The sequence below is a fragment of the Bdellovibrio sp. BCCA genome (assembly GCF_037996825.1).
Classification (GTDB): domain Bacteria; phylum Bdellovibrionota; class Bdellovibrionia; order Bdellovibrionales; family Bdellovibrionaceae; genus Bdellovibrio.
This window is the reverse complement of the sequence record NZ_JBBNAC010000001.1, coordinates 857,467-971,707: the sequence shown is the minus strand read 5'-3', so window position 1 is coordinate 971,707 and position 114,241 is coordinate 857,467. Positions and strand designations below refer to the sequence as shown.

The 114,241-nt window shown below is 44.4% G+C and carries 111 protein-coding genes and 1 tRNA gene (2 of these 112 running past the window's edge); 43 read left to right on the top strand and 69 right to left on the bottom strand.

Annotated elements, in window-relative coordinates; all coding sequences use genetic code 11:
* The 3 genes from AAAA78_RS04800 to AAAA78_RS04790 form a co-directional block, all read left to right on the top strand.
* Positions 1 to 14 carry the final stretch of a TonB family protein gene (locus tag AAAA78_RS04800; protein WP_340590628.1) on the top strand. It extends 793 nt beyond the left edge of the window, so the window shows 14 of its 807 coding nt (coding positions 794-807); its start codon lies off the left edge, out of view; the stop codon is at positions 12 to 14.
* 135 nt (positions 15 to 149) lie between these two features.
* Positions 150 to 503, top strand: a complete 354-nt coding sequence (locus tag AAAA78_RS04795) for a type II toxin-antitoxin system RelE/ParE family toxin (protein ID WP_340590627.1) — start codon at positions 150 to 152, stop codon at positions 501 to 503.
* A complete protein-coding gene (locus AAAA78_RS04790; protein WP_340590626.1) occupies positions 487 to 786 on the top strand; it encodes an XRE family transcriptional regulator in 300 nt (99 codons plus the stop codon). The genes AAAA78_RS04795 and AAAA78_RS04790 overlap by 17 nt, the downstream gene beginning before the upstream one ends.
* Here the strand turns inward: AAAA78_RS04790 and AAAA78_RS04785 are convergent.
* The 3 genes from AAAA78_RS04785 to AAAA78_RS04775 are packed head-to-tail and all read right to left on the bottom strand — an operon-like array spanning position 783 to position 4,343.
* Entirely contained in the window at positions 783 to 1,859 is a 1,077-nt protein-coding gene (locus tag AAAA78_RS04785; protein ID WP_340590625.1) for a phosphatase domain-containing protein, read from the bottom strand. The genes AAAA78_RS04790 and AAAA78_RS04785 overlap by 4 nt on opposite strands.
* 31 nt (positions 1,860 to 1,890) lie before the next feature.
* Positions 1,891 to 3,429 carry a penicillin-insensitive murein endopeptidase gene (locus tag AAAA78_RS04780; RefSeq protein ID WP_340590624.1) on the bottom strand — a complete coding sequence of 513 codons (1,539 nt, stop codon included), beginning with the start codon at positions 3,427 to 3,429 and terminating at the stop codon, positions 1,891 to 1,893.
* 56 nt (positions 3,430 to 3,485) lie between these two features.
* Positions 3,486 to 4,343, bottom strand: a complete 858-nt coding sequence (locus AAAA78_RS04775; protein ID WP_340590623.1) for an alpha/beta hydrolase — start codon at positions 4,341 to 4,343, stop codon at positions 3,486 to 3,488.
* Positions 4,344 to 4,352: 9 nt separating this feature from the next.
* Here AAAA78_RS04775 and AAAA78_RS04770 point away from each other — a divergent pair, with 9 nt between their 5' ends.
* Positions 4,353 to 5,279, top strand: coding sequence for a CorA family divalent cation transporter (locus AAAA78_RS04770; RefSeq protein ID WP_340590622.1), 927 nt, complete (start codon positions 4,353 to 4,355; stop codon positions 5,277 to 5,279).
* On the opposite strand, the gene AAAA78_RS04765 is transcribed toward AAAA78_RS04770, so the two are convergent.
* The 3 genes from AAAA78_RS04765 to AAAA78_RS04755 all read right to left on the bottom strand — a co-directional run bounded on the left by AAAA78_RS04765 (position 5,276) and on the right by AAAA78_RS04755 (position 8,674).
* Complete coding sequence (locus AAAA78_RS04765) at positions 5,276 to 6,097, bottom strand: class I SAM-dependent methyltransferase (RefSeq protein ID WP_340590621.1); 822 nt, start codon at positions 6,095 to 6,097, stop codon at positions 5,276 to 5,278. The genes AAAA78_RS04770 and AAAA78_RS04765 overlap by 4 nt on opposite strands.
* 24 nt (positions 6,098 to 6,121) lie before the next feature.
* Positions 6,122 to 8,053: an Lnb N-terminal periplasmic domain-containing protein gene (locus AAAA78_RS04760; RefSeq protein WP_340590619.1), complete on the bottom strand. Its 1,932-nt coding sequence runs from the start codon at positions 8,051 to 8,053 to the stop codon at positions 6,122 to 6,124.
* 132 nt (positions 8,054 to 8,185) lie between these two features.
* Entirely contained in the window at positions 8,186 to 8,674 is a 489-nt protein-coding gene (locus tag AAAA78_RS04755) for a DUF3015 family protein (RefSeq protein WP_340590617.1), read from the bottom strand.
* A gap of 276 nt (positions 8,675 to 8,950) precedes the next feature.
* Here AAAA78_RS04755 and AAAA78_RS04750 point away from each other — a divergent pair, with 276 nt between their 5' ends.
* Positions 8,951 to 9,376: a glyoxalase superfamily protein gene (locus AAAA78_RS04750; protein WP_340590615.1), complete on the top strand. Its 426-nt coding sequence runs from the start codon at positions 8,951 to 8,953 to the stop codon at positions 9,374 to 9,376.
* Here the strand turns inward: AAAA78_RS04750 and AAAA78_RS04745 are convergent.
* From AAAA78_RS04745 to AAAA78_RS04715, 7 genes are all read right to left on the bottom strand, one after another.
* Positions 9,373 to 10,308 (bottom strand): DUF429 domain-containing protein, encoded by a 936-nt coding sequence (locus AAAA78_RS04745; protein ID WP_340590614.1) that lies wholly within the window; start codon positions 10,306 to 10,308, stop codon positions 9,373 to 9,375. The two genes, AAAA78_RS04750 and AAAA78_RS04745, sit on opposite strands and share 4 nt — an antisense overlap.
* Positions 10,254 to 11,246 (bottom strand): GHMP family kinase ATP-binding protein, encoded by a 993-nt coding sequence (locus AAAA78_RS04740; RefSeq protein ID WP_340590613.1) that lies wholly within the window; start codon positions 11,244 to 11,246, stop codon positions 10,254 to 10,256. Before AAAA78_RS04740 ends, AAAA78_RS04745 begins: the two co-directional genes overlap by 55 nt.
* Positions 11,246 to 12,247, bottom strand: coding sequence for a DUF4340 domain-containing protein (locus AAAA78_RS04735; RefSeq protein ID WP_340590612.1), 1,002 nt, complete (start codon positions 12,245 to 12,247; stop codon positions 11,246 to 11,248). Before AAAA78_RS04735 ends, AAAA78_RS04740 begins: the two co-directional genes overlap by 1 nt.
* The gene (locus AAAA78_RS04730) at positions 12,247 to 13,785 is read right to left on the bottom strand and encodes a GldG family protein (protein WP_340590611.1); all 1,539 of its coding nucleotides are present in this window, start codon (positions 13,783 to 13,785) and stop codon (positions 12,247 to 12,249) included. Before AAAA78_RS04730 ends, AAAA78_RS04735 begins: the two co-directional genes overlap by 1 nt.
* Positions 13,786 to 13,787: 2 nt before the next feature.
* Entirely contained in the window at positions 13,788 to 14,561 is a 774-nt protein-coding gene (locus AAAA78_RS04725) for an ABC transporter permease (protein WP_295901304.1), read from the bottom strand.
* Positions 14,558 to 15,502, bottom strand: coding sequence for an ABC transporter ATP-binding protein (locus tag AAAA78_RS04720; RefSeq protein ID WP_340590610.1), 945 nt, complete (start codon positions 15,500 to 15,502; stop codon positions 14,558 to 14,560). The genes AAAA78_RS04725 and AAAA78_RS04720 overlap by 4 nt, the downstream gene beginning before the upstream one ends.
* Positions 15,503 to 15,564: 62 nt before the next feature.
* Positions 15,565 to 16,827 carry a DUF814 domain-containing protein gene (locus AAAA78_RS04715; RefSeq protein ID WP_340590609.1) on the bottom strand — a complete coding sequence of 421 codons (1,263 nt, stop codon included), beginning with the start codon at positions 16,825 to 16,827 and terminating at the stop codon, positions 15,565 to 15,567.
* A gap of 139 nt (positions 16,828 to 16,966) precedes the next feature.
* Between AAAA78_RS04715 and AAAA78_RS04710 the strand changes: the two genes are divergently transcribed.
* Positions 16,967 to 17,179: a DNA-dependent DNA polymerase gene (locus AAAA78_RS04710; RefSeq protein ID WP_340590608.1), complete on the top strand. Its 213-nt coding sequence runs from the start codon at positions 16,967 to 16,969 to the stop codon at positions 17,177 to 17,179.
* 241 nt (positions 17,180 to 17,420) lie between these two features.
* Here AAAA78_RS04710 and AAAA78_RS04705 read toward each other — a convergent pair whose 3' ends face one another.
* The 5 genes from AAAA78_RS04705 to AAAA78_RS04685 all read right to left on the bottom strand — a co-directional run bounded on the left by AAAA78_RS04705 (position 17,421) and on the right by AAAA78_RS04685 (position 22,313).
* Positions 17,421 to 18,311, bottom strand: coding sequence for an RsmB/NOP family class I SAM-dependent RNA methyltransferase (locus AAAA78_RS04705; protein WP_340590606.1), 891 nt, complete (start codon positions 18,309 to 18,311; stop codon positions 17,421 to 17,423).
* Positions 18,312 to 18,366: 55 nt separating this feature from the next.
* Positions 18,367 to 19,797, bottom strand: a complete 1,431-nt coding sequence (locus tag AAAA78_RS04700; protein ID WP_340590605.1) for a sensor histidine kinase — start codon at positions 19,795 to 19,797, stop codon at positions 18,367 to 18,369.
* On the bottom strand, positions 19,794 to 20,498 hold the full coding sequence (locus tag AAAA78_RS04695) for a response regulator transcription factor (RefSeq protein ID WP_340590603.1): 705 nt from the start codon (positions 20,496 to 20,498) through the stop codon (positions 19,794 to 19,796). The genes AAAA78_RS04700 and AAAA78_RS04695 overlap by 4 nt, the downstream gene beginning before the upstream one ends.
* A complete protein-coding gene (gene phoU, locus AAAA78_RS04690) occupies positions 20,491 to 21,156 on the bottom strand; it encodes a phosphate signaling complex protein PhoU (RefSeq protein WP_340590601.1) in 666 nt (221 codons plus the stop codon). The genes AAAA78_RS04695 and phoU overlap by 8 nt, the downstream gene beginning before the upstream one ends.
* A gap of 101 nt (positions 21,157 to 21,257) precedes the next feature.
* Positions 21,258 to 22,313 (bottom strand): hypothetical protein, encoded by a 1,056-nt coding sequence (locus AAAA78_RS04685; RefSeq protein WP_340590600.1) that lies wholly within the window; start codon positions 22,311 to 22,313, stop codon positions 21,258 to 21,260.
* A 53-nt stretch (positions 22,314 to 22,366) separates the two neighbouring features.
* Here AAAA78_RS04685 and AAAA78_RS04680 point away from each other — a divergent pair, with 53 nt between their 5' ends.
* A complete protein-coding gene (locus AAAA78_RS04680) occupies positions 22,367 to 23,284 on the top strand; it encodes a Ppx/GppA phosphatase family protein (RefSeq protein ID WP_340590598.1) in 918 nt (305 codons plus the stop codon).
* 152 nt (positions 23,285 to 23,436) lie between these two features.
* Positions 23,437 to 27,450, top strand: coding sequence for a hypothetical protein (locus tag AAAA78_RS04675; RefSeq protein WP_340590597.1), 4,014 nt, complete (start codon positions 23,437 to 23,439; stop codon positions 27,448 to 27,450).
* Here AAAA78_RS04675 and sixA read toward each other — a convergent pair.
* On the bottom strand, positions 27,447 to 27,953 hold the full coding sequence (gene sixA / locus AAAA78_RS04670) for a phosphohistidine phosphatase SixA (RefSeq protein WP_340590596.1): 507 nt from the start codon (positions 27,951 to 27,953) through the stop codon (positions 27,447 to 27,449). The two genes, AAAA78_RS04675 and sixA, sit on opposite strands and share 4 nt — an antisense overlap.
* A gap of 12 nt (positions 27,954 to 27,965) precedes the next feature.
* Positions 27,966 to 30,131 carry a polyphosphate kinase 1 gene (gene ppk1, locus AAAA78_RS04665; RefSeq protein ID WP_340590595.1) on the bottom strand — a complete coding sequence of 722 codons (2,166 nt, stop codon included), beginning with the start codon at positions 30,129 to 30,131 and terminating at the stop codon, positions 27,966 to 27,968.
* Between the two features lie 79 nt (positions 30,132 to 30,210).
* On the opposite strand from ppk1, the gene thiL reads away from it, so the two are divergent.
* Both thiL and AAAA78_RS04655 read left to right on the top strand, forming a co-directional pair.
* Positions 30,211 to 31,161 (top strand): thiamine-phosphate kinase, encoded by a 951-nt coding sequence (gene thiL / locus AAAA78_RS04660; protein ID WP_340590594.1) that lies wholly within the window; start codon positions 30,211 to 30,213, stop codon positions 31,159 to 31,161.
* Positions 31,162 to 31,270: 109 nt separating this feature from the next.
* Positions 31,271 to 31,810: a PilZ domain-containing protein gene (locus AAAA78_RS04655; RefSeq protein ID WP_340590593.1), complete on the top strand. Its 540-nt coding sequence runs from the start codon at positions 31,271 to 31,273 to the stop codon at positions 31,808 to 31,810.
* On the opposite strand, the gene AAAA78_RS04650 is transcribed toward AAAA78_RS04655, so the two are convergent.
* The gene (locus AAAA78_RS04650; RefSeq protein WP_340590592.1) at positions 31,807 to 32,727 is read right to left on the bottom strand and encodes a LysR family transcriptional regulator; all 921 of its coding nucleotides are present in this window, start codon (positions 32,725 to 32,727) and stop codon (positions 31,807 to 31,809) included. The two genes, AAAA78_RS04655 and AAAA78_RS04650, sit on opposite strands and share 4 nt — an antisense overlap.
* Before the next feature lie 74 nt (positions 32,728 to 32,801).
* Here AAAA78_RS04650 and AAAA78_RS04645 point away from each other — a divergent pair, with 74 nt between their 5' ends.
* Positions 32,802 to 33,404, top strand: coding sequence for a YceI family protein (locus tag AAAA78_RS04645; protein ID WP_340590591.1), 603 nt, complete (start codon positions 32,802 to 32,804; stop codon positions 33,402 to 33,404).
* Positions 33,405 to 33,408: 4 nt separating this feature from the next.
* Positions 33,409 to 34,182: a 4,5-DOPA dioxygenase extradiol gene (ygiD, locus tag AAAA78_RS04640; protein WP_340590589.1), complete on the top strand. Its 774-nt coding sequence runs from the start codon at positions 33,409 to 33,411 to the stop codon at positions 34,180 to 34,182.
* 4 nt (positions 34,183 to 34,186) lie between these two features.
* On the opposite strand, the gene AAAA78_RS04635 is transcribed toward ygiD, so the two are convergent.
* Together AAAA78_RS04635 and AAAA78_RS04630 are read right to left on the bottom strand one after the other, a co-directional pair.
* Positions 34,187 to 34,630: a hypothetical protein gene (locus AAAA78_RS04635; protein ID WP_340590588.1), complete on the bottom strand. Its 444-nt coding sequence runs from the start codon at positions 34,628 to 34,630 to the stop codon at positions 34,187 to 34,189.
* Between the two features lie 48 nt (positions 34,631 to 34,678).
* Complete coding sequence (locus tag AAAA78_RS04630) at positions 34,679 to 35,290, bottom strand: 16S rRNA (guanine(527)-N(7))-methyltransferase RsmG (protein WP_340590587.1); 612 nt, start codon at positions 35,288 to 35,290, stop codon at positions 34,679 to 34,681.
* Between the two features lie 100 nt (positions 35,291 to 35,390).
* Here AAAA78_RS04630 and AAAA78_RS04625 point away from each other — a divergent pair, with 100 nt between their 5' ends.
* Positions 35,391 to 35,663 (top strand): hypothetical protein, encoded by a 273-nt coding sequence (locus AAAA78_RS04625; protein WP_295903322.1) that lies wholly within the window; start codon positions 35,391 to 35,393, stop codon positions 35,661 to 35,663.
* Positions 35,664 to 35,705: 42 nt separating this feature from the next.
* On the opposite strand, the gene AAAA78_RS04620 is transcribed toward AAAA78_RS04625, so the two are convergent.
* Positions 35,706 to 38,858, bottom strand: a complete 3,153-nt coding sequence (locus AAAA78_RS04620; RefSeq protein WP_340590585.1) for an efflux RND transporter permease subunit — start codon at positions 38,856 to 38,858, stop codon at positions 35,706 to 35,708.
* 201 nt (positions 38,859 to 39,059) lie between these two features.
* On the opposite strand from AAAA78_RS04620, the gene AAAA78_RS04615 reads away from it, so the two are divergent.
* From AAAA78_RS04615 to AAAA78_RS04595, 5 genes are all read left to right on the top strand, one after another.
* Positions 39,060 to 39,845 carry a hypothetical protein gene (locus AAAA78_RS04615; protein WP_340590584.1) on the top strand — a complete coding sequence of 262 codons (786 nt, stop codon included), beginning with the start codon at positions 39,060 to 39,062 and terminating at the stop codon, positions 39,843 to 39,845.
* On the top strand, positions 39,839 to 41,320 hold the full coding sequence (locus tag AAAA78_RS04610; RefSeq protein WP_340590583.1) for a TolC family protein: 1,482 nt from the start codon (positions 39,839 to 39,841) through the stop codon (positions 41,318 to 41,320). The genes AAAA78_RS04615 and AAAA78_RS04610 overlap by 7 nt, the downstream gene beginning before the upstream one ends.
* 11 nt (positions 41,321 to 41,331) lie before the next feature.
* Entirely contained in the window at positions 41,332 to 42,243 is a 912-nt protein-coding gene (locus AAAA78_RS04605) for a hypothetical protein (RefSeq protein ID WP_340590582.1), read from the top strand.
* Between the two features lie 116 nt (positions 42,244 to 42,359).
* Entirely contained in the window at positions 42,360 to 43,082 is a 723-nt protein-coding gene (locus AAAA78_RS04600) for a DUF3750 domain-containing protein (protein WP_340590580.1), read from the top strand.
* 10 nt (positions 43,083 to 43,092) lie between these two features.
* The gene (locus AAAA78_RS04595) at positions 43,093 to 43,521 is read left to right on the top strand and encodes an SRPBCC family protein (RefSeq protein ID WP_340590579.1); all 429 of its coding nucleotides are present in this window, start codon (positions 43,093 to 43,095) and stop codon (positions 43,519 to 43,521) included.
* A gap of 36 nt (positions 43,522 to 43,557) precedes the next feature.
* Here the strand turns inward: AAAA78_RS04595 and abc-f are convergent, their stop codons facing one another.
* The 7 genes from abc-f to AAAA78_RS04560 form a co-directional block, all read right to left on the bottom strand.
* Entirely contained in the window at positions 43,558 to 45,378 is a 1,821-nt protein-coding gene (gene abc-f, locus AAAA78_RS04590) for a ribosomal protection-like ABC-F family protein (RefSeq protein ID WP_340590577.1), read from the bottom strand.
* A gap of 24 nt (positions 45,379 to 45,402) precedes the next feature.
* Positions 45,403 to 46,287 (bottom strand): trypsin-like serine peptidase, encoded by an 885-nt coding sequence (locus AAAA78_RS04585; protein ID WP_340590576.1) that lies wholly within the window; start codon positions 46,285 to 46,287, stop codon positions 45,403 to 45,405.
* A complete protein-coding gene (locus AAAA78_RS04580) occupies positions 46,287 to 47,816 on the bottom strand; it encodes a hypothetical protein (protein ID WP_340590574.1) in 1,530 nt (509 codons plus the stop codon). The genes AAAA78_RS04585 and AAAA78_RS04580 overlap by 1 nt, the downstream gene beginning before the upstream one ends.
* A gap of 191 nt (positions 47,817 to 48,007) precedes the next feature.
* The gene (locus AAAA78_RS04575; protein ID WP_340590573.1) at positions 48,008 to 49,444 is read right to left on the bottom strand and encodes a L,D-transpeptidase; all 1,437 of its coding nucleotides are present in this window, start codon (positions 49,442 to 49,444) and stop codon (positions 48,008 to 48,010) included.
* 177 nt (positions 49,445 to 49,621) lie between these two features.
* On the bottom strand, positions 49,622 to 50,290 hold the full coding sequence (gene aat / locus AAAA78_RS04570) for a leucyl/phenylalanyl-tRNA--protein transferase (RefSeq protein ID WP_340590571.1): 669 nt from the start codon (positions 50,288 to 50,290) through the stop codon (positions 49,622 to 49,624).
* The gene (locus tag AAAA78_RS04565) at positions 50,290 to 51,366 is read right to left on the bottom strand and encodes a PQQ-dependent sugar dehydrogenase (RefSeq protein WP_445291995.1); all 1,077 of its coding nucleotides are present in this window, start codon (positions 51,364 to 51,366) and stop codon (positions 50,290 to 50,292) included. Before AAAA78_RS04565 ends, aat begins: the two co-directional genes overlap by 1 nt.
* 9 nt (positions 51,367 to 51,375) lie before the next feature.
* Entirely contained in the window at positions 51,376 to 52,824 is a 1,449-nt protein-coding gene (locus AAAA78_RS04560) for a RecQ family ATP-dependent DNA helicase (protein ID WP_340590568.1), read from the bottom strand.
* A 163-nt stretch (positions 52,825 to 52,987) separates the two neighbouring features.
* On the opposite strand from AAAA78_RS04560, the gene fusA reads away from it, so the two are divergent.
* Positions 52,988 to 55,096, top strand: coding sequence for an elongation factor G (fusA, locus tag AAAA78_RS04555; protein WP_340590567.1), 2,109 nt, complete (start codon positions 52,988 to 52,990; stop codon positions 55,094 to 55,096).
* Positions 55,097 to 55,453: 357 nt separating this feature from the next.
* On the opposite strand, the gene AAAA78_RS04550 is transcribed toward fusA, so the two are convergent.
* Together AAAA78_RS04550 and AAAA78_RS04545 are read right to left on the bottom strand one after the other, a co-directional pair.
* Positions 55,454 to 56,509, bottom strand: a complete 1,056-nt coding sequence (locus AAAA78_RS04550) for a M48 family metallopeptidase (RefSeq protein WP_340590565.1) — start codon at positions 56,507 to 56,509, stop codon at positions 55,454 to 55,456.
* A gap of 4 nt (positions 56,510 to 56,513) precedes the next feature.
* The gene (locus AAAA78_RS04545; RefSeq protein WP_340593627.1) at positions 56,514 to 57,428 is read right to left on the bottom strand and encodes a YjgN family protein; all 915 of its coding nucleotides are present in this window, start codon (positions 57,426 to 57,428) and stop codon (positions 56,514 to 56,516) included.
* A gap of 264 nt (positions 57,429 to 57,692) precedes the next feature.
* Between AAAA78_RS04545 and AAAA78_RS04540 the strand changes: the two genes are divergently transcribed.
* The 3 genes from AAAA78_RS04540 to AAAA78_RS04530 all read left to right on the top strand — a co-directional run bounded on the left by AAAA78_RS04540 (position 57,693) and on the right by AAAA78_RS04530 (position 59,320).
* Positions 57,693 to 58,532 (top strand): LysR family transcriptional regulator, encoded by an 840-nt coding sequence (locus AAAA78_RS04540; RefSeq protein WP_340590564.1) that lies wholly within the window; start codon positions 57,693 to 57,695, stop codon positions 58,530 to 58,532.
* A 100-nt stretch (positions 58,533 to 58,632) separates the two neighbouring features.
* Complete coding sequence (locus AAAA78_RS04535) at positions 58,633 to 58,863, top strand: DUF883 family protein (protein ID WP_340590562.1); 231 nt, start codon at positions 58,633 to 58,635, stop codon at positions 58,861 to 58,863.
* Between the two features lies 1 nt (position 58,864).
* Positions 58,865 to 59,320, top strand: coding sequence for a hypothetical protein (locus tag AAAA78_RS04530; RefSeq protein WP_340590561.1), 456 nt, complete (start codon positions 58,865 to 58,867; stop codon positions 59,318 to 59,320).
* A 49-nt stretch (positions 59,321 to 59,369) separates the two neighbouring features.
* Here the strand turns inward: AAAA78_RS04530 and AAAA78_RS04525 are convergent, their stop codons facing one another.
* Together AAAA78_RS04525 and AAAA78_RS04520 are read right to left on the bottom strand one after the other, a co-directional pair.
* Positions 59,370 to 59,834: a hypothetical protein gene (locus AAAA78_RS04525; RefSeq protein ID WP_340590559.1), complete on the bottom strand. Its 465-nt coding sequence runs from the start codon at positions 59,832 to 59,834 to the stop codon at positions 59,370 to 59,372.
* Positions 59,835 to 59,933: 99 nt separating this feature from the next.
* The gene (locus AAAA78_RS04520) at positions 59,934 to 60,734 is read right to left on the bottom strand and encodes a dienelactone hydrolase family protein (RefSeq protein WP_340590557.1); all 801 of its coding nucleotides are present in this window, start codon (positions 60,732 to 60,734) and stop codon (positions 59,934 to 59,936) included.
* Positions 60,735 to 60,931: 197 nt separating this feature from the next.
* On the opposite strand from AAAA78_RS04520, the gene AAAA78_RS04515 reads away from it, so the two are divergent.
* The 4 genes from AAAA78_RS04515 (at position 60,932) to AAAA78_RS04500 (ending at position 63,950) form a co-directional block, all read left to right on the top strand.
* Positions 60,932 to 61,972, top strand: coding sequence for a hemolysin family protein (locus AAAA78_RS04515; protein ID WP_340590555.1), 1,041 nt, complete (start codon positions 60,932 to 60,934; stop codon positions 61,970 to 61,972).
* Between the two features lie 3 nt (positions 61,973 to 61,975).
* Positions 61,976 to 62,290: a divalent-cation tolerance protein CutA gene (gene cutA, locus AAAA78_RS04510; protein WP_340590553.1), complete on the top strand. Its 315-nt coding sequence runs from the start codon at positions 61,976 to 61,978 to the stop codon at positions 62,288 to 62,290.
* 35 nt (positions 62,291 to 62,325) lie between these two features.
* Positions 62,326 to 62,841, top strand: a complete 516-nt coding sequence (pyrE, locus tag AAAA78_RS04505; protein ID WP_340590551.1) for an orotate phosphoribosyltransferase — start codon at positions 62,326 to 62,328, stop codon at positions 62,839 to 62,841.
* Between the two features lie 98 nt (positions 62,842 to 62,939).
* Positions 62,940 to 63,950 (top strand): hypothetical protein, encoded by a 1,011-nt coding sequence (locus AAAA78_RS04500; RefSeq protein ID WP_340590550.1) that lies wholly within the window; start codon positions 62,940 to 62,942, stop codon positions 63,948 to 63,950.
* Positions 63,951 to 64,013: 63 nt separating this feature from the next.
* Here AAAA78_RS04500 and AAAA78_RS04495 read toward each other — a convergent pair whose 3' ends face one another.
* The 7 genes from AAAA78_RS04495 to AAAA78_RS04465 form a co-directional block, all read right to left on the bottom strand.
* Positions 64,014 to 65,192, bottom strand: coding sequence for a hypothetical protein (locus tag AAAA78_RS04495; RefSeq protein ID WP_340590549.1), 1,179 nt, complete (start codon positions 65,190 to 65,192; stop codon positions 64,014 to 64,016).
* A 26-nt stretch (positions 65,193 to 65,218) separates the two neighbouring features.
* Positions 65,219 to 66,013 (bottom strand): phosphatidate phosphatase App1 family protein, encoded by a 795-nt coding sequence (locus AAAA78_RS04490; RefSeq protein ID WP_340590547.1) that lies wholly within the window; start codon positions 66,011 to 66,013, stop codon positions 65,219 to 65,221.
* A gap of 162 nt (positions 66,014 to 66,175) precedes the next feature.
* Positions 66,176 to 66,991, bottom strand: coding sequence for a S1 family peptidase (locus AAAA78_RS04485; RefSeq protein ID WP_340590546.1), 816 nt, complete (start codon positions 66,989 to 66,991; stop codon positions 66,176 to 66,178).
* Between the two features lie 135 nt (positions 66,992 to 67,126).
* A complete protein-coding gene (locus AAAA78_RS04480; RefSeq protein WP_340590545.1) occupies positions 67,127 to 67,969 on the bottom strand; it encodes a class I SAM-dependent methyltransferase in 843 nt (280 codons plus the stop codon).
* Positions 67,969 to 69,024, bottom strand: coding sequence for an alpha-ketoacid dehydrogenase subunit beta (locus AAAA78_RS04475; RefSeq protein WP_340590544.1), 1,056 nt, complete (start codon positions 69,022 to 69,024; stop codon positions 67,969 to 67,971). The genes AAAA78_RS04480 and AAAA78_RS04475 overlap by 1 nt, the downstream gene beginning before the upstream one ends.
* Complete coding sequence (locus tag AAAA78_RS04470; RefSeq protein ID WP_340590543.1) at positions 69,024 to 70,133, bottom strand: thiamine pyrophosphate-dependent dehydrogenase E1 component subunit alpha; 1,110 nt, start codon at positions 70,131 to 70,133, stop codon at positions 69,024 to 69,026. Before AAAA78_RS04470 ends, AAAA78_RS04475 begins: the two co-directional genes overlap by 1 nt.
* A 149-nt stretch (positions 70,134 to 70,282) precedes the next feature.
* Entirely contained in the window at positions 70,283 to 71,266 is a 984-nt protein-coding gene (locus AAAA78_RS04465; protein ID WP_340590541.1) for a M4 family metallopeptidase, read from the bottom strand.
* A gap of 186 nt (positions 71,267 to 71,452) precedes the next feature.
* Between AAAA78_RS04465 and AAAA78_RS04460 the strand changes: the two genes are divergently transcribed.
* Positions 71,453 to 74,011, top strand: coding sequence for a U32 family peptidase (locus tag AAAA78_RS04460; RefSeq protein ID WP_340590540.1), 2,559 nt, complete (start codon positions 71,453 to 71,455; stop codon positions 74,009 to 74,011).
* Between the two features lie 42 nt (positions 74,012 to 74,053).
* Here the strand turns inward: AAAA78_RS04460 and AAAA78_RS04455 are convergent, their stop codons facing one another.
* Positions 74,054 to 74,341 carry a chorismate mutase gene (locus AAAA78_RS04455; protein WP_340590538.1) on the bottom strand — a complete coding sequence of 96 codons (288 nt, stop codon included), beginning with the start codon at positions 74,339 to 74,341 and terminating at the stop codon, positions 74,054 to 74,056.
* 24 nt (positions 74,342 to 74,365) lie between these two features.
* Positions 74,366 to 75,583 carry a class I SAM-dependent rRNA methyltransferase gene (locus AAAA78_RS04450; RefSeq protein ID WP_340590537.1) on the bottom strand — a complete coding sequence of 406 codons (1,218 nt, stop codon included), beginning with the start codon at positions 75,581 to 75,583 and terminating at the stop codon, positions 74,366 to 74,368.
* Positions 75,584 to 75,740: 157 nt separating this feature from the next.
* On the opposite strand from AAAA78_RS04450, the gene AAAA78_RS04445 reads away from it, so the two are divergent.
* Entirely contained in the window at positions 75,741 to 77,009 is a 1,269-nt protein-coding gene (locus tag AAAA78_RS04445) for a JmjC domain-containing protein (RefSeq protein WP_340590536.1), read from the top strand.
* A 73-nt stretch (positions 77,010 to 77,082) separates the two neighbouring features.
* Here AAAA78_RS04445 and AAAA78_RS04440 read toward each other — a convergent pair whose 3' ends face one another.
* The 3 genes from AAAA78_RS04440 to topA all read right to left on the bottom strand — a co-directional run bounded on the left by AAAA78_RS04440 (position 77,083) and on the right by topA (position 82,877).
* Positions 77,083 to 79,101 carry a S41 family peptidase gene (locus tag AAAA78_RS04440; RefSeq protein WP_340590535.1) on the bottom strand — a complete coding sequence of 673 codons (2,019 nt, stop codon included), beginning with the start codon at positions 79,099 to 79,101 and terminating at the stop codon, positions 77,083 to 77,085.
* A 104-nt stretch (positions 79,102 to 79,205) separates the two neighbouring features.
* A complete protein-coding gene (locus AAAA78_RS04435) occupies positions 79,206 to 80,105 on the bottom strand; it encodes a hypothetical protein (RefSeq protein ID WP_340590534.1) in 900 nt (299 codons plus the stop codon).
* Positions 80,106 to 80,183: 78 nt separating this feature from the next.
* Complete coding sequence (gene topA / locus AAAA78_RS04430) at positions 80,184 to 82,877, bottom strand: type I DNA topoisomerase (RefSeq protein ID WP_340590533.1); 2,694 nt, start codon at positions 82,875 to 82,877, stop codon at positions 80,184 to 80,186.
* A gap of 225 nt (positions 82,878 to 83,102) precedes the next feature.
* Here topA and AAAA78_RS04425 point away from each other — a divergent pair, with 225 nt between their 5' ends.
* The 4 genes from AAAA78_RS04425 (at position 83,103) to AAAA78_RS04410 (ending at position 87,504) form a co-directional block, all read left to right on the top strand.
* The gene (locus AAAA78_RS04425) at positions 83,103 to 83,876 is read left to right on the top strand and encodes an HAD family hydrolase (protein ID WP_340590532.1); all 774 of its coding nucleotides are present in this window, start codon (positions 83,103 to 83,105) and stop codon (positions 83,874 to 83,876) included.
* Between the two features lie 312 nt (positions 83,877 to 84,188).
* On the top strand, positions 84,189 to 85,202 hold the full coding sequence (locus tag AAAA78_RS04420; protein ID WP_340590531.1) for a hypothetical protein: 1,014 nt from the start codon (positions 84,189 to 84,191) through the stop codon (positions 85,200 to 85,202).
* A 245-nt stretch (positions 85,203 to 85,447) separates the two neighbouring features.
* The gene (locus AAAA78_RS04415; RefSeq protein ID WP_340590530.1) at positions 85,448 to 85,813 is read left to right on the top strand and encodes a hypothetical protein; all 366 of its coding nucleotides are present in this window, start codon (positions 85,448 to 85,450) and stop codon (positions 85,811 to 85,813) included.
* Between the two features lie 11 nt (positions 85,814 to 85,824).
* Positions 85,825 to 87,504: a hypothetical protein gene (locus AAAA78_RS04410; protein WP_340590528.1), complete on the top strand. Its 1,680-nt coding sequence runs from the start codon at positions 85,825 to 85,827 to the stop codon at positions 87,502 to 87,504.
* A gap of 31 nt (positions 87,505 to 87,535) precedes the next feature.
* On the opposite strand, the gene AAAA78_RS04405 is transcribed toward AAAA78_RS04410, so the two are convergent.
* Positions 87,536 to 88,876 (bottom strand): TldD/PmbA family protein, encoded by a 1,341-nt coding sequence (locus AAAA78_RS04405; RefSeq protein WP_340590527.1) that lies wholly within the window; start codon positions 88,874 to 88,876, stop codon positions 87,536 to 87,538.
* A complete protein-coding gene (locus AAAA78_RS04400; protein WP_340590526.1) occupies positions 88,876 to 90,264 on the bottom strand; it encodes a TldD/PmbA family protein in 1,389 nt (462 codons plus the stop codon). The genes AAAA78_RS04405 and AAAA78_RS04400 overlap by 1 nt, the downstream gene beginning before the upstream one ends.
* A gap of 220 nt (positions 90,265 to 90,484) precedes the next feature.
* On the opposite strand from AAAA78_RS04400, the gene AAAA78_RS04395 reads away from it, so the two are divergent.
* A complete protein-coding gene (locus AAAA78_RS04395; protein WP_340590525.1) occupies positions 90,485 to 91,306 on the top strand; it encodes a hypothetical protein in 822 nt (273 codons plus the stop codon).
* 180 nt (positions 91,307 to 91,486) lie between these two features.
* Here AAAA78_RS04395 and AAAA78_RS04390 read toward each other — a convergent pair whose 3' ends face one another.
* The 3 genes from AAAA78_RS04390 to AAAA78_RS04380 are packed head-to-tail and all read right to left on the bottom strand — an operon-like array spanning position 91,487 to position 94,681.
* On the bottom strand, positions 91,487 to 93,844 hold the full coding sequence (locus tag AAAA78_RS04390) for a Tex family protein (RefSeq protein ID WP_340590524.1): 2,358 nt from the start codon (positions 93,842 to 93,844) through the stop codon (positions 91,487 to 91,489).
* Positions 93,845 to 93,890: 46 nt separating this feature from the next.
* The gene (gene infA / locus AAAA78_RS04385) at positions 93,891 to 94,109 is read right to left on the bottom strand and encodes a translation initiation factor IF-1 (protein WP_295903401.1); all 219 of its coding nucleotides are present in this window, start codon (positions 94,107 to 94,109) and stop codon (positions 93,891 to 93,893) included.
* Positions 94,110 to 94,159: 50 nt separating this feature from the next.
* Positions 94,160 to 94,681 (bottom strand): hypothetical protein, encoded by a 522-nt coding sequence (locus tag AAAA78_RS04380; protein WP_340590523.1) that lies wholly within the window; start codon positions 94,679 to 94,681, stop codon positions 94,160 to 94,162.
* A gap of 124 nt (positions 94,682 to 94,805) precedes the next feature.
* Here AAAA78_RS04380 and lpxD point away from each other — a divergent pair, with 124 nt between their 5' ends.
* Both lpxD and AAAA78_RS04370 read left to right on the top strand, forming a co-directional pair.
* The gene (lpxD, locus tag AAAA78_RS04375; protein WP_340590522.1) at positions 94,806 to 95,852 is read left to right on the top strand and encodes a UDP-3-O-(3-hydroxymyristoyl)glucosamine N-acyltransferase; all 1,047 of its coding nucleotides are present in this window, start codon (positions 94,806 to 94,808) and stop codon (positions 95,850 to 95,852) included.
* An 11-nt stretch (positions 95,853 to 95,863) separates the two neighbouring features.
* Entirely contained in the window at positions 95,864 to 96,229 is a 366-nt protein-coding gene (locus AAAA78_RS04370; RefSeq protein ID WP_340590521.1) for a hypothetical protein, read from the top strand.
* A 54-nt stretch (positions 96,230 to 96,283) separates the two neighbouring features.
* On the opposite strand, the gene AAAA78_RS04365 is transcribed toward AAAA78_RS04370, so the two are convergent.
* The 9 genes from AAAA78_RS04365 to rpmB all read right to left on the bottom strand — a co-directional run bounded on the left by AAAA78_RS04365 (position 96,284) and on the right by rpmB (position 102,555).
* Positions 96,284 to 96,760 carry a Mut7-C RNAse domain-containing protein gene (locus tag AAAA78_RS04365; protein WP_340590520.1) on the bottom strand — a complete coding sequence of 159 codons (477 nt, stop codon included), beginning with the start codon at positions 96,758 to 96,760 and terminating at the stop codon, positions 96,284 to 96,286.
* Positions 96,757 to 97,164, bottom strand: a complete 408-nt coding sequence (locus AAAA78_RS04360; RefSeq protein WP_340590519.1) for a hypothetical protein — start codon at positions 97,162 to 97,164, stop codon at positions 96,757 to 96,759. Before AAAA78_RS04360 ends, AAAA78_RS04365 begins: the two co-directional genes overlap by 4 nt.
* Positions 97,165 to 97,313: 149 nt before the next feature.
* Positions 97,314 to 98,438 carry a THUMP domain-containing class I SAM-dependent RNA methyltransferase gene (locus tag AAAA78_RS04355; protein WP_295903387.1) on the bottom strand — a complete coding sequence of 375 codons (1,125 nt, stop codon included), beginning with the start codon at positions 98,436 to 98,438 and terminating at the stop codon, positions 97,314 to 97,316.
* A 52-nt stretch (positions 98,439 to 98,490) separates the two neighbouring features.
* Positions 98,491 to 100,227, bottom strand: a complete 1,737-nt coding sequence (locus AAAA78_RS04350; RefSeq protein WP_340590518.1) for an electron transfer flavoprotein-ubiquinone oxidoreductase — start codon at positions 100,225 to 100,227, stop codon at positions 98,491 to 98,493.
* Between the two features lie 74 nt (positions 100,228 to 100,301).
* Positions 100,302 to 100,553 carry a hypothetical protein gene (locus AAAA78_RS04345; RefSeq protein ID WP_340590517.1) on the bottom strand — a complete coding sequence of 84 codons (252 nt, stop codon included), beginning with the start codon at positions 100,551 to 100,553 and terminating at the stop codon, positions 100,302 to 100,304.
* Between the two features lie 80 nt (positions 100,554 to 100,633).
* Entirely contained in the window at positions 100,634 to 101,473 is an 840-nt protein-coding gene (locus tag AAAA78_RS04340; RefSeq protein WP_340590516.1) for a carbon-nitrogen hydrolase family protein, read from the bottom strand.
* Between the two features lie 4 nt (positions 101,474 to 101,477).
* Positions 101,478 to 101,828, bottom strand: coding sequence for a hypothetical protein (locus tag AAAA78_RS04335; protein ID WP_340590515.1), 351 nt, complete (start codon positions 101,826 to 101,828; stop codon positions 101,478 to 101,480).
* Positions 101,829 to 102,003: 175 nt separating this feature from the next.
* Entirely contained in the window at positions 102,004 to 102,258 is a 255-nt protein-coding gene (locus AAAA78_RS04330) for a KOW motif domain-containing protein (RefSeq protein ID WP_340590514.1), read from the bottom strand.
* A 12-nt stretch (positions 102,259 to 102,270) separates the two neighbouring features.
* Positions 102,271 to 102,555 (bottom strand): 50S ribosomal protein L28, encoded by a 285-nt coding sequence (gene rpmB, locus AAAA78_RS04325; protein ID WP_340590513.1) that lies wholly within the window; start codon positions 102,553 to 102,555, stop codon positions 102,271 to 102,273.
* Between the two features lie 171 nt (positions 102,556 to 102,726).
* On the opposite strand from rpmB, the gene rpsR reads away from it, so the two are divergent.
* Complete coding sequence (rpsR, locus tag AAAA78_RS04320; RefSeq protein ID WP_295903368.1) at positions 102,727 to 102,996, top strand: 30S ribosomal protein S18; 270 nt, start codon at positions 102,727 to 102,729, stop codon at positions 102,994 to 102,996.
* Positions 102,997 to 103,072: 76 nt separating this feature from the next.
* Here rpsR and AAAA78_RS04315 read toward each other — a convergent pair whose 3' ends face one another.
* The gene (locus AAAA78_RS04315) at positions 103,073 to 103,471 is read right to left on the bottom strand and encodes a hypothetical protein (RefSeq protein WP_340590512.1); all 399 of its coding nucleotides are present in this window, start codon (positions 103,469 to 103,471) and stop codon (positions 103,073 to 103,075) included.
* Positions 103,472 to 103,621: 150 nt separating this feature from the next.
* On the opposite strand from AAAA78_RS04315, the gene AAAA78_RS04310 reads away from it, so the two are divergent.
* Positions 103,622 to 103,828: a hypothetical protein gene (locus AAAA78_RS04310; protein WP_340590511.1), complete on the top strand. Its 207-nt coding sequence runs from the start codon at positions 103,622 to 103,624 to the stop codon at positions 103,826 to 103,828.
* Here AAAA78_RS04310 and AAAA78_RS04305 read toward each other — a convergent pair.
* On the bottom strand, positions 103,825 to 104,487 hold the full coding sequence (locus AAAA78_RS04305; protein ID WP_340590510.1) for a hypothetical protein: 663 nt from the start codon (positions 104,485 to 104,487) through the stop codon (positions 103,825 to 103,827). The genes AAAA78_RS04310 and AAAA78_RS04305 overlap by 4 nt on opposite strands.
* Positions 104,488 to 104,569: 82 nt before the next feature.
* Between AAAA78_RS04305 and AAAA78_RS04300 the strand changes: the two genes are divergently transcribed.
* A tRNA-Pro gene (locus tag AAAA78_RS04300) sits at positions 104,570 to 104,646 on the top strand.
* Between the two features lie 204 nt (positions 104,647 to 104,850).
* Positions 104,851 to 106,335 (top strand): MerR family transcriptional regulator, encoded by a 1,485-nt coding sequence (locus tag AAAA78_RS04295; protein ID WP_340590508.1) that lies wholly within the window; start codon positions 104,851 to 104,853, stop codon positions 106,333 to 106,335.
* 75 nt (positions 106,336 to 106,410) lie between these two features.
* On the opposite strand, the gene AAAA78_RS04290 is transcribed toward AAAA78_RS04295, so the two are convergent.
* On the bottom strand, positions 106,411 to 106,992 hold the full coding sequence (locus AAAA78_RS04290; RefSeq protein WP_340590507.1) for an NADPH-dependent FMN reductase: 582 nt from the start codon (positions 106,990 to 106,992) through the stop codon (positions 106,411 to 106,413).
* Positions 106,993 to 107,136: 144 nt separating this feature from the next.
* Here AAAA78_RS04290 and AAAA78_RS04285 point away from each other — a divergent pair, with 144 nt between their 5' ends.
* Positions 107,137 to 107,598 carry a hypothetical protein gene (locus tag AAAA78_RS04285; RefSeq protein WP_340590506.1) on the top strand — a complete coding sequence of 154 codons (462 nt, stop codon included), beginning with the start codon at positions 107,137 to 107,139 and terminating at the stop codon, positions 107,596 to 107,598.
* 10 nt (positions 107,599 to 107,608) lie between these two features.
* Here AAAA78_RS04285 and AAAA78_RS04280 read toward each other — a convergent pair whose 3' ends face one another.
* The gene (locus AAAA78_RS04280) at positions 107,609 to 108,463 is read right to left on the bottom strand and encodes a YihY/virulence factor BrkB family protein (protein ID WP_340590505.1); all 855 of its coding nucleotides are present in this window, start codon (positions 108,461 to 108,463) and stop codon (positions 107,609 to 107,611) included.
* Between the two features lie 140 nt (positions 108,464 to 108,603).
* On the opposite strand from AAAA78_RS04280, the gene AAAA78_RS04275 reads away from it, so the two are divergent.
* Positions 108,604 to 109,647, top strand: coding sequence for an SDR family NAD(P)-dependent oxidoreductase (locus AAAA78_RS04275; RefSeq protein ID WP_340590504.1), 1,044 nt, complete (start codon positions 108,604 to 108,606; stop codon positions 109,645 to 109,647).
* Between the two features lie 53 nt (positions 109,648 to 109,700).
* On the top strand, positions 109,701 to 110,948 hold the full coding sequence (locus AAAA78_RS04270; protein ID WP_340590503.1) for an NAD(P)/FAD-dependent oxidoreductase: 1,248 nt from the start codon (positions 109,701 to 109,703) through the stop codon (positions 110,946 to 110,948).
* Here the strand turns inward: AAAA78_RS04270 and AAAA78_RS04265 are convergent.
* The 4 genes from AAAA78_RS04265 to AAAA78_RS04250 are packed head-to-tail and all read right to left on the bottom strand — an operon-like array spanning position 110,945 to position 114,126.
* On the bottom strand, positions 110,945 to 111,433 hold the full coding sequence (locus AAAA78_RS04265) for a methylated-DNA--[protein]-cysteine S-methyltransferase (RefSeq protein WP_340590502.1): 489 nt from the start codon (positions 111,431 to 111,433) through the stop codon (positions 110,945 to 110,947). The genes AAAA78_RS04270 and AAAA78_RS04265 overlap by 4 nt on opposite strands.
* Positions 111,430 to 112,836 (bottom strand): DNA-3-methyladenine glycosylase 2 family protein, encoded by a 1,407-nt coding sequence (locus tag AAAA78_RS04260; RefSeq protein ID WP_340590501.1) that lies wholly within the window; start codon positions 112,834 to 112,836, stop codon positions 111,430 to 111,432. The genes AAAA78_RS04265 and AAAA78_RS04260 overlap by 4 nt, the downstream gene beginning before the upstream one ends.
* A gap of 58 nt (positions 112,837 to 112,894) precedes the next feature.
* Positions 112,895 to 113,224 (bottom strand): DUF1904 domain-containing protein, encoded by a 330-nt coding sequence (locus tag AAAA78_RS04255; RefSeq protein WP_340590500.1) that lies wholly within the window; start codon positions 113,222 to 113,224, stop codon positions 112,895 to 112,897.
* A 23-nt stretch (positions 113,225 to 113,247) separates the two neighbouring features.
* Positions 113,248 to 114,126, bottom strand: a complete 879-nt coding sequence (locus AAAA78_RS04250; RefSeq protein ID WP_340590499.1) for a LysR family transcriptional regulator — start codon at positions 114,124 to 114,126, stop codon at positions 113,248 to 113,250.
* A 98-nt stretch (positions 114,127 to 114,224) separates the two neighbouring features.
* On the opposite strand from AAAA78_RS04250, the gene AAAA78_RS04245 reads away from it, so the two are divergent.
* Positions 114,225 to 114,241 carry the beginning of an SDR family oxidoreductase gene (locus AAAA78_RS04245; RefSeq protein WP_340590498.1) on the top strand. The gene runs 856 nt beyond the window's last position, so the window shows 17 of its 873 coding nt (coding positions 1-17); the start codon lies at positions 114,225 to 114,227; its stop codon lies beyond the right edge, outside the window.

The following is a 114,241-nucleotide window of genomic DNA, read 5'->3' as shown; positions in this document are numbered from 1 at the left end:
TGCGTTTTGAGTAATTTTTATCCGGCAGGCCTGGCGCTCCGGACTTGAATTCTATTCAGTCTTAAGCTGAACCTTCCCGAGCTTTGCATAGCTACATCCTTATTAACTTGACAATGTCCCCTATTTGGGACATAAGAAAGAAGGATGTGATGTTTGTTCACCCTGTTTTTCTGCATCCGCCAGCACAAAAGGAAATCCAGTCCTGGCCGCTTTCGGTAAAAAAAGATTTAGGCGGTATACTCACGCAGCTTCAGAAAGGTGAAAAGGTCGGATTTCCAGATACACGAGCTATGAGTGCTGTAGCTCCAGGAGTGATCGAAATACGCTTGAAGGGCACTGACGGAATTTTTCGAGCTTTTTATATTCTAAAAAGTCACACGGGAATTATTGTCTTTCATGCATTTCAAAAGAAAAGCCAAAAGACACCAAGGCAAGAAATTGAAACTGGCAGAATAAGACTCGCGGATTTTTTAAGGGAGTTGCAAAATGAAGAAAACGACTAAAAAGGTAAAAGCCATCAGGACTTCTCACGAATTGGCAAATGCTTTAGGCATCAGCTCTCCGGTCGACCAAGCCATGATGACATACAAAGCAGAACTCTCTTCTTTAGCGGTTAAAGCCATCGAAAATTCAGGGCTTACTGTGAATGAAATTGTCGAGCGCTCAGGCGTCGCTCGCTCAAAAGTTTCCGCCATTAAAAATGGAGCTATCGCTGGCATCTCCTTGGAACTTTTCTTAAAAGTCATTATGGGATGCGGGAAAAGAATTACGATCAAAGCGGCTTAGCGATAATCGTGGAGGTAGTCGATGCGATCGGGAATCCAAGGTTCGTGGACGCCTTCCATTTCGAAGACACGGCCGTCTTCGACCTTCTTTTCTTTGAGTGGTTGCACTGAAGGCTCAAAAGAAGAATGCAGAAGTCCTTTTTCAATGAAGAAGGCTTTTACTTCTAAGAAAGCTCTTTCGCCTAAAACGCCGCGACGGATGAATTCGTCGAAGCTTTTCATCAGTTCTTCAGGTGTGTAGCCGTAGTTGTAAATCATGTCTTGGATGACGGAATAAATTCCCTCAAGGCCTAAGCGATGATCTTGGTATAAATCCAAAGCCACTTGAAATGTGTTGTACGTTGCGAGTGTTCTGCGACCAAATTTCAAATAGTAATCAGGATCTGTGTCTGTGGCGAGGTTGATATAGATTTTTTCCACCGGATCATTTTCAGGAATGTTGGCCTGAAGTTCCAGAATGGTATTCACCTGCTCGCCGGTGACGTTTAATTTTTCAAGAGTCGTGCGAATGTCATTCGCGCCCAAACGACGTGAACAAATGTCTGAGTAGAGATTATAAATGATCGCGTCTGTTTCGCTGTCATCTCCCCAACAGATTTGACGAACGTTATCGGCCAAGCGCGTGCGCAGTTGCAAAAGTGCCTGCAGCTTGTAGCCCACCTGTTTCGTCAAACGCCAAAAGCGGCCGGGACGAAGATTCGCCAGATTGTCCTTATAAAAACAACCGAAAGGACGGATGTTATCCAGCGCGAATTTTTCAGAAATTCTTTCCTCCATTTGTGGAGGAGACGCCGAAATAAAATAAATCGGAAAATACATGTAACCTTTTTGCTGCTTGCGGTACTCCGACAAAGACTGCATCAAGGTGTTCGTGCCTGGAATGTTTTTCTTATTAAGCGCGCGCTCAAGAACCGTGGTCATCAAGCCCGAGAGTGAATCGATGGTGGTGTCCAAATAAGTCTTATCGATGTCCCATATAAAGACCTCGTCATGACTTTTTTCCATTCCCTCAGAAACGTAACGGAAAAAAACCACATCACCATTCATTTCACTGCGATCGCGCCAATCAGCCATGAATTGATTCTGTCAGCCTTCAGCCTCGAGGTCAAAAACAACCCGAACCCTGAGCTGGCTCTGCCATTTGGCGGCAACGAACTTGCGCGCTAGAACATTTCACACGGATGTGAAAATGATTGTGGTGGTCCGCATCGGGGATCAAGCGACGGAGTGTTTCCTGCGCTAGACCATCATTTCTGTCCCTATGCAGCTCATCATTTTTAATGGCAAGGTCACACAAAGCCTTTTTCAAAACTTTGTGAATGAAAATACGGTCGACCAGTTGTGTATCAACCACACTTTTAAAGAGCTTCCATTGCTGTTCTAGCATCCAGTTAGCATGTGGTTTATCCACAGCCACGGCCGAAGCAAAGTAGCCTTGGAATGATTTGTTATTGAAGTAAAACGCCACGTCCGCATCCAAGCCATTTTGGTGAGACTTGTGCGAACCTAATTTTCCACCAGCTTCGCGAGAAATATCACCCACGGACAATTGATATCCTGGAATTTGTTGCTGCGTGAGCTTTCCCATTTGCGAAATGATATAAGCCATTTCATTGGTCGCAAAGTGAGTTAAACGTTGCGGACGAATGATATGAAAGCCCGTTGGCTGATGATTTTGTTCATAGCTCAACATATTCGCGGCATTTTCAAGGCGACCATTGTTGACCGGACCAATTGCCTGACTCACCTTTTTTATTTCAGATTTTGCAGGAGTTTCCGCCTTTGGCTCTTCTTTTTTTGGTTCGTCTTTCTTCGGCTCTTCACGCTTAGGTTCTTCTTTTTTAGGTTCTTCGCGTTTGGGTTCGTCCTTTTTAGGAGGAGTTCCTGTTTTTGGTTCCTCTTTTTTAGGCTCACCTTTTTTGGGTTCTTCTTTCTTAGGTTCTTCCTTCTTTGGCTCTTCTTTTTTGGGAGCTTCTGGAATGACATTCAAAAGAGATTCAATATCTTCTTTAACGCTTCCGATATATTGACCTGGCTCGCCTTCCACTTCGTCAGCCCCGCCTTCTGATTCCAAGCCGTCTTCGTCATCGCCTTGAGTTTCTTCTTTTTGGTCTTTTTTCTCTTCTTTGTCTTTGCCAGCGTCGGAAGACTTTTCGTCTTCTTTCACTTCCTGATGAGATTCGATCTGATGATGGTAAACGATCCCTTCCGCATAAATATAAATGTCGATGAAAGAAGAATGACATGTTCCTTCTTCACTCAAGCACGTCGCTTTTGCAGCAATACGGACGGTGTCGTTTGTTGGGTGATCTCTGCGGTGGTTTTGTAAATTGATAAATCCGTCAGCACTTAAAATACCAGAGAGATCCAGATTGCGGCTTTCAACAACGCCGCCTTTTGTAGAAAGAAATTCGATCTTTCCGCGCAAACTCATGGACTTGGTTTGCGGATCAAAATTCACAGACATATCTTGAACACGAGTGGCTCCGCGAGCGATGCGATAGCCGTCTTCGTTGACGATCACAGGTTTCTGAGGTTCATAAGTCGTTTTGACTTTGGAACCCTCATCACGAGAGTCCGGAGAACAAGCCCCGAGGATTGTGAAAGAAATTATAATACTAAGAGTAAAAAGGAAGCGTTTCATCCTAAGCTTCCTTATGCAGATTCCGTGCTTTCTGAAATGCAATAAATGGGCGTTCGCTAGTGCGACGCTGTCGAAGTTTTAGCTAGGTATGACAGGAATTGTTCCCGCAACTCCCCATTACGAATCTCGTAGAGGTCTCCGTGATGGCCGCCGGGGATGACCCACATCTCTTTGGGTTCTTTCGCCTCTTTAAACATCCGTTCTGTATTTTTGAGTTCAACCGCGACGTCTTCATTTCCATGAATGAACAACAACGGAATTGGAGAAATATCCGCTACAGATTTAGGAGCATAATCATCACTGATCACAAGATAAGTGATCGGTTGAAAAGCCCATGTCCACCAACGACGGCTCAAAACGTTTCGAGCCATGCCTCGGTAGGATGCAAAACTTGCTTCGATAATCACATTGCGAATCGGAACCGTGTCTTTGATTTCTTCAACGGTTCGCAAAGCCACCGCCCCACCCAGGCTGTGACCATAAATAATCAAAGGGCGAGAGTCTTTTTTTAAGTGCAACCATTCCGCTGCAGCAATTCCCGCTTCCACGGTGCTTTCAGGAGTTGGCTTTCCTGTTGAAAGACCGTAACCAGGATAATCAAAAATAAAATAGTTGTAACCTTGCGCTGGCAACCAATGAAACATCAAAAAGTGCGACGTGAGGTTTTCAGCATTGCCATGAAAAAACAGCAGAGTGCCTTTGCTGGGTGTGGAAACCGTCGACTCGAAATACCAACCGTGGATTTTATTTCCTTTTTGCGTTTCCAAAAAAACGTCTTCGGGATGCATTTTAATTTTCGCCGGATCAAAGAGTTTGTCTTTCAACGGAAAATAAAAAAAAGACTGGCAGCCTGTCAGAAATAGCAACGCAATGCATTTCAAAAAGGTACGGCGTACCTTCAAAAACTTTGTCATACTGGAATCATGAAACGGTTTGAGCATCAATGGCAAGATTTTAAGTGGGTCGACTGCGAAGCTCCTGGGCAAGAGGATTTGGTTAAGCTTGCTGAAGAGTTTTCTCTTCCTTTACAGACCGTCACAACGTGTCTCGATCCAGAGCATTTGCCGAGAGCAGAGTTCTTTGAAAAATCTCTGTTTGTAATTTTGCGCCATCAAGACCCTGAAGCCAAACCCAAAGCTGGCACCATGCAAGAACTGACGACGAAGCTTGTGTTTTTTATGGGAGAAAATTTCATTCTCACCATTCACCGCATGCCGCTTCCTTGCATTTCTAATAGAAAAGACAAAGCAGCTTTCGAGAACATGACTCAGATCAGTTTGGTGAAAAGTCTTTTCTTACAAACTCTAAAAAGCTTCGATGTTCCTTTGGATGAGCTTGATTCTAAAACGGACGTGATTGAGCAGCGCGTGTTTACTCTTAAACGTAAAAGCATTTTACGTGAAGGCTATATGATAAAAAGGAAAATTTCTTCTTATCGCAAAGTCTTTAAATTTACTGCCGACATTCTCAATAAAATCCCGACGGAAGTTGCAATTTCTTTGCGCGATTTAGCTCAAGTGAAAGAGCCTTTGGATAAACACATTTTCTATGCCGATGACATCCAAGAAGAGATCACGGGACTTTTGAATTTGCATCTGTCTTTAATGTCACAAAAAACCAACGAAGCGTCTTATCGCACCAACGAAGTGATGCGCGTATTGACAGTGTTCTCGATCTTCTTTTTGCCGCTCAATTTTATTGCCGGCGTTTACGGAATGAATTTTGAGAATATGCCGGAGTTGCGCACTCACAACGGATACTTTGTCACTTTGGCCGTGATGGCCCTTGTGGTTTTTGCCATCACGATTTGGATTTATAAAAAAGGCTGGCTTAAAAAAGACGAACTTTAAGTGTGAGCGCGGGCTTGCACAAACGAATAGTAAAAGACCGCATTTGGATCGCTGGCCACTTTCGCCATTTCGTCTTTCATACCTTGCACGACTTCTTCAGAAACGCATTTCGCTGCAAGCAATTGATCGCTTGCACTTAAAAGCAATTCTGTCCAATACTCGATGCAATCCTTACGAGCTTGCGGAGAGCGATTGTCCAAGAACCATGTTTTCACTTCTGTTTGAATATCGCGATATCCTAATTGCAAAAGAAAATTTCCAAGCTTAGCTCCGACAAACGGATCACCTTGTTGTTCAAGCTGATATTCGTTAAACGCCATCCAATACTTCCAAACATTCGGGGAATAAGGATCTAAGAAAAAAGATGCGTTCATCACTTCAGTGATGTAAATGACGGAACCAGGACGCAACACCCGACGGACTTCCGAAAGAACTCGAATCGGATCAGGAACGTGTTCTAAAATCCAACACAAGAAGGCTCCATCAAAAGAGTTTGAAGAAAACTTCATTGCTGTGGCGTCCATCTCTTTGAGATCAAAGCGACCTGCGGCTCCAGGAAGATTCGACAAACGAGTTTTCGCGGCTTGCAATTGTTTGGGACTGCGATCAATGCCAGTAATTTTTAAATCAGGAAAACGACGCAAAAGAATTTCACTTTGTGCACCAACACCGCAACCCACTTCCAACAAATGTTGAACGGAAGATAAATTGATATTTTGATAAACTGTGAATTCACCAAAACGCGCCTGCTTGCGAAGACGCTCTTGTTCATCTTGTGTAAAACCATGAAGATACGGAAAGCTTGCCGTCTCAGACATCACTAGGCTCCTTACAGAGAGGATCTAGTAGTAATTAAATAACTGAATGCTCGTTTCCTCAAGGAATCTCTCGTTGCGATACGATGCTCTTACTCCCCAGGTCTTCGAGAAACTGTACTGAGTCTCAATTTGACTGCGGAAATAGTCTTTCTGATCCCATGCTGAGTCGCGACGATAAAAGACACTGCCCTGCCATAGCCACCAGGAGTTAACGCGATAGTGCAACTCTAAAAGAGGCCCGGCGCCCGCCCATACTTTGTTGTCATACAGTGTGGGACCATAGTGAACCTCGCCTTGCAGTTGCGCACTTAAGTCCCAAGGTCCATGCTCGAAGGTCCAACCGTATCCCAAGCGCACAATACCTTCATGGGTTGGCAAAAAGTTTTCATTGCGAGTGCGTTCGATCCCCAACTTAAATCTCCACGATTTTTCGGGGATCAAAGAACTCCACGGACTTGCTGAGATCAATTCAAAAGCGGCAAAGTTTTCCAGTTCAAATTTTTTCTCGTCTTTATCCAAATAGGAAGGACCGTAGGAAAATCCTAAATCGAAAAAAGTGATTTGCGAATAACTTGGATAACCCCACGCTGGATCAAGACGGTCATGCAAAGCAAAACGATGAGTGAGCGTTGCGTAGTCTCCCCCCACCGTGTCGCGCAAGTAACCTATTCCCCAACGTCCCGAAGGATGGGCTAAGTGCGGGCGCTCTTCCGGTGGAGGATCCATCACAATCACTTCAGCATCGACAGGAATTTCACTGCGCTTGGTAAGAACGCGCATTTTTAATTGAAACTCTCTCCCCGCTTCTTGCACTTCTTTAGAGTAGCGGAAATCGATGTAGTCGATATACGCATCTAAAATTTTTGCTTGGGACTCGGGAGTTCTTTTTAAAAAAGATTCTGAATAAATAATCTCATCTTGTTTTTTGATTTGTTCGATCAGCCGAGTAAGTTCTTTTTTTTCATCGTGGTTTAAATGTTTTTGTCGTTCAAAGAAAACCTGACGAACACTCGGACGATATTTGTAGCTCTTGATTAAATCCGTTTTATTCCAAAGAACACGAACGGTGTCAGCCGGAATCACATACTGATCGAGCTTTGATAAAATATCGACTGAAGGGTCTGCTGCTTCTAAAATAGAAAGCATGTGATAAGAACAGTTTTCCGTCAGATACCAATAGTCAATTTGCGAAGGGCCTAATTCCCATACGTGCGCAATCACCATGTCTACAGAAGATGCGGGAAGTTTCAGTTCGTATTCCCACAGGTCGCGCGACTCGGCGTTATTGTATTCGCGCACTTTATAGTAATAGGGAATGGAGCGGAATTGGCCCGGGAACATGCCGAACAGCCCTTTAAAGCCGTACAAGAAAGCATTGTTCGTATTGGCTTCAGCGGCATAGTTCAGACCGTAATCTAAAAGCTCATAGCGTTGTCCATCTTTTGCTGAAGGCGCTTTGTTGATTCTTAAAAACGTATGGCCAAATGCTGACGAAGGATTGTTTAAGTAATAACTTGAAAAGACCAAAGAGATGGATTCGCCCTGCAGACCTTTAAAGAAGGTATCGAAGCGATCACACGCAACATCCAGCCAATGAATTTTACTGTCATTGAGCTTGCCCTTGAGCCACTTGTATCGAGCTGGAAAACGACATTGAGCATGAGTATTAGGATCGTCCCCTTTTTCAGCGAAAAACGCAGCGATTGTTGCAATCAACTCCGCGTGAGGATCTTTTTTTCCTTTCGGTGAAAAAAAGAACGAAGGGCTATCGATCTGACTTTCACGAACTTGAAAAAAATCTTTTTCAAAATGCAGAAGCTTCAACCACTGACGATCTTGTGAAAGATGCTGGGACTCTGCCTGCATTATCGCTTGGGCTGCACCACCATCAAGGCCCACGGCTGCAAAGGAAGAAATTGAACTGAACGCTAGAAAACTCAACAATAGACCACGCATAGAACTATCTTTGAGTTTCTTGACGGAACAATCAATACAAAACGGCCTCAACGCGCTTTGATGGTCTCAATAAAAAAAACGCAGTGGTCTCCCACTGCGTTTTTGAAGTTCCTCACAAAAGAGAACTAAATACTAAGCTCCGCAAACGTTGTTAACAGCAACAACTTGGTTGATGTTAGCTTCGATAGCTGCTGGTTGCATGTTTGTTTCAACAAAGATTTTGTTGTAGTTCTTTTTCAAAGTTGCACCCATAACTTTAGAGTCACAACCCATCAAGTTAGCAAGACCAGCCAAAGTCTCACCTTGTCCACGAGCAGCGTCGTTAGCCAAAGCCACTTTGTTCACTTCGATGAATGCTGGAACTTCTTTACCAGATTTGAAGATGCCATCTTGTTGGCAGTTCAAAGTACCAGTAGAGATACCGAAAGTTTGGTTACCAGAAGTACCGTTTGTAGTCGCTGCAAGAACTTGGTTGCCGTCAGCACCCATAACGATAGAACCCAATCCGCAACCTGCAGATGCATAACCTTGTCCAGAAGCTTGTGCCAAAAGACCTTTCTTTTGAGCGTGAGCTACACCAGTTACCAACAATGCTACTACTACCAATTTAGCCAATTTCACAAAAACCTCCGTGTGTGATTTGGTTTGTTATGTAAAAAATTGTGGAGTGTCTCCTCACAGGAGGCAAACAAAAATATATTGTGCAGCAAATGGTCAGGCCCTCCTCGCGTACAAACTAGACCTGTTGACAAAATGCAACAACCATGACATCTTATGTTTCAAGGTTGCTCGAAGCCGCCTTGACCGCCAAAGAGAATCTCACTTCGAACTTCAAGACATACAAAATAATACTCTTAGACTTTCCTGCGGTAGATGGTCGAAAAATAAGGGTGTTCTATGACCAAATCAAGAATCGAGTCTTTAAAGACTCGCGCCAAACTGCTTCAGAAATCCAAAGCAAAAAATGGCGAAGAAATCCAACTCAAAGAAGCGCTAAATAAAATTGCCCAACTCAGCGGCTTTGAAAACTGGCGCGACCTCAAACACACATTGGAAGTGAACGACGTCCTCTTGAATCACGGAGGAACGGGACCGCAGACGTTGCCTTGGTTTAAATCCTATGAAGAGGCCTGTGCTTTTCGCGATCAAACCAATGGAATCCTTGTTCCCTACCAAAAAGATTTCTTTGTGGCTGATGAAGACTATTTAAAATCTTTGGGCTTTAGCGAGCAAGATCCTGACTTTTTAAAAGTAGGAAGAAATTGGGCGGAGCCAAAAGACCCTGAGGCTTGGGGGCGACTTCTCAATCGTATGAAAGCTTAGATGCTTTCCCACTTGATGGAAGTTTTGGGGAATTCCACCCAATCTTCCATCTTGGGAAAGCCTTCGGGGCGAGGTTCCGTCTGACCTTTGAATTGCAAGAACGCTGTGAGTGCGCAGATGAATGCTTCAAAAGCGTGGCTGTTTTCAATCATGAGTTTCACGTCTTGATCGTAAACGAAAGCCACATTGTGCGTGCTTAAGGCTTGCAAAATTTCGCGACGGCTTTCATCGCCTCCGATGGAGTGTTTATGAAAACGCAAATGGCTTTTCATCACATTCAAAGATCGACCGACACGCCACACTGATAATTTTGGAAACACTTCAATACAAGGTGTGTTGAGACGGCGCTTGATAAACATGGCTCGGGCTAAAAGCGGAGCTGTGTTGGCACCCATGGCGTGCTGTAAGATAAAAGGCTCTTCCAGCTCCGTCGATAAATACATCTCTACACAGCGTTGTGTGTAAGGCGTAAAAAGTTTGCGGGGCTTTTTCTTTTTATGAAGCTTGCGCGTATACTCCCACATCCAACGCACATGAGGCTCAGGACATCCTTCGATGCCGGGACACGTGCGCGTGCACTCTAAGCAATATGGCAAACGGAAAGGCACATCAAACGCGATGGTATCAATGCCTTCATACTGATCAATGACTTCGTGAATTTTAAAGTCGGCCGAATGAACCTCGTCGCTCTTGATTTTTTCCACCAAGCGCGACAAGAAGACTTTTTTATGTTTGGGATAGTATTCAAGAACGGCGACACAGGCTTTATCTGTTTTTCCTCCGCCTAAAGAAATTCCAATGAATCTATGAACAGCTCCGGCATGCGATGACTCTTCGACTGTTTTTTTTGAAACAGTCGACTTCTTCGTCGTTTTCTTTACAGCGGATCGACGGGTTTTGCGTCCATCACCTGAAAGCCGGCTTTTTGGCATGCGCTTGCCACTCCCTCACGTTTATCAGGAGGACACCAGACCAAAACACACCCACCGCCTCCAGCTCCACAAATTTTAACAGCCTCGGCCCCATTCTGCAAAGAGACTTCCGCAAGCCTGTAAATCTCAGGACTCGAAAACTCGGGAGCTAGACGAACACGGGCTTCAAATTCACGTTTAAAAAGTGTGCCAAGTTCTTTCCAGTTGCCTGATCGCACGGCGTGCTCTGTTTCAATGGCAATCACCTTGAGGTCACGAAGAGCTTTCAAAGTGGTCGCGTCCTTGATCACAGAGTCTTTCATCACTTCAAAGTTGTTAAGCCCCGAGTGATGAGCCTTGCCAGTATAGACCAACATGAATTTTTCAGCGATCGGAGTGCCAGACACTTTCAGAACGTCTTGTTGAATACCGTCATAACCGTAACGAAGGACGTTCAAACCACCCGAAGCAGCCGGGTAATAATCTTGGGTTCCCGTTGGAGTATTTAAAATCTCGGCTTCAATATTGTGAGCGACCTGCACCATGTGATGAACGTCTTTAAACGGACGCCCACAGAACTGCGAGAAGGCTTTCATCAAACTGATTGTGAGACTGGAGCTGCCCCCAAGACCGCCACCGACAGGACTGTCGGAAGATGTTTTCAAAGTGAATCCTTTTTGCGGCATCCAATAGCGAAGCTGCGTCTGCAATAAAATCATTTTTGGATCTGTGTCAGACAAAGCGTCGACCAAATTCGTATAGGCTTTTTTAAGTTTCAAATCCGCTGACTCTAAAACAATCGTGGAATCATCGTGAGGCGTGATTTCCGCCGTCGTATAAATATCAATCGCCACATTCACCGTGGAAGCCCCATTGATGAACAAATAAAGAGGCCACAAATCCAATGTGCCTCCAGCAAGATCCACGCGTGTCGGTGATTTGACTACAATCTTTTGCATTATTTTTTATCTTTCTGATTTATCGGGCTGGCCATCAAAGCCTGCTTGTCTTCGGATTTACTTTTATCTTCTTCTTTTTTCGGTGGCTGTTCTTTTAAATCTTCCACCGTCATTTTGATCAATTTATCTAAAGCACCCGCTTCCATTCTCAGTTGGAAATTAGGTTCAGAGACATTGGCGAAGATCATCAAATCTTTTGCTTGCCCCACTTCGGCCGTCCACTTTTTGTCGGCCAAAACTAAGTCTAAAGTGAAAAGATTTTTAAGCCCTGTCGCCTTGGTGTTGCCCTCACGAATTTCAGAAGCCCTTGCATCGGCGATAGTCGTTAAAAGCTCGCGCACTTTGTTTTGGTCTAATTTTAAATCTTTCTTTGCAGGAACGATCCACTGACCATCAACACGCTTAAGTTCTAATAAACCTTTTTCGTTTTTTAGTTTGATTTCATCGACACTTGCAATTTTATTGCGCAAGAAACGGCGGTCTCTAAAATCCAAAACCGTTTTATTCGCTCGTGTCTGCCATACGGAGTTGATCACAAGAACTTTGTTTTCTTTATCTCTTCTGGCAAAAACGTTTTCTTCGAAGTTGCGTTTTGTAGATATCTCAAAAACATTTTGAGTGCCTGCCGTTGTTTTGAAAGTGATGGTGCCAAGAGGTTTATCAAGACCATACAGAGCCCAATCAATGCCTTCCCCTTCTTTCGCGACTTCGATCACTCTTTCAGGAACGGTGTTTTTGATAAAATCATCCACCGCTGAATTGTCCGCCAAATCTTTGATCGGTGACGTCAAATTCCAACCATCCACGGAGCGCTCAAGGATAATTTTGCTGTCGTCCTTTTGCACTTCCACGAAATTGATCTGTTCAAAGTTCACCGTCAAAAGACGAACTTCTTCCATGTTGATTTCTTCTTTTTTCTTATCCTGTTGAAAGTCATAAAGGGCGTAACCGCCAAAAAGAAGCAAGCACAAGACAAGAATCGTCCGTCCTTTGAGTTTCATTAGGCATTTCTCCTTCTTAACCAAAGACCAATGCTAGTTCCTAAAAGCAGAATAGGAAGAGGAATGATGAAAGCAAACAAGAAAACCGCAAACTTGGTTTCCGTCATAAGCATTTTCGTCGCTTGGGGCTCTTTCGGAGTAATGCTGATCAAGCTTTCCTCTTTTGCCAGTGCCGCCACAGAGTTGAGAACCAAATCCCTGTTGAGATTTTGGTAAAGCATTTGATTTGTCATAAAATCAACGTCACCGGCAATGATTACAGAAAAAGGTTTGGCTTTTTCATCACTGCCCGGCCAGCGTCCCGTCACTTCATCCACCAAAGTGTAAGTCGCTTCAACGCCTTCACCGCGGATTTGCAAGCTGTTGCTGGCAACCGCATTTGGTGTTGTTTTAACGATCTCATCCACTACGATCCCTTGAGGCACATTGGCTTTTTTAAGTCCTTGCGGGAAGCGGAACAACGTTACCTCGCTGCGACCAAAAGCTTTTGTGATCTTGTTAGATTCCGAGAACACTGCACCCATTGTCGGACCTTGGTTGATGCCACGGCCCATCACAGTATCGACGACATTCAAAACGTAATTGTTTTCAAACTGAACACCAAGCTTACTAACCAACTTTTCAAGGCCCGCCGTGTTTTGCGATTCCACCGCCAAGAAAAGACTTCCGCCATTTTTCAAATAATTTTCTAAAGCTGCGATTTCAAAATCTTGGAATCCTTGAACCGGACCCGCCACGATAATGACATCGGCGTCTTCAGGAATCTTCGCGTTTTGAATAAGGGGCAGTTCCTTCACCGTATAACGGTTGTTCTCTAGCATCAGCTTTAAAGAACCCAGTCCCAAACCTTCACGGTTGTCCTTAAGATCTTTTTCGCCATGACCGACTGTGAAATAAATCGTTTTCGTTTGTTCACGAGTGACTTTAACCAGAGCGCTTGTGAACTCCTGCTCATCAATTCTTTCAATGCGGTTGCGACGGCCTTTGTAATCCAAGAACACGACACCGCTGCCTTTATCCACACCATATTCTTTGGCTAGATCCGGACGTTCGTTGACTTCAACAAAGTCCAATTGCACTTTCGGGCTTTGATCTTGGTATTTTTTAATCAGCTCTCGGAAAAGGCGACGATTCTCTTCATTTCCTTCCACACCTTTTTTATAGAAGAAAAGAACTTTGAGATCCGAATCCAAACCTTTTACAAGCTTCACGGATTGATCCGACAAGGTGTTTGACTGAGCTGTCGAGAAGTCCCACGTTTTATAGTGCTTCACTCCCAAATAATTCACGATGATTAAAACCGCGAGCATCAGCAGAATTAAAACGCCCATGCTCATGCCTTCTTTGGTTGTCTTCATCGTGAAGAATTCTTTAAAGAAAGCGCGGTCTTTTGCAAGACCTAGTCCTAAGAAAAACACCGCCAGTGCCAAAGCCACCCAACAAAAAGGCACCCACTCACCTAAGAGGTAGCGGGTGATGGACATAGACACAAGTGAAATACCGGCAAAGAGAAATGAAATTTTACCTAACTTACTCATACTTATCTCCAACGGGATGATTCAACAACACGTTCACAAAGGAAGCAGAACAAAACAATCACACTGAAAAAGAAAATCAATCCATTCGTGCGTAAAGTTCCTTCCACCAATGTTGAAAGATGCGAGCTTAAAGACACGTGCTCAAAAATCTTACGGGCTTTTTCACCATCGACGACTTCAGCGCCAATGCCGATAAACCAGATCGAAAGATTGAACATCACAGAAATAATATAAGCGGCGATGCTGTTTTCTGTGAGCGATGAGGCAAAAAGATTCATCGCTGTGTAAACACCGCCCACCAAAAAGATTCCAAAGAAGGCGATAAAGAGCGGAGCCCAATTGACTGTGGCAATTGTTGAAGTCGCTAGCGGATAAAGAAGTGCCAACACTACAATGCCCAGAACAGCGCCTAAAGCTGCAAAGTATTTTCCTAGAACGATTTGCAAAGAAGTCACCGGCGACGTCAAAAGAAGATCAAACGTGCGCAGTTTCTTTTCTTCCGCAAAAAGTTTCATCGTCAAAGCGGGAACCACGAAGATCAAAAGAAGATTCAAATACGAAAGCTGTCTTAAGAAAACCCCATAGTGGATATTCAATTGATTTGAAGGAACGCCTTGTTGCATGACGTAGTTCATTAAAAGCTGCGAGAACAGGTTTAACTGAATCGGATACACCCAGCTAAAGATCACGCTCACTAAAAAACAGATCACCCAGAAAGTCGGGTTTAAATAAAAACCTTTCAGTTCTTTTTTAAAGATGACGAGAGTGCCGCTCATGCTTCACCTCCTTTTTGTGCTTGTCCATATGTGAGTTTTAAGAAGACATCTTCAAGATCGCGTTTAGCTGGCGTCAGTTCCACCAAGCCCAAGCCTTTGTTCACTAGCAATGAAGAGATATTTTCAACCACCTCTTCCCCGCCGGAAAGGTCAATGCTCCACTCTTTGTGAGAGGCACCGAAGCTCACCGCTGTGACTTCTTGGATAGGACTTAAAACAGTTTTCATATCCTGCACATCCTTACGCAAACGAACGTGCAAGCGACGCTGGCCTTTTTCCATTGTCGAAAGATTGCTGATGCTGTCTTCCGCCACGATTTGGCCCTTGTTGATGATAATGACTTTTTCACAAGTCGCTTCCACCTCAGGCAAGATGTGCGTGGAAAGGATGATCGTATGTTGGCCTTTCAAAGTTTTAATAAGATCACGGATCTCTGCCACTTGTTTTGGGTCAAGACCCACGGTGGGCTCGTCCAAAATCAAAACTTCAGGATCTGAGACGATCGCTTGCGCGATTCCCACGCGCTGTTTGAATCCTTTTGAGAGATGTTGGATCAAACGCTTTTGCACTTCACCTAAGTTTGTTTTTTCAATCGCCATATCGACAGATTTTTCAATCTTGTCTTGAGGGACTTGTTTTAAGGCCGCCACATAGCGCAGATAATCGCGCACATACATATCGCCATAAACCGGAGGTGTTTCTGGCAAATAACCAATGCGCTTTTTTACTTCCAAAGGATTTTCAAAAACATCAAAGCCTGCAACCGACGCCGAACCGTGGCTTGGCGCCATGAAGCCTGTGATGATTTTCATCGTCGTTGATTTTCCCGCTCCGTTGGGACCAAGAAAACCGACAACATCGCCTTTAGAAATTGAGAAATTGAGTTTATCAATGGCACGTCTTTGTCCATAATCTTTGGTGAGATCTCTGACTTCAATCATGGTGAATCTCCATCTGGTTGATGAAGAAATTTTAGACCGCTGATGTTGTCAGTCAAGAGGGCTTAAGAATGACGCAAGGTAAAACTCAAAGTCTTTTCTGAATGATAGGTTACACGGCCCAGCTTATCACCTTTGATGGGCCGAACGAATCGACACTCGACGATAACAACCGCGACTTTCTGCCCGACCATCAATGATTTTGAAGACAAAGACTCTTTAGCCACCCACTCGGCGACTTCCTGAATTTCCGTTGGGGAAATGAGCTGATCCCTTTGACGATGAATGATCGCATGAGCCCCAGGATAGTCCCGTAAATGCAGCCAATAATCCCAAGCTTTCGCTTGACGAAGAAGAGCGAGATTGTCCGCAGCCGACTTCCCACAATAAGCCAATGCTCCGGATTCCAAGTGCAGTTTCCTGCCCCGCGCTTCCGCTTTTTGCATCAGATCAACAAGAGCTGTTTTTTTGGGTTTTTCCTGATATCGGGATTTTTCAAGGCGAGCGATTTCTTCCTGCAATTCGATCAAACGCTCTCTGGCACCCTCTTTTTTTCCAACAAGCTGCTTGGCTTTGCTAAAGCTGTTTTCAATATTCCAACTCAAAGATTCTTGAAAGTTGATACAAGGGCGCAAATGCTCGGGCACTTCCAGTGTTCCATGCGTCTTTAAAAACTGCCCCGCCTCATACCACAAATCGTGCTTATCACTTTCGATCTGTTTCTGAATTTCCGAAAGGGCTTTATTCTTTTTTTCGAGATCTTTTTTCTTCTGCTTTTCCCATTGCGCGACCGGATCTAACGATGGCTTTTTTGCCGAAGACTGCTCAGCTAACCACTCCTCATGAATCTCTTCTAAAGTTCTCGGAGCTGGAGGATTTTCCACAACGGGTGCCGCCGTTAACTCCAACGGACGATCCCAAGCCACTTGTTTTCCGTGAGCTTTAACAATGACATTGCATTGCTTGGGAATCAGACGGATTTCGATTTCACACTCCATCTGCGAGTTCTTTAAAATCAAACGAACAACCCGACCGAACTCTTCCACAACCGTCATTGACGTCAAATAAAGGTTTCTTGCGTGAGAGTTCATAAAGAGGCTCACGGGTTTTGTCTTCGGGCCTTTTTTAAAAGGACATTCTTCTTCAAAAATCAGCATCAACGGATTGTTCGGCACAAGGTCCAGGATCATCCAATAGTGAATGTCTTTGCGAAATCCCAAGGCCAGACCTCGGTCATTAACCAAGACGTCTTGCAACTGTGCTCCATCAAGGATTGGTGCGAAATAAGACACAAATTGCTGAAGTTCTTGCTGAGTCAGGGCTTTCATAGCGCCCAGTATGACATCCCTTAGGCCAAATTTCTATGGGTGATGCTCAGGTTCGAAAAAAGAAATCCGACAAGTCATGCAGATGAATACAGATACTTTAATTACGATTGTAGAAACCCAGCTAAAAGAAACTTCCAATATGAAGGAAAAGACCCCGGATTTCATCCGCAAGGTTGTTCACCTTTACACTCTTCAGTTGATGAGAACCGGAAGCATTCCCTTAGAGTTTATGGATGATGTTTTAACTGATATTGAAACAGAAGCCGTAGAAATCTATCGCAAAAAAACTTACGGCTTCCTGACTTTGGAAGAATACCGTCGCCATAAGTTCCGTCAAAAAGACGACAACTAATTCTGAATCGTTTCAAGAACCGTCTGCTCATCCGCAGGACCATCCTGCGCTTGAGAGAAGACCACCAATGCCGTCGCCGCCAAAAAAACAAGAATAGCCATGACTGATCTCATCTTGCACTCCTTGTAAGCTGATTCTTATTCTAAGGAATTTTTCTCTCGCAAAGTTAATTGCATCTTTGATATTTGCAAAGTCGCACGCGCGCTCCATGAGCTTCCACAAGAAAGTCATTGTTCAGTAATTAGGTCTTTTCGATGATAGAAAAATACAACGGCCCAAATCCGGCGTGGTCAGGCAGATAGATCACGCCACATTCCGTGCGCTCCCCGCCGACACCCAACGGAGCTTCAACCAAACGAACGGCGTCCTTTTTCTTTTTCAATAATTTACGAACGACTTCATCGTTTTCAGCAGGACTGATCGAGCACGTCGAATAAACAATCCTTCCACCGGATTTCACAGCTAAAAATGCTGCTGCCAACAACGAATACTGACGAGAGGCCAAGTGCTCCGTTCGACGCGGGCTCCACTCGTCTTGAGCGGCTTTGTTTTCAAGGATATGTCTTTCCCCTGAACAAGGAGCATCCAATAAAATACGATCAAAACTGTCGGGCTCTTTCAAACCAAATTGCACGCCGTCTTTACCTGTCACCCACACGCGATCACGCACTGAACGAGGAACGTACTGTTGAATCACTTTTTTAAGGCGTTCGCGGCGCTCTGGCGAAAGGTCATTGCAAAAAATCTCGCCGTCTTCAGCTAAAGATTCAATCATAACAAGACTTTTCCCACCGGGAGCTGCGCACATATCTAAAACACGATCTCCGGATTGAACATCAAGAGCGCGCGCGACCATCACGCTTGCTGGGTCCATGATGTAAATATCTAAAAGTTCATCGGCATTGCGCTCCGGTTGACTGTGTTCGCCTGAAGGAATCCAAAAACATCCTGGCAGCTCGGGTTTTTGTGGAAATGAACTCCATTTTTTTGCAGAGAGATTTTCGACAGGACTCAATTTATTTTGGCGAGCCACTTGCTGCTCGGATTGCACCAACGCCGCATAAAGGCCCGGCCAACGAGCCCCATAAACTTTTTCAAAATGCTTATAAAATGGATGAGATTCAGAAATCATACTAAGTCCAGTTCCGCGAGCCGAGCTCGCTCCACATCCTGCGGCTCAAGCCGCGCTATTTTATCGGAAAGGTACAAATAAACTCGCAGCCTTGGCCTGGCGCACTCTTTACCGCCACAGTGCCACCGTGGCTTTGCATGATGTGCTTCACAATCGCTAGTCCCAAGCCTGTGCCGCCCGCATCGCGGGTACGGCCTTTGTCGATCCGATAGAAACGCTCAAACAGACGATCCAAGTGTTCTTCAGGAATTCCCGGACCGTCGTCGATCACACGCAAAATCACGGCGTCCTTGTTGTCGCCTTCCCAACGAATCTGAACAGACTTTCCGTTCGGAATAAATTTGATCGCATTAGAGACAAGATTTCTTAAAACTTGCTCGACCTTGTGAGCATCCGCCATAAACGGAGGAACTTCCCCGATCACGCGGATTGAAATGTTTTTTTCAGCCGCAAGAACAGCCAGTTCCGCAACGATATGTTCAGAAATCTGCAAAGGATGAATCAATTCTAATTTTAACTCCGCGTGCGATTCCAAAGTGCTAAGACTTAACAAATCATTCACTAGATCCATCAAACGATCGATATTGCGAGAGACAATATCCAAAAACTTTCCAGCCTGTTGGATTTGTCCCGTCTTCACATCTTCTTTCAAAGTATCAATATAACCCTTGATCGAAGTCAGTGGTGTGCGCAATTCGTGTGATGCATTTCCAACGAAATCAATACGGATTTGCTCAACCTTTTTAAGTTCCGTGATGTCATGGAAAATTCCTACAACACCATAAATCTCTTTCGTCTTGGCATTGCGAATCGGATTCACAGAAACCGCAAAATATCTTGGCGTATTGTCGACCAAGGTGTTTAGCTTCACAGTGAAGCGCTGAACTTTTCCGGCCTTGATTGAATTCGTAAATCCTTCAAGAACGTCGGGTGTACGAATCGCATCTTTCAAACGCAAAACCGGAGTATTCATTTGATCCGGAGACAAAAATTGGGCCGCAAACTGAGAGTTGAAATAAAGAATCTTCTCATCAAGGCTCACACTCACAAGGCCTTCAGCCACCGCACTCATAAACGCTTGCGATTCTTCAACCGCTTGCAGGTACTGAGCCTTGCGTTTTTTCATTTTTCTGTGAATGTGATTTAAAGCCACGTCCAATTCAGAAATATCATCGAGCTCGTCATCCAAAAGGTCTTCTTCCTGGTTTGGATCAATAAGGTTTCCGTAAGTGCGTTTGCTAGAAATACGCAAAGCTTTTAAGATCACACGGTGAATCGGGCGCGCAAAACGATACGAAGTCACTGCGACAACAATCACACTGAACAGGAAAAAATTTAAAAGGGCTTCGTTATAAACAAATGGCGCCATTCGATAGCGCACATCTAAAACAGAGATGATAGCGACAAACAAAACGTTGAACGCTATCAATTGATAGAAAAAGAATCTCCAATATACTCGCCAGGGGAATCGTACAAATCGCTTCATGCGATATCTACTTTAACCCGATATCCCACTCCACGGATAGTCTCAATGCGATCTCCCCACTCTCCTAACTTCTTGCGTAATCCGAAAACGTGGGTGTCGATGGTGCGTCCAACGACGTTGATCCCTTCACCTTGGATGTTTTCGATCAATTGCTCGCGAGTCAGGACACAGCCCTGATTCTGAACCAAAGCCCCTAAGAGCTTAAACTCGGAAGGAGTCAGGTGAAGAGGTTCTCCCTGATAAGAAATCTCATAAGATTTAAAATTAATACGAAGACCCGCCACCTGGACCTCGCCGTCATCAACGGGAGCTGCCTGAGTCACGACCTGGTGACGACGCAAAAGTGCTTTCACGCGGGCAATAAAAACGGTGGGATTAAATGGCTTTGTCACATAGTCATCGGCACCTTTTTCAAGACCTTGAACGATGTCTTGAGGTTCCGCTTTCGCTGTCACCATCAAAACCGATGCTTGAGGATTTTTAGCTTTGATTTTTTCAACGATATCGACGCCACTCATTCCCGGCAGCATCCAATCCAAAACAAAAACTTGGTAGTTGTTGCGGTTCAATTCATTCACGGCTTCTTCGGCGGAAGAACACTCGATGACTTTGTAGCCCTGTCGCAAAAGATGCAGGGCCATGAGTTCACGAATTTCTTGTTCATCTTCCACCACTAGCACATGAATCGAATTGTCAGCCAAACTTGCCCCCATGTCGGACATCTTTTCCAGTAAATGCAAAAATCACATCTTCAGCGATATTGGTCGCATGATCGCCCATACGCTCCAGATTTCTTGCAATCAAAATCAAATCCAGTCCCGCCTCAACATCTTCAGAGTGGGATTTCATATGCGCCGTTGAATCTTTGAAAACTTTGTTTTTCAAAGCATCCATCTCGTCATCCATCAAAAGGATCTTCTTTGCCTGCTCCACGTCGCCACGAACAAAACAATCCAAGGACCCTTTCACCATACGGCCTGCGATCTCGGACATTTTTTGAATGTCGCTGAGTTGCGCTTGCATGGGTTTACGTCCCAAATAGTCTTTTCCAGTGTGAGAAATATTCACGGCCTGATCGCCCATTCTCTCAAGATCGTTATTGATCTTCACAATTGAAAGAACCAAGCGAAGGTCTTTGGCAACCGGTCCTTGCTTTGCAAGAATATTCATACAAGCGTTGTCTACTTTGATGTGATCTTCATTCACCAGTTTTTCAGTTGCATGCACTTGTTCGAACATGCCTAGATCACGGGACAACAATGCCGCCGTTGCTTGCGCTAAAGATTTCTCAACGTGACCACCCATAAGAAGAATCATTTTCTTTAGGTCTTCAATTTGAGTATCAATCGCTCTTTCCATGGTTTGTCCCCAGCGCTTAGGCCTTGTTTAATATTATTTACGAAATAAAGACACCGCTTAACACGGCATCCATAAGGATTCTAACAGAATCTTAACACAGTTTAAAAGAGAACTTGGGCCGCAAGCTCTACTTTTGAGCGATCTCTCGCTCCCGGAGCAAAATCACTCCCGTAACGGGTGTGATCGACTGCCAAAGCCGCCTTGATATCTTCCGTCACTTGATATCCTAGTGAAGCTATCACCGTTTGCAAGTCTTTGCCGTCTTCACCTGTCACCGCATTTAAATAATCATAACGGAGCATGACCTCCGCCTTGGGTCCCGTGCGAATGATTGTGAAGAAACTCGCAGCTTGGCCACTGACGGCTTCACCGGACAAAGCCGTAACATCCACACCTTCCGCCATCTTAAGATCGCGCAAAGCATCTGCCGGATCTTTCGCCGCCAGGTATTCCAAACCTGCCAGCCACTCATCCGCTTTTTCATAAGTCACCATGGCCTGAATGCGTTCTTTGAGTCCTACGTCTTCGCCGTACTTATCATAATTGCCACGCACGTAATTCAAAGACACTGTCCACGGCGACCACATCGTCAAACGCGCAAAAAGAGCGGCTTCTTTATGAGGCCCGCCCTCTTTTTCTTCGGCCCCTTCCCCGTTTGAAAACGTGAAAGCCCATTCGCCCATGTCCTGCGGAAGTTCCGACATGAATGACATCCCTAAATCGGAATAACTTTGATACTTCCACTTTTCCGTCATCGCCCAAGCATCTTGCCCCAAGAAACGGTAAGTCCATGTTTCATACTGAGCCTCTTGCCAAGTTTGCGGAATCAATCCAAAGCGCAAAGCATACATCCCTTGAAAAATACTCACGACATCCAAATAGGCTTCACGAACTTTCACATCGAAACGTTCTGCTGAAGAGGTCTTTTCTTCAGAGCCTTCAAAAGAAAGCACCATCAAGTTGTCGTCTTTTAGAGGAGCATTCAAATCTAAAAACAAAGAAGGAACAGCAAAAGCGGAGTTGCCTCTTTGCCCTGTTGGAAGGTTCCAAACCGAGGCAGTAGCATCCAACTCTCCCGTCAATTCAATTTCAGACAAGGCCCATGAATGCGAAGAGGCAAAAAGCAAAAATAAAGAGCACAGAATGTTTTTTTTCATGTCTCTGATGCTCTCATTTTTATATACTAAAGCCAAAGAAAAGGAAGTTTACTGTGTCACGTCGTGTTTCAGCTATTGATATCGGGTCCAACGCCATCCGCATGATGATCGCCGACGTTTCCGATCAATCCCCGACGATACAGCTTATCAAACGCTTCCGCGCCGCCGTTCGTTTAGGTCACGATGTTTTTACCGAAGGCATTATCACTCCGGCATCTATGGAAATCGCCAAGGCTACGTTTCATCATTACTCGCAAACCAACCGGGAACTGCAAGTGGTCAGCTGCCGAGCCGTCGCAACCAGTGCTTGTCGAGAGGCGAAGAACCGTCAGCAATTCGTGGATGAAATTTATAAAAGCTCCGGAATCAAAATCGAAGTCATTGATGGCACCGAAGAGGGCCGACTGATCCACTTGGCTGTCCGTAAGGAACTGGACCTCGATAATAAAAAGACCATGCTGATCGATATCGGCGGAGGCAGTGTCGAGGTGACCTTCTCTAAAGGCGATAAGATGATCGCGACCAAGTCTTTTCCGATGGGCACCGTGCGCGTGCTTGAAAACTTAAGCAAACGTCATCTCAATGAAAGCCATCTCAATATCATCATGGGTGAATTCTTAGGCGATCTCGGTGAGCATCTTTATAAAAACTGCGAACATGAGCAAGTCGACTTTGCGATCGGCACCGGTGGAAATCTAGAGTGCCTCGGAAAACTTAAAGTGCAGTTACTAAATAAAACTCCCCACACATTTTTAACTTTGGCAGAGCTTGATACCATTATTGAAAAACTACGCTCTTTAAAAGTGAAAGAACGCATTGAAAAACTCGCTCTGCGCCCCGATCGCGCCGACGTGATCGTGCCCGCGGCGATGCTAGTGCAGACTATTATGAGACAAGCTGAAACTCATAAGATTCTTATCCCCAGTGTCGGTCTTCGCGATGGACTCGTTTGGTCCATGACATCTTCTTGACATAGATTGAACTAAAACGTCACCGTTCTCACCGTGAGACAGTTTTCTCTCAAGTCCCCTTATTATCTCGAATAAGATTCGTTTCGCCCTGCGAACCTTGGCATCGCTCTTGCCTCTATTCAAGTTGATACACAATTTTTAAGGGGTAACTTATGAAACGCCTGAACGCTTATAAAAATGTTCTCACTGCAGGTTTGATCGCCGGTTCTTTAACCGTTGGAATGCCCGCAAAAGCATTTGAGCTTCCTTGGAAAAAGGCTCAAGCGGCCGCTCCAGCCCAAAAGGTTCAAACCATTGTGATTGGTGCTGACGGTCTTAGTTACTTCGCCTTCCAAGCCGCACAAAGACAAGGCCTCTTTAAAGAGTTCTCGCAAGTCGGCGCTCACGTCGCTCCTTTTCCTTCAATGACGGATCTTTCTTGGTCAACAGTGACTCACACTGCAGATCTTTTCGGAGCTGCTGGTCGCATTAAATCCGTTGAAGCAACATACTTTGACGAATCCACTCAATCAATTCAAGGTGATCCCCGCGATTATTACCGTCGCTTGGCTTTCCCTAAATACTACATGGGAGCCTTTGACTCTTTCTTCAACCCTTACGTTGAAGCTTTGATGTACTTCCCAACAGAAGAAGTTCCTAAATTGGAAGTAAAATCCGTTGTTGATGATTTGATTGCGGCAAAACCAAAACAATTCCTTACAGGTTATGTTGGTGCGGTGGATTCCACAGCGCATACGCAATTAAACCGTCTTTTCCCTGTGATGAAAGTTTTAGATGCAGAGATCAAGCGTCTTATTAAATCTTATAAAGATAAGGGCCAAGACGTTGAAGTTGTTTTGATGTCCGACCACGGTAACATCGGTCGCTTCCAAGAAGGCCAACCTGAAAATGAATTAACAGGTGTTGATATCGGCAAAGTGATTGAGCGCGCCGGCTTCAACAACGTACAACAGCTTAAAAATCAAAAGGACGTGGCAGTTCCTTTGATGGCTTTGGGCACTTGGGGTCCGGTTTATCTTAAAGACCGCAAACTTATGGGCACGTTGATCAACGAATTCAAAAAAGAAGCTTGGTTTGATCTTGCGGTTTACGTGAACCGCAACAATGCTCAAGAAACACTAATGACTGTTGTTTCTTCTGCGGGTGAAGCGAAAGTTCAATTCGATAAAAAGAACAATCTTTACTACTATTATCCAGAAACTGCGAACGTATTGCAGTTAGGTACTGTTTATCAATCAACAAAAGCCGCTCCAAAAGCTATGACAGCGACACAAGCTTTTGAAGCAGCCCAAAATTCAAAATATCCAGATTCAGTTTATCGTTTGATTGAATCTGCTTCTGAAAGAAACTTCGACTTCCCAGATTTTATCCTTACTTTGAAAGATGGATATAACATCACGTCTTCACTGGGTGCTTTCACAAAAATGTACCGTACACACGGTTCGTTAACAGCGGCCTCATCTTACGGACTTTTTGCTTCAACAAAAAGAAAAGTACCGGGACAAATTCGTTCTAAAGACATTCTTCCATTCCTTGGTATCAACCCTAAAGACCTTTTCGGTAACACAGCAAAAAGAGCCGGTCTTTCTGGTCAAGAATCATTGGCTGAAGTTCTGAAATCACGCCAAGGTATCGAAACTCAAGCGAAAGATCTTTCCCAAAAGCGCATCTTCCAACACATCACACGCTTTGTGTCTGATACACGTCCTTATTTCTTAGTTACAGAAATGAAGAGCTTTATGGAGGCCTTCAAGTTTGATCCATTCAAACAACCTGGTTCTCAGACTTTGTCTCCGATGAATTTCGATATGGCGAAGTTTGATATCAACTCCATGATCAGCCCTGAAGATATCGGTGCCGTAACCGACGCCGTACTTCAAAATTCCGGTGACGTTGAAAAATTGATGAACGACCCACGTATCGCGAAAGTAAAAGATAAAATGGGTCTTTTGAAAGATACAAAAACAGCATCAGTAGATCTTAAAGAAGACATCGCAAACAAAGATGGAATCATCGGCAGCATTGCTCAGTATGTTCTTCCTGCAAAACGCGCTGTTATGAAGATGTACCAAATGCCTGCTCTTCTTGAAAAATCTATCGTGGTTCAAGAAAAGCCTTACCTTCCAGAAACTCGCGACATGCTTTTCGCAAGACAATGGCTCGGCGGCAAAGACAAGTATGTTGATAGCTTCAAAGGTTTGAACGAAAAATACACGAATCCAAACAGTGGTGCGAAATACGCGGATTCAACAATTGCGAAAACTCTTCTTCAGGAAGCGATTAAAGAAGCAGACCTTGAAGACCGTATTTACCCAACACCAATGACGAAACTTTATAACAAGTCTTTGGATGATCTTACAATCGTCTACGTCCCAGGTATCTACAACAGCATCTTTGACAAAGAGATCTTCAGCCTTGGCTTGAACTCTTTGATGGATGAAATGGGTCTTCGTGTGATCCAGCCTCCAGTAGAAAGCACATGCGGAAGCGAAGTGAATGCTGACATCATCTTGAACTACTTGCGTGAAGATATTAAAACACGCCAACAACGCGGTCATGCTTCTCCTCGTTACTTGATCTTGGGTTACTCTAAAGGTGCCGTGGATACATTGACGGCCTTCACGAAAAATCCAAGCTTGATCTCGAACTATGTTAAAGGTTTTGTCGCGATCGCGGCTCCTTTACACGGTTCAAGCATCTTGAATACGACAGACGTTCCATTTGCTCTGGTTTCAGCTCTTTCTGAACATCAAGGCCCGGCAATCTGCAAAGAAGAAAAAACAGCTTCTAAATCCATCACACCAACAGCGATGGATGCTTTCTGGAGAAGAAATGAGCGCGGTTTGATCGGTCTGACTCGTTATTTCTCTGTGACATTCGCAAGTGACCCTGAAGATTCTCATATCTTCATGAAGGCGACAAAAATCATCGGTCAATTCGATGAAGACAATGATGGTGTTGTGACTGTGTCTTCTTCTAAATTCCCGGCGAAATTAGCAGCTGTTGATATGGGAACAATCAAAGCCGATCACTTGGCAGGTATCTTGTCCTCACGCTTTAACCAAAAAGCGTTCATGAAAGGTCTTGTAAACTCTTTGGCTGAACTTGATATCAACAACAATAAGAAAAACTTGGCTTGGAACTCAAAAGTGATTTTGGCAGCGGCGAATGCTTCTCCGATCAAATCACAAACTTACTACCGCTTAAGCCAAGACGGTCTTGCGAAACAGTACTCTTTAAAAGGCGAGCACTTTGTTGAGTTCCTTCCTTACGGCAACACTTGGGAATTGAACATGAACTTGCTTCCAAAGATTAATGACCCTGCTGACAGCTATGAACCGAAAGTGAAATTGCCACAATCGCAACTTCGCTATGAGCCGTATGCAAGCCTTGATGTCCAAAAACTTCCAGATATTATGGCCGGCGTAAAAGTAGCGCCAGCGACAAAAGCAAATATGCCAGAAGGTATCCGCATTGATTACAACCACACGAACATGGTTCACTTCCGCATGGATCACCAGTTCAACTATGAATCGCGTTCCCCAGGTGGTTTGGATGACAACAAAGACTTCGGTTACGTGACAGCAGATCATGAAGGCGAAAAATGGGCCTTGATGAAAAGTAAAAACAACTCCATCCGTATGACGACATTGGCTTACAGATTCTCTCCTGTAGAATTCTCTAAGATGATGTTGAAATTGGATGTGACTAAAGGTGTTCCAGGTGCCGATCCAGTGAAAGGTAAAACGGGTAAAGACGACTCTGCTTTCCAAGTTTGGTTCACGATCCGTGACGGTAAAGCAAATGGCGACAGAGCAACAGTAGATCCTAAGAACGACAAAGTTTTCTTGTTTGGTTACTACTGGGGTGATGCTGTGAGCGGCGAAACTCGTCAAGCCGGTCAGATCTTTGAAAACTGGTACTCGAACAAGAACATCGTGGTTGCGACTTTGCCTGAAGCAAAACAATTGCTCTTGAACAATCAAGACATGTTGGGCAAACCACAAATGTACCAAAGAAATTTGGCGGAAGATTTGAAGCGCGCCTTCCCAGATAAAAATGTGGAAGACATGGATATCGTAGCGATCACAATTCAACACGATTCCAACGATGTCGGTGACGCTTCAGAAGCTTACTTCAAAGCTTTGGATTTCTTGCCAAACTAATCGACGAGGAATTTCGGAGGAATGTAATACAGAAGCTGGGCTCCCCCAGCTTCTGCGTACGTAAAGGACTCCATCTCCAGGCCAATCACGCCGCTCTTTTTAAGATCAATAAAACTTTCTGTTTTTCCTGAAAGCATATAACTCGCAAAAGAACTTAAATGCGGTTCATGACCAATGATCGCAATACGACGATAGGTTTTCGCTTGCGTGCGCAACCATTTCACAAAGGCTTGCGGAGGACTATGCGGCACCAACTCAGGGGCTTCCACTACTTTTGTTTCAAAATAAATTTGCGACACGATCTCAGCTGTTTGACGGGCGCGAGTCAGAGGACTTGAAACGATCAAATCAATTTCTTTCACGTAATCACGCAGCTTCACGCAGACCTTTTGCATCTTTTTACGTCCTTTTAAAGTCAATGGACGTAAATGATCCTCGAGGCCTTTCTTTTTAAAATCCTCGCGCTCTTCAGCGACGGCGTGACGAATGATGATCAGTTCCACTTTTGTTGCCCTTTACTCTGCTGCGGAATGGTTTTCTTCAACCAATGTAACCCGAGCTTTCGCAATTTGCATCAAAGTTTGATGAATTCCCATATCTGTGGAGTTGCGGCGCGTGTAAGTGCCATCGCCATTCATTTGCCATGCTTGGCGCTGCTCCTTCACACAGAGCTGCAAAATCTCCCAGCATTTTTCTTTCAAGCCTCGATCTAAGATCGGAACAATGGCTTCAACACGCGCATGCAGATTGCGATACATCCAATCGGCAGAACCAATGTAGAACTCTCCATCGACAGGATCTTTCGCGCCATTTCTAAAGTAAAATAAACGGGAGTGCTCAAGGAAACGACCGATGATAGAAATCACACGGATCTTATCGCTCATGCCGGGAACACCTGGACGAAGACAGCAGAAACCTCTGACAATCATATCGATATCGACACCCTTTTGCGAAGCCGCATAGAGGGCCACAGCAATGTCGTTTTCTTCAAAGTTATTAAACTTTGCAATGATCTGCGCAGGTCTTCCGGCTTTTGCATGATCGGCTTCACGCTCAATCATGGATTTAAAACGAGAAAACATGTTCACTGGCGCAATTAAAAGATTCTGATAGTTGCTTTTCAGAGAACGACCCGTTAGGTAGTGAAAGAACTCAACAACGTCACTGGTGATTTCCTCTTTCGCCGTCAAAAGACCCAAGTCCGTGTAAAAGCGTGAGGTCGCAACGTTATAATTTCCAGTTCCGATATGACAATAACATTTCAAACCCTCTTGTTCCTGACGAACAACGAGAGAGGTCTTTGCGTGAGTTTTAAGACCGACGACGCCATAGACGACGTGCACGCCGGCATTTTCCAGTTCGGTCGCCCAATAAATATTTCTTTCTTCATCAAAACGCGCTTTAAGCTCTACCAAGCAAACAACTTGCTTTCCTTGTTCAGCGGCACGAATCAATGAACGAATGAAGGGGCTATTGTCACCAGTGCGATACAAAGTCATTTTGATTGCTAAAACTTTTGGATCATCACAGGCAACACGAATGAATTTTTCTACAGAGGCCGAAAAACTTTCGTAAGGATTGTGCACAAGCTGATCGCTCATCTTAATGGCATTAAAAATCCCGACACCTTCTTCGGCGAAGGCTGGCGTCACAACTGGCGTGTAAGGTTCAAACTTTAATTTTGGAAGATTCAAATCTGAAATCACGCTCAAATCAGTGAAATCTAGCATCGCAGGAAGTTCATAAATGTCTTCTTCGGTGATTTCTAACTCTTCCATCAAGAATTTCAGCATCCAAGGATCTGGTTTCGGTCCATGTTCTAAACGAACCACTTCGGCGAAACGGCGTTGGCGCAATTCTTCTTCGATCGCCTCTAACAAATCTTCCGCATCTTCCTGATCTTGATCCGAGTCCGCATTTCTTGTGAGTCTGAAGGGCATTACATTCAAAACCTGCATTGATGGAAATAAATCTGCGAGATTTTCTTTGATCATTTCCAGAAGACTTACAAAACGCAACGTGGAGGATTCAGGATCAATACGAATCCATTGAGGAAGCACTTTCGGAATTTTCACACGTGCAAAAAGTTTATCGTCATTGTTGGGATGCTTCAGAGTCACACCGAGTGAGATAGACAAGTTTGAAATGAACGGAAATGGATGCCCCGGATCTACAGACAGTGGCGTTAGAACAGGAAACACATTTTTATTGTAGTATTTTTTAACGAGTTCTTTTTCTTTATCCGTCAATTCTTTCCAAGATAGAAGATACACACCTTCTTTTTCCAGAGCGGGCTTTAAAACTTTGTCATAACAGATCGCTTGATCTTGCAGCATTGGATTGACGAACTGACGAATCTCTTGCAATTGCAAAAGCGGTGTTTTCCCGTCGGAAGACTTTGGCGAAATACCGTAAGCCATATGACGTTTCAAACCACCCACACGCTTCATGAAAAACTCATCAAGATTGGACGTGGAAATACTTAAAAACTTCACGCGCTCTAACAGTGGATTGCGGGCGTCTTCAGCTTCTGTCAAAACACGACGATTAAAATTCAGCCATCCGATCTCACGACTGCTGAAAAGACTTTCAGATGACAGAGGATGCTCAACGACTTTGGGCTTTCTGGTAGATTTCTTTTTTGATGTTCTTTTAGGCGAAGCCACTTTTGGCGTATTCAAAGAATCCTCCTTGACTCTTTCTTCAGATATTTCACAATAAAGCCACTTGTTTAGCAACGTCTTCTCAAGGAACAACGACATGCAAAATACCCCCAAGGAATGGACTCTTATTCAAAAGATTCGTTACCGGGTCCAGCGTCACAACGATCATACTATCGTACCGCTGGGGGACGATGCGTTTGTATTTAAAAACTTCCTTGGATATTCAGTCATTTGCCAAGACATGATGGTTGAAGATGTGCACTTCAAGCTGGACTATTTCAGTGCTTTTGATCTTGGAGCAAAAGCACTGGCGGTGAATTTAAGCGACATCGCTGCGATGGGAGCCCACCCACATTTTGCCCAGGTCTCTATCGCCTTCCCTGAAAAAATAAACGAATCTTGGCTTGACGAGTTCTATTTGGGCATGAGTCAACTTGCCGATAAATACTCCTGCGAAATCGTCGGCGGAGATCTTTCCGCAAGCCCTGACAAACTTGTTATTGATGTCAGCGTGCATGGCTCTTGCGAACATCCTTTGACTCGAAAAGGTGCCATGAAAGGCGACTTGCTTTTAAGCAGTGGTCCTTTGGGACTTTCACACACAGGCCTGATGGCGTTGCAAAAAAGATTGTCGGATTACGAAGAAGCGAAGAAAAAACATCTTCACCCTCGCCCACGTTTGGATTTGGTCGGTGCTCTCGTAAAAAAGAAAGATAAAGTGCACGCGCTGATGGACTGCAGTGATGGACTGATCAACGATGCTCTTCAACTTTGTCCCGAAGGTGCCGGCCTTCACATCTTTGCAGAAAATCTTCCTCTTCACGAAGAAACTTCTAAAATGGCTTTGGAGTTGGGCATTCCTGCTCACGAATTTTCACTTTGGGGCGGCGAAGATTACGAACTTCTTATGGTCATTTCTCCAGACGACTATGACCTGTTTAGTGGATGGCATCTTGTCGGACAGTTCACAGAAACGCCCGGAGTTTTCCTCACACACGCTGACGGAAAAGAAGAAATTAAAGAATTCAAAGGCTGGCATCACTTCTAGAGGTACGCCGTACCTTTTTGAAACGCTTTTTGTCATATTTTTTCGAATCTCAATATGAAATTTTACGGCGTACCTTCAGAGGAGTCCTGTTTTCGCCGACAAGGAATGCATGACCAGTCTTGCTCGCTATCACGGCCGATCTCCACGTTACATTCTCAATACTGAGGATGATAGCTTGGTGCGTGTCGCGGGTCCCAAACAAGTTCCTTGGGAAGAGGGCACGGAAATCAAAAATGTTTCGTTAACTGGTTTGGCCTTCACAGCTCCCGATGATCTTTGTCCATTATTGGGAGAAGTTATTAAGATTCAATTCACTCCTCCCGGTTCAAAACAGATGGCGTGCTACGGAATCGTCACGCGCCTGGAAAACATTTCCGAGTCGCGCACTTTGGTCGGCGTGCATTTTTATAAGCTAGAAATGTCACAACGAATTGTGCTCGCCCAGGGACTTGCAAGAAAATTCAAAGAAACGCAAGAACGCGGTCAGATTGATGATTTGCTCAATCGCCCGCGCAGTCAGTTCAATCTCGCCAATCTTCCGCAGCTCGTGATGATGGGCCTTCTGGGACTGCTTTGGTGTGGAGCTATTTGGAGTCTTCTCCGTTTTGAATATGTGGGACTTTACAAAGCCCTTTTAAAACTATTCTAACTTCCTAAAATTTCCTTCATTCTCTTTGCCATAAATTCTGAAAACTTTTTTACTTTGAGCGGCGTTTCTTTTTGCTCTGGAGTCACGATGCTGATCGGGGTTTCTTGACCGCGCAACGTTTTATGAATGTGCACAAGTCTTCCCGTGCGCACGTGTTCGGCGCATAAAAATTCAGGCACAAAAGCCAAGCCTTTGCCAAGTAACGCTAATTCGACAAGCATTGCGGGATTGTTGGAGGTGTAAGTGTATGTGGGTTTCAGATTGAATTTCTTACCTTCATTTCCGCGAATCATTTCAATTTTTGTTAAAAACGTAAAACCAACAAAAGGAATGTTGCTGAGCTGATTGATATCTTCCCAATTGCGATAACGCTCTAGAAGTCCCGGCGTCGCCACAAGAATGTTCTTCACAGTTCCCACACGACGAACACGCAAAGAACTGTCGCGCAGGTGCCCAATACGAATGGCGACATCAATGGATTCTTTCACAAGATCCACATAGGCTTGAGTCAGAAAAATTTCGAAGCGCACTTGCGGATACTGCTTTGAAAACTCATCGAGCAATCCCGGCAGAATATTTACGCCCATATCGTCGGAAGCCGTGATCTTGATAAGGCCCGCCACTTCTGTGGTTGTATCGCTGACCTCGGTCGATAGACTTTCTAATCCTTCCACCAATCCGCGCGCGCGTTCATAGTAAGCGCGTCCCATTTCGGTCAGTTGAAATTGACGAGTCGTTCTATAAATCAACTGCACGCCCAGCTCTTTTTCCAGTGCGGACAAGCGACGGCTAACCCTGGACTTGGGTTGACGCAGAACCTCTGCCGCCTTTGTAAAGCTTCCCGCCTGCACAAGTCTCACGAAGATACGAATTTGGTTGAGATCGAATTGTTCCATATGTGCAACAGTGTATCCCATTTATGTCACCTTTCGCAATAATGTAAATAGGGCGATACTAAGTGGGTCAAACAACAATAAAAGGAGAACTACTTATGAAAAATTTAATCCTCAGCACACTGGTGACGCTTGCAAGTGTGACAGCTTTTGCGGGAAAAACAATCCCTGCAGGAACATATGCTATCGACGCCGCTCACTCAAAAATCGGTTTCGAGATTCCTCACTTGGTGATCGCTACTGTGGAAGGTCGCTTTAATAAATTTGATGGCAGCATCACGATTGATCCAAAGTTGGAAAAATCGAAAGCGAACCTGAATGTGGATGTTGCAACGATCAACACGGACAATAAAGACCGTGACGATCACTTGAAGAGCCCGGATTTCTTTGACGTAGCGAAGAATCCAAAAATGACTTTTGTCACAAAGAAGATCGTTGGAACAGCTGATAACTTGAAACTCGTTGGCGATTTGACTTTGAAGGGTAAAACTAAAGAAGTGACTCTTGACGTGAAATACTTGGGTGATGTGAATGACCCATTTGGTAATCACAAAGTGGCTTTCTCTGCGACGGGAAAAATCAACCGTAAAGACTTCGGTTTGACTTGGAGCAAAGCTGTTGAAGCGGGTCCTGTTGTCGGCGACGAAGTGACTTTGATCATCAAGATCGAAGCCAACAAGCCGATCGAAAAGAAAGGTTAATTTTATGTCTCTCATGCCTGTGCTCTTTGTGGGTCATGGCTCACCGATGAATGCTCTCGACACGAATCCCTTCACGGTGGGACTGAACACTCTTGGAAAAATGCTTCCAAAACCACAGGCGATTCTCTGTGTCTCCGCTCACTGGGAGACACAGGGAACTCAAGTTCTTTACAATGCCGCTCCTGCGACCATTCATGATTTCTACGGTTTTCCAAAAGCTCTTTTTGATGTGCAGTATCCCGCACGCGGCCCTTTGAGTATCGCGCATGAAGCCCAAAAACTTTTACCCGATTCAACCTTGAATGAAAAATGGGGATTGGATCACGGCGCTTGGTCTGTTTTAGTTCACATGTTCCCGCATGCTGATATTCCGGTTTTTCAAGTGAGCCTTGATGTGACAAAAACTCCGGAGCAGCATTTGGAGATGGGAAAACTTTTGCGTCCCCTTCGTGAAAAAGGTGTTTTGATTTTAGGAAGCGGCAATATCGTGCACAACTTGCGCGTGCTAAACTGGCGCGAACCGACAGCCGTTTATCCTTGGAATCAAGAGTTTGATCTTGCGATTAAAAAATCTTTGGAAGAAAGAGACACAGCGACTCTGACAGGTTTTGAAAAGAAACTCGGCGAAGCCGCAGCACTTTCAGTCCCGACACCGGAACACTATCTTCCCCTGCTTTACTGTTATGGAGCTTCCACAGAGCAAGACAAAATCTCCTACCCTTACGAGGGAGGATATGAGATGGGAAGTCTTTCCATGCGCTCTGTTTTGTGGAGTTAGTTCTTTAAAGTTTCCAAATTAAGACATTTAAGATGGGGCCTTGACCACTCGTAAAACCCAGCAGAAACTTGCCAGGTTTTGCGAACTCAAAACGCAAGGCTTTGCTGACGGTTCCACAGTCACGGATCTTTCCAAAGTCGGTAGGGCTTAAGGTCTCACTCGTTGTGAGCTCCGTGATATCCATGTGAGGATAAGCATCGGTTGCAATGACATACATGCCCGCTTCAGGAATTTCGAAAGTCACGAATCCCTTGAATTCGCCTTGCTTCGCATTCAGTTGCAATTCGACTTTTTTATTCAAAGGAATGTCTTTGCTTTGGCTCGCCTCTTCACTTGCAGAATGCTTTGTTTCCTTTGAGATCCATGCTTTGTAAGCATCAGAAGAAAAATTTCTGGACGCTGTACAACCTGCTGGAACAGGTTCACCGGCGAATGCAGTAAAAGACATCAATAAGAAAAAGAAAAAAGTAAGTATGCTATAAAGTGATTTCATTTATTAGATCAACACCAAATGACGTTCAACTTCCAAAACCGGCGATGCCAAAGGCTCAATCTCAACTTTAAGATCTTTAAATTTTTTTCGCGCCAATGTGATTTCTTCGTCGATTTTTTCTTTACGAGCTTTAAGCAAAAAGTACTTCCCGTTTTTCTTATAATAGTCACGGCTGACTTCCAGGATCACATCAATCGGCTTAAATCCACGAGCTGTAACAAGCTCCACACCTTTAAGTTCTTTAGGAATCTCCCCGTGGATTTCTAAATTCGGAGCAATGGTCTTACAACAAGTTAAGAATTCCTGCTTCTTTGGACTCTTTTCGTACAAGTGGTATTTCACTTCGGGAAATTGGATAGCGTAAATCACTCCCGGAAGCCCCCCGCCCGCACCGAAATCCGCTGCGGATTTGATGTTTTTTGGAAATCTTTTAAGCGGTAAAAGACAGTCAATCACGTGATTGTCGATGAGCTCTTCGAAGGTCATTTTACGACTGACCAAGTTGAGATCCTCATTGGCCGCCCATAAAAGATCCACGTAAGCTTTTAGCTGAGGCAAGGCTTCTTCACGAAAGCCTAATTGCAAAAATAAGGGGGTTCTTTGTTCAAAATACATAAAACGAAGATAATCGAAATTTTAAGCCCAGGCTAATGATTCATGAAAAAGTTAAGCCGACTTCAGGTTTTTGGGGTAAAATAACCCTAAGGAGCCATCTATGACGAGATCGATACGATTTCAACCAGATCCGCTGGATCATGCCCTCATAGATTTTCATGATGAAACGGGCTTTGCGGCCACGGCCGTTGCTTTGATCCTCAATGAATCTTATACGGGCTGTGCCCTACTTATCAAAACCATGGAAACCGTCGAAAAAGACCAAGTTATCAAAGTGAAGGTCGGACGCCTTTCCCCGATGCGCGCCAAAGTCATCTGGGTCAAAGCGGTCGATGACAATGTGGTGAAAGCTGGAATTCAATTTTTAGATTAAAGTCAGAAATAAAAAAGCTCCCCTAAGGGAGCTTTTTTCGTCTTAAGCGTCAAGAGCTTCTGAGCCCACAGCCGCAAAGGCTTGTTTTGTTTTCTCACGAACCTCGTCGCGTTTTTTGAATTTATCCATCAACGAATAAACGCAAGGAACTACGAACAACGTCAACGCTGTGGAGACAACCACACCACCGATCAAACAAATCGCCATCGGTCGCATTGTTTCGGAACCTGCTCCTGTCGCTGTCGCCGAAGGAATGGCCGCCGCAATCGTTGCAATCGAAGTCATTAGGATCGGACGAAGACGAATTGGGCAGGCCTCGATCAACGCGGCTTTCGCATCACGAGTTCCGCGATCCCGAACCGTATTCGTAAACTCAATCAACAGGATGGAGTTCTTTTTCACGATACCCATTAAAAGTAACAAACCGATCATTGAGAACATATTCAATGATTGACCCGTGATCAGCAACGCGAAGAATGCACCACTGAAACTAAACGGCAAGGCCATCAAGATCGTCACAGGATCAATGAACGAGTTGAACTGACTCGCCAAAACCATGTAGGCAATCACAAGACCTAACACCAAAGCAAAGATCAAACTTTGGAAAGACTCTTTAAATGTTTTCGAGCTTCCGCCTTGATCGATCATGTAACCAGGACCGAGCATTTTCTTCGCCGTTGCTTCCACATAGTTCATCGCCGTTTGCTGTGAAACGCCCGGCTTTAAGTTCGCAGTCACCGTGATGGCACGTTGACGGTTGGAACGAGAGATCGACTGCAGACTTGAACCCATTTCTTCTTTCGTCACGCGAGGAAGTGGAATTAAATTCCCACGACTGTTTCCTACGAACAAAGTTTTAATCTCATCCATCGGATTTCCCTGATCGACAAGCTTCACTTTGATATCGTAACGGTGCCCACCCTCTGGATACTCGCCGACTTTCACTCCACCGATCAGAGCATTCACGGTCGAACCGATAGACTTAATACTTACACCATGCTGAGCCGCCGAGACGCGATCCGGCTTCACTTGGATTTCAGGCATACCTAAAAGATAGTTGGAATCGACGTCGACCATCAGGCCGCTTTTTTCCATCTCTTTCATCATGTCTTGCGTGTACTTCGCAAGTTTGTCCCAGTCGGAACCCAAGATCGTAAACTCAATCGGATAACCACGACCGCCCGAGAAACCTTGTTGTGACAAGTCCATCAAGACGGGACGCACATCTTGAATTTTCGCGAGCTCTTTACGTGCAATCTGCATGAACTCTTGTTGCGAAAGTGGCTTTCCTTTTTCTGGGTCCTTGCCACGATCTTTCACATCTTTCAACGTCACAAACATCATCGTCGTGTTGGCATCAGAAGCACCACCACCAAAACCACCGATAGCCGCATACACTTGTTGAACTTCAGGACGAGAGAGCAACCACTTCTCAGCCTGTTTGGTCTGCTGGTCCGTGTACGGTAAAGACGTTCCCACCGGAAGCATCAAACGCGCGATGAAGATACTTTGGTCTTGCGCCGGGCTCATCTCTTTGTTCAAGAATTTGATAGAAACAAAAGACACCGCCACGAAGACGATAGAGCCAAGAACAACTTTCCAACGATGCTCTAAAGATTTACGCAACCACACGTCGTAAGAAACTTTGAGGTTTTCCATGAACGCTTCAAACGCACGACCAATTTTTGTTGTTCTTTCACCGTGATGAACAAAACCCGCACAACGCATTGGCGTGATCGTTAAAGACTCCACCAAGGACAAGAAGACCGCGATGGAGATCGTCACACCGAATTGCATGAAGAACTTACCGATGATCCCCTTCATAAAAGCGACTGGTAAGAAGATCGCAATAACGGCGGCTGTCGCGGCCATTGCAGCAAACGAAATTTCGCGCGCGCCTAAGATCGCAGACTCAATACGTCCTCTTCCGTTTTCGTTATAGCGGAAGATATTTTCTAGAACCATGATGGCGTCATCCACGACGATACCAATCGCCAGCGTCAGACCCAACAAGGTGAATGTATTTAGAGTATAACCGAGGAAGTAAAGACCGATGAAGGCCCCCAACAACGAGGTCGGAATCGACAGTAAAACGTTGAACGTCGCTGACCAGCTTCCCAAAAACAACCAACACACCAAAGATGTCAAGATCACCGCAAGCATCAAGTGTTTGTTCAACTCGTGCACGGATTGCTCAATGAACTTTGTACTGTCAAAGTTCACTTGAATTTTCATACCTTCAGGAAGCTGTGTTTGGATCTCGTTGATTTTTTCTTTCACGGCTTTCGCAACAGCCACGGCATTGGTTCCACGCTGCTTACGGATACCTAAACCCAACGCTGTCTTGCCATTAAAGCGCGACATACGAGAAATCTTATCCAGCCCCATGCTCGCATCGGCCACTTGAGAGATCTTCACCATATTCGTTGGATCAGCGACCGTGGCACCGGCCCGGCGGCTGATCACGATAGAGCGGAATTCCTCTTCCGTTTTCGCCTCACCCATCGTACGGACGTTGAAAGTTTTTTTATCCGTTTCGATGTAACCACCAGGAAGCTCGGAGTGTTCACTGGAGATTGCATCCATCACATCGCTCACCGCGATGTTATAACGAATCAAATCTTTCGGACGAACACGCACACGCATCACAGGATCCGTGTAACCACCAAGGAAGATGTCACCGACACCTTCAACAGTTGTGAAGCGGTCCTTCAAATAATCGCGCGCATAACGCATTAAGAATTCAGGATCTTCTTTTTCGTAAGTCAGTGCCAACCAAATGATCGGCTGGTCATCCGGATTTGTTTTGGAAAGTGTTGGAGCATCTACGTCATCTGGCAAAAGGCGCTGAGCCGCTGCTACCTTGGCTTGCACGTCTTGCAAAGCCACGTCGATATTGCGATCTAGATCGAACTCCACGGTGATCGTTGCAGAGCCCGTTTTACTGCTCGACTTGATGGACTGAATCCCCTCCACCGACATCAATGAACTTTCAATCGGGTCGACAACCTGCGTTTCCATCACCTCAGGCGCAGCCCCCTGCAGAGTCACGCTGACGTTCACCGTTGGAAAGTCGACGTCTGGCATCTGACTCACGCCCATACGAGAGAATGAGATCAGACCGAAAATCATCAATCCAAACATCAACATCCACGCAAATACGGGATTCTTAATCGAAATATCCGAGAGCTTCATTTAACACTCCTCATAAGACTCGCCACTGTAGGCAATCCCTGTAAAATAGTCATTACGATTTTCTTTCAACACATCGCTCTCAAAGCCTTGAAATCCTTATGTTTGTTAGCCCCCCTTAGGAGGCTAAACTTCGGTTGACAGACCCCTTTCATCGGACTATTCCTGACGCCGCATTTAAATACAGTCTTCGAGGTGGGAATTATGAAATTGTCGCTCCTTCTTGTCGTTACTCTTTTCACCGTGGTTTGCGGAGCAGCTCCTGCTGGAAAAAAATCTTCTGCACCCGCAACTTCTGCACCAGAACTTTCTTTAAAAGAAAAAGCTCTTGCTGAATCTAAAATCGACGAACGCCAAGAAAAAGCCGCCGCTTCAGACGCCCAAGTTTCTGGAATGCTGACTTTGAAAGATCCTCGCCCTGAAGTCGTGACTCGTCCTTGGAAATACTTTGCCGCTTTCTCCGGTCAAATGTTTCAAGCTGAGGGAACAGCGACAAAACAAGGTTCCGGCACTTTTGACTTAAGCAAAAATGACAGCACCGTCATGCCAAGCCTTGAGTTGGGCGTGATGAGCGTTCCGTTCCAAACAAAAGCCGTTCTTTGGAAATTCGGCGTTCGCGGTAAGGCCGGATTTGCCTCCCAAAGTGTGGATGCTACTTTGGCTTCAGGTTACAAAATTGACGACGCCCGTTTGAACACAACAATGTTCAGCGTAGGTCCTATGATAGCCGTTTCTTGGGAGCGTCTAGCTTGGTTGTCTTTCACTTTGTCTCCCCAGTATGGAACTTTAAGTTACACACAAACAAGTTCTGACGACTTCGCGGCGTTCTCAAAATCGGCGGGTTTCCACGCTATGGGATACGGTCTTGATTTTGCGATCTCTAATAAATGGTCTCTTTTCACAGAATGGTCTCAAAGAAATCTCAACGACAGCAGCGAGATTGCTCTGCAAAAAGACAACTTTGAATTAGGAACAAAAGTAACATGGTAAAACTATTTCTAGCTCTTCTTAGTACGACAGCAATGCAAGGAGCTTGGGCCCAAAAAGCTCCCGCTCCGAAAGAAATTACTTTGAATCAAAAATCTGTTGCGGAACTTGTTTTGAAACAGGGACCTAAAACAATGGAAGTGAATTTGAAGTACCAACAGTTCCGTCTGGAACCTGTGAAAACGTTGTCAGCTTATGATTGGCAACTTTTGGTAGAAACAGGTTTCGAATACGACAAAACCGTGGGTCTTCTTTCCAACTCAAACCAGGCAGCCGACGTAAAGTACGAACGCTATAAAACTACGGCGAGTCTGAAAAAGCCTTTCACAACTGGAACGGTTTTAGGTTTAGAACTCAGCCGTCTTTCTCAAAAAGCGGAAGCAGAAGGCATTACTTCAAACCCTCCGATCCCAGAACAAACAGCTGATCTTGCCGGTTTAACTTTAGAGCAGTCTTTGTTAGGCAATTTTTTTGGTATTGCTGACCGTGGCGTTGTGAACGCAGCGGAGCTGACATACCAGGCAAACAACATCGCTCGTGCGAATGAACTTGAAGACGTCGTGCTTGAGGCGATCCGTCAGTTCTGGAACACTTATGTTTCACAAGAAAACTTCAAAGAAGCCGTGAACTCTCGCGACCGTTATAAAAAGCTTGTTGATGCAGTAAAAAGAAAAACGTCTTTGGGCTACTCCAACCCAGGCGATCTGCCGCAAGTTCAAGCAGAGTTTGAAACTCGCGAACAGAAAGTAAAAACGGCTTCAACAGACTATCTTGCAAACTTAGAAAATCTTCTGACACTTCTGGCATTGGAGCCAGGAACTGAAATCAAGTTCGAAGTTCCTAAAGACATTCCGCCAGTTCCAAAATTGGTTGAAAAGAAAGTGGAAGATCTTCGCTCGATCCGTTCGCAAAAACTCAAAGTCGAAGCGGCTCAAGAGTCTTTGGATGCCGCTCAATCACTAAGCTACCCGACTTTGAATTTCGTCGGCAAGGTTTATACTTCAGGCGCGGATGAATCGGCGGAAAATTCCTATTCTGAACTCGCTTCAGGAACTCATCCAAAATATTACGCGGGTCTTAAGTTCGCTTACAACTTTGGCTCCGACATTCAAAATGAAACTGTTATCAATAGAAAGCTTACGAAAGATCTGGAGCAAACTCGTTTGACCCGTGAACTTTCTGAAGCACAAAACTCAGAAGCCCAAGCACAGCGCAAGGTTCAGGCAGCTTATGCGATTGCTTTGAGCACTGAGAAACAGAAAGGCTTCCGTGAAAAGGCTTCGCAAGAGCTCAACCGCTCTTACAATCAAGGCCGTACGGATATTTCTGTGTTAATCACTGCAATGAATAATTTCTTCGACTCTGAGGTTCAGTACAGTCAAGCAGTGGGTAACTATGCCATCGCATTGAATGAGTGGGCTGCAGCCAGAGACGAATTGATTCCAGATGACTCTGCGTCTTCTGAATATAATAAATAAGAGGGGCACGTATGTTGAAAAAATTAATCCTTTCAGTTGCGATTCTAAGCTTAGCGGCTTGCGCATTTGATAAAGACAAATCAAAAAACAACTCGAAAGAGGCTGCGGACCTTCAGGAGCAATCCAACAATTTTGAAAAAGTGGTTGGAACTTACGGCGGAAAATTGACGACTCCAAGCTCACAACAAGACGTAGAGCTTCGTCTTTTTACATTGTCTGAGCCTATCGGCAAAAACTCTGACGGCGAAGACATCTACCGTTTGGTTTTGCGCGGAAACTACAAAAAACTCAACCCCGTAGGGCCTGGCTACAACTTCAAAATCCGTTACATCCCGCAAAGCTCTCAGTTGATCTTCACAAACTCCGTGGTGGGAACTGCGGGCGAAAGCAATTTGGGTCCTGACGACATTCACACGATCAATGCGCAAATTCGCGGACAACAAATTGTCGGCCAAGTAAAGTCTGTATCCGGTGTGATCGGTGCTTTGAACCTGACATTGTCTTCCACTGAAAACAATGTGCCGGGCAATAACGAGCAAAACGAATACTACGAAAGACTTCGTCGCCAGTACGAAAGCATCTCTGGCACTTATGCCGGTAACAACGTTGTCGATGGCAAAGCCAAATTCGGTTTTAAAATCACTTTGCAAGTTATCAAGGATGGCGCGGTTCCCCTGTTGATCGGAGAATTCAAACGTGATGACGATCCAGGTGAAACAGTCTCTTTGACGTTAACTGCGGTTTACCAACCAGAGTTGACTCCAGCGACTTTGACTTTGACGGGAAAGCCTCGCTACAACCCGAACAATTCTCCGTACCAAGCAACGTTTGAGGGAACTTTGATTGGTGACGAATACAAAGGTTCTTGGAGAACCAATATCAAAGGCTTTGAAGGCAATTTCGTCCTTCGTAAAGCTCACTAATTTTCCTTTACGGTGAATTTTCAAAACCCCGATCTAAAAAGTCGGGGTTTTCCTTTTTAAGAAAATCTCATCATTTTTTTCACAAAAATGATGTCCTCCCAGTCTATAATAGTCCCATGAAACTTTTCTCGATTCTTCTCGCTTCCCTTCTCAATGTGACCTCGGCTTCCGCACAAGATTGGCGTACGGCTTCGCGCGACAGTGCGGGCCTCGCTCCAGATTCTCACAAGGAAAAAGAAGCCGTGGTGCAGGTTTACGCTGCAAGGACGTTTGCTTGGCGTGGGTACTTCGCCGTGCACTCATGGATTGCTACCAAAGAAAAAAACGCTACCGAGTACACAACCTATCACGTGATTGGCTGGCGCGTGAACCGCGGCCTTGAAGCTGTCGTTATTCAGCACGATATTCCAGATCGCTACTGGTATGGCGCCAAGCCGGAGTTGCTTGAAGACCTGCGCGGAGAAGCCGCTGAAAAAGCGATCCCGCAAATTGATAAGCTCGCAAAAAATTATGCTTACAAGAATGTCTATCGCGCTTACCCAGGGCCTAACAGCAACACTTTTGTTTCGCACATTATTCGCAATGTGGATGAATTAAAAGTCGAGCTTCCGTCCAACGCCATTGGGAAAGATTGGATTAATCAAGGCGATCTTGTAGGATGGAGTGAATCCGGCACAGGTGTGCAAGTGTCCTTGTGGGGCCTTCTGGGTTTTACGTTGGGATTAAATGAAGGTGTTGAGGTCAACCTTTTGGGGCTTAACTTCGGCATCGATTTTTTAAGACCGGCTTTAAAACTTCCCTTGATCGGTCGCGTGGGCATGAAAGACAAAGCGTTTTAACGAGGACAACATGAAAGACATCATCGAAGAATCCATCAAGATTCACGCAACAGCGGCGGAAATTTGGAGTGCTCTCACTGACACCGATGAACTTGAAAACTGGTGGAGTGAAGACGTTGTTCTTGAACCTAAAGTCGGAGGAAAATTCCGCGAAGCTTGGGAAGATGACAGCGGCAAAGCTCAACTGGCTTCTGGAAAAGTTTTGACGGTGAAAGCAAAACAAGAAATCACCTTTACCTGGAAAGAAAAAGACTGGGTCAAGGACGCGGAAACTCGCTGCACGTTTCGCATTCAAGACGACAAATCACAAAGAGTTCTGACTGTCGTTCACGAAGGATGGAACACATTACCCGAGGCAAAGCGCGCGCAGGCAATCAAGGACTTCACTATTGGTTGGAAGTATCACTTAAAAGAACTCAAAGCTTATCTTGATGACTAGTAACGCACTTGCGCTACCAAAAGTAAGTCCGTACCTCTAGGAGCCCTTTTCTTTTTTCTCAAGCTCTGCCCAACGAGCATAAAGCTTTTCGATTTTTCCCTGAAGATCGGCAATCACACTGTAAAGCTCTTGCACCTTGGAAGCTTGGCTTACGACTTCAGGCCTTTGAGATTCTTCTTGTGCAACACTCAACTTTTCTTCCAGCTCTAAAATCGTGGCTTCCATGTTTTCCAGTTCAAACTTTTCTTTGAACGAAAGCTTCACAGGTTTCGAAGAAGATTTCGCTGCTTCTTTTTTTGCTTCAGCTTCACGCTTAAGTTCTGCCGCTTCGATTTCTTTTTGTTCTTCAAACCACTCTTCCCATTGCAGATAGCCCGCAAAGTTTTCAAGTGATGTTGTGCCATCAGATTTTTTATGGAAAGCAATGATTTGCGAAGCCACTTGATCCATGAAGTAACGATCATGGGTCACAAGAATCACAGCGCCATTGAATTCTTTTAAAGATTCTTCAAGAACCGTCAACGTCGCCACATCCAGATCATTTGTTGGCTCATCGAGAATCAAAACTTGGGCTTCATTAAGCATCAACTGCGCCAGACGCAAACGGCTTTGCTCGCCGCCCGAAAGTTTTTCGACCGGAAGATCCATTTGCTGACGATTAAATAAAAACCGCTCCAAATAACTGCGCGCAAAGACATACTGTCCCTGATAGTGAACATAGTCCCCATCAGACACGATGTTTTTAAGAACCGACTCTTTGGGTTTTAAGGTTTCGCGATTTTGTTCAAAGTAGGCGACTTTTAATTTATCAGCACGCGCCACGCGCCCCGTATCCGGCGCTTCTTCGCCTAACAAAATACGAATCAATGTGGATTTGCCAGAACCGTTATCCCCCAGCAAGGCCAAACGTGTTTTGGGCGAAACCAAATAAGAGAAATCTTTAAAGAGCACGCGTCCATCATAAGCCTTGGTCACGTGATCCACTTCCATCAGCTTTTGCGGATTGCGTTCAGCGTCTTTAAATTCAATTTTCGCTACACGAGCGGCATTTTTCACCACCAGCTCTTGGACGTCATCCTTCAACGTACCCGCTCTTTCGATACGGGCTTTTTGTTTTGTCTGACGGGCTTTGGCTCCGCGACGAAGCCATTCGGTCTCACGACGAAGAGTGTTCTTTAAAACCAATTCGCGCTGTTCTTGTGCATTGATCAAAAGATCTTTGGCTTCAAGATAATCTAGGTAGCCACCTTTAACAGAGAGCAAGTAATTGGGATTCTTGGGATCAAGATCAAAGATCTTATTCGTCACACGCTGCAAGAACAAACGATCATGGGTGATGATCAATGTTGCAAAAGGAGCCCGCTCTAAAAATTCCTCAAGCCATTTAATACTTGTCACGTCCAAGTGATTCGTCGGCTCATCGAGCATCAAAAGTTCAGGTTCAAGGATCAACTCGCGCGCCAAGGCCACACGCTTTCTCCAACCGCCCGAAAGATCTTTCACTAAAAAATCTTCGCCGAATTGAGAAAGCTCCAAGCGCGCCATCCATTCATAGGCCGCGCCCAAAGACTCATGATGATCTGCAGTTTTACTTAAGACCGCTTCAAGAATAGTTTCGCCGTCTTTAAAATGAGGCGTCTGCTCCAGAAATCCCAAGCGCAGACCTTTTTTCATCGTCACGTCGCCTGCATCTGCTTCCATTTGCCCGGCGAGGATGCGCAATAAAGTGGACTTCCCGGCTCCATTTGGACCGACAAGTCCCACGCGTTCACCTTCTTCAATGCCCAAACTGACATTGCGAAACAAAGATTTACCGGCAAAAGATTTTTCGAGTTTATATGTACTGATCAGAAGCATGGCTTAAAGTACGTTGATTTAGATCTATTCGCTACGTTTTTTACCAATATCCGCCAGGATTTTTTCAATCGGAGTGATGAACTCCCCTGAACAGCCTTTATTCGAGCAACGCTTCACTTGAACCGCAGAGTCATCATCAGATTTTTGAGTAAAATCAGATTCACCGCTAGACAAAATACCGACAAGCTGATGGGTTTTAGCCGAAAACACCGGCGATCCCGAGTTCCCCTCAAAGACATCCAAAGTCGACACATAGACTTGTGATTCAGGAACAATTTTACGGATTTTCCCTAAGGCCTTCTTCATAAAACTGCCCAACGGATATCCCAGGGAGTACAGGCTGTCTGCTACCTGAGGGCGTTTAAAAGCTGACGAGTTTAATACAAAGCTACGACGTCCAATATTTTTTTCCATGCGGATCAGAGCATAATCCAGTCCCGCGCCGTTGATGTCATTGCGGTACTTCACGACTTCCTTACATGCGATTGCCGTTGTCACCTGACTGTCAGCGGAAAAGTGAAAAACAATGTTCGTATTTGCACATGAAAAATCATTTTCAACACAATGACCGGCCGTCAAAACGAGATCATCGCCAAGAAAGATTCCGGAACAAAAAGCCAATGCAGGCTGATCGCTCCATGAAAGATCTTCCACGCCATAAACTTCGCCAACACTGTAAATCGCTCTATTTTTTTTGTATTGATCGTAAAGAGATTTTTTAACAAGAGCCACACTGGCTTCAGAGTTTGGCGCTTCGCCAGTGACGTCGCGGATCGAATCGTCACCATAAATAACCTGGGAAGAGTCTCTGTTATCGAGTTCTAAAGCAGACGTGGGTGCGGCTTCAAACCCGCACCCTGCCATCTTTATACATAGAACTCCAAGAAGGAGGACCTTCCAAATTCTCATTAGTGTCCTCTTGTATCCATTTCGTCTTCAGCGTGAGCACCTGCCAAGTGGCCTTCCAACCATTTTTCTTCGATGTTGTCTTTACCAACAACTTCTTCAGATGTTCCCACTTTTTCGATTTGATAAGTCGCTGTCGCTACTTCTTTATCCAAACGGTCTTTCACCGCGATACGAACCAAAGCGTCTTCACCTTTTTGAGCGATTGCACGAACCGCATCAAGGCTCAAGTCACCTTTAAGTTCCGTTGTTACACCATCGATAGAGATCATTTTCTTAAGACCTGCACGTTGCGCGTCTTTACCAACAAGTTCGAACTTCATAGAGTCATCCGCAGAAACCATTTTGATATCCAAGTCCCAGTGGCGAGCCATTGTCGCCGCTTTTGGACGTGGAAGCTTTGCAAAGTTACCGGCTTGTAGAGCTGCGATCTCTGAAGAAGATTTGCCCTCTACGAATTTCAACAAGTCCGCGTAAGTTCCGCATTTTACTTCTGGTTTCGAGCACACTTCGTTTGCGAATTCGTAGAATACTTCAAGGTAAGCACCGCTCATCCAGCTAGAGAAGTGGTGACCGATATGAATGGGCGCACGGTTGCCGTAGTAGTTCGTATTAAAGTAAGAACGATAGATGTTCAACATGTTGGCTTTTACTTTTGCTTTTTGTTCAGCAGAGATCGCCTTCAAGCAGAATTTATCATTGTTCTTGATTGTCTTACCTTTTTTAGAATCGTAAGCCGTGACACTCATCGCATCTGGCTGTTCCGCCAAAATTCTTGCAGAGTCACGCACGCAGAAGTTGTAATCCATAGAGATCCAACGACGCGCACCACCTGGCTCTTTCACTTCAGCCAATGGGAAGTTCCAAGTGCCGTAAGAGTTTCTTGTCGGCCAGTAGTTTTCCATCGCAGTTTTAGACGTGTCGTATTTAAATCCATAACTTGCCAGTGTCGGATAAAGACCTTTGCTCACACCCAATTGCGGAGCGCGGAATCCCACGATGTCTTTAAGGAAGATCAAAGAGTTGTACTGACGAGACGTCGTACGCAATCCATTGATTGAGAACATGTTTTTAACAATATAATCAAATTGGCTGAATTCAGATTTCCAATCGTCTTCCGTCCAACGGCTGCCGTCAAAGTGACCAACCGCATGCGAACCGATCTCGTGACCTTCACGATACGCATCGTTCATTTGGTTTACGCGCTCAGAAACATCCGGATTGTCATCGCCCCAACCAATCGCAGAACCGCGATTTCCACCTGGAGCTTTATAAATAGATTTCGTTGCGGGAGTTAATAGATAAACGGGGTTGATGAAAAAAGTAAAATGCGTATCAACGCCTTCTGTTTTCTTGTGCTTCGTGAAATCACGAGAGTATTGCCAGATTTCATTATTGTACGAGCCGTCAAATGCAAACGCGACAAACTGTGGAGGTCTTTCCACTGTCTTCGTTGTTTGTGCCCACGCGAAGTGTTGCGTGAATAGAGACAAAGTCACTAGGCCCTTAGCCAATAAATTCTTCTTAGACATACTTCCTCCCGAAAAATTAATGATTCGAAGAAGTAAAATGCAACGGCTATACCCCCGGTCTTTCAAGGGTTTACGTCACTTGGCCTGTCTAAACTTTGTACGAGGAACAATTAAGGCTTAGCAATGTCTCAGGGTGAGACGAGGACCAGAGAGGCCGGAAAAGCCTCTCTGGAGTCTGGAGATATGAAAAATTAACGATTGATCGCCGGAACTTGAATTTGACCAGGAGCTGCTCGCAAATATTCAGGCACAGAAGTTCTAAACTCTGCCAAGCCACCGGTACGAACCGCACCACCTGTCGCTGAATAACTTGGATGTTGGTAGTTTACGAAACGACCTTCATCCACCAAGAAATAACCTCTGAAATTCGAAGCACCTTTGTTTTTCTTGTCGATGTTATAACGGTCGCCTGATTTACCCGAAGCCGCTGACTTCGTATAATCAAGACCCATCACTGTTGGATAATGATTCACTTCGTAAATACCTTGCTCAATTAAGTTTGCAGAACTCACACGAACACCTTGTGAACGGATTGTGTTCGCATCAGCCGTCAAACCGCCCGACTCTGCCGCGCCATTTGTTAACAACATAAATTCCCAACGGAATGGATTATTGTAAGCACTTCTGTAGCGAGAGTACGGAGCCACTTCACGAGTCGCTTCTCTTGCATAAACGCGGTAGATATCTGTACCCACCGGCAACAAATGCCTCATGTAAGCAACTGCTCTGTTTTCCAAACGTGTGCAACCGTGAGAACCTGGATTAGAGAAGAAGTTGATCATCTTACCACGAGTCATCTCGATAGGTTTCGCACCGTCTTTACCCCAACCGATAGTTCCGTGGATCCATTGGTAGTTCACGCCGTCTTCACCTTCAGGAGAAAGTTTCGCCGCATACCAACCAAACGCACCGTAATTCGACGTCTTACCTTGAGAGTTTTTAACAATCCATTTTCTTCCACCCATCAACAGACTCATGCTGTCTGTCACTGGATCTGGAATCGTGCTAATGTTTTGACCTGGAGTGTACCAACGAGGATAAAAACCAAGACCGTCTTGATAGAACTTCACCCACGAAGCAATGCGACCGTGACCCACCCACGTTTTAAACGCGTTAGGATCACTGTCAGTTCCCTCTTCAGGACGACCGACAACTGTGTCTGTCTCCATCACCAACGTGTGAGGGCAACCCGGAGACATTGTACAACGCTCATAGATACGTGTCTTTTCTGTCGCGATATTCTGAATCACAAAATACTTTGAGTTCGACTCTGGAACGACAACAAGAACCGCACTTAAGTAGTCTTTTGAAACATATAGCTCGGGAGCTGCTGTGCTTGAGATATTTGAAGACTTAATAATCTTCACTTGCACCAAAGGTGTGGCTTCGTTCAACACATCATAAATTTCTACGATGTCGTTTTTCACAAGCTTACCGACAACATTATTTGCCGTCGTCGAGTTGCTTGAACGAACGTTCAAAGAATCTGCAGAGATATAATATCTCTGACCAACAGTAAGCTGGCTCTTAGCTACGGCCACACTCCCTTGGGATTGGGCTTGAGCGGGGGTACCAGCAAGAACACTCAAAAGAACTGCAGCGGCAGCTCCTAATAAATGGGCTTTCATATCATCTCCGTTCCATTATCTCGAGGACGGGAGAGCAAGAAGCGTGGCATGAAAAACCCGTAATCATTTCGAATATAAAAGAGATCGCAAAGCGACCCATGAAACAAATTCCTAGTGAAGCCCAAAGTACGCCCTCGGCGTTCGCAGGAATTTCGTGTAACGTTGACTAAAGAGTGGTCACTCAAAACCGAGATCTTGATGACGCTTTTCTAGCATCTCAAGATAATCTTCGCGGTCGACATATTTGCCTCCCATACTTCCAATAACGGGAGTCACCATTTGCACATCAATCCATTCGTGACCTTGGCTTTGCAGAAGCTCAACAAGAAACCACAGCGCCAATTTTGAAGCGTTGGTTTTTTTATAGAACATACTTTCGCCACTGAAAACACCTTCGACAAGAACGCCGTAAATTCCACCGATCACGATATTGTTTTCGCGCACTTCAATCGAGAGACAGTATCCCTCTTTAAAAAATTCCAAATACGCGCGTTTCATCATAGGTGTGATCCACGTCCCTTCTTGTCCAGGACGCGGCTGTTTTGAACACTCTTCAATCACTTGGTGAAAGTCTTTGTTGACGGTGAAATCTATTTGCGGATTTCGGCGGCGATAGCGACGCAGGCTTTCTGGAACCTTGAAGTCTTTGAATTCTAAAATACCACGCTGTTCAGGAGAAAACCAAAGCATAGGAAGTCCCGGCTGAGGCCACGGAAAAATTCCGCGAGAGTAAGCCGCATACAGCGTTCCCACATCTAACTTTCCTCCGACCGCAATGATTCCTTCGGCAAGCGTGTCGCGAGCGTCAGGAAAATCCACTGAGGAGTGCTGAACCTTTACGACCATTATTTCCCCTGATACGTCACTCGGTAAATAACGCCGGCCTTGTCGTCAGAGACAAGCATGGAACCATCACTCAGAACCTCCACGTCCACAGGGCGTCCCCACGCCGAATCCCCTTGCAGCCAACCTTCGACGAATCCATCTACTTTTTCCACCTGGGAACCGTTTAATTTCACAAAGGTCAAACGGTAGCCTTGAGCTGTGGAGCGATTCCAAGACCCGTGCTCCGCAAGAATAATACTGTTTTTATATTCCGCCGGAAACATGTTCCCTGTATAAAAACGCATTCCCAAAGCGGCGACATGCGCGCGCAATTCCGCAACAGGCGGAGTAAAGTTCCTGCACGATTTTCCTTTGCCAAACTCAGGATCTAAGATGTCTTTGCCGTGACAACCAGGGAAACCAAAATTCTCCCCGATTTTTGTTAAACGGTTCAACTCGTCAGGCGGGCGGTCGTCTCCGAGCCAATCACGTCCGTTGTCGGTGAACCAAAGTTCTTTCGTCGTCGGGTGAAAATCAAACCCCACGGTGTTGCGAATTCCTTGAGCGATTTCTTCTTTTGAATTTCCATTCACATCAATTTTGTAAATGCGCGCATATTCTTTTCCTGGATCGCAAATGTTGCAGTTTGCTCCGACCGGAACATACAGCAAACCATCGGGACCAAAACGAATGAACTTCCAACCATGATGAGTATCGGAAGGAAATTTTTGTTCTAAAATACGCGAAGGCTTCATTGGCAATGCCGTCTGTTTGCTGACGTCAAATTCAAGAATGCGGCTGATCTCAGCGACATAAAGTTTTCCATCTTTGTAGGCCACGCCATTGGGAGTATCGAGGCCTTGCGCTAAAACTTGTGCCTTTCCATTTTGCACAACATAGACTTTGTCTCCACTGCGAGTGCCAACAAAAATACGGCCATCAGGCGCTTGCGCCAAAGAGCGTGCTCCAGGCACGGTGGCCCATACGGAGACTTTAAATCCTACAGGCATTTTTAGTTTTTCAAGAGGAAGTTTGGCAGCAAAGCCCGACGATATAAAAAGCAACGAACCTACGAATAAAAGAACTTTGAAAAACATTTTCATTTTCTATTCTCCGTTTCTTGCCACACAGACATCGCACTTTCCGCAAGGAGTTTCGTGCTCATGTCCGAAGTAGTGATAAATTTTGTTCAAGCGGCATTCCGAATCTTGCGTCGCCCACTGAACCATCTTGAGCAGTTTTGTATTCTGAGCTTTTAAAATCTCCGCTCCATTTTCCGTCGCGAATTGTTCATCTGTTGGCGCATGCACACAAACGTAAGGAAACGGATCCTCGGATTTTTCCAGACATCCCCAACGCTCCAGAATACTCACCGCCGCTTCCGAACGGAAATCTCGGCGATTTTTGAAGTTCATTTGCTCGCGCAAGAAATCAAAACCGCCCTGATCGACTTGCATGCGTTTTTCATCAATCAATTGATAGATTTTACGAATGAACTCAGGTTCCGGATGCGACCACTTTAAAAACTCCATCTGAATCGTGACATCATCCTGATCGTAGAGCAAATGACAAAAGGACTCTTTGCCATCTCTCCCCGCGCGTCCGACTTCCTGGAAGTAAGATTCCAAAGAACTCGGTGTTTCTGCATGAACCAAAACTCGCACGTTGTTTTTGTCAATTCCCAAACCAAACGCCGGAGTGGCAATCATCAGCGGCGAGGCTTCCGTGATAAATCTTTTTTGATTGCGCTTGCGATCCGGCGGAGGAAGGTCTCCATGATAAATCAAGTGATCAATGCCCAAGCGATTTAATGATGAGGAGATTTTTTTTAGCGTTTGAATAAGAGAGCAATAAACAATCGCTGCTCCATCGTGCTGATGACGAAGTCCCACGATCGCGCGAATTTTTTCATCGATGCCGTAGATATCATGAACATTCAAAGCGAGATTCGGGCGCTCGATGCCTGCAGAAATAATCTCTGCCTCTGGCATAAACAATTTTGCGAGAATATCTTTTTGCACTTCCGGTGTCGCGGTCGCCGTCAAAGCCAATGTCGGCGGGTTTCCTAAGAGCGCACGGAACTCCCCCACACGCGAATAATCCGGGCGGAAGTCATGCCCCCATTGCGAAATACAGTGAGCTTCATCGACAGCCAAAAGCTGGATCTTTCGGCCTTTGATCGCCTCTAAGAATTCAGTTTTGCGAAAACGCTCGGGCGTCACATAAAGCAGTTTATAGTCTCCGGCGGCAATCCGAGCCTGCCTTGACAAACGCTCATCCCGACTCAATGTTGAACTAAGAAATGTAGCGGGAATCCCCAGGTCTTGGGCCTTAAAAACCTGATCTTGCATGAGTGCGATTAGAGGCGAAATAACCACGACCAATCCCTCGCGAATCTTGGCCGGAAACTGAAAGCAGAGGCTTTTTCCCATTCCAGTCGGCATTAATGCGAGGAGATTTTCATTTGCCCAAACTTTGCGCAAAATGGCTTCTTGCTCTCCTCGAAACGAGGTAAAATTAAAATTCGTGGTCAGCAGTTCGTGGAGGTCCGTCATGCCACCAAGTTTACGTCAATCCTAGGCAATAGCCATTTCGCATTGCATTGCGTCACTAGCCTAGCCTAGAATCTTCTTTTGCACTCGGCTTTATTTGGTGATAATCCGAATGCTTTCATAAATATAACTATTAAAACAACGACCAATTAAGAAGGGTAAAGTTATGTCCAAAAAATGGAATATTGATATGGTCAGAAATATCGGTATCTCGGCTCACATCGACTCGGGAAAAACGACGACTTCTGAGCGTATTTTGTTCTATGGAGGCCGTATCCACGCTATCCACGAAGTTCGTGGTAAAGACGGCGTCGGTGCAACAATGGACTCCATGGATCTAGAGAGAGAAAAAGGTATCACTATCCAGTCTGCGGCGACGCAAGTTCACTGGAAAGACTACACAATCAATTTGATCGACACTCCGGGGCACGTGGACTTCACAGTTGAAGTTGAACGTTCTCTTCGCGTTCTTGACGGTGCCGTTCTTCTTCTTTGTGGTGTTGCCGGCGTTCAATCTCAATCCATCACTGTTGACCGTCAAATGAAACGTTACAACGTTCCTCGTTTGGCTTTCGTTAATAAGTTGGATCGCCAAGGTGCGAACCCATACCGTGTTACTGACGCTTTGATCGAAAAATTGCGCTTGAACGCTGTGATGATCCAAATCCCAATCGGTTTGGAAGATCAACACAGAGGTCACGTTGATTTGACTGATATGAAGTCTTACATCAATGAAGGTGAAAGCGGAGAAAACGTTGTTGTTGGCGAGATCCCACCGGATCTAGTTGAAACAGCGAAAAAATACCGTCAGATCATGATCGGTAAATTGGCTGATATCGACTCTGCTATCGAAGAGAAATTCTTGATGGAAGAAGAGCCGACAACTGAAGAGATTCGCGCTGCTATCCGTAAAGGAACTATCGGCTTGAAACTTGTTCCGGTTCTTTGCGGTTCTGCTTTCAAAAATAAAGGTGTTCAACGTTTGATGGACGCGGTTACTTACTACCTTCCGTCTCCTGCTGAGAAAAAAGAGCAAGCTCTTGATCTTGACAAGAACGAAGAGAAGTTTGACCTCTTCCCAGACAACAACAAACCGTTGGTTTCTTTGGCGTTCAAACTTCAAGAGACTCCATTTGGTCAGTTGACTTACATGCGTATCTACCAAGGTAAGATGGCTAAAGGTGATTTCATCGTGAACCAAGTGAACAAGAAATCTGTTAAGATTCCTCGTTTGGTTCGTATGCACTCTGATAAGATGGAAGACATCGATACAGCTTACGCTGGTGACATCGTTGCGTTGTTCGGTATCGACTGTGCATCTGGTGATACTTTCTGTGACGAGAACATCCACGCATCTATGCAATCTATGCACGTTCCAGACGCGGTTATCTCTTTGGCAGTTGCTCCTAAGGACAAAACTGCTGCGAATAACTTCTCTAAAGCGTTGCAAAAGTTCCGTAAGGAAGACCCTACATTCCGCGTACACCGTGACGAGGAATCAAATGAGACTATCATCTCTGGTATGGGTGAGTTGCACTTGGAAATCTACGTTGAGCGCATGAAGCGTGAGTTCAACTGTGAAGTGATCGTAGGTCAACCTCAGGTTGCTTACCGTGAGACGATCTCTCAAGAAGCTGCATTCGATTACACTCATAAAAAACAAACGGGTGGTTCGGGTCAGTACGCGAAGATTGTTGGTAAAATCGTTCCATTGCCTCCGCAAGAAGACGGTTCTGTATTTAAATTCGACAACAAAGTTGTGGGTGGTCGTATTCCAAAAGAATTCATCCCAGCTGTTGAAGAAGGTTTCAAAGAACAAACTGTTAAAGGTCCACTCATTGGTTTCCCAATTGTTGGCGTTGAAGTTGTTCTTGAAGACGGTGCTTACCATGACGTCGACTCTTCATACATGGCGTTTAAAATCGCTGGTATGGCGGCTCTTCGTGAAGTGTACGCTGCTGCGAAACCAACAGTTCTTGAGCCTATCATGAAGCTTGAGACAACTGTTCCAGACGAATACCAAGGTTCAGCGGTTGGTCAAATCAACCAACGCCGTGGTACTATCGTAGGAACTACTGCTTTCGAAGGTAACTGCGTTATCGAAGCGGAAGTACCATTGACTGAAATGTTCGGTTACTCAACTGATCTTCGTTCTGGTACTAAAGGTAAAGGTGAGTTCTCTATGGAATTCGCGAAGTACGCTCCTGTACCTCGTAACATCCAAGAAGAACTTGCGAAGAAATACCAAGCAAAGCGCGCAGCTGAGCAGAAGTAGCTAGTCTACACTTCGGCTTCGCCGAAGTAATGCTAGTTCTTAGTTAGAACTTCAAAGCCCCGGTGGAAACACCGGGGCTTTTTTTTGCCCAAATCGAAACTCTCGGTGCGCGCTGTGGGTTGGCTTTAGTAAGGCTAGTTCTACGGAAGGCACGCCATCCGGGCTCAATCGTCGCCACTGCTTTGCAGTGGTACGCGCCATCGTGGCGCCGACGAAGGCCTTCCTACGTACTAACCTTACTAAAGCCAACCCACAGCTCGACAGAGGTTTTGGGCAAATAAAATCCCCATCTTTCTTCGTCTTTGTAAAAGGTGCCTGCTTCTTTTTTCTGGCTATAGTGCGCAAAAGTATTGAAGGCTATTTACAAGACGATTGCAGTGCAGCCCATTCTTGTTTTGTTAAAAGTGGTTCTGATTTTTCGGATTTGATGTCCTCTTTGAACTTTTGAATTCGGTCTTCGTTGAGGGGATGTGTTGATAGGAATTTTGGAATCTCTATCCCCTTCTTTTGATTTCTTTCGAAGAAGTTGATGATTCCTTGGGTGGAAACGTTGGCGGCTTTTAAACGTGTTCTTGCGCCTTCGTCGGCGCTTGCTTCCATGTCTCTGTCATAGTTGAGCGATAATAAGTTTGCTGCCGTTTGTGGGTCTACCAACAGGGCTCCTGAGGCGTCGCCTGCAGCGAGGCTTAAGAATGATGTTAAGAGTGTTCCTCTTACGATGGTCTCTAAGACGTGGCGTTGTTTTACGTGTTCTATTTCATGTGCTAGAACGCCGGCGATTTCTTCTGGAGATTGTGCTTTTTGCAACAAGCCATTGTAAATCCAGATTTCAGCGCCTGGCAGAGCGAAAGCATTTTCTATCGGATTCTTCACTATGTGAATTTGTATGCCGAGATTTTTATCTTCCGCTGATTGTGGATAAATTCTGGAAAGAAGTTTTTCTAAAGCAAAACTTTCCTCAAGGTTTAGAGTGCAGTAATCGGGCTTAGCGAAACTGATCGCCGACGACAGTAGCTTTCTTTCGGTTTCGTGACTTACTTTTTTTGCTAAAAATTTTGTGACTGGCTTTACGCTCATGAATAAAAGCGAAACAGCTGCGACAATGCCTGCGATCCAGAATAGAACTTCTTTTGTGCCAACGTTAAGCGGACCTTTTTTTGGAACGGATGTTTTTCCTTGAAGCTCTTTTAAGAAATTCTTGTCTAGAATTTCTAATCTCGCATCGTCTTCTCCCTGACAAGCCAACATCACTATCGAAAGATGCGTGCTATCGCGGTAAATTAATTTCAACGGCCAGTGATCCAGAATCTCTCCCTCTTTGATGATTTCAAGAACGGCGTTCTTGATACTCACTTCAACAAGGTGAGACTCCGGCTTTGTGCCATCAAAATACTTTGCGCGATAAGAAGTCATGAAATTAGAAACCTAAATCCAAATCGTACTCCGCTACGATATCGTCCGCCATTGCACTTCCGTCGCTGGCGCGTTGTTGGATGGAGCTCAAGTCTAACGCCCCTTCGACATAAATATTTTCCGTGATTTTACGCAATCCCCAAGAAAAGATCCAAGGCACGGCCAAACCAAAAGAAAAGATCGCGCCAAAGTAGGCAACAAGTCCATAGATGAAAACCTCTTTGCCGGCCATCGTGAATTCAAAGCGCGCATTCTGGAAGCTCGTGTGTTTTAAACGAAACTTGATGAGGTTTGCCATAAACCACGGCGAATAAATTCCCAGTGTAATAATAGAGAGGAAAAGACCTTTACAATAAAGCTTAAAGTAATCGTCATCAGTTCCATCATATTTAAAATACGCCGATCCCAAACGAGATCTATTGGTCAAATAAGTTCGAACTTTATTGCGGAAAATAGAATAATAAAATCCAAGTGTAAGAATCGAAAACAAAATGCCTTTAAGATAAAGTCTGATGAACTCTTTTATTGAGGCCTCATCTTTATCAACACCGAAGCGAATTTGTCTCCACAGCGTGCGTGAAAGGCGGTAGCGAAGCCCCGAATACGTCGCAATGGCAAAAACAAAGACATAGAAAAACGGAACGATGATAGCCAGCGGAATTTTTAAAACTGGCAGCAAAGTTTCCAGTGCTTTTGAAACGACAACCAGAACAACAATCAAACCAAAGAGCTTCATCCATCCACGAAAAAGTTCTTTGCCCGTGCCGACATAGGTGCCGCCGTCGCCCATGAATTTTATATTCTCCCAAATATAACGACGCATATTTGTTTTAGCCCATGGACGATAAATTCCGAGAGTAATGATCGTGAAGAAAAGATTCTTCAACATGAGCAAGGCCATGTCGCCTCCGTCACCCATGTATGAGAACTGGAAACGGCCTTTCTGTATAGTGGTCTCTGCCGATACATCCACGTGCTGACTCCTTTGAAGTTTTGAACCCCTAAAGGATCGGCGAACTAGACCTTAAACATTAATGAATTTACAAATTTTCTAGCTTTGAGACGGAAAAAAACTCCGAATGGAAATTATCAGAAAACTCTTGGAAGAATTATGTTGCGGTTTTTTAGTCTCATTAAAATAAATAAATTTGATGATTAAAAAATATCATGATTAAGATTATCTATGGATATTGATGTCTTAAAATATTTTAAAACCATTGCCCGAACCGGAAACATGAGTCGTGCTGCTCAAGAGCTTCACGTCAGTCAGCCGACTCTGACCGTGGCTATTAAAAAACTAGAAGATATGTTGGGTGTAACTCTTTTTGAAAGATCAAAAAAAGGCGTGACCTTAACTCCATCAGGTCTTCAGATTTATCAATATTCAGATCAGATGATTGAGCTTTGGGAAGAGATGTTGCGTGAAGCGGGATCCTTAGACCAAACCGTCAAAGGAACGATTCGCTTGGGAGTGCACCCTTCCGTTGCCAGATATACACTTCCCGTTTTTCTTCCGGCTCTTTTGAAAGAGCATCCATTACTGAACATTCAATTGATGCACGATTTGTCTCGCAATATTTTGCAAATGGTTCGTGATAGCTTGATCGATGTTGGCCTAGTAATGAATCCCGAAAAACATCCTGATTTAATTATTAAGGAAGTCTGTGAAGACGAGGTCACCGTATGGAAGAAGAAAGGTTCTGTCATCAGCGACACTTTGATTTTTGATTCAAATCTTTTTCAAGCTCAGACAATCTTGGAACGTCTGCAAAAAAAAGGAATTCGCTACTCGCGCAAAATTTCTTCTTCCAATCTCGAAGTTATCGCGAGTCTCTTGCAAGCCGGAGCTGGTCACGCCATTCTTCCAAAACGCGTTATCCTTGCAAACACAGCTTCTATCGAAGAAGCCCACGAACAAATTGCGAGCTTTAAAGATTCATTGTGCTTAGTTTATCGCCCCAGCCTCAAACGCTCCGCCACTGGCAAAGCATTTATTGAAGCCGTAGCGAAATCCAAGTTCTAAGTGCCTCGACCATCGACTTGAAGTTGTCGACCGATATTAAACTGAGACGTAAATCAACCGAAATAGGTTGGTGTTTATTTCTCAGTGATAGGACAGCAACATGGATCGCAGCGAGTTGATTGCAGAAATCAAGAAACAGCTTCAGGAAGAGTTGAAGCAATACAAGTCTTCCCTTGCCGATAAAATTCCTGATGAACAAAAGAAACAAGCTAAAGAGATGAAAGACACCGCAACGGCCTTCGTCAAAGAAAATCCGTGGGCGTCTGTCGGCATGGCTATTCTTGCCGGCTTTGTCATCGCGCGCATGATTTATAGAAAGAAGGAGGACTAAAATGATGAAGCTTCTTCTTCCTCTGATTTCATTTTTCCTGGGCAGTGCCAAGAACCTTTTTAAAGAGCCCGGTGTTGCAATCACTCAACAGTTGGTTTTGCACCTTAGATCTCTGGGTTTGATTATCACTTCCTGTGTTGGCGCATTGGCGTTGTTCTGCGTAGGACTTTCTTTGTTGATCGCCCGTATCGCAGGGCAGTTCGACAACAGTGAAAGTTTCTATTTTTCTACGAGCATGTGGATCTACCTTGGTATGACAGTGATCTCAGCCGGAGTTTTGATTTACACTTTAAGAAAAGACACTTGGCTTAAAGCAATGGGCTTCGAACAAAAGCCACAAGCCGCTTCCGGAAAAAGCAGCGCACTAGAAAGTGCAGTAGCTTTATTGGTTATGGACTTTGTCGAAGAACGACAAAGCCGAAGAAAAGAAAAACAAGATCGAGAGCAAGCCAGCTAAATAAAAAAAGGGAGTCAACTCCCTTTTTTATTCTAAATTTTTCGATTTTTTAGAAATTGATGCAGTAAGTGTCCGTATCTGAAGAGACTACTTTTTCAGTCGCTTTATGAACTGTAGTTACAGTCGTTGTTGTGCAAAGCTCTGTCGGGCTTACTGCTTGGCGTGTGATAATAGTGTAAACGATCACGTCACCACGATCTTCTTTTTTGGATGTTGTGGTCACAGGTTGGTGCGAACTTCCTGGAGCATAAAAAATCTCTCCGATCATTCCGCCTTCACCACTGCCGCCTTCGTAACCACCACCATCAAAAGAACCGCCATCACGATCGTTGCCTTCGTAAGTTTCCTGACGCGGATCTACGTCTTCGTTTCCGCCTTTACGCTCGTCACGGTCTTTTGGAGCCGGTTCTGATTTACCTTTTTTAGCTGAAACAACATCTTGAGAAGCCTGAGAAACTCCCGCGTAAGAAACCAAAGAAAATGACACGAGAACTGCAAGCAATAATGACTTCATGATGACTCCTTTTTTGTTTTAAAAAAGAAGCATCTAGCACAAATAAAAAGCCCCCGCCATCCGCGAGGGCTCCCCTTACCATATTTTCACGATTGACGACTATTTAGACACAGGAACGACCTCATGGAGGAAATCCATAAAGGCTTGCCAAGAGCGACGGTCCGCCGCCTCATTGTATGCAACTCCCTTTGATGGATCATTGCCCGCTTCTTTTTGCGTGAATGCGTGCACGGCACCTGAATAAGCAATGAACTGATAGTCTGCCTTAGCATCATTCATCTCTTTCATAAAGCCTTCAACCTCAGTCAGAGGAACATTCGGATCAATCGCACCATGCATGACTAGCAACTTAGGTTTTACGCTCTTAGTTTCCTGAGGGTTCGGAGTGGAAAGCCCTCCGTGAAAGCTCACAGCTCCTATGACAGGAAATCCAGCACGAGCGGCTTCCAAAGCTCCGGTTCCACCAAAACAATAACCTATAATCACGATACGTTTCGGATCTACTTTTTTATTTTTTGAGATAAAATCAAGAGCGGCTTTTTCTCTTTGTCTAAAAGATTTAATATCGCTTTTGTATTGAGTCGCAAGTTTGCCGGCTTCTTGTGGTGATCCCGGACGAACACCTTTACCGTAAATGTCTAAAGCAAAAGCCACATAACCTTGCTGAGCCAAACGTTGTGCACTGTTTTTTTCGTGATCTGTCAGTCCCATCCACTGATGCACAATCACGACTGCGGGACGAGGAGATGTCACTGTGTCGTCGTAAGCCAAGAAGCCTTCCAAAGTTGTTTTTCCATCTTTGTACTCGACGGGTTCTGTTTTGACGGCGGCATTACTATTTGAGCACATCACAAACCATTGCAGCCCCAACGCTGCCATAAGAGCGACCACGATCTTCATCTTGACTCCTTTTTCCTTTACCAAAGTCTATAAAAACAACTGCACCAGGGTCAAAAGTCCTTGTTATTACCTGCCGCGATACAGTTTTGCATCTTGCGTTATAGACATGAGCCTTCCCTGCTATGGTACACTTAAACATCTATGGAATATCACAGGCTTCGGCCGGTCACATTTAACTTCTCAGATTTACTTCATCTATGACTTTGATCATCGTTTTATTCTTTTCCACAATTGGAATTTCATTTTTATGTTCGATGCTTGAGGCGGTTCTGCTCACATCGACTTCGGCTTACATCGGAGTCCTTGTCAAAGAGAACCGACGAAGCGCCAAGCTTCTGGAACATCTTAAGGAAAACATCGACCGCCCTATTTCTGCTATCCTGACACTTAATACCGTCTCTCACACCCTTGGCTCCGCAGCGATTGCTTATCAAATTCAAATTCACTATGGACAAGAAGCTGTTACCGCAGCGTCTTTCGTTCTGACATTTTTGATCTTGGTAGTTTCAGAAATCATTCCTAAATCCATCGGAGCTTCTCACTGGAAAATGCTTTTGCCGTTTTCTGCCTACACCATTCAATTGATGATCATCATGCTTTATCCGCTGGTGATTATGTCAGAGTGGTTAGGTAAGTTGTTTTCTAAAAGCTCTGAAGATCCCGAAGTCACCCGCGAAGAAATTCTGATGACGGCAGAGATCGGTGTCGAAGAAGGAACTTTGAAAGGCAAAGAGTCCAACATCATCAAAAATCTTTTGATGCTCGATAAGATCTACGTTTCAGATATCATGACTCCGCGTTCGGTTTTCTTTGCTTTGGATAAAGAGCTGACAGTGGAAGATGTATTCATGAAGTACAAACCACTGCGTTTTTCGCGCATTCCGGTTTATTCAGGAAGTCTCGATAACATTATCGGTATGACTTATCGTTATAAAATTCACGAAGCTCTTTCTAACGACCAACATGACAAACCGGTTGGCGACCTTGTGACTCCGATTTCAAGTATTCCAGAGCGCATGACGGTGTCTCAGGTTCTCGATTTCTTTATCAAAGAAAAAGAGCACATCGCTTTGGCCGTTGATGAATACGGAATCGTGGCTGGTCTTGTGAGCTTAGAAGATGCTGTCGAAACACTTTTGGGTGTTGAAATCGTTGATGAGCTGGACAACGTCGAAGACATGAGAAAATTTGCGCTTGAACAATGGCAATTGCGCAAACAAAAACTCCGCAAGAGTTAATCCATGATCTTGTTTTATATTCCTTGCCCCGACAAAACTTCGGCTGAAAAAATCGCGCAGACTTTATTGGAAGAGAAAATTATTGGCTGCGCGAATATCATTCCGGGAATGGAGTCGATGTATTGGTGGGAAGGAAAAATAGAGACAAGCTCTGAATATATCCTAATCCTCAAGACATTGAAAACCCCTGACGCGCAGGAAAGAATCACAAAAAGAGTGCAAGAGCTGCATCCCTACGACGTTCCGTGCGTTATGACTCTCCCCGTCCTAGGAATCAATGACTCCTATAAGAAGTGGCTTGAAGAAAGCCTGAAATAACCTCTATGATCTCCTAAAACTCGTTGGGAGATCTTATGACAAAGCAAGAATTAGCGAAAAAAATCTACGACATCGCTCACTTGACGGGCGAATTCAAATTGCGCTCAGGCCAAATCTCGAACGAGTATTTCGACAAATATCGTTTTGAAGCGCAACCTGCTTTGCTTCGTGAAATCGCAAAACACATGGCTCCTCTTATTCCTACGGGTACTGAGGTATTAGCAGGTCTTGAAATGGGCGGTATTCCTATCGCAACAGCTCTGTCACTAGAAACAGGAATCCCTTGCGTATTCGTGCGCAAAGAAGCCAAAGAGTACGGCACTTGCAAATTTGCTGAAGGCTTAGAAATCAAAGACAAAAAAGTTTGCGTGATCGAAGACGTTGTGACAACAGGCGGACAGGTCGTACTTTCAACAGCCGATCTTCGCTCGATTGGTGCACAGATCAGCCACGTTCTTTGCGTGATTCATCGTGGTCCCGTTTTCCCAGAGCCAAAACTTGTTGAAGTCGGTTTGGAACTCACGCCTCTATTTAAAAAATCAGATTTCTAATCGCCATTCCTTTCAAGGGAGACTGGACCAAAGTCTCCCTCTTAAGAAATCCCGTCTTATTCCGATAATAAGGACTGGTTTACTACCAGGAGTAAGGGATGAAAACATACCAGCAAATCCTAACCATCGCAGCCATCGCATTCACTTCCGCAACCAGCTTCGCGGGCTATGATGAGTTCAATTGCCGCAGCAGTGGTCAAAGACTCAAAAACACTTATTTAGAATGTGTCTCCTGCGGTGCTCAAAAATATTTCGCAGACAAAGCCGATGGTAGAGAAGTCGTTCCGTCTGAAAAGTGGCTTGCCCTTTTAGGGACAATGGCTGTTCAACATATGAAACTCGATGACTCAGGAAAAAATAATATCGCAACAAACTTTGATGCGAGAGCAAACTATCAACGAGTCGTCATTTCTATGTTACGTGATTATGGCTTTTGCCAAAAGTACATCAGTAAAGACTGGTCAAAAAGAGCCACCGAAAAAAGTTCTGACGTTGCACCTAACGATTGGGAAAGTGCTATCTATCCCGGTTTAACCAGAAATTCGAATCTCGATTATAAAGCGATGAAAAGCCTAGGTAAATATTACGGTTTTGATAGTTCATTATTCGGATGGGACGCTTCCGAAAACATGAACTATTTACTTTTAAACAGCCCCGATCCTTTTAAGAGCAACAACCCCAGCGATGCAGCCGATAAAAAATTCGCTGATAAATATCCTACGTACAATGTCGGACAGTCTAAAAGTGAACGCAGACCTTCCTTCGTGAGAAGACTTAAACAAGCTTTACAATCAGACTACGACGTTTCTGGAGAAAAAAAATCCGGTGGTGACCGTATTGTTCAGTCTGGAGACAAAGACAATGGTCTTACAGAGTGCCTCCGCGAAATAGAGAGAATGCAAGAAGGCAAAGGAGATCCTTTATTAAATTCTTTCCTTCAATCTCAAACTGAAAATAGCAAGTTTTGCAGAGAAATGACCGCTTCGTGCGAAATCAGTTCCGATGTTTGCGGATCGTCAGTTTCTTCTCCTACTCCTACAAGTTCCGGAAGAGTTCCTTTAGCTCCACCGCCAGGGCCAAGACAAAAACAAGGACAAGGCGTAAAATAAAAATGTGTGGCGTGTTCTTTGGAAACCGCCACCACTTTTCCCCTTATATTATGTTTTCTAAATTTAATATTTATCGTACCAAGTCAGGCATCGCTGATATTCGGAAGTATCATCTTCCATAAGAGCTTCATAAAGATTTCGGTATGAAAAAGATCTAAATTCCGCATTACTACCAATTCCTGCGGCCCTATCATCCACCTTACCATCAATACCCTTAAACTTATCATTTAAGAAGGAATACAATCTCGGCAAATTCTTTGCTGTATACTCATTTACATCCCAACGATTAAAATTAGCTCGAATGGCCTTTAGTTTTTTAGCTTCTATCAATTCCAGTTCTTTGATTGTTTTCGACTCTAAGAAATGGAATTCATCTTCACTAAAAGAAATAATACTATTCAGGTCAAGTAGCCATTCTACTGTCGGATAGGTAACACTTTGAAGAAGTTGCTGCCGTTGTTCGGCCGAGAGAACTCCAATTTTGTCTTTTAAATATTGCACACTATAAGGGTCTCTTATTTCGACAAAGAACAAAAGCAACTCAAAGACACCGTTTGTAATCGGTCCTTCTGTATCCTCTATGAGCTTCAAAAGGGGCGCCCATGACTGCACTCGTTCATACCTTAGCGAAATATCAATATACCCAGCCTTAAAATTCTTGATGCTTTCCAAAACAGTCTTTCCTTCTACAACTCGTAGTACCGGATAATTGGTCTCCCAATAGTTCGAGAGAAAAGTGGAAGGCGACATGAGTGAATAAACTGCATCTTTCCTCATTTTTTCATCGGCTTTTGGTATTGCCTCTTTAGAAAGATCCAGAAAGTTATTTGGAGAGTCATCCAGAATTGAATAGATACGATATTTTGTACCCTTTCTAAACTTGTAAAGTGAACCACCTTTAGATAAAGCATCTAAAAACAGACTATCTTCACCACTTTTGATAAGAAGCTCCATCGCTGTAAAACCGCCGACTCCATATTCATTAAGATCTTTGCTTGTCGCTTCTCGAAGTAATCTATATACAAGGTCTTTATCTTCTTTTTTTGCCGCGAGTAAAAGTTTGTCCGGAAAAGCAATATCCGAGGACTTCAAGATTTCTTGTTGCAACTCCTCCTTCGTCATCCCGATTTTCACAGGAGCAGGAGTCGCTGGAGCTTTTTTATCAGGATCTTTTTGAAATGAGCACGCCGACAACAGCATAGTTGAAGCTACTATCAATGAGAATGAAGCCTTTGTTTTCATTATCACATCCTCTTTCACTTACCGAATTACTTCTGACACTTCTTCGCAATCGCGCTTTCAATGGCCAGCAATTGCAGAGATGGATTTTCGACCGTCCACTGCCATTTGAAATCACGGCAATCTTGCCACCACGGGAAAACCATTTTACCAAATGTCTCACCACCTTCTTCGTCACGAAGCAAACGTTTAAAAACTTCGCGCTCGATAGATCCGTAGGTGTTCGCAGGTAAAATCTTTTTTTGAATAAGATCGATAGCGACTTCAACCGTTGTGACAAAACCAATTTGTCCAGGCAAGGTAGGATACTTCGATTCACCCAAAGAAGAATAAGCTTCACGGATATAACTCACATGAGGAATCTGCGGATACTCTTTCACCATTTGATCATAAACAACAGTATCAAACTGACCGTTGTCGCCGAAATAAATTACCAGCTCAGGTTTCTTTTTATCAAGCAACTTACGAATCACTTTTTGCTTTAGCTCAGGATCTTGCTTGATCCCCATGTTCATATCAAGCTTCGTGATCGGAAAATCATTTTCTTCTAAAAAGTCTTCATGCTTGTCACGCATCAAAAGCCACGGCGCCAAACTGACATAGTGAAACTCGATATCCTTGTGAGATTTTTTAAGCAACTGATAAAGCTCCGGCATTCCGGCAAAGCGGCTGGTTTCATCCACAAAAGAGGTTGCCGCTCCTTCTTTAGTCAAAACGTGAGTCACTTTAATTGTGTCATCGATATCAGAGATAACAAGAATCTTAGCCAACGCCGCTTGCGAAACAAGGGTCAAAGAAAGAATTAAGGCTGAAAACTTCATCATATCTGCTCTCCGTAATCGCTTAAAGATGCGACCAAAAAATAGACAGCAGGCGCCAGCCCGCGTCTCTCAGGAATGCTCAAAAAGAATTTAGAACACTTTCAGGTCACACGAGGTATGAAGAGCAAAGAAGGGGCCACTAGAAACAGACCCCTGTTTAAAAAATTATCTTAGATTTGGAATCTGTCTTTGAACCCAATCTTGGTAATAGGGAGCATACATAGAAACTCCGCGACCGTGGCACACCGTTGCTTCCGTGCGACCATTCACGATGGAATTTACGCCTAGAATTTGCAACTCTCCACGTACTTCCACGAATACCGGGCCGCCAGAATCTCCAGAACAAATTCCGTTGTCAGGTTGTGACATCACAACGTTCGTTGAAGTCGTGTAGAGATCTTTTTTAAAACTCTTTTGAGTCGTACGAAGGAACATAGAGCCTTCGCCTGATTCCGCCGTAATACCATAGCCTGCCAAGGTCACAGTGTCAGAACTTAGAGCACTTTTCCCGTCATAGATTTTACTAACGTGATAATCAGAAGGAATAGATGTTGGAAGTTTGACAAGAGCCACGTCATTTTCCGCATTAGAACGTCCTGAGTAGTCTTTGTGATAAAGGAAATCACTCGCGATCACAGACTGTTTCTCTTTGTTAAATCCAGATTCACAAGTAATGTCCGTGTGGAAAATCGCCATCACTTTATCAGCGTTCTTCACACAGTGAGCTGCCGTCAAAATGACGTCGCGAGAAACCGGAGTTCCCGTGCAAATGGAAGAGTCTTTGCCTGATTTGATTAAAAGCAAAACGACTTTCTTAGCCAAAGCATCGGCCGCCGTTACTTTCACTCCTCCGATAATTCCATCCATTTGCGAAGCCGGAACACACTGAGCAGGCGCTTTAGCATCCTTCGAAGACGAACACCCCGCCAAAAGAGAAACAGACAAAACCAACCCCAAGCCCGGGCCCACAAACTTTTTCATCGCCAACGTCCTTCTAGTATTTTGAGATGAAGAAGCCCTAAGCAAGGGTTCTGCCAGGTTTATTGTTGTTTATTTTGACTTAAAGAATTTGAGGCGGACACGGATTAGACACTTCCGCCTCTTAAGATGTAAGACTTACTTTTCACCTACGATGTAGGCAATCCAGCTTTGGCAGGCTTCACCGTGATCAACGCGTGTGAAGTTACCGTCACCCGTGCCGTCCTTAGCAGTGCCTTCCCAATACACGTGAGTCTTCCTAAAGCCCACTTCGTGCATGATATCGCGGATCTCAGGGATCGACCAAATTCTCCAGTCGTAACTGAAAACTTGCTCGATTTTTTTACCCCAAACTCTGAAGTGAATATGGAAAAGAGCTTCATTCGTCACAGGATCAAAGTTTGTTTGATCCCAGTAGTAAGTAAAGCCTTCGTGCTTAATGGTGTCTTCAATGGCATCGTAGCACTGACTGCCACCGAAAATATCCACTAAAAACATTCCATCTTTATTCAACGTCTTTAGAACGTTCGCAAAATATTTTTTTAGAACGTCTCTTTGCTTAAAACAAAAATAAGAGAAGTTCATTGCAGCCACAATGTCAGCCTTCGGAAGATTTGCATCAAGAACGTTTCCTTCAAGCAACTTCATACGACGTTGCTGTTCAGGTCTCATCTTAATCAAATAATTCTGACGACCGTAAGCCATCGGTTCTGGATCAAGATCAATACCGATCGCCTCGTGACGAGGATTCAACTTAATCCACTCTGTCGAAAGAGCAAAAGTTCCACAGAAGTCTTCACGGAAAGTACGAGCGCCTTTACCTTTTAATTCCTTATAGGTATCGCGGATAAAAACAACATCGTTTTCCGCCGATTGTACGGCTTTACGATAAAGCTCGTACTTATCGAAAAGAATCTTCGCGCTTTTTTTATTAACACGACGACGGACTTTTTTTCTGTGGTTCACTTCTTTTTTCGTCATTATGGGACTTCCGCTACGACTTCACGAATCGCAAGTTCAATATCAGTAAGCTGTGGCACAGAGTTCTTCTCAAGATTTGGATGAAGCCCGATACCAGGCAAGTTTTTACCAGCAAGGACACGAGGACGTGCCATCAATTGATAGAACAACTCCTGAGTTGCACGATAAGCCAAGTGCTCACCAAAGTTTGTTACTTCCGTATCTTCATTCACGAAAAGAACACGACCTGTTTTTTCAATGGAAGACTTAATCAACTGCCAGTCGTAAGGATAAATGGAGCGAAGATCGATCACTTCAACAGAGATTCCCTCTTGCGCCAATTTCGCAGCCACTTCATCACAAAGATGAACCATGCGGCTGTATGTAACAACCGTGATGTGTTCTCCAGAGTGAGTGATCTTACCTTTACCAATTGGCACCATGTACTCTTCAAGATCTGGCCAACGAGGCTTCCAGCCTTCTGCATTTTGCACCGGCTTATCAATCATCGCTTTTAATTCTTTTTCATCAACTGGTTCACCAGGGATGAGTTCATCACCTTTATGGCGCATCAAAGCTTTCGATTTTAGATACAAAACAGGATTTGGATCTTTGATCGCAGAAAGCATCAAGCCGTAAGCATCCAAAGGATTTGAAGGCATCACGATTTTCCAACCTGGAAGACGAGAAGCCCAAGCATCAAACGAATGAGAGTGATAAACGGAACCAAAAATTCCCGCCCCTACAGGAGTCATCACCACCATCGGAAGTTCGACTTGGCCGTTTGTACACCACAAAGTGTTTCCGGCAATTTTTAGTAGATCAATTGTATTGAAGATATAATCCGCAAATTGGATCTCAGCTACACAACGGTCGCCCGTCATCGCAATACCCATCGCCATACCGATGATACCGCGTTCATCAAGCGGAGAGTTCCACGCATTTTTAAGACCTTGAGTCGCCGTAAATACACCACCAAGAGGTGCGCCTACGTCTTGTCCAAAGATGTCTTTAACACCAAGATTTTTTTCACCGTAGTGAAGGGCCATTCTGATAGCCTGTGCTACACTCGCCATTAGAATTTCCTCCAGTCTGCATTTTCATTGCCGACGAATACATGATCCCAAACAGATTCCGAAGTTGGTGACGGTTCTTGACGAACTTTCTCTTGCGCCAAGACTCCTTCTTCTTCATAGATTTCCCAGATTTTCTTCGCGGCTTTTTCAGAAATGATACCCGCTTTGATCAATCTGTTTTCAAATTCGAAGACAGGATCAAACATATGAGTTTTTTTATTCGCACCATCTGCTGAAGAGTGACCGTACAAACGAGTCACGTGCGCTTCGATAAACGAAGGCTTTCCAGTTTTGCGGATGTATTCCATCTCTTCTTGCATCGCCAAGTAAGATTCAACAGGATCGTTACCGTTGATCACGCGTGAACGAATATTGAAAGCTCTCGCACGGTCCGCGATGTTCGTTTCACCGTGTTGTCCTTCAAACGGAGTTGAGATACCGAATTTATTATTTTGAACAGTAATGAGAATTGGCAACTCTTGGCCTTTACGAGACGCCAAGATCAATGCCGAAGCGAAATCACCTTCCGCAGTTCCGGCATCACCGCCAGTCACAATCGAAATCGCTTTTTTACCGAAACGTTTTTGCGCGTGAGCCGTTCCGCAAGCAATCGGATATTGAACTTCGATAGGAGAAGTTACAGGAGCCACGTTCCATTGCGGGAAGCAATAGTGGTTGGCAAAGTTACGACCACCCGTTGAAGGGTCTGTGGATCTATTCATGATCAAACGAATAGAATCAATCATCGTCATACCAAGAGCCAACAACGTTGGCGTACAACGATAGTGCAAGTGGAACCAATCATGAGCAAGGCCTTGACCTTTGTTCGCAAGCATTCCGAGTGGCACACCGAAAGCTTCTTCGCCCGGTCCACCGATCCAGAAATACGCTTCACCGGCTTTGTAGATTTTAATCAGACGCTCTTCAAGCACGCGCGATTTCACCATCAAGTCATGCATGCGAAGCAAGATCTCTTCAGAGAGTCCGCCAAAGTTATCTGCTTTAGTTGTTACTTTTTTAGAAGTCTTCGTAGCTGCCTTCGCAGTGGGCTTCGCTGCTTTTTTCGCAGACGGCTTGCTCCCTGCTTTCACAGTGGTCTTTTTCGACATTGAAAATCTCCATCTCTAATTCGCGTCTATCTAAGCGAAAAGAGAAGCTTTTGTCACGTCAAATAGGTCCCGAAAAAGGGGACCTTGGAGATTCTTTAAAGAGCCCGAAAACCGGGCTCAGATCAAATATAAAGGGGTCTGAGAAGAAACTAGCGCAGTCCAACCGCACGAAGGGATTCAAAAACAGCGTTGCACTCTTGAGGACTTAAGCGCTCCGCACAAGTATTAAGCATCTCACGCGCATAATCTTGGAATTGCGCATCTGGCGTAAGCTTCTGAGTCATGACGGTATAGAAAATACCTTTCATCTTTTCCCAACCCAAAGCTTCTACCATCAAAGCCGAAGCCTTGTTTGGAATACCACTAAGCATGTGAACGCCGCAGTTGTCATTGCCAGAAGAAGGAACACAACCAGGTCCCATTTCTTTTGGAATTTGCGACACATGAGAAGGCTGTTTATCCAAACCTCTCTCAGGATTCATCATGTCACGCAACGCTACGATCGTGCGACCTTCTTTTTGACTGAATTGACGTTTGCCGTTTTCAGTCAAAACGTTTTCACCGATCAACCATTTTTGAGTGGAACGACCCGAATAAACTTCAGCCATTTCTCCGAATACGTCCGCGAAACTTTCATTCAAAGCTCCCGCTTCACCCTCGTATTTTAAACGAGAAGATGTATCCACGATGGCATGAGTGTATTCGTGCGCAACCACGTCGATGTGTTTTTCAAAATTATCAAGAACAGAGCCGCCGGCACCGAAAAGGAAACGGTTTAAGCCTGAAGCCCACGCTGCATTTTGTTTAAAGGCGCTAAAAACAGGAATGATATTGATTTTGCCAAGCCCTACCGTGGCTAAAATTTCAGAGTTTTGTCCATCATAACTGCGACGGCCAAACTGCGTTTCAAAAAAATCCGTTGTCGTGACGAGTGTCTTATAAGCATCTTTGTGTGACGAAGAGTTTTTAATCGCCTGACGAACAAGCAAACGAGATGTATCCTCACCGTCTTTAATAACCTCAACACCTGTTGGATACCAAGGAAGAGAATAGAAAATGCGAATTTGCGGGCGAGCCATTGCAGGCACTGCAAAACACGCAACTAAAGCCGTCGCTACAAACTTTTTAAACACAAGATACTCCAGGTAATAAGTTTTGGAGTCGCCGTTATAGCACGCCTCCGGAGTTTTGAATCAGCGCCTATAAACTCTCCAGGGCCGTCTAAAAAGTCGACAGGACCCAACATCAGTTTTGTAAAAGGGCTCATGTCCCCTCTTTCCCCTTGCGAAAAAGCCTCGGTGCTGGCTAATTACCCCCCTATGGAAAATCAAAATTTGAAGCGTCCCGAACTGTTGCTCCCCGTAGGTACAAAAGAAATGGCTATGGCTGCCATTCACAATGGTGCCGATGCCATTTTCATGGGAGTTCCAGGATTCAATGCCCGCGGTCGCAGTTACGACTTTCAAATTGAAGAGGTCAAAGAGATCATCGATACCTGCCATCTTTACGGCGTGAAAGTAAACCTGGCTTTCAATATTTTAATTTTCCAAAACGAGCTTCACAAAGCAGCCGAAACCCTTGAAAAAATTCTTCCTTTAAAACCAGACGCCTTCATCGTTCAAGACCTCGGCTTGGTGCGAATGATTCGCCAAATGGCTCCGCATCAACGTGTTCACGCTTCCACGCAAATGAGTATCAGCAATGCCGAAGCTATTCAGTGGTTGGACGATTTGGGTATTCAGCGTTTCGTTTTAGCGCGTGAAAACTCCATCAAAGAAATTCAAGCGATCAAACAAAATACCAGCAAAGAAATCGAAGTCTTTGTTCACGGTGCTTTGTGCGTGAGCTACTCAGGACAATGTTTTACTTCTGAAGGTATCGGCGGTCGTTCTGCCAATCGCGGTCAGTGTGCGCAAAGCTGTCGCTTCAATTATGAAATGCACGTTGATGGTGAAAAGCGCGACCTTAATGGAAAATCGTTCCTAGTTTCTCCTCAAGATCTTTGTGGAATCAACGAAGTTCCAAGCCTCTTAGAGGCTGGTGTTGATTGCTTTAAAATCGAAGGCCGCTTAAAAACTCCTGAATATGTAGCAACAGCGGCTCGCAGCTTTGACGAAGCGATTACGACAGCTCAAAAAAATCATATTCTTACAAATCCGATTCTTTTAAAAAAGCAAATGGCCACGGCATTTTCTCGCGGCTTTTACAGCGGTTGGTTCCATGGCGTGAATCACCAAGAATTGGTCGAGGGAACTTTCAGTGCACATAGAGGTTTTGAGTTCGGAAAAATCTCGCGCGTGAACGGCAACTCTTTAGAAGTGGAAATCACGGAAGAGAATGTCGCGCAAGGTTTGAAGGCTGATTTCATCAAAGCCGGTGATGGTGTTCTTTGGGTCTACAATGATCGTAACGGACAAAGTGTTGAAAAAGGCGGATTCGTTTTCGCCGTAAAAACATTGAATCCCCGTCGTTTTGAATTGGAATTCTCCCGTGACATCGCGATGGATGGTTTGTACTTGGGTGCCCGTGTTTTCTATAATCACGATAAAGATCTTAAAAAAGATGTCGCTTTGAGCGTTGAAGACAAACAAAGAAAAAAACGCGTGCCTGTGTTCATTCGCGCCGAAGCTTCCTTGGATCAACCTCTGAAGGTCGAATACTCTGATGGCAAAAACACCGTCACTGCTTATTCTGAAAACGTTTGTGAAGCCGCAAAAAGCAAAGGACTGAACTCTCTTGATTTGCGCGAAGAGCTTTTTGCTTTGATGGGAAGTCCGTTCCGTGGTGAAGGCTTTTCTTGCGAGTTGGACAATGCAACTCCTCTGTTTTTACCTCACCGCCAGATCAAAGAATTGCGCCAACAGCTTGTTAAAGAATTGACGGAGCTGCGTATTCAAAACGGTAGAGCGCCAGAAATTGGTTCTGCCACCCAAATGGGTTCGTGGATTGAAAATAAAAAAGCATCACAAAAAGAAGCTTCTGGGGTGAAGCTAAATCTTCTCTTGCGTGAAAAAGCGCAAGTTGAAGATGTGGCGAATGCGATCAAAGCGGGAACGCTTAGCACTGAAAGTTTGAATCTCGTTATTTTGGATTTCGAATTCGGTCTTGATTTCGAACCAAGTCTAAATCTTTTAAGAGAACAAGATTTGAAAGTTGCTATCGCAACAACACGTATCTTAAAACCAAATGAGCACCGTAATATCAAACACCTTTTGAATCTCAATCCCGATGCGATTCTTGCGCGCAATTTAGGTGCTGTTCAGTACCTGCAAGCCAATGCTTATCAGGGTCAGATCTTAGGTGATTTCAGCTTAAACGTCACTAATCATCTAACAGCTCAGTATCTGCTTGATAAGGGACTTTCAAGTCTGTGCTTGGGTTATGATCTTAACCACTTGCAAGTCAGTGAGTTGATTCAAGCCGGTCAAGCTGATCGTTTTGAAGTCACTGCTTATCAATACATGCCAAGCTTCCACATGGAGCATTGTGTGTTCGCGGCGTTCTTAAGCAAAGGCTCCAGCTTCAAAGATTGTGGCAAGCCTTGTGAAAAACATCAGGTAAAACTCAAAGATCAGTTCGGCAACTGGCATCAAATTAAACCCGATCAAGAGTGTCGCAACACCATGTTCAACGCCACTTCTCAGTCGGCAGCTCGTTTCATTAAAGAATGGGAATCGCTGGGTCTGGGTTACATCCGCTATGAAGCTTTGAAGGAACGCGAGACGGAACTCATTGCAAAAATCCAAGGACACTTGGACTTTATCAACGGCAAAAAGGATTTGGAATCATTGATCAAAGACCTTGGAAACGTTGAAAGTTACGGTCTTTCTGAAAGTCATTTTCAAAGAGAAAAAGAATATCAAAGTCGTAAGAAATAATTGAACGAAGGCAGCTCTGACAAAGCGGTCAGAAGCTGTCGTTTATTTTAGCGGATATTTGGCGTTTAAATACGTCTGATACTCTCTAAGAATAGACTCCATCACATTCTTAAGAAGTTCCTCAAATAATGGGTCTTTGGACGGTCCCGTTCCCAAGTTCACGAAGTCTTTTAGAATCTGCTCTTCCCGTTCAGGGCTATAAAACGGCAGACCTTGCTCTTTCTTGATTTTCCATACTGCCATCGTCAAATCACGACGGCGCAGAAGCAAGTCATGCAACTCTTTATGAACCTGATCAATTTCCTGACGAAGACTGGCAATGGTTTCCACAGTTCTACCTTCTACTTTTTAAAATTAATCCAAACGGAAGAGCGCAAACTTCAGATAACGAAGCTCTTCCATAGCCAATGGATAAGGGTGATCCACAGGTTGTCCGCCCAGATAAACCAAGGTTCCCTTCTTACGCGCTTTCGAGAAGGCTTCCTGGCAGATATCGATGAACTCTTTGGTTGAGATATGACTTGAGCAAGAACTCGCGGCGAATAAGCCCTCAGAGTTTACAAGCTTAATCGAATTTGAAAAGACCTTGGTGTAAGCGGCTTTCGCTTGTTCCACGGATTTTTCATTCGGCGCAAAGCTGGGAGGATCCGTGATCACAAGATCATATTTTTTCTTTTCTACGTTTTGCTGTTCAAGAAAAGCAAAAGCGTCCGTCGCAATATCAGTGTGTGCAGTTTTGAAGCCGTTGATTTCAAAATTGCGAGCGACCGCTTGAATGGCAACCTTGGCAATATCAACGCTGGTCACTTCTTTGGCTCCGCCCTTTGCAGCGAAAAGAGAAAACCCGCCCGTATAACTAAAAAGATTTAGGACCGTTTTTCCCTTGGCAAAGTGCTGGATCATCTTCCGGTTGTCTCTTTGATCTAAAAAGAAACCTGTCTTAGCGGCATCGCGAATGTTTGATGCGAACAACACGCCATTTTCAAGAAATTGCACTTCAGGTGCTAAGGTTCCAACGATGTTGACGCCTTTTTCTTCGACGTCGTTACGGCGTTTTAGATACACGCATTTCACCTGAGGAAAGTCGGCCCGAATTTTTTCAGCGATTACTTTTGCATTCCAAGTTTTTTCCATGATGGCATGGTCATGCTTAATCACAGCTGTATCGTTGTAAACATCCACGATCAAACCAGGAAGGCCATCCCCTTCGCCGTTAATAAGACGGAAAGAATTTGTGATGGATAAATCAAAGGTCTTACGAATCTCAACGGCCTTGCGCCATTGGCTGTCGAAGTAAAGCTCCAAGGTTCTTTTCACGTTATTGCGTCTAAAAATAGGCTCATCCGCCAAAACCAAAACGCGGAAGCGCAATTGCGTGTCACCCTGCCAGATTCCCAAGGCAAGCGCCTCGCCTTTATAAACCAAAAGATGAATCCCCGACTTAGGCGGGCGTCCTTCGTCAAAACAATTGGCAAAGATCCAACGGTGCCCTCTTTTAAGGTGCTTTGTGACGTCCCTTTTAAGCTCGATGGCCAAAACGGGTTCTTCAAATGTGACAGCCGCAGAGTTCATATAATTCCTTAGAAGAGGCTCTTTTTAAGCCAAATCTGCGCCTCTCACAAGGACTATGAGTTCCTTTTGGGGAACTCAGTAAATTTGCCAACCCCTTATTTTCACTCAGCCCTTCTTTGTTTGACTCGTTAGGGTTTCTCATTGAATCTCGGCCTCTATGGCTCAAAAATCGTCCTTGTCTTCTACCAAACCCATCTTGTTAGATCAGAAATTTTGGCAAGATTTCGCCAAGAACAACTGGGAAAAAAAGCCTCTTCTTTTAAAGAACGTTAAATCGGGTCTTTTAGAAATGAGCGATGCCGAGATCTTTGACCTTTTGGTTCTTTATAGCGATCGCTGCCGCAAGACCAACAATCCCGAGGGCTTTAAGTTTTACATCCAGGGTTTTAAGGTGGGAGCTGAAGACGTCCTGCAAGTTCTTCCCGTAAAAAAAGACAAATCTCTTTTGGGATATCACAAGCGCATGAAAGACCTCTTCTCGGATTACTGCTTAGTCTGCGATGAACTTTTGACCGTGAACCTTAAGAAACAACATCTTTTAACTGATTTCACGAATGAGCTTTATCGTCATGTAGGTTACCCCAATCGTTTTTCTGAGATGGGTCTTTATCTCGGGAACTATCGCAAGACACCGTTTGGTGTTCACGTGGACTCTTGCGGAGTTTTTAGCTTTCCGGTGGCTGGAACAAAGAAATTCCGTCTTTGGCCCTCAGAATTTGGCAAAAAAAATCCTGCTCTTGATCGTTCGTTTAAATACGACAAATACAAAAAAGATTCCCAGCTTTTGGAGGCCGGTCCGGGCGACATGACCTATTGGCCTTCTTCCGAATGGCATATTGCAGAGTCTGACGGTTCCTTCAGCGCGACATGGAGTCTTGGCATTTGGGTGGATAAACCTCAAAAAGACATGGTCTCTGAATCTTTAAAAAGTCTGCTTGATAAAAAACTTGGTGATGTCGGGCACAAGGTTACGACGTCATTTAAAAATCTGCACAAGCCTTCAGGTGAAGTTTTCGAACTCCCGGAGGCTTACCAGCAATCAATCAAATTACTTCAAACATTGAACTCGCTAGAACTTCAAGAAGCGTTTCTTAAATCCTGGATGCAGCATATTTCTCTGCAAGGATTTAAAACAATTCCCGTTACGAATTGCAAATTATCGGTAAAATCCGAAATTCAACTGCGCAGTGATCGTTCGTTGATCTTGTGGCAACAGTCCATCACTTCAAAAGAAAAAATCTATTTAAGTTTCGGCGGAGTTTTAGTTGAAAGCTCATTTAAAAGCGGCCTTCTGAAACTTGTCAAAGCTCTGAATGCAAACAAAGCTTGTGCAGTAAGCACTTACCTCAAGGGTGCATCTCAGAAGCAAGATCTTGTAGCCTTACAAGCTCTTGCTAATGCAGGCGCAGTTGCAGCTATAAAATAAAAAAAGCCCAGGGTTCTGCCCTGGGCTTTAACAACAACAAACATGGCCCTACTCAAAGGACTCTTAAGACGCCTTACTTAGCGTTGGCCTGCTTCGGAGTTACAAGAGCTTTACCCTCTTGCAACTGAATCAGATCCAGAAGTACACTTTCTGCTTCCTGAATATCAGGACGCTTCAAGTACTCTTCATTTTTCTTAGCCTTACTAGCCGTCTTCTTAGCCTTATCTTTTTTATCTTTTTCGTTTTTATCTTTTAGCACTTCGCTGACACGGATCACTTTTCCGCGCGCTTTGGCTTTGTTTAACTCATCCACGATCTTTTTAAATTCATCGTTCTTAGCCACACGCTCAGAAGATCTATCACGCAAAGACTTCAACCACTCAGGTTTCAGCTCCTTCCATGCACCAGGGCCTTCTTTTACGTAAGCATCTGGAGAAATAAACGCTTCAATTGTTTTTGGCGGAAGGGAGTAATCCATGTACTTCTCACCAATGTCATCCGTGCTGTAAGGCCCCGGCAACACAACGTCTGCATCAACACCGCGATGCTGAGTCGATTTACCACCTGGGATAAAGAACATACCCACAGTCACTTTGATGGCGCCCAAGTTATTTGGAATCGGAAGAACGGATTGAACGCTTCCTTTACCGTATGTATGGTCACCACCAACGATCACGGCACGTTTATAATCTTGCAAAGTTCCTGATACGATTTCAGAAGCTGAAGCAGAAATACGGCTTGTCAAAACAACAAGAGGTCCCGCCCAGTCCACTGTTGGATCAGTATCACGAAGAGCTGATTCAGCACGGCCTTCATTTTTAGAAGATTGCTTCACCACGTTTCCAGTTTGAAAGAAAAGACCTGCGATTTTCACAGCATCTTCAAGGGATCCACCACCGTTATTAGAAAGATCCAGCACTAAGCCGTCTGCTTTTTTATCAACAGCTTCTTTCACAAGTTTTTTCATATCCGCAGCAGAAGATCTGCCGCCACGACGAGAATCCGCATAGAAAGATGGGAAGTTGATGATACCCAACTTCTTTTTCTTACCGTCGATTTCTTTATCAACGAACGTGATAGATGCTGCCTCGTCTTCCAAGTTCACTTTTTCACGAGTCAACGTAACGTCGAAACGTTTTTTCGCGTCACCGGATTTACGCAAGATCGTCAAACGAACTTTCGTTCCTTTGTTACCACGGATTTTTTTAACAACGTCTTTCAAGTCTTGATCAATCACATTTTCCATCGCGCCTTTTTCTTGGCCGACAGCAATGATCTTATCTTGAGGCTCAATCAAACCTGATTTCGCCGCTGCCCCACCAGGAACAAGCTGTTCCACAACTGTGAAGCCGTCTTGAGAAGAAAGTGTCGCTCCGATACCTTCCAAAGAAAGACGCATTTGAATTTCGAAATCTTCAAGCACATCGCGAGAGAAGAAACTTGAATGTGGATCTAAAGCTCTTGCGAAAGAATCCAGGTAACCAGAGAACAAATCATCTTGAGTTGTCTCTTGGGTTCTCTTCACTGCGCGCTCGTAATTTTTAATGACGTTTTTCTTGGCTTCATCCAGTTTCATGTCTGTTGCCAAGTAATTTCCGATTTGGAATTGAATATATTTTTTTAGATATTCGTTAGCTTCGGCAGCATCTTTTGGCCAAGGCTTTTTATCAGGATCGAAAGTGAATTCCGTTGTGGCATCGAATTTAAAATCTTTGCCCAAGTATTTTTTCGCAAAATCAGCGCGATCCTGCACTCTCTCAAGAACGAGCTTTTGTGTCTGATCAAGGAAGCCACAATCTCTGTTTTTTGTTTTTTCAAAAACATTGCCTGTGATTTTTTTGATTTGTTCAACATCAGCTTGAGTCAGATAAATTTTAGAAGGATCTAATCTCTTAAGATATTGATCTACGACTCGCGTTTGCAACTCAGTATCACGATTAGAATACTTAACGTGATTTGCTAAGAAGCCTTGTTCTATCACCGTGAGATAACGGCATTCCAAACCTTCTTTAAGCTGAGCTGAGGCAATCGATGAAATCGCCAATGATCCAGCAACAATGAAACCTTTAACACCTTTCGAGAATGAACTCATGCTGATCCTTCCATGTTCGAAACTGATTTCATTAGATTATCAAAGATTTAGTAGAGAGCATTCTATTTATGAAGCTCGTCATAAATTAGGACGTGGGAAGGATTTTAGGACTTTTGTCTGTCTTCTTCGAAAAAGGACAGTTGTGAGAGGTTCTCCACTTTCTCACCGCGCAAACCGCCCAGCTTCACTTCATGTTTAATGAAGTTTCCATGCTGTGTTTCGATCATAAAGAAAGACATCTCAGGGAATCTCGCCTTTAGTCGAGTCATCTCTTCAACGATAAGTTGGATATTTTTAGGATCATCATCGGACATACCAAAACGGTGATGTGCGTTGTAGCCATAAAGTTCAATGGCCTTTTCCACACTCGCACGAATGGCGCGCTGTTTTAACTCTGCGGTTCCTTGTGTGAAATCCAAATCGCCCAACTCTAAACGTGTCTCTTTATGACTCACGGGATAGATGCTGAGGTAATTAGGTTCTAAAGGAAGCAGTTTATTTTGAACGAAAACGCGGATGCCATCTTTTAAAGTTTCGGGATGGTGACCGCGAGCCGTGATCACAGAAACCGGGCGTTGATTGAACGCCGCGTGATAGAAACACTCCCAAGACGGACCTTTCCATTGAAAATCCGGAAAGCCCAAAGCAGCGGCCACATCTTGCACGAAAATTTGCTTTTTACCCTGAAGTTTTTCGACTTCACCAATATGCACATCGCGGAAGTTACGGAATGTTCCTGTCATGTCACAGAAATCAAGTTGGTAGTCAGCGTAAGGACCGGACTTACCAATCGACTGATGGTACTGAGCGAAATCTCCGCTAGAGATTTGCACTTCGGAGCGATCATTTTTATGGAAAAGAATTAGAGGTGTCGTAAGAAACGCGATGTTGTCGTCAAAGTCGAAGAAATAAAAACTACGTCCACCCAAGTGGAAGTTTCTATCTTTCTCTGGAGCGCGATTGATCCCCAGTTCTAATTGTCCTTTGCGTGAGCTGTCGCTCATACTTACTCCGACTGTTCCTGAAATTACGTCGAGCAAATTTAGCAAAGAATCCCCCTTACGAAAAGGGGGATGAACAAATTACTTTTTTGACTTGCGAGTGACTACTTTTTTGACACCGAGAGCTTCGGCTTTGTCCTTAGCGGTCGTAGCTTTCTTTAAAGCCTTCTTGGGAGCAGCCGCTTTCGCAGCTCCTTTGGCTTTGCCTTTTCCTTTAACCTTCGTGCCGCCCTTTTCATTAATCAAGGCAACAGCTTGTTCTAAAGTCACTGTGTCGGGAGTTGTTCCCTCTGGCAAAGACACATTCACTTTTCCGCTCTTAATGTAAGGCCCGTAAGGTCCGTTATAAACCTGAATCGCATCGCCAGAATCCGGGTGTGCCCCAAGATCTTTCAATGGAGCCGCTTTACCACGCCCCTTCTTCGGTTGGCTGAGCATTTCAAGAGCTCTTTCCAAAGTGATTGTGAAGATACTTTCGCCTTTTGGAATAGAACGATAATCTCCATCGTGCACAACGAATGGACCAAAGCGACCCAAGCCCGCTTTGATTTCCTTACCCGTGCCGGGATGTTCACCCAAAGTTTTTGGCAAAGACAAAAGTTCCAATGCCATCTTGAGATCCACTTGCTCCGGCTGAGTGCCTGGAGGAAGAGAAGCCCGTTTTGGTTTATCATCTTCTGGAGACACATCACCCAGCTGCACGTAAGGACCATAGCGGCCATTCAATACGTAAACTGGAAGATCTGTTTTTGGATCTTTTCCGATGGAGTCAGCCCCATTGATTTTTTGATCAATCAATTTTTCAGCGATTTCAGGAGTGATATCTGCAGGAGATTCATTGTCTGGCAACGAAGCACTAACATCTTCTCCGTCACGCTTTGTTGTGACGTAGGCACCATAACGGCCGACGTGGAATTTATATTTATCCATGCCTTCCAAAGTCATTGTGCGCGCTTCATCGGGATTGATTTTTTCCTCTTGATCGTCGACACGGGAACGCAGACCTTTTGGTCCTTTGTAGATCGACGCCAAATATTTTTCCCAATCCAAATCACCGTCGGCGATATTATCAAGACTTTGTTCCATCTCGGAAGTAAATCCAAGATCCACATACTCAGACAAATACTGACTTAAAAGTTTTGAAACAATCATCGCCGTGAAAGTCGGAATCAAAGCTGTTCCATTCTTACGAACGTAACCACGATCGATGATCGTTCCGATAACAGAAGCGTACGTCGACGGACGACCGATACCTTCTTTTTCCATCGTTTGTACAAGGCTTGCCTCTGTATAACGAGCTGGCGGTTTTGTTTCATGCGATGTTGGATCTAATTTTGCGCATTTCACAGCGTCTTTGACTTTCAACGCCGGCAAGCGCACTTCTCTTTCAGCCAAATCTGCTTCTGGATCGTCACTTCCTTCAACGTAAGCACGCAAGAAACCCGGGAACTCAATTGTCATTCCCGAAGCACCAAACAAAGCATCACCCACTGTGATCTTTGCGCTCACTTGCTTTTGACGAGCGTCGACCATTTGCGAAGCAATCGTGCGTTTCCAGATCAAATCATAAAGGCGGAATTGAGTTCCAGTCAGACCTGTCTCATCTGGGTCCATGAATTGATTTCCTGCAGGGCGGATGGCTTCATGGGCCTCTTGCGCGCCTTTCACTTTTTTCGCAGCATAGTTGCGCGGTTGTGGAGTCAGATACTCTTTTCCGTATTTCGATTGAATACAATCGCGAGACGCATTGATCGCTTCATTCGACAAGAACGTAGAATCCGTACGCATATAGGTGATGAAACCTTGCTCGTACAATTTCTGCGCGACTTGCATTGTTTCGCGAGAGCTTAGGCCTAATTTTCGGTTGGCTTCCTGTTGCAAAGTCGAAGTGATAAACGGAGCCGCTGGTTTTCTGAACGTGGGTTTTTCTTCCACATCAGAAACAGTCCATGCACCGGATTTCAAATCAGCAGCGAGTTTTGCCGCCGTTTTTTCATCTAAAACTAAAACATCTTTTCCGGCTGTCAGTTGACCTGTCAAACCGTCGAAGTCTTTACCTGTTGCAACTCTTTGATTTTTATATTGCTGCAAACGAGATTCGAAGTTCACACCGTCTTTAGAAAGTTCGGCAAGAACTCCCCAGTAAGCGGATTTTTTAAAGCGGATGCGCTCAAGTTCTCTTTCAACAATCAAACGAACGGCCACGGATTGCACGCGACCCGCAGAAAGACCGTAAGCCACTTTTTTCCAAAGCAGCGGAGAAATGGTGTAACCCACCAAACGGTCTAAAACACGGCGCGCTTCTTGTGCACGCACAAGATTCAAATCGATTTCACGTGTATCTTTCAACGCTTTCTGAATCGCGTCCTTCGTGATCTCATGAAACACCATGCGCTTTGTGGGAACTTTCGGTTTTAGAACTTCCAACAAATGCCAACTGATTGACTCCCCTTCGCGGTCTTCATCGGTTGCGAGGAAGAGCTCTGAGGCTTCATCAAGTTTGTCTTTCAGGTTTTTCACCACTTTCACTTTGTCTTTAGGAACGCAGTAAAGAGGTTCAAAGTTTTTATCGACGTTGACACCAAGCTGTGCCCACTTCTCTTTTTTTACTTTCTCAGGAATGTCTTTCGCAGATTGTGGCAGGTCACGGATATGACCCATGCAAGATTCAACGACATAATCTCTTCCGAGGAACTTACGAATGGTCTTGGCTTTTGTGGGAGACTCCACAATGACAAGCTTAATACCATCTGATGCGTCACTTTTTTTGGCCATGCTAAGTCCTTCATTGTAGTTCGGATCTCACCTAGACAAATGTCTGTGGTGTAGCCCGTACTATATATATAGACAAAAAATGAAGGCGATTGCCTTTTGGTGCAAGTCTAATTTTTGACAACCCTCGCCATAGGTACCAGCCATTCGCCATAGGTACCTGCTTCCCTCTGTCGAAAAAAGGTACATGTTCCTTTTCGGTACGATGGGAAGCTGGTACCTTGAGGTATGCAAGACGTTTCGAATTTCAATCACCGACTTCAATTTCTTCTCACAGATATCGACGACACTTTGACGGATGAAGGTCATCTAGGTCCTGAAGCTTACGAGGCTTTATGGAAACTTCATGACTCCGGCATCCACGTAATTCCGGTAACGGGTCGTCCTGCTGGTTGGTGCGAAATGATTGCGCGCGTCTGGCCCGTGAGTGGCATTGTTGGAGAAAACGGCGGATTTTATTTCCGCTACCATGGAAAAAAAATGCATCGCCATTTCTTTTTTGATGAGCAAACACAAAAAGAAAATCGCTTAAAGCTTCAGCAGTTGGAAAAAGAAATTCTTCAAAAAGTTCCTGGCTGCGATCTTGCCAGTGATCAGTTTTGTCGTTTGATGGATCTGGCCATCGATTTCTGTGAGGACGTCCCCGCTCTGCCTCAAAGTGAAGTGCAAAAGATTGTCGATATCTTTCATTCCCATGGCGCTCAAGCAAAAGTCAGCTCCATTCACGTGAATGGTTGGTTTGGAAGTTATGACAAACTCACGATGTCTTTGCGCTTCTTAGAAAAAGAATTTGGCGTGAATGCAGAAGACGCAAAAAAAGTCTGTGGCTTTAGCGGAGATTCTCCAAACGATGAGCCAATGTTCACCTACTTCCCTCACAGTTTTGCCGTTGCGAATATTCAAAACTTCATTGATCAGATTAAGAACAAGCCTACTTACGTGACGAAAGCGCGTGGTGGTTTGGGATTTACTGAGATTGCCGCTGCGATTTTGAAAAAATAAAAAGTGCATGCGTTCGCATAAATCTTTGTAGCGAGCATTCTGTTGTTATTAGAACGGCGATGAGATTTTTCATCGCTTCGTTTTGAGATTACCACATTTACATAATAAACGAAAAAAACGTCGTAAGCTTTTTGAACTGAACAACGATCAGTCATTCTTATGTTATCTCAGCTCTAGTGAAAATTTTTTGAACACTTAGTTTTTTAAAACTGTCAGAAGCGTGAACAGCGCAAAATTTATTTTTTTCACCCGGTTTTTATTTTCAAAATTTAGAACTAACCTGATTTCGGATCTCAATGAGGAGGGAACCACATGAACAAACAGGTTATCGTTTCAGCATTGTTAGCGATTGGGTTTCTTGCAGGATGCAATAATAACTTAGCTCCACTAAAAGCAACTAACGACGGTTCACAAGAGGCAGCTTCAACAGCTCCTGTCGTGAATAACTCTGAAGCACAAAAGATGCTTAATAATATTGAAGCGGCTTTGAAAGAACATTCTGTTGATCACAACGTCGCAACTAAAATCACGAATCAAAAACTTTCATCAGGATTGATGTTAGATAGTTCACAGATCAGTATGATCCTGGGAATGGCAGGTTCTGCTCTCAATGGTTCAGGTCTTGGCAACAGTAATGATCTCAGCGCCATCATCCCCGTTCTTATTGGTGGTGCCACTCAGGGTGCCGGCAATATCGGACTCCCAAGTTCACAGTTAAGTGATTTGTTGGGAATTATTGGCAACGGATCGTTGAGTTCAATTTTAAATTCGACAACAGGCACGGGTGGCGGATTGCCAACAGGTTTGATTCAAACTCTGACGGGATCTTTGTTTCAAAATCTTCCGGTGGCTGGAGTGACTTCAGGAAACATTTCGCAAGTCGCGGGATCACTGATTAGTTCATTGACTGGTAACCTTGGCAATACAGGTCTTGGCGGAACTGATCTTTCAAGCATTATTCAAAGTATTTCATCAGGCGCGACTCTTGGAATCGGAAAATCCGGCTTTAACTCTTCAATGCTGACAAGCATCCTTGGTCAAATCGGCATGGGTTCTGTGACAGGAATTTCTGGAATCAATCTTCCTGGTGGTATGAACACTTCGATGTTGCAGAATTTATTGGGTGCATTCACTTCAGGTTCTAACTTTGGCTTGGGACAGCTCGCAGGTTCTCAAGTGATCAACAACTCAATGATCTCAACTCTACTTGGCAGTTTGACTCAAGGCCAATCAGCGGCACTTCCTTCAACAGGTATGGGTACGTCACAACAACAAATGATGATGACTTTCATGCAGATGTTGTTGGCTAATCTAGGAAAACACTAAGTTAAAATAAAAAAGCACTGACCATTAAAGTCAGTGCTTTTTATTTTTGATTCGCTTGCAGAATTTTTAAGCTTCATCAATCACAAAGCCCGAGTGTCTTATACTGAGACGACCGATTCTCCCCGAAGCCAATCACCGTCCCCTGTCTCCTTCTTAAACAGTAAAATCCCCCATAAACGCATTAAATGCAGGCACGGCCCTCGCATATCAATGTTTTGGATAAAACCAAAAAGGAGAGAGAGAACATGAAAAAGCAATTCAAAATGGCTATCGCGGCGTTAGTTCTTTTAGGTTCAGTTCATGCTATGGCAGAAGAATCTGCTGAGTTTGACTTGGAACACACTAGAATTATGGCGAATCAATCGTTCCAAATGGAAGAAATGATCAAAGAAATGAATATTTTCCAAGAAGAAGTAGGCCTAGCATCAACTGCTGAAGGCAATAAAGTTGGTCAATTAACGAAGTTGATCGTGGAAGCTGAAATCATCAGAGAAAACGCTGACAGAACTGAGTCTGAAGACGAAGTCGACAGCGCATGGTCTCAAATCAGAGGCTTGCACCAAGTGGCATGCGAAATCTCTCGCGGCAAAGACAACTGCAAAGGCTTCTAAAAAATTCCCAAATGAGCAAAATATCAAGAGCCCCTATTCTAATTTTTTCAGCACTGTGCTTCAGCATGGGGGCTTGCTCATTTAAAAAAGATAGCGCAAAAAATAACAACGGCACAGCCACTATCGCTGCCGTTCGAGATCCACAATTCTGTGAGAACACTCAGACGAAAACTGAAGATCTCGACATTGTATCATTAAGCACAAGTACTAAGCCCGGCGATTTATGTTTGGTATGGTCCCAGCTCCGAAAGGCCGAGGCTCAAAAGGCACTTCTTTCCGTTCATGAAGTTGCATTTAGCAATTTAATCAAATCAATGACTGACTACTCGGAAAGTATTCCCCAAGAAAAAAGAAAACTCCATTTTAAAAATTTTCTTCAGTGGTCTATCAAGTTTTCAAGCAATATCTCAAAAATGCCAGTACAAGACTTGATCGCACTTAACAATCGGACATCAAACTATGAACTGAACTCCGAGTTAGTACCGACAGATTTCATCGAAAAGAAATTATACCTCTATGTTGACACTGATCACTTTTCTCTCGATGAGTTTGCCGCATATACTGACTCCCTCACACAAAAAGTTTCTCTACAAAGCCTTTGTTCGCAAGATTCCCTGAAACTTGCTTTTAGAAGAAAAGCGCTAAGCTCTCACACCTTGCACCTTTTGCAAACCTGTCGCTCCACTTACGATCTAGATAATATTTTAGCGCTTAGAGCCGGGTACCTTAAACCAGTAAATAATTCTGAGTTATTAACGTTACAAAATGCGCTAGATTCACGTCTCTTGATATTAAAAGAAACTTCAACATGGAAAGAAACTGCCGTTGTAGTATCATTGGCAATCAAACGTCTTGATACTAATTTATTCAAGCTGGCTCAAATCGCATACCAGAAGCACAATAATCTATTGTTCAGCGTGGCGCTTTCGAAGCAGTTTCAATACGACGTTGAGAAATTTGTCAGCATCACCAATCAAAATATTCTTATCAAAACTCTGAATTCTGGTGAAATTCTAGAGGCCTTGAGACTAAATGAAAGCGCAGATCTATTTTCATATTTCTCCAAATACGATATCATCCCTTCTTCAGAAGTAACTTTTGAAGTACTAAAAGAAATTAAAAGAGTTCGTACAGAGTCTCAATCCTTTTACAGTGAAAAAGCTGTGGTAGCATTTCTTAAGCTTCTTAAGAGCAATCTGTCCACCGATTACGGAATTCACTCAAAAAATTTAGAATTAGCTGCCTGCGAAAGACGCCTTCTCATGCACCGTCAAGGATCACAAATAATTTTAAATGAACTTGATTCGTCTTCCTTTGGATTTCTAACAGTTGCTTTTATGCCAGATCAAAGTTTAGACCTTAGATCCGAAGCTTCCACCAAACTGTTTCCCTATACTCTGGGAGATGCCATTTTTAGAAAATTATATGTAGATCCGAACGCTGAAGTTCCAAGCTACATTCAAGACAGAGCTCTGAACTATGCACCGGACGGGGCGATAGTGTATTCAATTTCTGCGGAAACATTACTCGCATCTATCGTTGATACTGGAAATTTAAAAGATAATATAAAATGCAACACTATAGAAGCGGCCTCATGCACCAACGGCGAAAAAGTCTATACCGACTTCCTGAAAATTATTGAAGCTATAAGAAAATCAAAACCCAAATTTTTTAACAACATACAGAAATAAAAAAGCCCAGGGTGACCTGGGCTTTTTCTTTTTAAGCTCCCGCAAAACTCTGCGGCTTCACCAAAACATCAGGACAGATCATCGAGCTTCCTGGTTTTCCATATTGATTGCTTAGATCTTCAATATCACGTAAAAGATCCAAAACATTTCCTGACATCACAAATTGGTCAATAGGCCCCACACGCTTGCCGTTTTCATACAAGAAACCTTCAGCAGGCATTGAGAAATCGCCTGTCGATTCTTTAAATCCGGCATGCAAACCCGCAGAGAACTCTGTCAAATGCACAACTTTGTCATAAGAAGCCAAAAGTTCTTCTAAAGACTTCGTTCCTTTTTTCACAACAAGATTCGTCGAAGAAATGCCTTGTTGAGAAGCCGGGCTACGACGAGCGTGAGCCGTGTGCGGAAGATTCATTTTCTTCGCGTACTCTAAGTTCGTAAGGAAGTTTTTAAGCACGCCATTTTCAAAAAGAACTGTCTTTTGTGAAGCAGCCCCTTCGTCATCAAATGGACGAACCGCTGTGCCCGTAGGCTCAAAAGGATCATCAATCAATTGGAACTTCTCGCTCGCAATTTTTTGTCCCAATTTTCCATTAAACAAAGACTTTCCTTCGTGAACTTCTTTGGCAGAAAAATAGCTTTCGATCATTTGTAGAATCATCGGAAACTGCGTGCGGTCAATCACGACAGCGTATTTACCCGTCGCAAGCTTTTGCGCTCCCAAACGAGAAATCGCTCGTGTCACACCTTCATCAGCCACTTCTTGAATATTGATGTCTTTAAATGAGCGTGCAAAGAAACCATCGCCGTCCATTTTTGTCGACTCACCTTCTTTAGCCAAAGGATAAGCATAACCAGAAAAATAGTTTTGCTTAAACTCTTGATCTAGCCCTTCAGAGTTCAAAATCCTTCTGAAACTTACAGTCTCATTGAATCCAGAATAAGGAACGGACTGAATACGCGCATCTTTATCGAGACATTTTTCTTCCAAAAGACGAGCGACTTCCAACTTTTTATCCATCGCAATTTCTTCAGGATGGAAAAGGTTCATCGCTTGCACCGTTTGCGGTTTTAAAAGAGGAACTGCTTGAGTCTCGCCTTTTTGCACCGTCTTTGCGTTGTTCAAAGCTTCACCGTATGTACGAAGCAAGGATTCATCAGAAAGATTCTCTGTATAAGCATAACCTTGATTCGCACCAAGGATCACACGAAGTCCCGCCATTTGAGACTGCGTGGATTCAAAAGACTCTAATTTCTTTTTTGAATAACCGATCTTAAGATTTTCGCCGCCAGAAATGAGCATTTCTACTTTAGCGCCATCTTTCTTAGCTTGATCTGCGATTTTTTGAAAATTCTGTTTAATTGTATCCATTATTTCGCTCTCCCGCCGACCATGAGGCTAGAAACCAAGATCTGTGGCTGACCAACCGCCGCTGGAATACTGCCACTCACAGAGCCGCACATTCCGCGTGCCAATTGTAAATCGTCAGAAACTTTTGTGATCTTTCCAAGAGTGTCGATACCGCGGCCGATCAAGCATGCGCCTTTAACCGCTTCATCAATACGGCCATTGCGGATGATGTAAGCTTCACGCACTTGGAAGTTATAATCACCCGTACCTGGATTCACAGAGCCGCCACCCAGTTTTTTTGCGTAAAGACCATAATCCACATCACGAATCATGTCTTCAAACTTATCTTTTCCCGCAGCGATGTAGGTGTTCCTCATACGCGACGCCGGAGCATATTTGTAAGACTGACGACGACCACTTCCTGTCGCCTCAAAACCTGTTTGACGAGAACCCATTTCATCGACGATGTAAGATTTCAAAACGCCATTTTCGATCAACGTTGTTTTCTTCGTCTTATTTCCCTCGTCATCAAGATTCAAAGAGCCCCAGCCATTTTCAATCGTTCCATCATCAATAGCCGTCACACTTTCGTGAGCGATCTTTTGACCCATTTTTCCGCAGAAAACTGAAGCATCTTTAGCAACACTTGTTGTTTCAAGTCCGTGCCCACATGCTTCGTGGAAAATAACTCCACCAAAAGCATTGTCGATCACAACAGGCATTTCTCCCGCCGGAGCATAGTTGGCTGTTGTTAACATCACAGCACAATCCACCGCTTTTTCAGCAAGAGATTTTAAATTGATTTGATCATAGATTTCCGAAGTCCCCATGTGGCCTTCATCTTCCGTCGAACTTTCTTTCACGCCATCTTTTTCAACGAACGTTTCAAGACGAATGCGCGAATAAGCGCGCTCATCATAAGCCATCACGCCGCGAGAGTTCGCGATTTGCACCCGCTGGAATTTTTCATTCAATCCCGCTTCAACTTGAGTCACAGAAGAATGGCGCGCACGCGCATGTTGATCCATCGAGTTCAACCATTGGAACTTACGATCACGGTTCATCTCCCACGGTTTTTCACCGTAAGTGTGAATAGAATCAAACGGCACTTGCATCAACGGCAAAGTCTTTTTCGCCGTGCCCGTGCCACGGCTTTGTGCCGCATTCAAAGCGGCCTTCACCAGACCTACCTCTGAAAGATCGTTCGTTGTCACATAAACGATTTCGTGTCCAAAGAACAAACGAATTCCCGCGCCGTAAAGCTGACCGACAATCGCTTGCTCGGGTTTAGAATTTAAAACTGAAAGTTGAGATGAATATGTGTCTTCGACAAAGATATCTGCAAAATCCGCCCCTGTGCTCAAAGCCGCATCCAGAGCTTTTGTCAGAATATGAGGTTGAATAATCATGAAGACCTCCTTAGTTGATCAAGAATATCGCGAAAGACATTCCCACTAAAGAGAAAACCAGAAGACTCAAAGCGAAACCGGTGAAGTATTATCCCGTAGCACCTATGCTGAAAAGTATCCTAACTGGACTCATGTCCAAGATGTAAATTTTTAAACAAATTGATGTTAGTTTATAAATCTAGACTTCAAAGTGCCGCTACAATCACCGATCTCAAGTCCCATGAGACCAATAAACAAAATTCTAATTGCAACATTCATGATCGCAGGTTTTAACGTCGGTTGCTCCGAAGAACCTGAAACCGTTCTTGAACAACCTTCTACTGACGACACCAATATAGTTGATGGCGTTCCAGAAAGCAGTCCTCTTTACCTAAAGTTGGGTGTGCAATGGGAGTCCGCTGATGAAAAAGCGGGTTTTGAACGAATGGGCAATTGTGCTTTCGATGCAGATTCTCCGCTTGAAAGCACTCTGAATTGCAACATTAGCGTGCCTGAAGGACAACTCTACTATAGCAATGTCAATTTCGACATCGGCACGCTCAGTCCCGAAAAGTGTCCGATCATTTCTTTCCGACCCTACTATTATCTACGTTCGAACACAGCAGGATTCACTCCTCCTGGAGACACGACGGTAGTCGATTGCAGCCTCCAGTCTGATCCTAAATGCTACGGTGGCGCAGCTCCCACTTTAATTCCAGAGTTCCCAAAAAATACGGGCCTCTATTTTCTCACATTCGTATCTCAAAATGCTTCTTTTAAACTTCCGTCCGAAAATAAAACTAGATGGTATGGAACAGATGAGCGCGTGAATTACCTAGTAACAAATAATCTCACTGCTTTTGAAACACCTGTCGGCGCAGGCCCACGACAACGCGTTGGCAGACCAGATCCCCTAAATGATCCACAAACGTGGTTCGGATATGAAATCAAATGCACCACTCATTGGGGGCGCGAGCTGTACACTATTAAACTAACGATCCGCGATGAAAACGAAGAAAACAACGATCCTTTGGGAGGCGACGAATATACCGATTGGTTTTAGAAGTTTGCTCTCTAAAAAACAAAAAACCCACACCGTTTAAGTGTGGGTTTCTATCTTCACTTTCAGATTTCTCTTACTTGCGGATTTTCGCTCTGTACATACGCTTTTTCTTAGCGATTCTTTTCATTCTGTGACGGATACCTTTTTTAGATTTTCCTTTTACTGCCATGTTAATTCTCCTTATTTTTTATTCGTTGGAACATTCATCAAAGCCGCAAACGGATTGTTAAACGGATTTGCCGGTTTCGCTGGAGGACCACCTGCTGGTCTTTGTCCCGCACCGCCGGATGGTCTTTGACCGCCGCCGCCTGGTTTGTATCCACCTTGGCGAGGTTGATCCGCACGTTTCTCACGAGGCATAGAAGCCTCAGGAGCGTCATCCATTTTCATCGTCAAAGAGATTTGGTTTTTAACCACATCCACTTTAAGAACTTTCACAGTCACATGATCGCCTGGATTAACCACTTTACGAGGATCATCCACGAACTTGTGAGAAAGAGCTGAAATGTGCACAAGACCATCTTGGTGAACACCGATATCAACGAAAGCACCGAAGTTCGTTACGTTCGTCACGATACCCGGGCAGATCATGCCCTCTTTCAAATCTTTCACTTCCATGATGTCATCGCGGAATTGGAAAACCTTGAACGGATCACGAGGATCGCGGCCCGGCTTTTCAAGTTCTTTCACGATGTCATCAAATGTAAACTCACCAACAAGCTGAGCCCATTTTGTTCTTTGCGCGAGAAGTTTCTTCGCACCTTCACCGATCACTTCAGACAAAGAAACACCAAGGTCCTTCGCCATGTCTGTCACGGCTTGATAACGCTCTGGATGGATTCCTGTAGAATCCAAAACTTGTTTTCCACCCGGAATTCTTAAGAAACCCGCAGCTTGTTCAAAAACTTTTGCAGAGAACTTAGGAACCTTCAAAAGCTCCGCGCGATCTGTGAACAAAGCTTTCTTACGAGCTTCTACAATGCCTTTCGCAAGAGCAGGACCGATACCCGCAACATGCGACAACAACGCTGCAGAAGCTGTGTTCACGTCAACACCCACGTTGTTCACGCAAGATTCAACAACTGCTTCCAATGATTTTTTCAATTGAGATTGGTTCACGTCATGTTGGTACTGACCGACACCGATCGATTTAGGATCAACCTTCACAAGCTCCGCCAAAGGATCTTGCAAACGACGCGCAATCGAGATCGCACCTTTTACAGTGACATCAAGATCCGGGAACTCTTCACGAGCCACTTCGGAAGCAGAGTACACAGAGGCACCCGATTCAGAAACCATCACAACAGGAATATTCTTACCAAGATCTTTCAAAACTTTACGCAAGAAAGATTCCGTCTCACGACCGGCAGTACCGTTACCGACTGCGATCGCTTCGATTTGGATTTGTTTTAGAACGTCACCGAAAAGAGCTTTCGCTTTTTTCTCAGCATCGTCACCCAAAGTGTAAAGAACTGTGTGAGAAATGAAAGCGCCTGATTTATCAATCAACGCTACTTTGCAACCTGTTCTCAAACCAGGGTCGACACCCAAAACGCATTTTGGTCCATAAGGAGAAGCCAACAAAAGTTTACGAACGTTTTCAGCGAAAACTGTGATCGCATCTTGATCGGCTTTTTCTTTCAACACACGGTGAACTTCATTCACGATGGAAGGAAGAACGTAAACGTTCAAAGCCAGGCGAGCTGATTGTTTCAAGAAGTCACCAATCGCATTGTCTGGAGTTGAAGTCGCAAACTTTTCGTAAGCTTTTAAATTTTCTTCGTCGTCTGCTTTTACATCAACAGACAACTCTTCCTCTTGCCATCCACGTCTCATCGCCAAGTAGCGGTGATTGTTTTTAGCATCCATGAGGTTTTTAACCGGCTCTTCAAATTCTTTGTACATTTCGTACTTCGAATTTGGTTTGTAGCCTTTAGCCGCTTTAGCAATCACGCGGCCTTTGTCATTGTAGTTTTTCGCAACCATCGCACGAAGGTCGGCATCATTGGCGATTTTCTCAACCAAGATGTCTTGAGCACCTTTAAGCGCTTCTTCGTAAGTCACAATCTTCGCAGTCGGATTGAGGAAGTTTTTCGCCTTCATCTCCATAGTCACATCGTCTTTGATCAGACCATGGCCCATATCCCAAATCCATTGCGCCAAAGGTTCCAATCCCGCTTCGCGCGCGATCGTTGCTTTGGTTTTTTTCTTTTTCTTGAACGGCTTGTAGATTTCCTCTAGCTCGCCCAAATCCCAAGAAAGCTCGATACGCTTTTGGATTTCCGCCGTAAGATTGTTCTGCTCCCCGATTTCTTTAATCAAGAAAGCCTTACGCTTTACGATTTCGTTGTAAGTTTCGTGACCTTCAATCACTGCACGAATTTGAACTTCGTCTAGGTTACCTGTTTTTTCCTTACGGTAACGAGCGATGAAAGGGACTGTTGCGCCTTCCGCAGCGAGCTCAATAACAGCTTGAGCTGATTTCGCAGGGACTGTAGGTGCAATACGCGCCAAATAACTCTGAAGAGCCTGATCCATAGAACCTCTAGATTTAATTGGAAGAAGTTTTGAGTGTTTAAATCAATTATTTATGACGGAACATGATCAGGCCATGACTAGGATCGTAAGGAGAAACCCCTACGCTCACACGGTCACCCACAACCACGCGAATATTAAAACGTCTCATTTTTCCGCAAAGTTTTGCGTTAATGATCGCTTTATTATCAAGTTCAATTTTGTAAAGGCCACCCGCAAGGGCGTCGATTACTTTTCCGTCTATTTGTACTAAATCGTCTTTTGCCATGCAGATAAATTAGTAGGTCAGATTGCAGCGCCTTGCAATATTTTTCTGCCCTATGACAGCTTCCTATTGCTGATCAGCATTCGTTTGCCGTCTTCAAAAAGCACTTCTAGACGATCGTATTCATTGGAAAGAACAAAACCCCAGCCAAAAATTTTGTGTTGCAGCGGAGTTTTCGCTTCAAATTGACCCGAAATACTGTACGAAGGAGCTTTCATTGCCTTGTACTTCTCATGAAGTTCATGCCACTTCACTTGATCTTCAGACAGTCCCGTCTTATCAATTTTGACCTTTTTTTCTTTTTTAGGAGCTTCAGCGACTTCAACTGGAGCGGGAGCTGCTTCGATTTTTGATTTCTTCTCAACTTTTTCAGGAGCTGGAGCAGATTTCGCCGCTTTAGAAGGCTTTTCAGCTTTAGCCGCTTTCGCAGGAGGAGGAGGCGCCGCTTTTGCTTTTGCCGCCGCTGGTTTTGCAGCAGGGGCCTTCGCCTTTGCAGGTGCTTTCGCAGCTGGTTTTGCCGCCGCTTTTTTTGCTTTTGCCGCAGGTGCTTCCTTTTTCGCAGCCTTCTTAGCCATCTCAGTTCCTCTCTAAAATTAAAGGTGAGAAAAGATCGAAAGTGTTCAATAAGCAGATCTATACTATCACCCAGTGTCTTGACATCAAAAAAATAATAGGAAAGTGTTAGCGCGAGGCATCACTATGATTACAGCAGAAGTTATTAAAGATCTTAAGTCGTCCGATCTCACCTTCGTTTCTGGCCGTGCAGAGGCTGTTGCAACCAAGGTTCTTCCACCTGAAAAAAGTGACTCTGAGAGTCTGGTTTTCGTTTCAAAACCGGATCAACTCAATCAGGCTTTGCAAGCTAATGCTGCGATCATTGTCGCTCACAAATCACTTTCGCTTCCGACGGATACGAAGAGCACATTCTTTCAAACAGGCTCCATTCAACTTGGAATGGCTGCAGTTCTTCCGCTGTTTGACGGAAAGATGAATCGCTTCAACCAAGAAACGAAAATTCATTCCACAGCAGTTGTTCATCCCTCCGCGCATCTTGGCAAAAACGTGAGCGTGGGACCTTACGCGGTGATCGGCGAACAAGCAAAAATCGGCGACGGTTGTACGATCGGCGCACAGACTATTATCGAATGTTATGCCGAAATCGGCGATCACTCTTTGATTCATCCGCAAGTTTTCATCGGTGCACACTGCACACTAGGCTCTCACTGTGAAATTCATCCACACACGACAATCGGTGCCGATGGATTTTCTTTTGCGATGACCAAAGAGGGAACTCACAAAAAGATTCCACAAATCGGTCGCGTCGTGATCGGAAACAATGTGGAATTAGGAGCAAACTGCGCTGTGGATCGCGCGGCTCTCACGGAAACTAAAATCGGTCACGGCACAAAGATGGATAACTTCTGTCACATCGCTCATAACGTCGTGATCGGAGACAACTGCGTGATGGCGGCCGGATTTAAAGTCGCAGGTTCAAGTACGATCGGCAACAACTGCATGTTCGGCGGAGAAGCCGCCATCTCTGATCATATCACTGTCTGTGACCGTGTCGTGATTGCAGGACGTGGTGCTGTCACTTTCAACATCACAGAGCCTGGCCAATACGGAGGTTATCCTTTAGAACCTCTCCGTGACGCTCTTAAAACATTGGCCAATAAAACCCATATTACAAGAATGAGAAAAGACCTGGCTCGCGTCCTAAAACACTTGGGCCTTAATGCAGAATAAGGAGACACATCATGTCCTATCAGTTTTATAAAGTCCTTCACCTACTTGGCCTAATGCTTCTGTTCTTTGGCTTCGGCGGACTTCTTATTGCGGCTTACGCAAAAGTGGAACTTAAAAAACCAGCTCGCATCATGGGCTTTGTCACTCACGGTATTGGTCTATTGCTGATCTTGGTGAGTGGTTTCGGAATGGCCGCTCGCTTGGGACTTGTTTCTGGCTTGCCTGCTTGGGTTCAAGCAAAGATCGGCATCTGGGTTCTTTTGGGAATCGGTATTTCTTTGGTTAAAAGAAAAGGCTACATCGGTTGGCCTGTGGCTGTTCTACTTTGGGGCCTTGGCACGTCAGCAGCGTTTATCGCTGTGAACAAGCCGTTCTAATTTTTTTTGAAAAGTTAAAACTAAAAAGGTCTCTGGTAATTCCAAAGACCTTTTTTATTTTCTAACGGCGTTTCTTATTCGCTCTACTTTCTTAAGAAGTTTTTCAAAGTGCGAACCTTCCCAATAGATGCGATGACATGTCGGACACTCATAAAAGACACCGTAAATTGCAAAGGTCTTTGCATCCACGCGCCCCCGCGCAGATTCTTTCGGTACTTCTTCGATAAGTGTATTGCATTCAAAACAGCGCGCTAAAGCCTCGTCACTTTCCCCTATAGAAAAATGTTTTAAAACTTCAAGCAGTTGTTCTTCAGGGGGTTCACTTTGGACAAGATAACCGCGCCCTTCGGGAATTCTGTGAAATAAGCGGCGGTCTTTAGTAAGAAGAATACGATTTTCTTTTTCGGAGATCGTCAGCAACTCATCGTCACTGACTGATTTATAAGAGGCCGCATCCACACCCATCATGCGGAGCTGCCTCACCAGGCCCAATAGATTTTCGTCGACTAAAAATTGAATTTCATCATTCATGGTTTCAGAGAGCAGGACACACTGTGTGTGCCTTGTGCAATCCGAACCCAGGTTACATCTTTCGCTGAAAACTCAGAAGAACTTTCTAGAGTGTCGATCATCAGGTTTTGCAAAACAAGAACAGCCCCATCTGTCGAAGCCAAAGAAAGTCCTGATTCACTTGTCGCTGGAGCGTTCTCAAGTAAAAGTTGATATTGGATTTTCTTTTGCTCATCACCAAACTGGATCTGCGTAAAACGCCCAAGACTGTCTTCAATGATCAAAGTCATCAAAGGTTGGGACTGCGTTTTTACAAGTTTCCCATCAACGCGAAGTTGGCACTCCACGTTTTTGTAATTGAGAACCGGCAAAGCAGCCCAACCAAAAGAAGGAAACACAAACAACAACAAAAAAAATCTCTTCACAAAAACCTCAGGTAAAATTCTCTACTTTCCTGGCCACGATGGCCAGGAAACAGCCCTCACAGGACGGAGACACTTCGCAAAACAATCACAGCTGAACAAAGTCCAGTCTTCGCGGGCCGACGCCCGCTGCGACATCCTGCGCGTCCGCGCTAAAACATACTATATTTAAGGAAACGGCACTCGATATTTCCGTTGAACACGAAGTGCTTACGAGTCGATTTTAATTTCAAATCTTGGATCAATTCTTTGTTTCCAGAAAGAACCCAAGCGTCCCAGCCTTTGAATCTGTGCTTCAATGTGAAGCTCAAATCACGATACACGTCGCGAAGATTGTCTTCGTCGCCGATACGCGCACCATAAGGAGGATTCACGATGATCAAACCTTTTTCTACAGGAGGTTCAACAGTCGCTACGGATTCTTTTTTGAATTCGATCACTTGATCTACGCCCGCGCGTTTTGCATTGTCTTTTGCATTTTTCAAAACGCGGTTGTCGATGTCGTAACCATAGAATTTAAATGGAAGTTCTTCTTTTTCCGCATCCATCGCTTCTTGAACAACTTTTTCCCAAGTTTCCTTTTCGTAGTTCAACCAGTTTTGGAAACCGAATCTTGTACGATTGATACCCGGAGCGATGTTCAAAGCCATCATCGCCGCTTCAATCAAGAAAGTTCCAGAACCGCACATGAAGTCGATAATAGGGCTTTGACCGTCCCACTCAGAAACTTTGATTAAACCCGCTGCCAAGTTTTCTTTCAAAGGAGCTTCGCCCACTTCTTTACGGTAGCCACGCTTAAACAAGCTGTCGCCCGAAGTATCGATCGCCACGTTGAATTGATTCTTGATCGCGCGCACGTGAATGCGCAAAGAAGGATTTTCGTTATCAACGTCAGGACGCACACCAAATTTTTCGCGGAATTGATCGACGATAGCGTCTTTCACCTTCATCGCAACGAAACGTTGATCGCGCATCTTAGAATCAGAAATGCTCGCATCAATAGAAATCGTTTGAGTTGGTTTAATATATTTTGTGAAGTCGTGACGAAGAATTTGGTTATAAAGTTCTTCAGGTTGGTAAGCCGTGAAATCCAAAACAGGTTTCAAGATACGGCTTGCTAAACGGGAATGAAGATTGGCTTTGTAACAGCCTTCCCAGTTGCTCTCAAAGAACACACCACCGATATAACGGTCAGTGACTTTAAGTCCGAGTTCTTTCAGTTCTTTTTCTAGAGGTTCAACAAGGCCACGGGCTGTGGAGGCAAAAAATTGAGGCATGGGCTGGTCCTTTCTTTTGTTAAGAAGAACCAGTCCCTATGCGCTGATTCTTCTATGTTTCGCGATACTGTGGTCCACCGCCCCCTTCAGGAACGGTCCACTCGATGTTTTCGAATGGGCACTTAATATCACAAGTCTTACAGTGAATACAGTTAGTATAATTGATTTGTAAGTCCTTCTTACCTGCTTCGACCTTAGACGGTACCATCTCATATACGCTAGCTGGGCAGAAATGATTACAAGGTGATTTGTAATTAGGCTCACATACCGTACGGCAGATGTCTCCATCCTTCAGGATCAAGTGATTTGGAGAGTCCTCATCATGCATCGTTCCCGTCAAATAGACGCTCGAAAGCTTATCAAAGAAAAGCTCCCCATCTGGCTTCGGAAGCTGGTTTTCTTCATGGTCTAAACCATAAGGTCCCCAGATATCGACGACTTTTTCAGTTGTATCCGCGTCGATATGCTCAATCTTCATATGATCGTGAAGACCACGGCCGCCTGTCGCCTCTTGCAAGGCGATTAAAGGCATGGAAGCAAACATCCCTTTGCTTAAAGTTTGATGGAAGTTACGAACACGGTACAACTCGTCTTTCACGTAGCTGCTTTCAATGCGTTTTTCATAAGCTTGAGTTGTCGCTTCAGAGAAATCGCCACCTTTTGCAAGGCCTTCAACAATCGTCTCTGCCGCTTGCATACCGGATTTCATCGCCAAGTGAATACCCTTAAGTTTTTGCACATCCACCATGCTGGCAGAGTCACCGCAAACTAAGAATCCATCACCATAAAGTTTCGGCATTGAATACCAGCCACCCGCAGGCAATGTCTTACCACCGTAAGCCACCACTTTACCGCCCTTAAGCATGTTCTTCAGGAACGGATGAGTTTTCAATTTTTGCAATTCACGGTGTGGATCAAGCAATGGATCTTGCGTATCCAAGTAAGCCACAAGACCTACGATGATTTTATCACCTGGGATTGTGTAGATGAAAGTACCACCGATAGATTTAGAAAGAGGGAATCCAAGAGTATGGATCACCTTTCCTGCTTCCACCGTGCCCGGAGGCATTTGGATCACTTCCTTCACACCTTCTTCGAACACTTCTGGATTTTTTCCAGCGCGAAGATCTAATTTTTTCTCAACTTGTTTGAAAAGCGAACCACGAGTTCCTTCAGCGAAGATCACGACTTTGGATTTTAAAATCAAACCCGGTTCAAAGTTCGCTTTTGGTTTTCCGTTTTTATCACGCCCCTTATCGCCTGTGCGAACACCTACGATTTTGTTACCTTCATACAAAGCTTCAACAGCGGCGAAACCTGGGAAGATATTGATACCCTTCTCTTCACACTTCGTTCCCAACCAACGGTTGAACTTGCTTAAAGAGATGATGTAGTTGCCTTCGTTATGAAACGGCGGAGGCGTGATAGGAAGTTTGAAAGAGAAATCAGATCCAAGATAGTAAACCGCATCTTTTTTCACTTCAGAATCAAGAGGGCAACCTTCTTCTTTAAAGTTCGGAACAAGCTCGCGCAAAGCTTTTGGATTTAAAACTGCGCCAGAGAAACTATGTGCACCGATCTCAGAAGCTTTTTCGAGAACAACGATCATTTGCTCAGGAATTTGTTCGCCTTGTTTGCGACCCGCTGAAACATCTTCGTTGTGTTGTTGAATTTGGTTTTGCAAATGAAGCGCGCAAGAAAGTCCCGCAGCACCACCGCCGACGATCAATACGTCGACATCCATGGTTTCGCGAGTTACGCCTTCTGGTAGATCATTATACATTGACATAAATACTCCTAAATCTAACTTGAAGCTGCTCCAGCCTCCGCGCCACAGGCGCTCCGGCACTGCGGACTGCCGTCCTACTCTTCAACAGGCTCTTCTTTAATTTCAGCCTGTGGCGCCATTTTTCTTACGGGTGTAGAAACTTGGCTTTGGACTTTTAAATCCTCTTCATCCCTGCCGCCGGGATAAAGGCGCTTCTTGGCTTTTTGCGCGATTTCGGCTTCACGAGCTTCGTCGTATTGCGGAGCTTCGGCGGCCTCGTCCTGCGCATGAGCTTTAAAAATCACCCCTGAGGATAGCAGAAACAAAACTAAGAAAACTCGGATCATAATCCAGCTCCTTGGCTTAGCGCTTCGAGCGCATATTAAAAGCTAATTGAGAAAATTGTCATTGAAATAGTGCAGGATTTCTAGACTTTAGGCAACTGAAGACGACGATGGAATTTCATCGGGATCTGTTGGCGGACCTTGTCGATACGCTCACGAGAAAGCTTCGCGACTGTGGCGCCTTGAGCACGTTCTGCCACTTGCCCCACCACTGTGCCCCACGGATCAATAATCAAACTATGACCGTAAGTTTCACGAGTCGCCCCGGTCTTAGTACTTCGATGAGTGCCACCTTGAGCCGCCGCCATCACATAAGATTGACTCTCAATTGCACGTGCACGAAGCAAAATCTCCCAGTGAGCTTCCCCCGTTTTCACAAGGAAGGCCGCAGGCAACAAAATCAAATCCACTTCTTGGCGCGCGTATTGAGAAAACAACTCGGCAAAACGCACGTCGTAACAAATCGCTTCACCAATGCGCCAGCCGTCGACTTCGATGATGTTCGGCTTTTGCCCATGACGGAAAACATCAGACTCGCGAATAGGTTTTTGCCCTTCAAGCTGAATATCAAACAGGTGCAGCTTTTGGTACGTGGGCTGAGCGTCTCCCGACGGAGTCACAAGCACCGAAGAGTTATAAAGGTGCCCCTCGACATAGAGAGGAACGGAACCCAGGTGCAAATGCGTATTGTATTTTTTTGCTAACTCAGAAAGTTTAGAAAATGCCGAATGAGAAAGAGTCAGTCCCTCGATTTTTTCGCCCTCAGCGACACGAAGATAAAGACAGTTTTCCGGAAAACTCACAAAGCGCGGTTGAGAATTTTTAAAAATCTCTGCGAGCTGAGTTTCGATTTGTTTCAGGTTGGCCTCGACATCATCAACTGATGTCATTTGCACTGCTGCGACGACCAACTCTGAACTCATAAACTTACTCCGCTCCGCCAGGGATGACTGTGGATGTGCGCGCTTCTTTAACTTCGCGACAATTCCACTTTGCTTCCTCTAGATTTTTTCGGACGTTGGAAACAAACTCAACACAAGAATTCGGATTCTGCCCTGAGCCGATTGTTTCATCGACACCTTGCTTTGTATAAATGGCTTTGCATTTTTGATCTTCGCCCATTTCAACACGCAATGTGCGAACAGTTTTGTTGTGCTTGCACAGCACTAAAGAATCACCTAGATCAGCGGACGCCAACGACGAAAAAAAAAGCACCGTCATCGTCGCCGAGAACAGTGCTTTTGTGCTTTTTAATGCTGAGATTTGATCCCTTTTCAAGCTGCCTCTCCTCTTTTAACAAGTTAGGTCAAAGTAATCTTTGTAAACCCAACTTAGATTTTACGCAGCTATATTAGAGACTTAAATGGAGAGATCGCCTTAAGGACCAAATTTAGACTTTGTCTTAGGCAAACTTTGCCGACGGATCCTATGACAGATCCGTCTGACTTAAAAACTACGCGTTTTTAGACTTAGTAGCTTTTTTAGAAGTCTTTTTCGCAGCAGCTTCAACCATCTTCACATTTGAGTAGTCGATGAAGCCTTCTTTTTTCAAAAGACCGTCTTTTTTGTCGTAGTGTGTTTGTACTTTCACACCTTGAACTTGAACTTTCATATTTTTAGCATCAACAGCCAAAACTGAACCCTTCTTACCTTTGTCAGAGCCAGTGATAACTTGTACAGTCGCGCCTTTTTTAATTTTCAATTTCATTTACGGCCTCAATTACTTAGAAGAAATTTTCTTTTTGATTCTCAATTTAACGGCCATAGCTCTTTTTGAAAGCTTGGAATCGTCTGAATTAAGAATGTAGTTATCGAAACCGCCAACGTGTTCCATATCACGGATCGCGCTAGTAGCGATTTGCAATCTCACCATTTGGTTCAAAACGCGGCTAAAGATGCGTTTTTTCTGAACATTTGGTTGAGCTGTCGATTTAGTTTTAATGTTGGAGTGAGACACCAAGTTCTTAACAACAGGGCCTTTTCCAGTAATTTCACATCTGCTCATTCTAAGCTCCTCTGGCTCATCTAAAGTCTGGGTCAACGCCATCCTTCAAACTTAATAGGGGCGCTGCAAACAAGAAGTAACCATATAAAGTAAAAAGACACTTGATGGCAACTCTTTTTTCTTGTACACACATTAACTCGCTAACCAAAAGGAAATCGAAAGAGGATAGTAATGAAAAAGACAACTCGTAGCAAATACCGTCAGGAATTCTCAGGCGATCACGTATTCGATTACAAAGATCCAGCTTCTTTGACACGTTTTATCGGTGACGGTGGTAAAATCACTCCATCTAGAATCTCTAAGCTTAGCGTAGCTCAACAAAAGAAAGTTGCTGCTGCAGTTAAGAAAGCTCGTAACCTAGGCCTATTGCCTTCTGGTTCTGATTCTTACGATAATTTCCACAGAGCTGAAGCGATCTCTCCAGTTCCTTTCGAGATCTAATAGCTCTCTGCTGAAATAATGATTTCCTGATGGGAAGAAAAAAGCCGGTTTATCGCCGGCTTTTTTATTTTCTGACCTACTGTTCTGAAGGCTTGCGAGAGAGTTTAAACCAAGTCCACGCGGTGAAGATCACCATCACCATGTAACTTTTACTGGACCACTGATGCAGCACAGGTCCGGGAATTCCAATAAACGATAACTCCTCAAAGGAAACTCCCCAATTTAAGAGCCGAATTCCCAAGATCGGCAAAGCAAACAACGTCCAAAACTGAAGAACCGCCACAAACCAGAAAAACTGGCTGAGCTGAGCTCTCTTATATTCCAGCGCCATCAAAACCACCGGAAGTCCGACAAAGAGGACTCCTGCCACGGTGGCTGCAATCTGACGATCGGGAATGGTTTTAAAGATAACCGTCACCAGAACGATGACGACGACTTGTGCGATTAAATATCCAAGGAAAGCATTGCGTCTCATATCCAAGAACGTAGACCACCGCCCCAGACAACTCAAGGGCTTAAGCACCTCTAGCAACGTTTAATTGCAGCTTACCAGACGCACCGTCCGGCTTTCGCCTTGCACAAGGGACATGGCGAACGAAACACAAACTTTAAAAGGACGGTTCCTATGAAATCTTACGAAATGACTCTTTTGAAACTTCAGGCACAACTTAAAAACTTCGGTTTGAATCCGGCAGAGTGGAGTTTGCAACGCATTCAATCTCTGACTTACGTGATTCAAAACCGCAACGACGAAAACTTCGCTCTGTACGGCCGGTTGGAATATCGCAATCACAAACCACAGTGGAAATCTTTGGAGGTGGTGTCTCTCTAGAAAGCTTCACAGCGCACAGAGAACAAACTGCGGTTCCAAATATCTTGTTCCGCTAACATCTCTGTCGCTTTTTTTGGCTCCACAGTTGCCTGCGCAGGGTCCGATGAAAAAGGAACTTCCTCACCAGGAAGTTTCGCAGCGACCTTCTTACGAAGCGCAGCCCACGCCTCCTCCCCATTCGCGCGGAGGTACACACTCTTCAAACGGCAGAACACGGCTATCTCTGCCTCTTGCATCCAGCCGAATCTTTCAAGCCCTGGCTCTGGTGGTTTTATTCCCCAAGCCAGGCGCGCCATCAACTCAATGCCGTCATTCAATGCTGATTTCACTTCGGTGATATTGTAAAGCTGAGCCGTGCATTCACTTGAAGCTTTGCCGACATCATCCGCCACTTTTTTAAGCACCATAAAATATTCGTAGCAAGAACCCGCACTGTTCCCGAGCTGGCAGGCTTCTTTGGCGCGAACAATCGCCGGAGGGATTTTATTTTTCTTAACCACGGTCGGAAAGATGTTTCCGGCTTGAGTTTCTTTGAAAGTGGAAGCTTGCGTGTCACACACCGTGTGCGGTGGGTTGATCAACATAAAGACAAAAATGCCTATTATTATAGCTAAAATGGCAAGAACGGGCTTCGGAAGCGAGTTGATGAAGTTTTCCATGAAAAAAAGAATAGCTTATGTCGTGCGTTAGTATCTAGTGATTTGACAACAGGCCTCTAATTTTTTATGTTCCTGTCCTCGTCGGGGAGTAGCGCAGTCTGGTAGCGCATCTGGTTTGGGACCAGAGGGTCGTAGGTTCGAATCCTATCTCCCCGACCATTTTATTTTTTAAAATCAAAACCCAGTGGAAACACTGGGTTTTTTCTTTTCAGCACCGGCTCTACCCAATTAAGGTTCTACGGTTCTACTCGGTCGATGGTGGAAACCCAAAACACGCAGTGCGTTTGAAGACAGGATCTGCTGCTTTTTTCCACTTTACTCTGCCCTTGGGGCGGACTTGAGCCTTAGTATCAGAGGTTCATGATGAAGAACTGGCTTACTATCAGCGAATTTGGCGAACGCACGGGGCTTTCCATTAAAGCGCTGCGCCTCTATGAGGAGAAGGAGATTTTATCTCCCCACACTCGGAGTGAAAGCCGTTACCGCGTTTACACGACTGAGCAAATCTCAGCGGCGAAACGCATTGTGCACTACAAACATCTTGGTTTTCCGCTGGAGCAAATCAAGACGTTGTTGCGCGAAACGAACGAGCAATCACTGCAAGAACTTCTGGAAGCGCGCCTTTGCGAGAGCCGCAAAAGTGTCTCGCAAATGCAGCAACAGATAAAAAGCCTGGAATCCATTTTGACCTCTTTAAAACAAGACAAGGAATTGTCAGAGACTGAGAGGAGTCAAGTTATGGAGAACATCATAGAAATCAGTGAGAACAATCTAAAAAGAAAAGGCGTTGTCGATGAGCTTGCGCTCTTACACATGCGCGAAGAAATCTCGCTTTATTCCCATGAGAAAAAGCAAGTTATTACTGGAATTCGTCAAATTATCGAATACGCAAAAAAAGAAAATATTCTTTTGGGCCCTGGGCGCGGAAATTCAGCAGGGAGTCTGGTTTTATTTGGCGAAGGCTATTCCAAAAGAAATCCGATGGATTATGGACTGTTGCCGGAACTTTTCAGTGCCACCAAATTTGTTTGGCTGGATGTTGAGTATTCCCGTCACCAAGAAATTGGTCGAATGTGCGATGAGCTCACACAAAAAACGGGCGTTGAAGTCATCGCCTTTCGAAGTCCGCTTTTAGATATTTTTAAATCCCTTGAAAAACAAATCGGCAAAGTGGAATTTAATTCTTTTTCCGACTATGATCCGATAATTTTACAAGCTCCTAAAAATGGCACGCGAGGTCTCTTCTGGCTCGATTGGAGTCCCAACTTCCACGCGCATCAAAATAGCTCTGTCGAATGGCGCGAAAAATCTCGATGGAAGAATGAGGAGCTTGAAGGGTTCTTCAAGGTAAATAGCTTCCAAGGCCCTATGGATTATATGGTTCAAGACTGTTTAATGTCGTTAGGAATGCGTGAGGCGTTTTTTGCTTACCCACGAATGGAGGCCGCTTGTCCAAACTCTTTACCGGAACTGAAGGACACTAAAGGCTTGTTAATATTCCGTGAGGATTGGCTTAAAATTTTCGCAAGAACAACGGGAGTCTCAATTCTTGAGGCGAACAGAATTCAAAGAGCGATCGCTAATAATGAAAACTCTCTTGAGGTCTCTGCTCTTGAGAAGGTGAATGACACTGAAACTAGAAAATTATTACTTTCTAGTTGTAAGAAGGTCTACTCAAAAGCCCATTCGGTGAATGGCTGGCTTCAGTACAAGCAGACTGCGATTTTAAAAGGACTTTGGCCAAAAGAGTACATCGCGACACTTGAGGCTTGGGAAAAAGAGCACGGCCTCGTTTGGTTTGAATTTGGATACAAACCCACTCCTCACGAATTTTATTTAAAAGCTTAGAGGTCCTGGGATTTAATATTGTTATAGATATTCGACTGAGGGCTCGGAAGGCCCGAGCCCCTCTCGGGAACCAACTTAAGAATGCCCGGGTCGAATTTCTTCACAATGCAACTCCACCCACTCCGCAAAAGATTTCATAAATTTTTCTAAAAACTTACGCGTTTCATCTTGGGCTAAAGATCCGTCGTCTTTAAAAACTTTCGCCGCGTTGGCGATGTAAGCTTCCGGTTGCTGCATCGCTGGCATATTCAAGAACACCATGCACTGGCGAAGATGATGGTTGGCGCCAAAGCCACCGATGGCTCCTGGAGAAACGCTCACCACGGCGGCGGGTTTCCCCTCCCAGACACTTTTTCCGTAAGGACGAGACCCCACGTCGATAGCGTTTTTCAAAACACCGGGAATAGAACGATTGTATTCGGGTGTGACGAAAAGAACGCCTTCATAACCTTTGATTTGCGTTCTGAACTTCTGCCAGATTTCGGGAGGCCGATTTTCATCGTCGAGGTCTTGATTGTAAAGCGGCAGATCCCCGATTTCGACGATCTCAAGTTTTAGTGACGATGGCGCAAGACCCAGAAGAACTTTCGCCATTTTACGATTGAATGATTCCTTGCGAAGACTTCCCACGATAACGGCGACTTTTCTGACAGGCATTTTTTCCTCCACGTTTATAAACACATCAATTTTAAAATCTCAGAGGACCTTAGGATATGCGCCTTCATGTGAGCTGCGACAATACAATCTCTTTCTCGTATTCGTGCTTTGCGACACTGCGGGCAAAGAGTTTTGAATGCTCCAGTGGTAAAGTTAAATCACAAACTTCAAAGCACTGGCAGAGTTATGATTGAAATAGTTGTCGGAATTTGGGCCGTCTGTCTTGTCCTCTCACTTATGGTGAGTGGCTTTAATATCTACATGGTTCGCAGACGTCTTAATTCCGTGAAACTAAAAACTTTGAATGCCAATTTGGAAAAATTAAATCTCTATTGGTCTTACACAAATTCAAACTTTCAAACTTTAAGTCCTGATATCGTTACCCACGATAAAAACAGATCTTTAAGACAAGCTTATGCGATCACACTGCTGGGTCTTTTAAGCATTCCCGGTCTTCTGATTTTACTTGCCGTCGTATTAAGTATTCACTTTCTTGCAAAGACACGAAAAGAGATGGCTGTGATGGAAAGCGATCTCGCTAAGGTAGATTCTCTTTCTCAAGAGCAAGTGTCGTCCTTAGTACAAGAACTTAATGCGATCGTCTGAACCGCTCAGGCTAAGATTTCGTCTCTTTATTGTTAATTTCATGCGCAAGTTCTGCGCTGAAATAAATAATGGCAGAGGAATAGTAGACCCACATCAGTAAAACAATGAAAGAGCCGGCGGCCCCATACAAAGAAGCCGCTGCGCTCTGGCCAAGGTAAAGACCTATCAATGTTTTTCCGATTGAAAACAAAATCGCCGTAATAAGCCCCGATGTCGCCGCCACTTTTTTACTGACATCTCTTTGCGGAATGAAAAAATAAATTGTTGAAAATAAAATCCAAAAAATACAGAGCGAAACAATAAAGTTAACAACTTGTCCAACAACCTGATCACTGCCTTTCAGATAAAGAGACAAGACCGACGATACCATCAAAGAAACAATAGAAATAAAAACGAATGTTAAAACCATTCCCATACTAAAAAGTTTTTCTTTTAGAAATCCCCAAACCCCCGTCACAAATGATCCTCCCTTTTCTGATTTTTGCTCTAGAGTCACTTGAAAAATTCTATTTAAGGAATGACGAAGATCTCCGAAAATAGCTCCAGCGGATAAGAGCAAAGTGACAAGACCGAGAACTCCGGCCAGATCCCGAACTTTCGGTTGCTTATCCACATTCTTGGCAATCTCTCGAATGAGTTTACTGGCTTCGCTTCCGATCAGACCTTGAATCTGTAAAAGAAGCTGTTCTTGAAAGCTTTCGTTAATCAGTGAAATAAACGTCAAAAGAAGAACCAAGAGAGGCGCAAGAGACAATGCTGTGTAAAACGCCAAAGAAGCTGACATCTCTAAAATGTCATCCTCGCCAATCTTTGAAGAAAGCCGTTTGTAGTTTATGGACTTAAGACGTTGGAACAACCAATTCATAACCTATTTTTTATTCAAATCGAAAAACGAGACACGTTAAAAAATCGCCTTCGCTAAAACACAGAGGAATATTTGACAAATATCCTTCTTCTTTCCTTCGGACTAAGATGAGTTACTCATTCTGATAAGGAGAACTTCCCATGGCCAGCTCAGCAAAAAAAATTTTAACTGCCTTCGGAGTTGGATTTTCCTCTGCCATTGTCGCCTCAAAAATACGTGATGAATTTCGTGCCCGAACTTTTAAAGGAGCCGTCGTTGTCATCTCCGGAGGTTCTCGAGGGCTGGGGTTGGTTCTTGCAGAAAAATTTGCGAAAGCCGGTGCAAGCATTGCCCTCTTAGCTCGTGATGAAGAAGAACTTCATCGTGCTCAAAATATTATTCAGCATCGTTACCCGGAAACTTTAGTGCACTGCTTTGTTTGCGACTGTACTAAACCCGACGACATCGCTTACACGGTGTCAGATATTTTGGATGAATTTGGTAAAATTGATGTGCTTGTGAACAACGCGGGAATCATTTCCTCAGCTCCTATTCAAAATGCCACCGAAGAAGACTTCGAAGAATCTTTGGCGATCCACTTCTGGGCACCTTATCACCTTATTGAAGCTTGCCGTCCTTATCTGAAAGCAGGAGCTCGTATCATCAACATTGCGTCGATTGGCGGGCTTGTTCCCGTTCCTCACCGAGCTGCTTATTGTGCCGGTAAGCATGCACTGGTTGGTTACTCTCGCACTTTGCGAGCGGAACTTCTTCGCGACAAGATTTATGTTACAACAGTCTCACCAAGTGTGATGCGTACGGGTTCTATTGATCACGCGACTTTTAAGGGGCAAGTGGAAAAAGAGTATGCGTGGTTTTCTATATTAGCCTCACTGCCAGGGTTAAGTACCAACGCTGAAAGAGCTGCGCAGAAAATTGTTGATGCCAGTAAGTACGGCAAAGCGGAGTTGATGATTTCAGCTTCTACGAAAATAGCGACGGTCCTTCAAGCGCGTTTTCCTAACTTTTTTTCTGACATTGTTCATTTGGCTAACGTGGTTATGCCAGGGCCGACTGATGATTCGGACTTGGTTGTTGAAGGTAAGGACGCTCATTCCGGAATCTCTCCCTCAGTACTGACGGCTTTGAATGAAAAGGCCGCCCTTCGCAATAACGAAGGATCCATTCGGGGTGAAGATCACTAGACCAGGCCACCTAGACCTATTGCTTTTTAACGGGAAACTTCATCAAATAAGGCATGCAAAAAAAAGAAGTCGATATCTTGGTAGTAGGCGCTGGCATTATTGGTACGGCGGTGGGTGCGGAACTTTCTCGTCGTGGCGCCAAAGTTTGTGTAATTGATAAAGGACAAGTTGGGAAAGGCTGCTCTTACGGAAACGCAGGATGGATGACGCCTTGTTTTGCGATGCCTTTACCGATGCCGGGAATGTTGATCAAATCCATGAAGTGGCTTTTGGATCCGGAAAGTCCTCTTTATATCAAACCTTCGTTTTCTTTGGATCTCGCTTCGTGGCTTTTTCAATTTATGAAGGCTATGAATGAAACTCAGGCAAAACGCGCAGTGGATGCGCTGGTTGTTCTTTCGCAAAAAAGTTTGACGGAATATGAAAAGCTTGGACAAAAATATCCAGAGATTCACTTTCAGCAAAAAGGTCTTTTGATGGTGAGTCAGACAAAATCTGGCGTCGCTGCGGCTGTTGAAGAATTGAACTACGTTAAAAATCTTGGCGTTCCTGGAAAAGTTTTAAACTCCGACGATATTCAAGAAATGGAACCGGCCTTGAAGGCTCCTTTGTTAGGTGGCGTTTATTTTTCTCACGAAGCCATGGCAGAGCCCTTTTTAGTTGTGCAGGCTTTTGCAAAAGAAATTCGTGCTCACGGTGGAGAGATTCTTGAACAATGTGAATTGAAAGATCTTGTGGTCTCCGGAGACAAGGTCGAAAAGGTTCTGACTTCACAAGGAGAAATTCACGCTAAACAAGTCGTGATGGCAACCGGAAGCTGGTCGAAATCTTTAGCACGCATCATGCGTCTCCGCGTTCCCGTTCTAGGTGGAAAAGGTTACGCAATGATCGTTCCGCCTTTAGAAAAACAGCCGCAGTATCCCATGATGCTGGTTGAAAAGAAAATCGCCATCACTCCCCGACAGAATTCTTTACGCATTGCTGGAACTCTAGAATTGGTTGACCAAGATTTTTCTATCACGCCGCAAAGAGTGGAAAATATCAAAAAAGGTGCGAGAGAGTTTTTGCATCTTCCTCAAGAACTTCAGGTTCAAGAATTGTGGGCCGGACTTCGCCCCTGCACTCCTGATGGAGTGCCTTTGATTGGTTATCACAAAAATATTTCGAACTTAATGCTCGCTTTAGGACATCAGATGTTGGGTCTGCAAAGTGGAGCAGGAACGGGCCTGCTTGTCTCGGATCTTCTTGAGGGCAAGTCGCCGTTTGTGGATCTGAAAGTTTTGGATGTGAATCGTTTTTAATCAGAGTGGCGCTTTTCAAGGTCCAAAAGGAATTCTTTGGCTTTTAATCCGCCTGCATATCCTGTTAAGTGCCCGGACTTTGCGATGACTCTGTGGCAAGGCAAGATGATGGAAATCGGATTTAAACCGTTTGTGCGTCCTACAGCTCTCACGGCCAAGGGCTTACGAAGCTTTGTCGCTTGCTCTTGATAGCTCACCGTTTTTCCGTAAGGAATTTTTGAAAGGGCCTTCCAGGTCTGGCATTGAAACTCGGTTCCCTTCAAAGTCACTGGCACATCAAAATCTTGGCGCTTGCCGGAAAAATATTCCTTAAGCTGCTTGCGCACATCCGCGATGATTTCATTTTCTTTTTTTACGACCTCAGGAAATTTCGCCTTGAGTGCCTTGATATTCGTATCATGTCCAAGAATCCAAAGACTTTCATCATCGGCAATGGCGTGAAGATCTCCAATAGGACTTTCAATAATTTGGTAATAGAAACTCATAAAGATTTTCCTTTCTTAGAAACGGATACGGAATCCCGCCAAAGGCAATGAACAAGGTACGCACGAAAAGACGCCCACTCTTCCACTTGAATCATTCTATTTTTAATCGCTCTTTCCACAATAAGATCGTTGGCCGGAAAGGCATCCGAATCTCCAAGGCATCGCATCGCAATCATCTCGACTGTCCAAGGGCCGATACCTTTAATAGCTAAAAGTTTTTTTCTGACAGCTTCAGAATCCGCCATGGGAGATAATACGATCTCCCCGCTTAAAACAGCTTCACTCAAGCTGCGAATGGCGGCGGCTTTCACTTTCGTCACTCCCAACTCTTCAATCTTTGCTTTGCTCAGTGTTTGCGGCGTCGGAAATATATAAATTTCTTCCGTATCGCTGATCTTTTTTCCAAAGCGCAAAACTAAGTCTTTCACTTTCTTCTTAGCATGCTCCGTAGAAACAAGCTGACCCAAAATAATAGAAACGGCCACTTCAAATCCATCGTAGCATCCCGGAATACGAACACCTTGAGGCTTCATCTTCAAAGACTGAGGCAAATGCACCGGGTTGTGCTCGGTGTCGAAAAGATGTTTTAACAAAGCGATACTCTGGCGTATATTCAGTAACGGAAGATGAGTTGTCTCAATTTTAAGAGCATTGTCTTTTTTCTCATAGCGCACACGAATTGAGGCTGCACCTTTCTCGATAGGAATAAATCGCACATAAACATCTGAGGTGACTTGTTCCACTCCATAAGTTTCATGACGAGTCAGATACGAAAGAATATTTTGCCAATCAAAAGGAGCCCGCACCGAGATAGACAAAGTCAGTTCGGATTTATTTTCGCCAGAAGATTCTTTTCTAACTTGTGACGGCGTTACTCTATATAAAGTCTTAAAAGCTTCATTGAAACGGCGAATGGATTTAAATCCCACAGCCAAAGCGATATCCGTAATGGGATTTGAGGTTTGCAAAATCAACTGTCTTGCCAAGTGCAGGCGTTTTGTCACAAGAATTTCAATGGGAGAAGCGCCCAGATGCTCGTCAAAAAGACGACGTAAATGACGATCTGTCATTCCCACTTTATCTGCCAGGGTTGCCACGTTTAACGAGTCTTCTGTCGTCTCATCAATAATACGTAAAGCTCTTGAAACACTATTCACAGTTCCTTGTAGAATTTTACTGCCAGGAGCCGCATCAGGACGACAGCGCAAACAAGGACGATATCCCGCATTTTCAGCTTCGCTAGCACTTTTAAAAATCAAAATATTTTCAGGCTTCGGTTTTGCCGGGCACACAGGACGGCAGTAAATGCCTGTCGTTTTTACGCCAAAATAAAAGTGTCCATCGTAGCGGGGATCACTTCTTTTGATGATCTTTTTTAAGTCTTCTGAGGAAAGCTCTTTCATGCCCTTGATCATAACTCCCCAACCCTACCACAACTGGCGGTTTTCGGACATGACCAATTTAGAAATGCTGGCCGTTTTCGTAATAAGATGATTTTTCCAGGACTTGAAAAACCACTACAACGTCTTCCGCTCCAGTTAAGGCTTTGACCTTGTCCGTAATAATCCGCGCTGAGGAATCTTGGACTTCTTGAGAGCGGGCAAACCAGAGGACTTCTACAAATGGATAAGACACTGTGGCCTGACCTTGAAAGAAAAACTCAGTCGCAATACATTCAAAAGTAAAATTGTCTTCTGCCGTACTCATGACCTGAGCTAATTCAGGAGCTAAGTTTTGGCTGAGCTGACGCACATGATCTTTTTTAACGGCACGCATGCGAATATGTGGCATGGCGAGAATCTAACAAGAAGTGCCTAGTCCTTCAAGGATTTCAACGCGCATTCAATAAAGGACTGCACTTTCGGAGCGACAAAGCGCTGCGCTGGATACACAAAAGACAAACTCAACGATCCCCACGTCCACTGGGGAAGAACTGGAATAAGTTTTCCCTGCCTTGCTTCTTCTTCACACAAGAACTGAGGAATAAGACCGATGCCGTCTCCTTGCATCACAAAAGCTTTCGTGGATTCCATATCATCCACAACAATGCGACTCGGAAAGGCGACTGTTTGCGTTTCCCCCTGACGACTGAGGCGGATGTTGTTATTTTTCTCTGCGGAAAAACTAATACACTGGTGCTTTTCCAAATCACGGGGATGTTTGGGAAGTCCATGCTTTTTCACATAGGCGGCACTCGCCCACAAGGAAGCTTGCGATTCCAAAAATCTTCGAGCGACCATTGTGGAATCCTTCAAAGATCCAATACGAATCGCTAAGTCCACACCTTCTGAAATTAAATCCACCAAGCGATTGGTTGCCACCAGTTCGACACGCATTTTGGGATAACGTTTAAGATATTCTTTAATGATAGGAGGCAAAATAATATGACCGACGTCGATCGTAGAAGTGATGCGCAAAGTTCCTTCCGGCTCACTACGCTTCGTAGTGAGTTCCTTTTCTGCCGCCTCTACTTCATCTAAGACTCGCAGGCAACGGCGAAAATACGCTTCCCCCGCTTCTGTAAGATTTAGTTTTCGAGTGGTTCGGTGAAGCAAGGTCACGCCAAGACGTTTTTCCAAAAGTGCGACCTTCCCACTCACCGTCGTTAGCGGCATTCCTAAGAGTTTTGCCGCTTTGGTAAAGCTTCCTGCTTGCACGACCTTTACAAAGATATCTATTCCGTCTAATTGCATTCTTTCATTATACGGTTATCCGGATAATATTTCCACATTTTACTATCTAATCAGAAGGTTTTCTTAAAGTTATGATGTGTCTATCAAGGAGAAACACAATGAGCACAGAGACACT

Coding starts and splice junctions, on each gene's coding strand:
- AAAA78_RS04575 (WP_340590573.1), bottom strand. CDS start 49,444: ATGAAAGCCCATTTATTAGGAGCTGCCGCTGCAGTTCTTTTGAGTGTT.
- AAAA78_RS04440 (WP_340590535.1), bottom strand. CDS start 79,101: ATGAGTTCATTCTCGAAAGGTGTTAAAGGTTTCATTGTTGCTGGATCA.
- AAAA78_RS04315 (WP_340590512.1), bottom strand. CDS start 103,471: ATGAGACGCAATGCTTTCCTTGGATATTTAATCGCACAAGTCGTCGTC.
- AAAA78_RS04265 (WP_340590502.1), bottom strand. CDS start 111,433: ATGAGTTTCTATTACCAAATTATTGAAAGTCCTATTGGAGATCTTCAC.
- lpxD (WP_340590522.1), top strand. CDS start 94,806: ATGATTACAGCAGAAGTTATTAAAGATCTTAAGTCGTCCGATCTCACC.
- aat (WP_340590571.1), bottom strand. CDS start 50,290: ATGGTCGTAAAGGTTCAGCACTCCTCAGTGGATTTTCCTGACGCTCGC.
- topA (WP_340590533.1), bottom strand. CDS start 82,877: ATGGCCAAAAAAAGTGACGCATCAGATGGTATTAAGCTTGTCATTGTG.
- AAAA78_RS04445 (WP_340590536.1), top strand. CDS start 75,741: ATGGCTCAAAAATCGTCCTTGTCTTCTACCAAACCCATCTTGTTAGAT.
- AAAA78_RS04545 (WP_340593627.1), bottom strand. CDS start 57,428: ATGGGTGACGGAGGCGACATGGCCTTGCTCATGTTGAAGAATCTTTTC.
- rpmB (WP_340590513.1), bottom strand. CDS start 102,555: ATGAGCAGATGTGAAATTACTGGAAAAGGCCCTGTTGTTAAGAACTTG.
- AAAA78_RS04655 (WP_340590593.1), top strand. CDS start 31,271: ATGACCAGTCTTGCTCGCTATCACGGCCGATCTCCACGTTACATTCTC.
- AAAA78_RS04425 (WP_340590532.1), top strand. CDS start 83,103: ATGCAAGACGTTTCGAATTTCAATCACCGACTTCAATTTCTTCTCACA.
- AAAA78_RS04525 (WP_340590559.1), bottom strand. CDS start 59,834: ATGAAGTCATTATTGCTTGCAGTTCTCGTGTCATTTTCTTTGGTTTCT.
- AAAA78_RS04435 (WP_340590534.1), bottom strand. CDS start 80,105: ATGAGCGACAGCTCACGCAAAGGACAATTAGAACTGGGGATCAATCGC.
- infA (WP_295903401.1), bottom strand. CDS start 94,109: ATGGCAAAAGACGATTTAGTACAAATAGACGGAAAAGTAATCGACGCC.
- AAAA78_RS04460 (WP_340590540.1), top strand. CDS start 71,453: ATGGAAAATCAAAATTTGAAGCGTCCCGAACTGTTGCTCCCCGTAGGT.
- AAAA78_RS04370 (WP_340590521.1), top strand. CDS start 95,864: ATGTCCTATCAGTTTTATAAAGTCCTTCACCTACTTGGCCTAATGCTT.
- AAAA78_RS04735 (WP_340590612.1), bottom strand. CDS start 12,247: ATGAAACTCAAAGGACGGACGATTCTTGTCTTGTGCTTGCTTCTTTTT.
- AAAA78_RS04745 (WP_340590614.1), bottom strand. CDS start 10,308: ATGCCAAAAAGCCGGCTTTCAGGTGATGGACGCAAAACCCGTCGATCC.
- AAAA78_RS04715 (WP_340590609.1), bottom strand. CDS start 16,827: ATGAAAGCCCTGACTCAGCAAGAACTTCAGCAATTTGTGTCTTATTTC.
- AAAA78_RS04415 (WP_340590530.1), top strand. CDS start 85,448: ATGAAAAAGCAATTCAAAATGGCTATCGCGGCGTTAGTTCTTTTAGGT.
- AAAA78_RS04450 (WP_340590537.1), bottom strand. CDS start 75,583: ATGAACTCTGCGGCTGTCACATTTGAAGAACCCGTTTTGGCCATCGAG.
- AAAA78_RS04305 (WP_340590510.1), bottom strand. CDS start 104,487: ATGGAAAACTTCATCAACTCGCTTCCGAAGCCCGTTCTTGCCATTTTA.
- AAAA78_RS04610 (WP_340590583.1), top strand. CDS start 39,839: ATGGTAAAACTATTTCTAGCTCTTCTTAGTACGACAGCAATGCAAGGA.
- AAAA78_RS04530 (WP_340590561.1), top strand. CDS start 58,865: ATGATGAAGCTTCTTCTTCCTCTGATTTCATTTTTCCTGGGCAGTGCC.
- AAAA78_RS04395 (WP_340590525.1), top strand. CDS start 90,485: ATGAGACCAATAAACAAAATTCTAATTGCAACATTCATGATCGCAGGT.
- abc-f (WP_340590577.1), bottom strand. CDS start 45,378: ATGCTTCTGATCAGTACATATAAACTCGAAAAATCTTTTGCCGGTAAA.
- AAAA78_RS04365 (WP_340590520.1), bottom strand. CDS start 96,760: ATGAATGATGAAATTCAATTTTTAGTCGACGAAAATCTATTGGGCCTG.
- AAAA78_RS04790 (WP_340590626.1), top strand. CDS start 487: ATGAAGAAAACGACTAAAAAGGTAAAAGCCATCAGGACTTCTCACGAA.
- AAAA78_RS04685 (WP_340590600.1), bottom strand. CDS start 22,313: ATGAAAAAAAACATTCTGTGCTCTTTATTTTTGCTTTTTGCCTCTTCG.
- AAAA78_RS04275 (WP_340590504.1), top strand. CDS start 108,604: ATGGCCAGCTCAGCAAAAAAAATTTTAACTGCCTTCGGAGTTGGATTT.
- AAAA78_RS04720 (WP_340590610.1), bottom strand. CDS start 15,502: ATGATTGAAGTCAGAGATCTCACCAAAGATTATGGACAAAGACGTGCC.
- AAAA78_RS04605 (WP_340590582.1), top strand. CDS start 41,332: ATGTTGAAAAAATTAATCCTTTCAGTTGCGATTCTAAGCTTAGCGGCT.
- AAAA78_RS04345 (WP_340590517.1), bottom strand. CDS start 100,553: ATGATCCGAGTTTTCTTAGTTTTGTTTCTGCTATCCTCAGGGGTGATT.
- phoU (WP_340590601.1), bottom strand. CDS start 21,156: ATGGAAAGAGCGATTGATACTCAAATTGAAGACCTAAAGAAAATGATT.
- AAAA78_RS04740 (WP_340590613.1), bottom strand. CDS start 11,246: ATGCAAAAGATTGTAGTCAAATCACCGACACGCGTGGATCTTGCTGGA.
- AAAA78_RS04340 (WP_340590516.1), bottom strand. CDS start 101,473: ATGAGTTCAGAGTTGGTCGTCGCAGCAGTGCAAATGACATCAGTTGAT.
- AAAA78_RS04635 (WP_340590588.1), bottom strand. CDS start 34,630: ATGTCTTTTACTGCATTCGCCGGTGAACCTGTTCCAGCAGGTTGTACA.
- AAAA78_RS04625 (WP_295903322.1), top strand. CDS start 35,391: ATGACGAGATCGATACGATTTCAACCAGATCCGCTGGATCATGCCCTC.
- AAAA78_RS04485 (WP_340590546.1), bottom strand. CDS start 66,991: ATGAAAAAGTTTGTGGGCCCGGGCTTGGGGTTGGTTTTGTCTGTTTCT.
- AAAA78_RS04515 (WP_340590555.1), top strand. CDS start 60,932: ATGACTTTGATCATCGTTTTATTCTTTTCCACAATTGGAATTTCATTT.
- AAAA78_RS04380 (WP_340590523.1), bottom strand. CDS start 94,681: ATGGCTAAGAAGGCTGCGAAAAAGGAAGCACCTGCGGCAAAAGCAAAA.
- AAAA78_RS04355 (WP_295903387.1), bottom strand. CDS start 98,438: ATGCCTCAATTTTTTGCCTCCACAGCCCGTGGCCTTGTTGAACCTCTA.
- AAAA78_RS04595 (WP_340590579.1), top strand. CDS start 43,093: ATGAAAGACATCATCGAAGAATCCATCAAGATTCACGCAACAGCGGCG.
- AAAA78_RS04565 (WP_445291995.1), bottom strand. CDS start 51,366: ATGTTTTTCAAAGTTCTTTTATTCGTAGGTTCGTTGCTTTTTATATCG.
- AAAA78_RS04780 (WP_340590624.1), bottom strand. CDS start 3,429: ATGAAACGCTTCCTTTTTACTCTTAGTATTATAATTTCTTTCACAATC.
- AAAA78_RS04620 (WP_340590585.1), bottom strand. CDS start 38,858: ATGAAGCTCTCGGATATTTCGATTAAGAATCCCGTATTTGCGTGGATG.
- AAAA78_RS04785 (WP_340590625.1), bottom strand. CDS start 1,859: ATGGCTGATTGGCGCGATCGCAGTGAAATGAATGGTGATGTGGTTTTT.
- pyrE (WP_340590551.1), top strand. CDS start 62,326: ATGACAAAGCAAGAATTAGCGAAAAAAATCTACGACATCGCTCACTTG.
- AAAA78_RS04420 (WP_340590531.1), top strand. CDS start 84,189: ATGAACAAACAGGTTATCGTTTCAGCATTGTTAGCGATTGGGTTTCTT.
- AAAA78_RS04730 (WP_340590611.1), bottom strand. CDS start 13,785: ATGAGTAAGTTAGGTAAAATTTCATTTCTCTTTGCCGGTATTTCACTT.
- AAAA78_RS04405 (WP_340590527.1), bottom strand. CDS start 88,876: ATGGATACAATTAAACAGAATTTTCAAAAAATCGCAGATCAAGCTAAG.
- AAAA78_RS04560 (WP_340590568.1), bottom strand. CDS start 52,824: ATGACGGACCTCCACGAACTGCTGACCACGAATTTTAATTTTACCTCG.
- AAAA78_RS04310 (WP_340590511.1), top strand. CDS start 103,622: ATGAAATCTTACGAAATGACTCTTTTGAAACTTCAGGCACAACTTAAA.
- AAAA78_RS04255 (WP_340590500.1), bottom strand. CDS start 113,224: ATGCCACATATTCGCATGCGTGCCGTTAAAAAAGATCATGTGCGTCAG.
- AAAA78_RS04535 (WP_340590562.1), top strand. CDS start 58,633: ATGGATCGCAGCGAGTTGATTGCAGAAATCAAGAAACAGCTTCAGGAA.
- AAAA78_RS04710 (WP_340590608.1), top strand. CDS start 16,967: ATGAAGGAAAAGACCCCGGATTTCATCCGCAAGGTTGTTCACCTTTAC.
- AAAA78_RS04725 (WP_295901304.1), bottom strand. CDS start 14,561: ATGAGCGGCACTCTCGTCATCTTTAAAAAAGAACTGAAAGGTTTTTAT.
- AAAA78_RS04390 (WP_340590524.1), bottom strand. CDS start 93,844: ATGGATCAGGCTCTTCAGAGTTATTTGGCGCGTATTGCACCTACAGTC.
- AAAA78_RS04260 (WP_340590501.1), bottom strand. CDS start 112,836: ATGAAAGAGCTTTCCTCAGAAGACTTAAAAAAGATCATCAAAAGAAGT.
- AAAA78_RS04650 (WP_340590592.1), bottom strand. CDS start 32,727: ATGGGATACACTGTTGCACATATGGAACAATTCGATCTCAACCAAATT.
- AAAA78_RS04290 (WP_340590507.1), bottom strand. CDS start 106,992: ATGCCTGTCAGAAAAGTCGCCGTTATCGTGGGAAGTCTTCGCAAGGAA.
- fusA (WP_340590567.1), top strand. CDS start 52,988: ATGTCCAAAAAATGGAATATTGATATGGTCAGAAATATCGGTATCTCG.
- AAAA78_RS04540 (WP_340590564.1), top strand. CDS start 57,693: ATGGATATTGATGTCTTAAAATATTTTAAAACCATTGCCCGAACCGGA.
- AAAA78_RS04280 (WP_340590505.1), bottom strand. CDS start 108,463: ATGAATTGGTTGTTCCAACGTCTTAAGTCCATAAACTACAAACGGCTT.
- AAAA78_RS04490 (WP_340590547.1), bottom strand. CDS start 66,013: ATGATGAAGTTTTCAGCCTTAATTCTTTCTTTGACCCTTGTTTCGCAA.
- AAAA78_RS04550 (WP_340590565.1), bottom strand. CDS start 56,509: ATGACTTCTTATCGCGCAAAGTATTTTGATGGCACAAAGCCGGAGTCT.
- AAAA78_RS04615 (WP_340590584.1), top strand. CDS start 39,060: ATGAAATTGTCGCTCCTTCTTGTCGTTACTCTTTTCACCGTGGTTTGC.
- AAAA78_RS04500 (WP_340590550.1), top strand. CDS start 62,940: ATGAAAACATACCAGCAAATCCTAACCATCGCAGCCATCGCATTCACT.
- cutA (WP_340590553.1), top strand. CDS start 61,976: ATGATCTTGTTTTATATTCCTTGCCCCGACAAAACTTCGGCTGAAAAA.
- thiL (WP_340590594.1), top strand. CDS start 30,211: ATGCAAAATACCCCCAAGGAATGGACTCTTATTCAAAAGATTCGTTAC.
- AAAA78_RS04585 (WP_340590576.1), bottom strand. CDS start 46,287: ATGAGAATTTGGAAGGTCCTCCTTCTTGGAGTTCTATGTATAAAGATG.
- rpsR (WP_295903368.1), top strand. CDS start 102,727: ATGAAAAAGACAACTCGTAGCAAATACCGTCAGGAATTCTCAGGCGAT.
- AAAA78_RS04580 (WP_340590574.1), bottom strand. CDS start 47,816: ATGTCTAAGAAGAATTTATTGGCTAAGGGCCTAGTGACTTTGTCTCTA.
- ygiD (WP_340590589.1), top strand. CDS start 33,409: ATGTCTCTCATGCCTGTGCTCTTTGTGGGTCATGGCTCACCGATGAAT.
- AAAA78_RS04295 (WP_340590508.1), top strand. CDS start 104,851: ATGAAGAACTGGCTTACTATCAGCGAATTTGGCGAACGCACGGGGCTT.
- AAAA78_RS04470 (WP_340590543.1), bottom strand. CDS start 70,133: ATGTCGAAAAAGACCACTGTGAAAGCAGGGAGCAAGCCGTCTGCGAAA.
- AAAA78_RS04410 (WP_340590528.1), top strand. CDS start 85,825: ATGAGCAAAATATCAAGAGCCCCTATTCTAATTTTTTCAGCACTGTGC.
- AAAA78_RS04770 (WP_340590622.1), top strand. CDS start 4,353: ATGAAACGGTTTGAGCATCAATGGCAAGATTTTAAGTGGGTCGACTGC.
- AAAA78_RS04705 (WP_340590606.1), bottom strand. CDS start 18,311: ATGATTTCTGAATCTCATCCATTTTATAAGCATTTTGAAAAAGTTTAT.
- AAAA78_RS04645 (WP_340590591.1), top strand. CDS start 32,802: ATGAAAAATTTAATCCTCAGCACACTGGTGACGCTTGCAAGTGTGACA.
- AAAA78_RS04675 (WP_340590597.1), top strand. CDS start 23,437: ATGAAACGCCTGAACGCTTATAAAAATGTTCTCACTGCAGGTTTGATC.
- AAAA78_RS04495 (WP_340590549.1), bottom strand. CDS start 65,192: ATGAAAACAAAGGCTTCATTCTCATTGATAGTAGCTTCAACTATGCTG.
- AAAA78_RS04400 (WP_340590526.1), bottom strand. CDS start 90,264: ATGATTATTCAACCTCATATTCTGACAAAAGCTCTGGATGCGGCTTTG.
- AAAA78_RS04270 (WP_340590503.1), top strand. CDS start 109,701: ATGCAAAAAAAAGAAGTCGATATCTTGGTAGTAGGCGCTGGCATTATT.
- AAAA78_RS04750 (WP_340590615.1), top strand. CDS start 8,951: ATGACCAAATCAAGAATCGAGTCTTTAAAGACTCGCGCCAAACTGCTT.
- AAAA78_RS04775 (WP_340590623.1), bottom strand. CDS start 4,343: ATGACAAAGTTTTTGAAGGTACGCCGTACCTTTTTGAAATGCATTGCG.
- AAAA78_RS04350 (WP_340590518.1), bottom strand. CDS start 100,227: ATGTCAATGTATAATGATCTACCAGAAGGCGTAACTCGCGAAACCATG.
- AAAA78_RS04700 (WP_340590605.1), bottom strand. CDS start 19,797: ATGAAGCGATTTGTACGATTCCCCTGGCGAGTATATTGGAGATTCTTT.
- AAAA78_RS04765 (WP_340590621.1), bottom strand. CDS start 6,097: ATGTCTGAGACGGCAAGCTTTCCGTATCTTCATGGTTTTACACAAGAT.
- AAAA78_RS04475 (WP_340590544.1), bottom strand. CDS start 69,024: ATGGCGAGTGTAGCACAGGCTATCAGAATGGCCCTTCACTACGGTGAA.
- AAAA78_RS04250 (WP_340590499.1), bottom strand. CDS start 114,126: ATGCAATTAGACGGAATAGATATCTTTGTAAAGGTCGTGCAAGCAGGA.
- AAAA78_RS04630 (WP_340590587.1), bottom strand. CDS start 35,290: ATGTATTTTGAACAAAGAACCCCCTTATTTTTGCAATTAGGCTTTCGT.
- AAAA78_RS04795 (WP_340590627.1), top strand. CDS start 150: ATGTTTGTTCACCCTGTTTTTCTGCATCCGCCAGCACAAAAGGAAATC.
- AAAA78_RS04330 (WP_340590514.1), bottom strand. CDS start 102,258: ATGAAATTGAAAATTAAAAAAGGCGCGACTGTACAAGTTATCACTGGC.
- AAAA78_RS04760 (WP_340590619.1), bottom strand. CDS start 8,053: ATGCGTGGTCTATTGTTGAGTTTTCTAGCGTTCAGTTCAATTTCTTCC.
- AAAA78_RS04520 (WP_340590557.1), bottom strand. CDS start 60,734: ATGAAGATCGTGGTCGCTCTTATGGCAGCGTTGGGGCTGCAATGGTTT.
- AAAA78_RS04600 (WP_340590580.1), top strand. CDS start 42,360: ATGAAACTTTTCTCGATTCTTCTCGCTTCCCTTCTCAATGTGACCTCG.
- AAAA78_RS04480 (WP_340590545.1), bottom strand. CDS start 67,969: ATGACGAAAAAAGAAGTGAACCACAGAAAAAAAGTCCGTCGTCGTGTT.